The sequence below is a fragment of the Stenotrophomonas sp. SRS1 genome (assembly GCF_026130205.1).
GTDB classification, from domain to species: Bacteria; Pseudomonadota; Gammaproteobacteria; order Xanthomonadales; family Xanthomonadaceae; genus Stenotrophomonas; species Stenotrophomonas rhizophila_B.
Genome location: NZ_JAINFD010000003.1, coordinates 738,765 through 852,870, shown reverse-complemented (window position 1 = coordinate 852,870; position 114,106 = coordinate 738,765). Strand labels below are relative to the sequence as shown.

104 protein-coding genes and 1 riboswitch (2 of these 105 only partly in view) are annotated in these 114,106 nt (G+C 65.3%); of the genes, 60 read left to right on the top strand and 44 right to left on the bottom strand.

Annotated elements, in window-relative coordinates:
* The 10 genes from K4043_RS14665 to K4043_RS14620 all read left to right on the top strand — a co-directional run.
* Window positions 1-31: the 3' end of a VOC family protein gene (locus K4043_RS14665; RefSeq protein WP_265309743.1), read on the top strand. Its footprint begins 392 nt before the window's first position; the window shows 31 of its 423 coding nt (coding positions 393-423); the start codon falls outside the window, past its left edge; it ends in the stop codon at window positions 29-31.
* A 71-nt stretch (window positions 32-102) separates the two neighbouring features.
* A complete protein-coding gene (locus K4043_RS14660; RefSeq protein ID WP_123731393.1) occupies window positions 103-1,365 on the top strand; it encodes a sigma-70 family RNA polymerase sigma factor in 1,263 nt (420 codons plus the stop codon).
* 133 nt (window positions 1,366-1,498) lie between these two features.
* Window positions 1,499-2,656 (top strand): hypothetical protein, encoded by a 1,158-nt coding sequence (locus K4043_RS14655; protein ID WP_321160151.1) that lies wholly within the window; start codon window positions 1,499-1,501, stop codon window positions 2,654-2,656.
* Entirely contained in the window at window positions 2,647-3,747 is a 1,101-nt protein-coding gene (locus tag K4043_RS14650; protein ID WP_123731311.1) for a hypothetical protein, read from the top strand. The genes K4043_RS14655 and K4043_RS14650 overlap by 10 nt, the downstream gene beginning before the upstream one ends.
* Window positions 3,748-3,811: 64 nt before the next feature.
* Window positions 3,812-4,480, top strand: a complete 669-nt coding sequence (locus K4043_RS14645; RefSeq protein WP_265309741.1) for a hypothetical protein — start codon at window positions 3,812-3,814, stop codon at window positions 4,478-4,480.
* 16 nt (window positions 4,481-4,496) lie between these two features.
* The gene (locus K4043_RS14640) at window positions 4,497-6,149 is read left to right on the top strand and encodes a CsgG/HfaB family protein (protein WP_265309740.1); all 1,653 of its coding nucleotides are present in this window, start codon (window positions 4,497-4,499) and stop codon (window positions 6,147-6,149) included.
* 88 nt (window positions 6,150-6,237) lie between these two features.
* Window positions 6,238-7,887: a M28 family metallopeptidase gene (locus K4043_RS14635; RefSeq protein ID WP_265309739.1), complete on the top strand. Its 1,650-nt coding sequence runs from the start codon at window positions 6,238-6,240 to the stop codon at window positions 7,885-7,887.
* Between the two features lie 244 nt (window positions 7,888-8,131).
* Window positions 8,132-9,391: a histidine kinase gene (locus K4043_RS14630; RefSeq protein ID WP_265309738.1), complete on the top strand. Its 1,260-nt coding sequence runs from the start codon at window positions 8,132-8,134 to the stop codon at window positions 9,389-9,391.
* Window positions 9,381-10,154, top strand: coding sequence for a LytTR family DNA-binding domain-containing protein (locus K4043_RS14625; protein ID WP_123731306.1), 774 nt, complete (start codon window positions 9,381-9,383; stop codon window positions 10,152-10,154). The genes K4043_RS14630 and K4043_RS14625 overlap by 11 nt, the downstream gene beginning before the upstream one ends.
* A 29-nt stretch (window positions 10,155-10,183) precedes the next feature.
* A complete protein-coding gene (locus K4043_RS14620) occupies window positions 10,184-10,528 on the top strand; it encodes a hypothetical protein (protein ID WP_123731305.1) in 345 nt (114 codons plus the stop codon).
* Between the two features lie 39 nt (window positions 10,529-10,567).
* Here K4043_RS14620 and K4043_RS14615 read toward each other — a convergent pair whose 3' ends face one another.
* Window positions 10,568-11,182: a hypothetical protein gene (locus K4043_RS14615; RefSeq protein ID WP_026070179.1), complete on the bottom strand. Its 615-nt coding sequence runs from the start codon at window positions 11,180-11,182 to the stop codon at window positions 10,568-10,570.
* A 318-nt stretch (window positions 11,183-11,500) separates the two neighbouring features.
* On the opposite strand from K4043_RS14615, the gene K4043_RS14610 reads away from it, so the two are divergent.
* Window positions 11,501-12,418, top strand: coding sequence for an oxygenase MpaB family protein (locus tag K4043_RS14610; protein WP_265309737.1), 918 nt, complete (start codon window positions 11,501-11,503; stop codon window positions 12,416-12,418).
* A 685-nt stretch (window positions 12,419-13,103) separates the two neighbouring features.
* Here the strand turns inward: K4043_RS14610 and K4043_RS14605 are convergent.
* Entirely contained in the window at window positions 13,104-15,224 is a 2,121-nt protein-coding gene (locus tag K4043_RS14605; RefSeq protein WP_265309736.1) for a M13 family metallopeptidase, read from the bottom strand.
* Between the two features lie 325 nt (window positions 15,225-15,549).
* Here K4043_RS14605 and K4043_RS14600 point away from each other — a divergent pair, with 325 nt between their 5' ends.
* Window positions 15,550-18,474 carry an EAL domain-containing protein gene (locus K4043_RS14600; RefSeq protein WP_265309735.1) on the top strand — a complete coding sequence of 975 codons (2,925 nt, stop codon included), beginning with the start codon at window positions 15,550-15,552 and terminating at the stop codon, window positions 18,472-18,474.
* Window positions 18,475-18,504: 30 nt separating this feature from the next.
* Here the strand turns inward: K4043_RS14600 and K4043_RS14595 are convergent, their stop codons facing one another.
* Window positions 18,505-19,389 (bottom strand): LysR family transcriptional regulator, encoded by an 885-nt coding sequence (locus K4043_RS14595; RefSeq protein ID WP_123731303.1) that lies wholly within the window; start codon window positions 19,387-19,389, stop codon window positions 18,505-18,507.
* Between the two features lie 99 nt (window positions 19,390-19,488).
* Between K4043_RS14595 and K4043_RS14590 the strand changes: the two genes are divergently transcribed.
* Window positions 19,489-20,298, top strand: coding sequence for a class III extradiol ring-cleavage dioxygenase (locus K4043_RS14590; protein ID WP_265309734.1), 810 nt, complete (start codon window positions 19,489-19,491; stop codon window positions 20,296-20,298).
* A gap of 161 nt (window positions 20,299-20,459) precedes the next feature.
* A complete protein-coding gene (locus K4043_RS14585) occupies window positions 20,460-22,103 on the top strand; it encodes a Na+/H+ antiporter (RefSeq protein ID WP_123731301.1) in 1,644 nt (547 codons plus the stop codon).
* A gap of 168 nt (window positions 22,104-22,271) precedes the next feature.
* Here K4043_RS14585 and K4043_RS14580 read toward each other — a convergent pair whose 3' ends face one another.
* Window positions 22,272-22,523, bottom strand: coding sequence for a DUF3297 family protein (locus K4043_RS14580; RefSeq protein WP_123731300.1), 252 nt, complete (start codon window positions 22,521-22,523; stop codon window positions 22,272-22,274).
* A 136-nt stretch (window positions 22,524-22,659) separates the two neighbouring features.
* Here K4043_RS14580 and K4043_RS14575 point away from each other — a divergent pair, with 136 nt between their 5' ends.
* Window positions 22,660-23,202 carry a hypothetical protein gene (locus K4043_RS14575; RefSeq protein WP_265309733.1) on the top strand — a complete coding sequence of 181 codons (543 nt, stop codon included), beginning with the start codon at window positions 22,660-22,662 and terminating at the stop codon, window positions 23,200-23,202.
* 48 nt (window positions 23,203-23,250) lie between these two features.
* On the opposite strand, the gene K4043_RS14570 is transcribed toward K4043_RS14575, so the two are convergent.
* From K4043_RS14570 to msrB (K4043_RS14550), 5 genes are all read right to left on the bottom strand, one after another.
* Window positions 23,251-23,526: a DUF4031 domain-containing protein gene (locus K4043_RS14570; protein ID WP_259261711.1), complete on the bottom strand. Its 276-nt coding sequence runs from the start codon at window positions 23,524-23,526 to the stop codon at window positions 23,251-23,253.
* A 14-nt stretch (window positions 23,527-23,540) separates the two neighbouring features.
* Window positions 23,541-24,044, bottom strand: coding sequence for a hypothetical protein (locus tag K4043_RS14565; RefSeq protein ID WP_265309732.1), 504 nt, complete (start codon window positions 24,042-24,044; stop codon window positions 23,541-23,543).
* Between the two features lie 103 nt (window positions 24,045-24,147).
* The gene (motB, locus tag K4043_RS14560; protein WP_265309731.1) at window positions 24,148-25,092 is read right to left on the bottom strand and encodes a flagellar motor protein MotB; all 945 of its coding nucleotides are present in this window, start codon (window positions 25,090-25,092) and stop codon (window positions 24,148-24,150) included.
* Between the two features lie 9 nt (window positions 25,093-25,101).
* A complete protein-coding gene (gene motA, locus K4043_RS14555) occupies window positions 25,102-25,956 on the bottom strand; it encodes a flagellar motor stator protein MotA (protein ID WP_123731295.1) in 855 nt (284 codons plus the stop codon).
* Window positions 25,957-26,047: 91 nt separating this feature from the next.
* Window positions 26,048-26,515: a peptide-methionine (R)-S-oxide reductase MsrB gene (msrB, locus tag K4043_RS14550; RefSeq protein ID WP_123731294.1), complete on the bottom strand. Its 468-nt coding sequence runs from the start codon at window positions 26,513-26,515 to the stop codon at window positions 26,048-26,050.
* 128 nt (window positions 26,516-26,643) lie between these two features.
* Between msrB (K4043_RS14550) and K4043_RS14545 the strand changes: the two genes are divergently transcribed.
* The gene (locus K4043_RS14545; protein WP_265309730.1) at window positions 26,644-27,063 is read left to right on the top strand and encodes a classical arabinogalactan protein 4; all 420 of its coding nucleotides are present in this window, start codon (window positions 26,644-26,646) and stop codon (window positions 27,061-27,063) included.
* Between the two features lie 172 nt (window positions 27,064-27,235).
* Window positions 27,236-27,406: a lana protein gene (locus K4043_RS14540; protein WP_123731292.1), complete on the top strand. Its 171-nt coding sequence runs from the start codon at window positions 27,236-27,238 to the stop codon at window positions 27,404-27,406.
* An 86-nt stretch (window positions 27,407-27,492) separates the two neighbouring features.
* On the opposite strand, the gene K4043_RS14535 is transcribed toward K4043_RS14540, so the two are convergent.
* Complete coding sequence (locus K4043_RS14535; protein ID WP_123731291.1) at window positions 27,493-27,972, bottom strand: Lrp/AsnC ligand binding domain-containing protein; 480 nt, start codon at window positions 27,970-27,972, stop codon at window positions 27,493-27,495.
* A 149-nt stretch (window positions 27,973-28,121) separates the two neighbouring features.
* On the opposite strand from K4043_RS14535, the gene K4043_RS14530 reads away from it, so the two are divergent.
* Both K4043_RS14530 and alr read left to right on the top strand, forming a co-directional pair.
* Window positions 28,122-29,432: a D-amino acid dehydrogenase gene (locus K4043_RS14530; protein ID WP_265309729.1), complete on the top strand. Its 1,311-nt coding sequence runs from the start codon at window positions 28,122-28,124 to the stop codon at window positions 29,430-29,432.
* Complete coding sequence (gene alr / locus K4043_RS14525; RefSeq protein WP_123731289.1) at window positions 29,411-30,484, top strand: alanine racemase; 1,074 nt, start codon at window positions 29,411-29,413, stop codon at window positions 30,482-30,484. Before K4043_RS14530 ends, alr begins: the two co-directional genes overlap by 22 nt.
* A gap of 8 nt (window positions 30,485-30,492) precedes the next feature.
* Here alr and K4043_RS14520 read toward each other — a convergent pair whose 3' ends face one another.
* Entirely contained in the window at window positions 30,493-31,059 is a 567-nt protein-coding gene (locus tag K4043_RS14520) for a DUF3016 domain-containing protein (RefSeq protein WP_123731288.1), read from the bottom strand.
* A 236-nt stretch (window positions 31,060-31,295) separates the two neighbouring features.
* Here K4043_RS14520 and K4043_RS14515 point away from each other — a divergent pair, with 236 nt between their 5' ends.
* Both K4043_RS14515 and K4043_RS14510 read left to right on the top strand, forming a co-directional pair.
* On the top strand, window positions 31,296-33,284 hold the full coding sequence (locus K4043_RS14515) for an ATP-binding protein (RefSeq protein WP_265309728.1): 1,989 nt from the start codon (window positions 31,296-31,298) through the stop codon (window positions 33,282-33,284).
* A 65-nt stretch (window positions 33,285-33,349) separates the two neighbouring features.
* A complete protein-coding gene (locus tag K4043_RS14510; protein ID WP_265309727.1) occupies window positions 33,350-33,640 on the top strand; it encodes a DUF3247 family protein in 291 nt (96 codons plus the stop codon).
* 31 nt (window positions 33,641-33,671) lie between these two features.
* Here the strand turns inward: K4043_RS14510 and K4043_RS14505 are convergent, their stop codons facing one another.
* A complete protein-coding gene (locus K4043_RS14505; protein ID WP_123731285.1) occupies window positions 33,672-33,935 on the bottom strand; it encodes a hypothetical protein in 264 nt (87 codons plus the stop codon).
* 143 nt (window positions 33,936-34,078) lie between these two features.
* Between K4043_RS14505 and K4043_RS14500 the strand changes: the two genes are divergently transcribed.
* From K4043_RS14500 to K4043_RS14490, 3 genes are read left to right on the top strand one after another with little or no spacing between them, the layout of a single operon-like run.
* Entirely contained in the window at window positions 34,079-35,200 is a 1,122-nt protein-coding gene (locus tag K4043_RS14500) for a class I SAM-dependent methyltransferase (RefSeq protein ID WP_265309726.1), read from the top strand.
* Window positions 35,197-35,901: a pseudouridine synthase gene (locus K4043_RS14495; protein ID WP_123731283.1), complete on the top strand. Its 705-nt coding sequence runs from the start codon at window positions 35,197-35,199 to the stop codon at window positions 35,899-35,901. The genes K4043_RS14500 and K4043_RS14495 overlap by 4 nt, the downstream gene beginning before the upstream one ends.
* Window positions 35,898-36,590, top strand: coding sequence for an HAD family phosphatase (locus tag K4043_RS14490; RefSeq protein WP_265309725.1), 693 nt, complete (start codon window positions 35,898-35,900; stop codon window positions 36,588-36,590). Before K4043_RS14495 ends, K4043_RS14490 begins: the two co-directional genes overlap by 4 nt.
* Before the next feature lie 98 nt (window positions 36,591-36,688).
* Here K4043_RS14490 and fabB read toward each other — a convergent pair whose 3' ends face one another.
* The gene (gene fabB / locus K4043_RS14485) at window positions 36,689-37,897 is read right to left on the bottom strand and encodes a beta-ketoacyl-ACP synthase I (RefSeq protein ID WP_123731281.1); all 1,209 of its coding nucleotides are present in this window, start codon (window positions 37,895-37,897) and stop codon (window positions 36,689-36,691) included.
* Entirely contained in the window at window positions 37,897-38,412 is a 516-nt protein-coding gene (gene fabA / locus K4043_RS14480; RefSeq protein WP_070471641.1) for a 3-hydroxyacyl-[acyl-carrier-protein] dehydratase FabA, read from the bottom strand. Before fabA ends, fabB begins: the two co-directional genes overlap by 1 nt.
* Window positions 38,413-38,643: 231 nt before the next feature.
* On the opposite strand from fabA, the gene dinB reads away from it, so the two are divergent.
* Entirely contained in the window at window positions 38,644-39,726 is a 1,083-nt protein-coding gene (gene dinB / locus K4043_RS14475) for a DNA polymerase IV (RefSeq protein WP_123731280.1), read from the top strand.
* 325 nt (window positions 39,727-40,051) lie between these two features.
* Here dinB and K4043_RS14470 read toward each other — a convergent pair whose 3' ends face one another.
* Both K4043_RS14470 and K4043_RS14465 read right to left on the bottom strand, forming a co-directional pair.
* The gene (locus K4043_RS14470; protein ID WP_265309724.1) at window positions 40,052-40,975 is read right to left on the bottom strand and encodes an MBL fold metallo-hydrolase; all 924 of its coding nucleotides are present in this window, start codon (window positions 40,973-40,975) and stop codon (window positions 40,052-40,054) included.
* 51 nt (window positions 40,976-41,026) lie between these two features.
* Entirely contained in the window at window positions 41,027-41,665 is a 639-nt protein-coding gene (locus K4043_RS14465; RefSeq protein WP_265309723.1) for an NAD(P)H-binding protein, read from the bottom strand.
* Window positions 41,666-41,761: 96 nt separating this feature from the next.
* On the opposite strand from K4043_RS14465, the gene K4043_RS14460 reads away from it, so the two are divergent.
* Window positions 41,762-42,664: a LysR family transcriptional regulator gene (locus K4043_RS14460; RefSeq protein WP_123731277.1), complete on the top strand. Its 903-nt coding sequence runs from the start codon at window positions 41,762-41,764 to the stop codon at window positions 42,662-42,664.
* 85 nt (window positions 42,665-42,749) lie between these two features.
* A complete protein-coding gene (gene gph / locus K4043_RS14455) occupies window positions 42,750-43,400 on the top strand; it encodes a phosphoglycolate phosphatase (RefSeq protein ID WP_265309722.1) in 651 nt (216 codons plus the stop codon).
* A 115-nt stretch (window positions 43,401-43,515) separates the two neighbouring features.
* Here gph and btuB read toward each other — a convergent pair whose 3' ends face one another.
* Entirely contained in the window at window positions 43,516-45,357 is a 1,842-nt protein-coding gene (gene btuB / locus K4043_RS14450) for a TonB-dependent vitamin B12 receptor (protein ID WP_265309721.1), read from the bottom strand.
* Window positions 45,358-45,480: 123 nt separating this feature from the next.
* Window positions 45,481-45,710: riboswitch (cobalamin riboswitch) on the bottom strand.
* Window positions 45,711-45,862: 152 nt separating this feature from the next.
* Here btuB and K4043_RS14445 point away from each other — a divergent pair.
* Window positions 45,863-46,441: a histidine phosphatase family protein gene (locus tag K4043_RS14445; protein WP_123731274.1), complete on the top strand. Its 579-nt coding sequence runs from the start codon at window positions 45,863-45,865 to the stop codon at window positions 46,439-46,441.
* A 37-nt stretch (window positions 46,442-46,478) separates the two neighbouring features.
* On the opposite strand, the gene K4043_RS14440 is transcribed toward K4043_RS14445, so the two are convergent.
* Together K4043_RS14440 and K4043_RS14435 are read right to left on the bottom strand one after the other, a co-directional pair.
* Window positions 46,479-46,850, bottom strand: coding sequence for a TfoX/Sxy family protein (locus tag K4043_RS14440; RefSeq protein WP_123731273.1), 372 nt, complete (start codon window positions 46,848-46,850; stop codon window positions 46,479-46,481).
* Window positions 46,847-47,329, bottom strand: a complete 483-nt coding sequence (locus K4043_RS14435) for a GAF domain-containing protein (RefSeq protein ID WP_265309720.1) — start codon at window positions 47,327-47,329, stop codon at window positions 46,847-46,849. Before K4043_RS14435 ends, K4043_RS14440 begins: the two co-directional genes overlap by 4 nt.
* 119 nt (window positions 47,330-47,448) lie before the next feature.
* Here K4043_RS14435 and bioD point away from each other — a divergent pair, with 119 nt between their 5' ends.
* Entirely contained in the window at window positions 47,449-48,132 is a 684-nt protein-coding gene (gene bioD / locus K4043_RS14430) for a dethiobiotin synthase (RefSeq protein ID WP_265309719.1), read from the top strand.
* 3 nt (window positions 48,133-48,135) lie between these two features.
* Here the strand turns inward: bioD and K4043_RS14425 are convergent, their stop codons facing one another.
* From K4043_RS14425 to msrB (K4043_RS14410), 4 genes are all read right to left on the bottom strand, one after another.
* Window positions 48,136-49,566, bottom strand: coding sequence for a PLP-dependent aminotransferase family protein (locus K4043_RS14425; RefSeq protein WP_265309718.1), 1,431 nt, complete (start codon window positions 49,564-49,566; stop codon window positions 48,136-48,138).
* Between the two features lie 156 nt (window positions 49,567-49,722).
* Window positions 49,723-50,466 carry a peptide-methionine (S)-S-oxide reductase MsrA gene (gene msrA, locus K4043_RS14420; RefSeq protein WP_265309717.1) on the bottom strand — a complete coding sequence of 248 codons (744 nt, stop codon included), beginning with the start codon at window positions 50,464-50,466 and terminating at the stop codon, window positions 49,723-49,725.
* Window positions 50,467-50,477: 11 nt separating this feature from the next.
* Window positions 50,478-52,235 (bottom strand): cytochrome c biogenesis protein DipZ, encoded by a 1,758-nt coding sequence (locus tag K4043_RS14415; RefSeq protein WP_265309716.1) that lies wholly within the window; start codon window positions 52,233-52,235, stop codon window positions 50,478-50,480.
* 36 nt (window positions 52,236-52,271) lie between these two features.
* A complete protein-coding gene (msrB, locus tag K4043_RS14410) occupies window positions 52,272-52,778 on the bottom strand; it encodes a peptide-methionine (R)-S-oxide reductase MsrB (RefSeq protein ID WP_123731267.1) in 507 nt (168 codons plus the stop codon).
* A gap of 146 nt (window positions 52,779-52,924) precedes the next feature.
* Here msrB (K4043_RS14410) and K4043_RS14405 point away from each other — a divergent pair, with 146 nt between their 5' ends.
* Both K4043_RS14405 and K4043_RS14400 read left to right on the top strand, forming a co-directional pair.
* Window positions 52,925-53,647, top strand: a complete 723-nt coding sequence (locus tag K4043_RS14405; protein WP_265309715.1) for a response regulator transcription factor — start codon at window positions 52,925-52,927, stop codon at window positions 53,645-53,647.
* Window positions 53,644-55,110 (top strand): HAMP domain-containing sensor histidine kinase, encoded by a 1,467-nt coding sequence (locus K4043_RS14400; RefSeq protein ID WP_265309714.1) that lies wholly within the window; start codon window positions 53,644-53,646, stop codon window positions 55,108-55,110. The genes K4043_RS14405 and K4043_RS14400 overlap by 4 nt, the downstream gene beginning before the upstream one ends.
* A 93-nt stretch (window positions 55,111-55,203) precedes the next feature.
* Here K4043_RS14400 and K4043_RS14395 read toward each other — a convergent pair whose 3' ends face one another.
* On the bottom strand, window positions 55,204-55,569 hold the full coding sequence (locus K4043_RS14395) for a phasin family protein (RefSeq protein ID WP_123731264.1): 366 nt from the start codon (window positions 55,567-55,569) through the stop codon (window positions 55,204-55,206).
* Between the two features lie 203 nt (window positions 55,570-55,772).
* The gene (gene queD, locus K4043_RS14390; RefSeq protein WP_019182605.1) at window positions 55,773-56,126 is read right to left on the bottom strand and encodes a 6-carboxytetrahydropterin synthase QueD; all 354 of its coding nucleotides are present in this window, start codon (window positions 56,124-56,126) and stop codon (window positions 55,773-55,775) included.
* A gap of 188 nt (window positions 56,127-56,314) precedes the next feature.
* Between queD and K4043_RS14385 the strand changes: the two genes are divergently transcribed.
* The 5 genes from K4043_RS14385 (at window position 56,315) to K4043_RS14365 (ending at window position 65,997) form a co-directional block, all read left to right on the top strand.
* Entirely contained in the window at window positions 56,315-58,960 is a 2,646-nt protein-coding gene (locus K4043_RS14385; RefSeq protein ID WP_265309814.1) for a TonB-dependent receptor, read from the top strand.
* A gap of 90 nt (window positions 58,961-59,050) precedes the next feature.
* Window positions 59,051-61,615, top strand: a complete 2,565-nt coding sequence (locus K4043_RS14380; RefSeq protein WP_123731389.1) for a M14 family zinc carboxypeptidase — start codon at window positions 59,051-59,053, stop codon at window positions 61,613-61,615.
* 226 nt (window positions 61,616-61,841) lie between these two features.
* Entirely contained in the window at window positions 61,842-62,636 is a 795-nt protein-coding gene (locus K4043_RS14375) for a DUF4198 domain-containing protein (protein WP_123731262.1), read from the top strand.
* A 25-nt stretch (window positions 62,637-62,661) separates the two neighbouring features.
* The gene (locus K4043_RS14370; protein WP_123731261.1) at window positions 62,662-63,513 is read left to right on the top strand and encodes an EF-hand domain-containing protein; all 852 of its coding nucleotides are present in this window, start codon (window positions 62,662-62,664) and stop codon (window positions 63,511-63,513) included.
* Window positions 63,514-63,690: 177 nt separating this feature from the next.
* Window positions 63,691-65,997, top strand: coding sequence for a TonB-dependent hemoglobin/transferrin/lactoferrin family receptor (locus K4043_RS14365; RefSeq protein WP_265309713.1), 2,307 nt, complete (start codon window positions 63,691-63,693; stop codon window positions 65,995-65,997).
* A gap of 69 nt (window positions 65,998-66,066) precedes the next feature.
* Here the strand turns inward: K4043_RS14365 and K4043_RS14360 are convergent, their stop codons facing one another.
* Window positions 66,067-67,467 (bottom strand): DEAD/DEAH box helicase, encoded by a 1,401-nt coding sequence (locus K4043_RS14360; protein ID WP_121042519.1) that lies wholly within the window; start codon window positions 67,465-67,467, stop codon window positions 66,067-66,069.
* 445 nt (window positions 67,468-67,912) lie between these two features.
* Here K4043_RS14360 and K4043_RS14355 point away from each other — a divergent pair, with 445 nt between their 5' ends.
* Window positions 67,913-68,902: a fumarylacetoacetate hydrolase family protein gene (locus K4043_RS14355; RefSeq protein WP_265309712.1), complete on the top strand. Its 990-nt coding sequence runs from the start codon at window positions 67,913-67,915 to the stop codon at window positions 68,900-68,902.
* 20 nt (window positions 68,903-68,922) lie between these two features.
* Complete coding sequence (gene maiA / locus K4043_RS14350) at window positions 68,923-69,576, top strand: maleylacetoacetate isomerase (protein ID WP_265309711.1); 654 nt, start codon at window positions 68,923-68,925, stop codon at window positions 69,574-69,576.
* A 95-nt stretch (window positions 69,577-69,671) separates the two neighbouring features.
* Here maiA and K4043_RS14345 read toward each other — a convergent pair whose 3' ends face one another.
* Entirely contained in the window at window positions 69,672-70,799 is a 1,128-nt protein-coding gene (locus K4043_RS14345; protein WP_123731257.1) for a PilT/PilU family type 4a pilus ATPase, read from the bottom strand.
* Window positions 70,800-70,896: 97 nt separating this feature from the next.
* Between K4043_RS14345 and K4043_RS14340 the strand changes: the two genes are divergently transcribed.
* From K4043_RS14340 to K4043_RS14265, 16 genes are all read left to right on the top strand, one after another.
* Window positions 70,897-71,280: a DUF4398 domain-containing protein gene (locus K4043_RS14340; protein ID WP_183073797.1), complete on the top strand. Its 384-nt coding sequence runs from the start codon at window positions 70,897-70,899 to the stop codon at window positions 71,278-71,280.
* A gap of 14 nt (window positions 71,281-71,294) precedes the next feature.
* On the top strand, window positions 71,295-72,176 hold the full coding sequence (locus tag K4043_RS14335; RefSeq protein ID WP_184997363.1) for a hypothetical protein: 882 nt from the start codon (window positions 71,295-71,297) through the stop codon (window positions 72,174-72,176).
* 367 nt (window positions 72,177-72,543) lie between these two features.
* Window positions 72,544-72,762, top strand: a complete 219-nt coding sequence (locus K4043_RS14330; protein ID WP_123731256.1) for a YdcH family protein — start codon at window positions 72,544-72,546, stop codon at window positions 72,760-72,762.
* 151 nt (window positions 72,763-72,913) lie between these two features.
* Complete coding sequence (locus K4043_RS14325) at window positions 72,914-74,284, top strand: pyridoxal-phosphate dependent enzyme (RefSeq protein WP_102788976.1); 1,371 nt, start codon at window positions 72,914-72,916, stop codon at window positions 74,282-74,284.
* A gap of 119 nt (window positions 74,285-74,403) precedes the next feature.
* Window positions 74,404-75,594, top strand: coding sequence for a cystathionine gamma-synthase (locus tag K4043_RS14320; RefSeq protein WP_265309710.1), 1,191 nt, complete (start codon window positions 74,404-74,406; stop codon window positions 75,592-75,594).
* Between the two features lie 23 nt (window positions 75,595-75,617).
* Entirely contained in the window at window positions 75,618-76,376 is a 759-nt protein-coding gene (locus tag K4043_RS14315) for an ABC transporter permease (RefSeq protein ID WP_265309709.1), read from the top strand.
* Window positions 76,297-77,772: an ABC transporter ATP-binding protein gene (locus K4043_RS14310; protein ID WP_265309708.1), complete on the top strand. Its 1,476-nt coding sequence runs from the start codon at window positions 76,297-76,299 to the stop codon at window positions 77,770-77,772. The genes K4043_RS14315 and K4043_RS14310 overlap by 80 nt, the downstream gene beginning before the upstream one ends.
* A 17-nt stretch (window positions 77,773-77,789) precedes the next feature.
* On the top strand, window positions 77,790-79,595 hold the full coding sequence (locus K4043_RS14305) for a class I SAM-dependent methyltransferase (RefSeq protein WP_265309707.1): 1,806 nt from the start codon (window positions 77,790-77,792) through the stop codon (window positions 79,593-79,595).
* A gap of 8 nt (window positions 79,596-79,603) precedes the next feature.
* Window positions 79,604-81,835, top strand: a complete 2,232-nt coding sequence (locus tag K4043_RS14300) for a hypothetical protein (RefSeq protein WP_265309706.1) — start codon at window positions 79,604-79,606, stop codon at window positions 81,833-81,835.
* A gap of 147 nt (window positions 81,836-81,982) precedes the next feature.
* The gene (locus tag K4043_RS14295) at window positions 81,983-82,714 is read left to right on the top strand and encodes a glycosyltransferase (protein WP_265309705.1); all 732 of its coding nucleotides are present in this window, start codon (window positions 81,983-81,985) and stop codon (window positions 82,712-82,714) included.
* A complete protein-coding gene (locus K4043_RS14290; protein WP_265309704.1) occupies window positions 82,711-84,120 on the top strand; it encodes a glycosyltransferase in 1,410 nt (469 codons plus the stop codon). Before K4043_RS14295 ends, K4043_RS14290 begins: the two co-directional genes overlap by 4 nt.
* Entirely contained in the window at window positions 84,117-84,806 is a 690-nt protein-coding gene (locus tag K4043_RS14285; protein WP_265309703.1) for an NAD-dependent epimerase/dehydratase family protein, read from the top strand. Before K4043_RS14290 ends, K4043_RS14285 begins: the two co-directional genes overlap by 4 nt.
* An 81-nt stretch (window positions 84,807-84,887) precedes the next feature.
* A complete protein-coding gene (locus K4043_RS14280) occupies window positions 84,888-85,631 on the top strand; it encodes a glycosyltransferase family A protein (RefSeq protein ID WP_265309702.1) in 744 nt (247 codons plus the stop codon).
* Window positions 85,628-87,070: a glycosyltransferase gene (locus tag K4043_RS14275; protein WP_265309701.1), complete on the top strand. Its 1,443-nt coding sequence runs from the start codon at window positions 85,628-85,630 to the stop codon at window positions 87,068-87,070. The genes K4043_RS14280 and K4043_RS14275 overlap by 4 nt, the downstream gene beginning before the upstream one ends.
* Window positions 87,067-88,089 (top strand): UDP-glucose 4-epimerase GalE, encoded by a 1,023-nt coding sequence (galE, locus tag K4043_RS14270; RefSeq protein WP_265309700.1) that lies wholly within the window; start codon window positions 87,067-87,069, stop codon window positions 88,087-88,089. The genes K4043_RS14275 and galE overlap by 4 nt, the downstream gene beginning before the upstream one ends.
* Before the next feature lie 99 nt (window positions 88,090-88,188).
* Complete coding sequence (locus K4043_RS14265) at window positions 88,189-89,709, top strand: glucosyltransferase domain-containing protein (RefSeq protein WP_265309699.1); 1,521 nt, start codon at window positions 88,189-88,191, stop codon at window positions 89,707-89,709.
* Between the two features lie 6 nt (window positions 89,710-89,715).
* Here the strand turns inward: K4043_RS14265 and K4043_RS14260 are convergent, their stop codons facing one another.
* From K4043_RS14260 to K4043_RS14225, 8 genes are all read right to left on the bottom strand, one after another.
* The gene (locus K4043_RS14260) at window positions 89,716-90,840 is read right to left on the bottom strand and encodes an acyltransferase (RefSeq protein ID WP_265309698.1); all 1,125 of its coding nucleotides are present in this window, start codon (window positions 90,838-90,840) and stop codon (window positions 89,716-89,718) included.
* 3 nt (window positions 90,841-90,843) lie between these two features.
* A complete protein-coding gene (locus tag K4043_RS14255; RefSeq protein WP_265309697.1) occupies window positions 90,844-91,233 on the bottom strand; it encodes a GtrA family protein in 390 nt (129 codons plus the stop codon).
* Window positions 91,234-91,235: 2 nt separating this feature from the next.
* A complete protein-coding gene (locus K4043_RS14250; RefSeq protein ID WP_265309696.1) occupies window positions 91,236-92,168 on the bottom strand; it encodes a WxcM-like domain-containing protein in 933 nt (310 codons plus the stop codon).
* Complete coding sequence (locus K4043_RS14245) at window positions 92,168-93,124, bottom strand: glycosyltransferase family 2 protein (RefSeq protein WP_265309695.1); 957 nt, start codon at window positions 93,122-93,124, stop codon at window positions 92,168-92,170. Before K4043_RS14245 ends, K4043_RS14250 begins: the two co-directional genes overlap by 1 nt.
* Window positions 93,109-94,212 (bottom strand): DegT/DnrJ/EryC1/StrS family aminotransferase, encoded by a 1,104-nt coding sequence (locus K4043_RS14240; protein WP_265309694.1) that lies wholly within the window; start codon window positions 94,210-94,212, stop codon window positions 93,109-93,111. Before K4043_RS14240 ends, K4043_RS14245 begins: the two co-directional genes overlap by 16 nt.
* Before the next feature lie 196 nt (window positions 94,213-94,408).
* The gene (locus K4043_RS14235) at window positions 94,409-95,347 is read right to left on the bottom strand and encodes an electron transfer flavoprotein subunit alpha/FixB family protein (protein ID WP_265309693.1); all 939 of its coding nucleotides are present in this window, start codon (window positions 95,345-95,347) and stop codon (window positions 94,409-94,411) included.
* A complete protein-coding gene (locus tag K4043_RS14230) occupies window positions 95,347-96,093 on the bottom strand; it encodes an electron transfer flavoprotein subunit beta/FixA family protein (RefSeq protein WP_265309692.1) in 747 nt (248 codons plus the stop codon). Before K4043_RS14230 ends, K4043_RS14235 begins: the two co-directional genes overlap by 1 nt.
* A 144-nt stretch (window positions 96,094-96,237) precedes the next feature.
* Window positions 96,238-97,737 carry a hypothetical protein gene (locus K4043_RS14225; protein ID WP_265309691.1) on the bottom strand — a complete coding sequence of 500 codons (1,500 nt, stop codon included), beginning with the start codon at window positions 97,735-97,737 and terminating at the stop codon, window positions 96,238-96,240.
* Between the two features lie 357 nt (window positions 97,738-98,094).
* Between K4043_RS14225 and rfbB the strand changes: the two genes are divergently transcribed.
* Genes rfbB through rfbD form a run of 4 tightly spaced genes read left to right on the top strand, consistent with a single transcriptional unit; the run spans window position 98,095 to window position 101,505 of the window.
* Window positions 98,095-99,150, top strand: coding sequence for a dTDP-glucose 4,6-dehydratase (rfbB, locus tag K4043_RS14220; RefSeq protein ID WP_265309690.1), 1,056 nt, complete (start codon window positions 98,095-98,097; stop codon window positions 99,148-99,150).
* A 14-nt stretch (window positions 99,151-99,164) separates the two neighbouring features.
* Entirely contained in the window at window positions 99,165-100,052 is an 888-nt protein-coding gene (gene rfbA, locus K4043_RS14215) for a glucose-1-phosphate thymidylyltransferase RfbA (protein WP_265309689.1), read from the top strand.
* Complete coding sequence (rfbC, locus tag K4043_RS14210) at window positions 100,049-100,606, top strand: dTDP-4-dehydrorhamnose 3,5-epimerase (protein WP_265309688.1); 558 nt, start codon at window positions 100,049-100,051, stop codon at window positions 100,604-100,606. The genes rfbA and rfbC overlap by 4 nt, the downstream gene beginning before the upstream one ends.
* Complete coding sequence (gene rfbD / locus K4043_RS14205; protein WP_265309687.1) at window positions 100,603-101,505, top strand: dTDP-4-dehydrorhamnose reductase; 903 nt, start codon at window positions 100,603-100,605, stop codon at window positions 101,503-101,505. Before rfbC ends, rfbD begins: the two co-directional genes overlap by 4 nt.
* 135 nt (window positions 101,506-101,640) lie before the next feature.
* Here rfbD and K4043_RS14200 read toward each other — a convergent pair whose 3' ends face one another.
* From K4043_RS14200 to K4043_RS14165, 8 genes are all read right to left on the bottom strand, one after another.
* The gene (locus K4043_RS14200) at window positions 101,641-103,044 is read right to left on the bottom strand and encodes a mannose-1-phosphate guanylyltransferase/mannose-6-phosphate isomerase (protein WP_265309686.1); all 1,404 of its coding nucleotides are present in this window, start codon (window positions 103,042-103,044) and stop codon (window positions 101,641-101,643) included.
* 15 nt (window positions 103,045-103,059) lie between these two features.
* Window positions 103,060-104,409 carry a phosphomannomutase gene (locus tag K4043_RS14195; RefSeq protein WP_265309685.1) on the bottom strand — a complete coding sequence of 450 codons (1,350 nt, stop codon included), beginning with the start codon at window positions 104,407-104,409 and terminating at the stop codon, window positions 103,060-103,062.
* A gap of 67 nt (window positions 104,410-104,476) precedes the next feature.
* Window positions 104,477-104,878: a GtrA family protein gene (locus K4043_RS14190; protein WP_265309684.1), complete on the bottom strand. Its 402-nt coding sequence runs from the start codon at window positions 104,876-104,878 to the stop codon at window positions 104,477-104,479.
* On the bottom strand, window positions 104,875-106,161 hold the full coding sequence (locus K4043_RS14185) for an NAD(P)/FAD-dependent oxidoreductase (RefSeq protein WP_265309683.1): 1,287 nt from the start codon (window positions 106,159-106,161) through the stop codon (window positions 104,875-104,877). Before K4043_RS14185 ends, K4043_RS14190 begins: the two co-directional genes overlap by 4 nt.
* A 2-nt stretch (window positions 106,162-106,163) precedes the next feature.
* Window positions 106,164-107,111: an NAD-dependent epimerase/dehydratase family protein gene (locus K4043_RS14180; RefSeq protein ID WP_265309682.1), complete on the bottom strand. Its 948-nt coding sequence runs from the start codon at window positions 107,109-107,111 to the stop codon at window positions 106,164-106,166.
* Between the two features lie 8 nt (window positions 107,112-107,119).
* Entirely contained in the window at window positions 107,120-107,857 is a 738-nt protein-coding gene (locus K4043_RS14175; RefSeq protein WP_265309681.1) for an SDR family oxidoreductase, read from the bottom strand.
* Between the two features lie 2 nt (window positions 107,858-107,859).
* Entirely contained in the window at window positions 107,860-109,167 is a 1,308-nt protein-coding gene (locus K4043_RS14170; protein WP_265309680.1) for an FAD-binding oxidoreductase, read from the bottom strand.
* A complete protein-coding gene (locus tag K4043_RS14165; protein WP_265309679.1) occupies window positions 109,167-110,600 on the bottom strand; it encodes a UbiA family prenyltransferase in 1,434 nt (477 codons plus the stop codon). The genes K4043_RS14170 and K4043_RS14165 overlap by 1 nt, the downstream gene beginning before the upstream one ends.
* A gap of 185 nt (window positions 110,601-110,785) precedes the next feature.
* Between K4043_RS14165 and K4043_RS14160 the strand changes: the two genes are divergently transcribed.
* Together K4043_RS14160 and K4043_RS14155 are read left to right on the top strand one after the other, a co-directional pair.
* The gene (locus K4043_RS14160) at window positions 110,786-111,517 is read left to right on the top strand and encodes a CoA transferase subunit A (RefSeq protein ID WP_265309678.1); all 732 of its coding nucleotides are present in this window, start codon (window positions 110,786-110,788) and stop codon (window positions 111,515-111,517) included.
* A 1-nt stretch (window position 111,518) separates the two neighbouring features.
* On the top strand, window positions 111,519-112,151 hold the full coding sequence (locus tag K4043_RS14155; protein WP_265309677.1) for a CoA transferase subunit B: 633 nt from the start codon (window positions 111,519-111,521) through the stop codon (window positions 112,149-112,151).
* A gap of 48 nt (window positions 112,152-112,199) precedes the next feature.
* Here K4043_RS14155 and K4043_RS14150 read toward each other — a convergent pair whose 3' ends face one another.
* On the bottom strand, window positions 112,200-114,106 hold the 3' portion of the coding sequence (locus K4043_RS14150; protein ID WP_265309676.1) for a glycoside hydrolase family 99-like domain-containing protein. The gene runs 247 nt beyond the window's last position; only the last 1,907 of its 2,154 coding nucleotides appear in the window; its start codon lies beyond the right edge, outside the window; the stop codon is at window positions 112,200-112,202.

Sequence of the window (114,106 nt, the reverse complement as noted above, 5' to 3'; positions counted from 1 at the left end):
ATGGATGGTCAACTGCATGAAGCAGCCCTGAGCCCGGACGGGCGCGATGGCACCCCGCCGCGCCGCTTGTACCCGCGTCGCGCCGGTGGTCTGATCAGCCGCATGGACACGGCACTGACGCAACGACTGGAGACGATCTGGCGCATGGAGTCGCCAGTGTTGACCGCTCGCCTGACCCGCTTGCTTGGCGGCGATGTCGGCCGTGCCGAAGAGCTGGTCCAGGACACCTGGCTGGCCGCGCTGGAGCGCTGGCCCAGCCAGGGTGTGCCGGACAATCCCGGAGCGTGGCTGATGACCACTGCGCGCAACCGCGCCATCGATGTGCTGCGCCAGCACCAGCGCGTGGCCGGCCAGCATGCGCAGTACGGCAGCGAGCTGGAGCCGCTGCCATTGCCAGCGCCGGACGACAGCGACGCGCTGGAAGACGATATCGGCGATGACCTGCTGCGGTTGATGTTCGTCGCCTGCCATCCGGTACTGGCTGCCGATGCGCGCGTGGCATTGACGCTGCGGCTGCTCGGCGGGCTGACCACGGAGGAGATCGCGCGCGCCTTCCTCGCCCCCGAGCCGACCATCGCCCAGCGCATCGTTCGCGCCAAGCGCACGCTGGCGCAGAAGCAGGTGCCGTTCGACGTGCCGCGCCAGGCGGCGCTGCCAGAGCGGTTGGCCTCGGTGCTGGAGGTGGTCTACCTGATCTTCAATGAAGGCTATGCGGCGAGTGCAGGCGATGACTGGATGCGCCCGGCGTTGTGCGATGAAGCGCTGCGGCTGGGCCGCGTGCTGGCCAGCCGGCTGCCGACCTGGCCGCAGGTGCAGGGCCTGCTCGCGTTGATGGAACTGCAGGCATCGCGCACCGCCGCGCGGACGGATGCGACCGGCACACCGATCCTGCTGCCGGACCAGGACCGGACGCGCTGGGACTGGCTGCAGATCGCCCGTGGGCAGTCGGCCCTGCAGCAGGCGGTGGCGCTGGGAGGAAGCGACGATCCGTATGTAGTGCAGGCGGCCATCGCCGAGTGCCATGCGCGCGCGCGTCGCGCCGAAGAGACCGACTGGGCACGGATGGCGGCGCTGTACGCGCGGCTTGCGCAGGTGCAGCCCTCGCCAGTGGTGGAGCTCAATCGTGCCGTTGCCGTGTCGCGGGCGCAGGGCGCGGCGGCGGCGTGGCCGCTGGTCGAGCAGCTCAATGCCGATGCACGTCTGCGCGACTATGCTCCGCTGGCCGCAGTGCAGGGCGATCTGCTGGTCCAGCTCGGCCGTGTTGCCGATGCGCGGGCGGCATTCGAGCGGGCGGCGGCGCTGACCGCAAATGGCCCCGAACGTGCGCTGTTGTTGGCCCGCGCGGGTGCGCTGTCGCAAGGCTGATGCAATCTCATCTTGTCGGTCTGCATGGTTGCGGCTATCGTTGCGCCCTTCACAAGCATGACTGGGGCTGACCCCCGGTCAGCAACCACAGGGACAAAGGCTGATGCCGTCAGGGAAGAAACCGCCACGCGCGATGCGCGCGTGGATGCTGCTGTGCGTGTTCCTCATCACCCCGTTCGCGCATGCGGCCGACAAGGCACAGCAGGCGTACTGGGCTGGCTTCGCCTATACCGGCGAGCAGGCTGCCCGCAGCAAGGTTGCGCCGCATAGCACCCGGGTCATCGACCAACGCGGCGCCGAGGCATTGAACCAGCAGCTCTCCAGTGCCCTGCGCCGCCAGCCGCCCGCCCACCTGCAGCTGATCAGCGACCAGCTTGCCAAGCTGGATGGCACCACCAGCGCCACCGTGCTCGCCGCGGCGCTGGACCGTGAACTGGTCTCGGTCGAACCGATCGGCGACCAGTACAAGGTGCTGGTGGAGGTGGCACTGCAGGCGCTGTTCTTCGATTTCCGCGAACGCCAGGTCATCGCCTCCTACCCGGTAACGCTGCAGCGTATCGACCTGCAGGACGACCGCCCGTCCGAAGGGGATATCGACGCGATCATCGCCGATCTGCTCTACGGCACCGCCGCCACCGCACTGCCGCAGGTGCTCGCACAGACCCTGGCCAACGCGCAGCTTCCCAACGCCTCGATGCGGCGGCTGCAGGTGGGTGGGGTGGCCTTGTCCGACGCAGCCCGGGCCAAGCTGCCCGACCCTGCGATGGAAGCCACGCTGCGTGCCACGCTGGCCCATGAGCTGTCCAAGACGCTGTCATCCAACACTGGCATCGGCTTGCTGCCGCCGGCTACCGGCGAGGCGATCGGCGGTGCGATGGCCGCGCGCTTTGCCGACGGCAAGGTGTATCAGCTCAAGATTCCCGAACCCGATTACGTGGTCACGCTGACCCTCGACGCGATGAAGAGCGGCGTCGTCAATGAAACCGCGGCCATGAAGACGATGCTGTTCGGCGCGTTCTTCCAGGTGAAGGTGACCGAGCCCTTCTCCGGCAAGGTGTATTTCGACCAGTCCCTGCGCAAGGGCGCCACCAAAGTGGTGCCGGTCACGCAGTGGCGGGTGGACCAGTGGTCGGCCAACTACGAAACCGTGTTGGCCGGCTTTGATGCTTTCGCTGGCGCTGCTGCCAAACGGGCCGATTCGCGCGCCTGGCTGGATGAGCAGAAGCCGGGCGGACGCCCCCTGCAACAACAGATCCAGGCCCTCCAGGAGTTGATCAAGTCATGTCGCTGATTCGTGCTGTACTGCTGATTCTCATTGCACTGATGGTCACCGCGCCGGTCGCGGCGCAGACCGCCAGTTCCCGCGGCATGGGCTCGGCCAGCTATGGTCTGCGCCTGAGTGCCGATACCCGTGCGCAGGCGCTGAACAAGGCCAAGGTCAACGCGCTGGAGGCCTACATCGCCGAATCCGGCGCAGCCAAGCTGCGCCTGTTCGAGTCGCGCCGCCCGGAGTTCATCGGCGAGATCGACCGCTTCGTGCTCTCCACCGTGACCCTGTCGGAGAACGAGGACAAGAAGGCCAAGACCTACACGATCAGCGTCCGCGCCGAGATCAACACCACGCTGCTGCAGACCAAGCTGGATGCCGGCTCTGCCGTGGCCGGCGCACGCAGCAATGAGCGCTCGCTGCTGACCTTCCTGTTCATGGCGCGCTCGCAGGACACCGTGCAGTCGTTCCAGGACAAGGAATACCGCCGCGTGGACGCCAGCCGCAGCTACGACGAGAACACCCGCGAAGGCGATTCGTTCCGCGGCAACTCGGTCAGCACCAACGGCAGCGTCAACCAGAACGCCTCGGTGTCGGTGACCAGCGGCGGCAGCACCACCGCGCGCAGCGACACCATCAGCTGGAAGGTCGCCAACGCCGCCGAGGTCAACACCGCGATGACCGGCGCCTTCAGCAGCGCCGGCTATGAAGTGGTTGAAGCTGAGTACGTGGAAGGCGAAAGCCGCGGCCTGCTCAGCATCGAACGCATCCGCAAGGACTTCAGCACCGGCAATGATCTGTCCGCTGCGACCCTGCGCGATACCGCCAACGGGATCCGTGCTGCGAACATTCCGTACATCGCCGTGGGCACGCTCGACATCGGCATGCGCGATCGCGATCCGGCTTCGGGCAATACCCGCGTGTACGTCACGGTGACCGGCAAAGTGCTGGACGTGACCGGCCGCTTCCCGCGCACCGTTTCTTCGGTCGGCCCGGTGCAGTACGCCGGCCTGGGCCCGAACGAAACCGTCGCCCGTACCAATGCGCTGCGCGAAGCCGCCGAACAGGCCGCGCAGCAGATGATCAACGAGCTGAACGTCAAAGCCGTTCGCTGACGCCGTGCGGCGCATTACGGTGCGCCGCCACACAGACACTCTTCCCCTCCTCAGGACTATTCCCATGATCCGTACCACCGTCATCGCACTGGCCATCGCCGCTTCCTTCGCCGCCCCGGCGCACGCCCAGCTGGGCAAGCTGAAGGGCCTCGTCGGCGGCGCGACCGCTACCGAAGCCAGCGCCGCCGGCGCCCCGGATGAAGCCGCGCAGGACGCCCTGGTCCGTCGTTTCGTCGCCTCGCAGTCGCATTCGCTGGCTGCCCAGACCTCCTTCGCCAAGGCCTTTGGCCTGGCCGAACAGGTGCAGCTGCTGGAAGCCGAGCGCCAGGCGCTGTCCTCCGGCGCAGTGGACGTGAGCAAGATGAAGAAGTCGGTCTCGGTCAGCGAAGCCGCCCAGGCTGCCATCGATGAGCGCGTTGCCGCACAGCCCGAACTCAGCGCCGAATCCAAGCAGTACTACACCGACGGCCTGGTCTCGCTGCTCGCCTCCGCTGCCGAAGGCCAGAAGCTGAGCGGCGAAGCCAACAACTTCGCCAGCGGCATGAAGAACCTGGGTCCCGCGCAGCTGGCCACTGTCGGCCGCAAGCTGGTCGCCGGTGCGTGGGTCGCCAAGGAATCGCCGGGCTACCTGAAGGGCCTGTACGACACCTCCAAGTCGGCGATGACCTTCGCCCGCGCCAGCAAGATCAAGGTGCCGGGCAACGCCGATTCGATGCTCGACGGCCTGAACTGATCCGGGACGGCCACGCATGCAGATCTCCACACGCCTGCTGAGCTTGGCCATCGCCGCCACCCTGCTTGCCGCCTGCGGCAAGCGGGAGGCGCCGGTGGACGAGCCCGCCAGCAAGTCCGAATCGAAAATGGCCGCGACCGCACCGGCCGATGCCGAGCCCTTGCGCGGTTCCCCCGATTTCGGTGGCACCACCCAGGTCGCGCGTGAAGCCGACGGTATCGGCAGCACGCCGGAACTTGCTGTCCTGGCGGCCCTGCAGTCGGCCGTGGCGCAGGTCAACGGCGTCCGCGTCGCCAGCCAGATGCAGACGCTGCGCGCCGGTCTGGATGTCGATGTCGACGGTCACCACGTCGGCAGCATCGACGCCACCGCCTTCGCCCAGCAGGCGATCGCCGCCTCGCAGGGCGCCGTACTCGGCTACGAGATTCTTTCGCAGGAAGAAATCAGCCAGCTCGACGAGGAAGTGATCGAGCGGGTGCGTGCCAGCGATGCCGGGTTCTCATATTCCGCGTCAGCGTCGGCCAGTGGCTCGGCACAGGCCCAGGCCGAAGCGAGCGGGCAGGGCGGTTCGGCATCGGCCAGCGTCAAGGAAAGCTACAAGGAAAACGCGAAGGTCGATGCCAAGCGGGGGGCGAGTTCGTATGAATCCGACGTCAGTCACCGCCGCCTGCGCAGCTATTGGAAGGTGCGTATCCGCGCCGATATCGCCAAGTACCGCGCGCCGGACGAGCAGGGCCGACCCAAGATCGTCGTCGCGCTGCCGCACGTGCGTTCGGGTACCTATGCCGTCGGCGATGGCCGGGTAAGCAGCGAGGAAGTGGCCCGTGCGATCCGCGCGCGCTTGTCCGACACGCTGACCCAGACCAAACGCTTCATCGTGCTGGACCGCGAGTTCGGTGACGAGATGCAGGCCGAGATCGATCACATCAATAGCGGCAACGTGCGCCTGCAGGACACCACACGCCTTGGCCAGCAGTTGGCGACAGATCTGATCCTGATCCCGAGCATCGAGCGTTTCGAGTACCCGCGCAGCGTGCGTCAGCTGCGCATGTCCGACCGCCAGGTGAGTTCGTACTCCGGCGGCGGCCGCATCACCCTGCGGTTGATCAACGCGGCCACCGGTGAAGTAGTGATGTCCGACAGCTTCGATCACCAGCTGGCGTCGACCGGCCCGAGCACGCTGCCGCGCGTGGTGGACGGCAAGGGCATGGCGGCCACCATGATGGATTCGCTGTCCGGCCAGATCGGGACCGCGATCATCACCGAGATCTTCCCGGTGTCGGTGGTGTCGATGCGTGGCGACCAAGTGGTGCTGAGCCAGGGCGGCGAATCGCTGCAGGTGGGTCAGCGCTGGCAGGCGGTGATGCTCGGCGAGGCCCTGAAGGACCCGCAGACCGGTCGCTCGCTGGGGCGCAATGAGACCCCGTGCTGCACGATCCGCATCGATCGCGTGGCTGCGCAGACCTCCTACGGCACCATCGAAGCAGGCGCGGATCTGGCGGGGGCAGGTTTCCGTCCGGGCGCCATTGAACTGCGCAGGCAGGCCGGTGCGGCCAAGCCGGCGGCCCCCGCCGCAGCAGCATCGGGCGACAGCAAGGCACCGGCCCGTGCGGCCAGGCCGGCCGCAGCCGCCAAGCCGGCGGCGCCGGCAGAAGATCCGAACTGGTGATGGACGGCGCCGGGCCTCGCCCGGCGCCTCTCCAGGGGCGGCATCGCCTACACTCGGGAACTTGGTTTGGTCCCGTGTGGAGAGAGCGATGAAGCGAGTAGTCCTGAGCGTGCTGGCCCTGTCGGTGTCCGGCGCCCTGATGGCGGCAACGCCCAAATTCGATGGCGCGCGGATCTCCGCCGATGTCAAGGAACTGGCCTCCGATGCCTATGAAGGCCGCTCGCCGGCCACGGCCGGTGAAGAAAAAACCGTTGCCTTCCTGAGCAAGCAGTTCGCAGCGGCCGGCCTGCAGCCGGGCGGCGACCTCAAGGACGGCAAGCGCCTGTGGACCCAGGCCGTCCCGCTGCTCAAAGGCGATATCGTCGGCAGCCCGAGCCTGTCGCTGAGCAGCAAGGGCACGCCGCAGACGCTGAGCCAGGGCAAGGAAATCGCCGTGCGCGCCGCCATGAACGGTGCCAGCGAAGTAGATATCAAGAACGCGCCGCTGGTCTTCCTTGGCTACGGCGTCAAGGCCGGTGAGCGCAACTGGGACGATTTCAAGGGCGTGGACCTGAAGGGCAAGATCGCGGTCGTGCTGATCAACGATCCGGACTTCGAGACCGGCCAGGGCGATTTCGACGGCAAGGGCATGACCTACTACGGCCGTTGGACCTACAAGTACGAAGAAGGCGCGCGCCAGGGCGCCCTCGGTGTGCTGATCGTGCACGAGACCGCACCGGCCTCGTATGGCTGGGCCACCGTAGCGGGTTCCAACACCAACACCATGTTCGACGTGGTCCGCGACAATCCGGCCGAAGCGCATCCGCTGCTGGAAGGCTGGATCCAGCGCGATCTGGCGGTGGAACTGTTCGAGCGCTCGGGCCTGGATTTCGAGGCGCTCAAGAAGCAGGCGCAGACCCGTGACTTCACGCCGGTCGAGCTGAAGGGCGAGACCTTCTCGGCCAAGTACGCGGTCAAGACCGAGGTGATCACCTCGCACAACGTGGCCGCGCGCCTGGAAGGCAGCAAGCATCCGGACGAGACCGTGATCTACAGCGCGCACTGGGATCACATCGGCGTCGGCAAGCCGGACGCGAACGGTGACACCATCTTCAACGGCGCGCTGGACAACGCCAGTGGCACCGCCTCGCTGGTCGAGCTGGCCCGCGGTTTCGCCAAGGCCAAGCGTCCGGAACGTTCGGTGCTGTTCCTGGCGGTGACCGCCGAGGAAAAGGGGCTGCTGGGCTCGGAGTACTACGCCAGCCACCCGCTGTACCCGCTGGGCAAGACCGTGGCGCTGATCAACATGGACGGCATGGCGCCCTTCAGCCCGTCGCGTGACTTCGGCATCTACGGCTCGGCCAAGCTGGAACTGCTGGACCAGCTCAAGGACGTCGCCAAGGGCTGGGACATCCGCTACACCCCGGATCCCAAGCCGGAAGCCGGCCTGTTCTTCCGCTCCGATCACTTCCCGTTCGCCAAGCGCGGCGTGCCGGCGGTGTCGTACTCGGCGGGCCAGGACTGGGTGGAGGGTGGCGTCGCGGCCGGCAAGGCGGCCTCCGATGACTACACCGCCAAGCGTTATCACCAGCAGGGCGACGAGTGGCAGCCGGACTGGACCTTCGCCGGTGCCTCGCGCGATCTGGAAGTGCTGTACACGCTGGGCAACCAGCTGGCCAACTCGCGTGCCTGGCCGAACTGGAGCGACGACTCCCAGTTCCGCGCCCCGCGCGATGCCAGCGCCGCCGAGCGGAAATAAGACCGCGTCCGGCCGGCACGCCGGCCGGACCCCGCTGTAGAGCCACGCCACGCGTGGCTTCGCGGTCCCGAACCCGCTGTAGAGCCACGCCATGCGTGGCTTCGCGGTCCCGGAACGAAAACCAGCCACCCATGGGGTGGCTCTACACCGCTTCGTCCCACCATTCCCCGCCTTCGTCGCATGCCGCTTGTTCCCGCTGGCGGCAGGGCTATGCTCGCCTCACTCCCTATGTGATGACGCCGCCGTGTTCGCCAGCCTCTCCCTGATCTTCCGCATTCTGTTGGCCTGGGCCGCCGCCATCGTGGTGGCGGGGTTCGTCTGGAGTGGCTTCTTCCACGGCATGGACGAAGGTCCGGGCTGGGTGTTCGGCTTGCTGGCCCTGTTCGTGATGGTGACCGCCCTGGGCAGCTGCATTGCCCATATCCGCCGGGTCCAACACGCCGCCGGGCGGCTGGACGCGGCCACCCTGTCCAGCCGCCAGCGTCGGCAGATCGAGGTGCCGATGGATGCCGGCCCCGCCTTCGCCTTGGTCGAAGCCGCCATCGCCGAGCTGCCGCGGGTGGAAGACATCGAAAGCGCACCCGGCAGCCTGCAGGTGCGGGCCTACGTGCGCCGCGTGGATCCCTACAACGGCCGCCCACCGTCCCGCTGGAACCTGCCTGCGCGGCTGGCGATCAAGCGCAACAGCGTGCTCGCCACGGTCACGCCGGGGCAGGGCACCTGCAGTGTAACGCTGCTGTTCGAGCCCGATGCCGGCGTATGGGCCGATCTGCTGGCCGTCGACGAAGGCAGCAACCATGAGAACGCCGAAGCGGTCGGCCGCGCGATCACCCGCCGCGTGGCCGAGCAGCGCCGCGATGAGCAGGCCGCCGCCGAGCAGACCGCGACCGAGAAGGAACTGTCGGTGGCCAAGCTCAACCTGCTGCATGCCCAGGTCGAGCCGCACTTCCTCTACAACACGCTGGCCAACGCGCAGGTGCTGACCCGCACCGATCCGCCGCGCGCGGACCAGATGCTGGGGCACCTGATCCAGTACCTGCGCAGCTCGCTGCCCAGCGTGGACGAATCGATGTCCACCCTGGGGGTGGAGCTGGAACGCACCCAGGCGTACCTGGAAATTCTCAAGATCCGCATGGGCGCGCGCCTGGCCCTGCAGGTGGATGTGCCGCCGGCACTGACCAGCGTGCCGCTGCCCTCGATGGCCCTGCAGACCCTGGTCGAGAATGCGATCAAGCACGGGCTGGAACCCAAGCCGGGCGGTGGCACGGTATGGATCATCGCGCGCGCCTTCGACGATCATGTCACCCTCACCGTGGCCGATGATGGCCTCGGCTTCGGTCAGGGTACCAGTGGCACCGGCATCGGCTTGAAGAACCTGCGCGAGCGGCTGCGCCTGACCTGCGGTGAGCGCGCCGGCGTGGCCATCGTGTCCAATTTCCCCAGCGGCGTGGCAGCGACCATCACCCTGCCGCGCGACGCCCGCGAGGCGATCCATGCAGCTTGATGCCCTCATTGCCGAAGACGAAGACCTGCTCCGCCAGTCGCTGGTGACCCAGCTGCAGCGGTTGTGGCCGGAGCTGCGGCTGGTGGCCGAATGCGAGGATGGCGCCAGTGCGCTGGAGCGCCTGGCCGAGCTGAAGCCGGACCTGGCCCTGCTCGACATCCGCATGCCGGGCATCACCGGCATCGAGGTGGCCCGCGCGCTGCCCGAGATCAGCCCGCGCACCCAGGTGGTGTTCGTCACCGCCTACGACCAGTACGCCATCGATGCCTTCGAACAGGGCGCGATCGACTACCTGCTCAAGCCGGTCAGCGATGATCGCCTGCTGGCCACGCGCGAGCGGATCCTGGCCCGCATGCAGCTGGGCCGACCGGACAGCGGGATGCTCGAGCAGCTGCTGCAGCGCCTCGGCAATCAGCCGGCCGCCGCATCGAGCGCGCCGCCACTGGCCTGGATCACCGCCAGCAACGGACGCGACACGCAGCTGATCATGCTCGAAGACGTGATCTACTTCCGTGCCGACAGCAAATACACCACGGTGGTCACCGAACAGGGCGAAAGCCTGCTGCGCACCTCGCTGCGCGAGCTGCTCGACGCACTCGATCCACAACGGTTCCGCCAGATCCACCGCTCCACCATCGTGAACATGAAGGCGGTCGCCGCGGTCACCCGCGATGACACCGGCCGCGGCCAGCTGCGATTGAAGCATCGCGCCGAAGTGCTCAACGTCAGTCAGCCCTTCATGAGTCTGTTCCGCGGGATGTAACGCGCCTTCTCTTTCGTCTGGAGCCTGCCATGCGTATCGCCGTTGTCGCCAGTCTCTGCGTGTTGATGCTGGCTGCCTGCCAGCAATCGAGCAACACCTCCGTCACCCGCATCCGCGCCAACGGCGTGGATACGCTGTACAGCAAAACCACGGTCGACAACGGCGTGGCCAATTTCGACTGCATCGCGAGCAGCAGCGGCCACTGCCATTACCTGGTGCTGGATGCGCGCTGCACAAAGGACACCGACTGCTCCTATCCGCCGCTGCACCGGTTGGCAGTGGCGGTGGGCAAGACCGAGCAGATGGCCGGGCTGCCGGCTGGGTTCCAGCACTGCGTCAGCGCGGTCCAGAAAGAACAATGCCACCGTGAGTGATCACGGTGGCATCGTGGCTCCCCCCTCATTTCGATAGGGTCAGAACGCGGGTTGCAGATGCAGGTTGGTACCGTTGGGCTGCTCGCCGACATGGTTGAGCTGGCCGACCAGCTCGGTGTGCTGCTTCATCCGGCCGATCTCGCGCATGATGCGGATGTCCTCGTGGCGCAGCTCGCGCTTGGCGCTCACGGCCTGCTTGTAGTCCAGCACTTCCGGGTAGTGCTGGGCCATGTCCAGCGCTTCGGCTACGCACTCCACCGTGTCTGCATCGGAGGTGATCCGGGCGCGGCTGTTGAAGGCCTTCATCCAGCGCTCGAAGCCGGCGGTGTGATCGAACATGTTGGCCATGAACCAGATCACGAACAGGATCGACACCCATGAGCCGAACACGATCACCACGCGGGTGAAGGTGATATGGAAGTCATCCTTCCACAGGTAATTGCTGATCAGGCCGAGGATGAGCAGCGAGGACGCCTGCCAGCCGACGATCGAGGCCATCAACCACTGGCCCTTGGCCTTGGCGAGCACCGCGACTTCCTCGCGGATCTGCTGTTCACTCTTGTTACGCCAATGCGCGACCTGTTTTTCAAACGGGCTGCTGTACAGCTCGTTGTCCTGCAACAGCAGACCCAAACCTTTGAACAAAGCGATCATGACGAGCTCCTTCTGGAACGTGCGGCAGCGCATTGGACGACGTTGTGGCACGTCCAGTTCTAGCACTTTCACCGCGCTTGGCAATGGGCAAAGCGCAAAGATCCGGCGTCATTTCTGCCTGAATGGGCATACCCGCAGCGGATTTGCGCACTGCGGCACGTAAATCGCCGGGTAAATAGGCATGGGACAGGTGTTCCCATGCTGCATCTGCACAATGTGCACCCGCCCAGCCTCCGCGTCCTCGCCAGCCCCGGCGGTATCACGCAGAATTGACGCATCCGCGCGAAATGCCGGTCCGCACCGCCTTTGGTACTGCTGATGTCCTCCCTGTTCCGTTCGCTTGCCCGCCCCGCCACCGCGCCGATCCGCCGCTGGGTACTGGGTGCTTTCCCCCGCGGCCAGAGCGGGATCGACTACGACCACCCGCTGGGTGACCCCGGCTGGTTCGGCCCGGACAGCGTCACCTGGCGCGTGCACGCTGAATTTCCCGGGATGCTTGCCGGTGGCCTGTGCGCGCTGATGCTGCAGACCCTGCATCCGCTGGCCCTGGCCGGCGTGTACGACCACTCCAACTTCCGCGATGACCTGGTTGGCCGCCTGCGCCGCACCACCGCGTTTGTCGCCGGCACTACCTATGCACCGACGGCGGAAGTCGAGGCACTGATCGCCAAGGTGACCCGCATCCACGCACAGGTACGCGGGCACACGGCGGACGGTCGTGCCTATTCCGCCGACGATCCCGCGCTGCTGACCTGGGTGCATGTCACCGAGGCCTACGGCTTCCTGCAAGGCTGCCGGCGGTATTGCCGCGATGTGCCCACGGCGGTCGCCGATCAGTATTACCGCGAGTACAAGCGCGTTGCCGAAGCACTCGGCGCCACCGATGTACCCGCCTCGGAAGCGGAGGTCGACGCTTACTTTGCACAACAGCAATCCGGGCTGGTGTTCGATGCCCGTTCGCAAGAGGTACTGGCGGTGTTGTCCGGCATCCGCTTGCCGGTACCGATGGCGGGGTTGTCACGCGAGCTGTTCCTCGGTGCGGGCGCGGCGCTGTTGCCGGACTGGGCGACGACGATGCTGGCGCGCACGCCGATGCAGCGTGCGCAGTCGCGGGCGTCTGCCGTGGTACTGAGGGGTATGGCGCCCTTGTTCCGGCGTGCACTGCAGGATGGCCTGGCGACGCGGGCGTGCACGCGGATGGGTCTTCCTGCCAGCGTGCTTGCTGACTGGCCCTGAAGCGGTAAGTACCGACCGTTGGTCGGTAATCGCGAGTGCCTGTGTCCGATGGTTGGGTCGGGCACGTGCAGGCTTCCGGGACCCGCTGCAAGTACGTCCATGTAAGCTCGTATGCCGCCATCCATGGCGGCATACGGTCCCTCCAGCCTGCACGTGCCCGCCCCCCGACACTTGGCTGGTGGCCATGCTGAGGTCAAAAGCCAGCGAACAGCACTAAGCGGCAACGCTGAGTGGCAGCGCCAGGCTGCACGTTCAAGTACCAGATCGCTGCGCGAATGCTTAGCGGCGAAGTACGCAGCTGCTCAGAGGAAGTGCAGAGCAGTAAGGCAATGCCGTGCCGCGTAGTCGAGTGGCAAAACTTCAGAGCAAAGCAACAGAGCAAAGAACACATCGTCACTGCCGGAGCCGCAGGGGCAGCACCTGCTTTCCCCGTGCGCACCAGCCCACTGTCAGAGGGTGGGCATGGGTGGGGTGGCGGGACCGTATGCCGCCATGGATGGCGGCATACGAGCTTACATGGACGTACTTGCAGCGGGTCCCGACACCCCACCCATGCCCGCCCAGTTCAGAGAAGCCGCAAACCCCAGCCGTTGCTCTGCTCCAGCTCTCCAGCTCTCCAGCTCTGCAGAAAAGAAACGGGCGCCGAAGCGCCCGTTCTTTCATCTCAGCAAAGCGATGAACAGCCTCACCACACCTTGACCCGCTTCTCCGGCGCCAGATACAGCTTCTGGCCTTCCTTCACCTCGAAGGCCGGATACCACGCATCCAGATTGCGCACCGTCAACGCACGGAACTGCCCCGGCGCATGCACATTCGTCAACAGCGAATTACGCAACGCCTGCTCACGCGCCTTGCTCCGCCACGCCTGCGCAAAGCCCAGGAAGAACCGCTGATCCGGCGTAAAGCCCTCCAGCGTCTGCCCCGGCTTGCCCTGCAACGACAACTGATACGCATCGTAAGCCGTCGACAGACCCGCCACGTCCGCAATGTTCTCGCCCAGCGTCAAACGACCATTCACCGACACCCCCGGGAACGGACTGTAGCTGCTGAACTGCGCCGCCAGCGCATCACCGGCCGCATCGAACTTCTTCAGATCTTCCGCCGTCCACCAGTTCTGCAGCTTGCCCGTCTCATCGAACAGCGCACCGGCGTTGTCGAACCCGTGGCTGATCTCATGGCCGATCACCGCACCGATCGCACCGTAGTTCACCGCATCATCGGCCGCACCATCAAAGAACGGCGGCTGCAGGATCGCAGCCGGGAACACCAGACGGTTTTCCAGCGGCACGTTCATCGCATTGATGGTCTGCGGCAGCATCGCCCACTCGCTGTGGTCCACCGGCTTGCCCAGCTTGGCGATGTTGCGGCGGTACTCGAACAGCTCCGCACGCTCGGCATTGCCCAGCGCGTCATCGCGCTTGATTTCCAGGCCGGTGTAGTCGCGCCACTTGTCCGGGTAGCCCATGCCCACGGTCAGGCCATCGACCTTGGCCCTGGCACGCGCCTTGGTCTGCGGCGACATCCACGCCAGTGCATCGATGCGCTTGGCGAAGGCCGCGATGATGTTCTTGGCCATCTCGTCGGCACGGGCCTTGGTGGCCGGGTCGAAATGACGCTCGACGTACAGCTTGCCGATGGCTTCGCCGACGGCATGGTTGCTGTCATCCACCGCACGCTTCCAGCGCTCGCTCTGCTGCGGGGTGCCGTTGAGCGTGGTGCCGTGGAAAGCGAAGCGCGCATCGGCGAACGACTTGGGCAGGTACGGGGCGGCGCGGTCCAGCGCATGGAAGGCGAGGTAGTCCTTCCAGACCTCCAGCGGCTCGGTCGCGACCAGGCGCGAAATGCCGGCCACGGCCTTGGGCTGCCACACGATGAAGTCCTGCTGGGCGTCCAGGCCGGCGGAGGCCAGGAAGGCGCTCCAGTCCATGCCCGGGGCCTTGGCGCTCAGGTCGGCCTGCTTCCAGGCGTTGGCGCCCTTGGCGACGTCGTTGGTGTCTTCCTGGGTGGCGTGGGCCTGGGCGATCTTGGTCTCCAGCGCGAGGATGCGCTGGGCCTTGGCCGCCGGATCGGCGACGCCGGCCAGCTGCAGTACCTGGGCAATGTAGGCCTGGTACTGCTTGCGGATCTCGGCCATGCGGCCGCCCTGCAGGTAGAAGTCGCGGTCCGGCAGGCCCAGGCCGCCCTGCACCAGGTACGGCGCGGTGCGGTCCGGCTGCAGCAGATCCACCGAGACCCAGACGCCGAACAGGCGGTCGGTGTAGAAGTTGGTGGCGTTGAGCAGGTCGACATCGGCGCGCAGGGTGCCACCCAGGGCGGTGGCCAGCGCGGCCTTGTCGCCGATGCCCGCGATGGCGTCCAGTGCCGGCTTGACCGGGGCGGCGCCGCGCGATTCGATGCCGGTCTCGTCCATGAACGCGGCGTAGTAGTCGCCGATCAGCTTGGTCTCGCCCTCGGCCTTGGTATCGGCTGCGGCGCCTTCGAGGATCGCGCGGGTGTCGGCCAGGGTCTTTTCGGAAATGACGTTGAAGCTGCCGTAGCTGGAGCGGTCGGCCGGAATCTCGGTGTTCTTGACCCAGGTACCGTTGGCGAAGCTGAAGAAGTCATCGCCGGCGGCAACGCTGCGGTCCATGCCGGCGGCGTCGAAACCGAAACTGCCCAGCTGCGGCTTGGGTGCGGCCGGTTCGGCCGGGGCGGTCTCGGGCGCGGCTGCGGCCGGCGCGGTGGCCTCGCGGTCGCAGGCGGCCAGGGCCAGCGACAGGCTGGCGGCAATGGCGAGCATCAGGGTGGGGCGACGCAGCTTGGACATGGACCTTCTCGGCAACGGAAACGTCCAAGTCTAATCCCGTCCCGGGCGCTTGGTTATGCCGGCTCCGGCGGTATCGGGGGCCGGTTGTGGCGGCCCTCGGGTTTGTCAACGCGGCCGGGAGCCGCGCGCTCTTCCCGTGCCGCGCGCGCTGGTGCATGCTGGGCCGGCCGGGGTTCGCACGGGGGCCACTGGCGACCGTGTGAAGATCCAAGCGTCAAGAATCCCGGGTGTCGGCCGCTCAGGTTTGGGGAAGCCAGGAAGCGCTACAGATGAAATCAGCCCGTCGGTGTACGAGAGCGTTGCGGTGCCCGCGTTGAGCCGTGCCATGGCACGGCCGTTGCGGACGATCGTGTGGCTGGGGGTTTCCCTGGGCGTGCTGCTGGCGATCGGGCTGGTGGCGATGTTGACCAACGACTATCAGCGTCGGCAGGAGGCTGCGCAGCGGCAGAGCTCGGCGCTGGCGACCGGTGCCCAGCGCCTGCTGCGGCTGGAGCTGCGCAATCTGGAGCGGGCCATGCAGGGCATTGCCGAGGACGGCGCGCTGCTGTTCCGGCGGGTACCGTCCCAGGCGCCGGATCTGCTCGACGACGCCATCAGTGGCGTGCTGCAGCGGCATGCCGAGCTGCACAGCATCGTGGTGGCCGACCAGCACGGGCGCGCGCTGACCAGTGGCAGCGGCGATCTGCAGCTGCCGTTGTGGGCGGTGGAGGACAATCGTGGCAGCAGCAGCCAGTTGTACATCGGCCCGCCACAGGCACAGGACGCCTCACGCTGGGTGCTCCCGCTGGCGCTGCGCATGGGCGAGGACCGCTGGCTGCTGGCGCGCCTGCGCACCGATGAGCTGCATTCGATCATCAGCGGCATGGACACCGGCGAGAGCGGGGTGGTCTCGATCACTGACCGCTACGGGTATGTCCTGGCGCGCAGTCCCGATCCAACTGGCGTGGTGGGGCATCGCTTCGGCCTGAGCAAGCGCGAGCTGCTGCGCCGTGACGCGCTGACGCCGCTGGGCACCGAGATCAGCGGGGTCGATGGCATCGAGCGGATTTCCAGCCTGAGTACGCTGGCGCAGTACCCGCTCGCGGTCTATACGGGATTGGGGCGCCGCGATGTGCTGGCGGCCTGGTGGCCCTATGTACAGGCCTCGATCGGGGTGTACCTGCTGTACTGGATGCTGTTCGGGGCGGTGTACGTCAGCCTGCGCCGGGCCACCCGCGATCAGGACAGCCTGACCGAGGAACTGCGCACCGGCCACGCCGAGCTGCGCATGGCCCACCAGGTGGGCAAGGTCTGCACCTGGTACGTCGACGAGGATGCCTGCCTGCTGCGCTGGTCGCCGCTGGCGCGGGAGATCTTCGACGTGGAGATCGACAGCCTGCCGGTCGCCGACTTCTTCGCCCGCATCCACCATGAAGACACCGCCCGCATGCAGGTGGCCTTCGATGCTGCGTTTGCCGGCAACGGCGTGCTGGATGAAATGTTCCGTCTGGTGCTGGCGGGCGGTGCGATCCGCTGGGTCTCCGCGCGTGGCCAGCGGGTGGCCGTGGTTGATCGCGAGCGGCGCATGATGGGGGCACTGACCGACGTCAGCGAACGGGTGGACGCGCTGGCCCGTGCGCAGCAGGCCGAGCGACAGTTCCGCCTGCTGTTCGACCGCAACCCGGCCCCGTTCTGGGTGTTCGATCCGGACACGCTGCGCTTCCTGGAGGTCAACGAAGCGGCGGTGCGTCAGTACGGCTACAGCCGCGATGAGTTCCTGTCGATGAGCATCCTGGACATCCGCCCGCGCGAAGGCTGGGAGGAAATCCGGGGCGCCATCGCACTGGCGCGGATCGGCGATGTGGATGCGCAGGTCCGCCTGCACCAGCGTAAGGACGGCACGATCTTCGAGGTCCGCGCGCATCTGGCGCGGCTGGATTTCGACGGCCGCCAGGCGTGCCTGGTGCTGGCCGAGGACGTCAGCGAGCGGCTGGCCTACGAACGCGATCTGGCGTATCACGCCACCCACAACCCGGCCACCGGCCTGCTCAACACGCGTGCACTGGCCGAGCAGCTGGACGAAGAGGGCGGCGCGTACACCATTGCCTACGTGCAGTTCCGTGGCCTGCAGCTGGTCTCCGATACGCTCGGTCGCGAGGTGGGCGATGTGGTGCTGCAGGCGATGGCCAAGCGTTTGGGCGGACTCGGTGTGCGCTATGGGCTGCTGGCGTTCCAGCCGGCCGAGGATTTCATCTTCGCCATCCGCGATGACCATCAGCGCCAGACCGCGCTGGATACGCTGGTGCAGACGGTGTCCGAGCCGGTCCGCGGGCAGGATTGGCTGCATCAGTTCGAGCCCCGTATCGGCGTGGCCGTGAAGTTCGACGGCGATGCCAACACGGCCGAGCAGGTGATCGGCATGGCCGCGCAGGCCGCCCACGCCGCGCGCGACGAGGGCAACGTGATCGCGTGGTACGACAACACGGTGAGTTCGCGTCTTGCCGAACGGCTGCGTCTGGCCGGGCGCATCCACAGTGCCATCGACACCGAATTCGAGCTGTACTACCAGCCGATCTGCCATGCGGCCGACAGCAGCCCGGCGGCGCTGGAGGCCTTGCTGCGCTGGCCGCAGGCCGATGGCAGCTTCATTCCGCCGGGCGAGTTCATCCAGCTGTGCGAAGACACCGGTCTGATCCTCGCGCTGGGCCGCTGGGTGATCCGCTCCGCGGCGCAGGCACAGCGCCAGCTGGTCGATGCGGGCTGGGACCTGCCGATCGCGGTGAATGTCTCGGCGGTGCAGTTCTTCAACAGCGACCTGGTGGCCGAGTTCACCCGCGCCAGCCAGGAGTTCGGATTGGCCCGCGGTGCGCTGCAGGTCGAGCTGACCGAGAGCAGCCTGATGCGTAAACCCGGTCAGGCCAAGCAGACCATGCAGCGCCTGCATGAGCAGGGCATCTGCATCTCGCTGGACGATTTCGGTACCGGCTATTCGAACATGTCCTACCTGCAGCATCTGCCGCTGGACATCCTGAAGATCGACCGCAGCTTCGTGGCGGATGTGGAAACCAATCCGCGCAACGCCTCGATCTGCCGCGCGCTGCTGTCGCTGGGTCACAGCATGGGGCTGACCATCATCGCCGAAGGCGTGGAGACCCCCGGCCAGCATCAGTGGCTGGCCGCGCACGGCTGTGACCAGGTGCAGGGTTATCTGCTTGGCCGGCCGATGCCGTTGGCCAAGGTGATCGCGCAGTTGGAGTCGGTGGAAGCGTAGTGCCGGGCGCTGCCCGGCCGTCGCCACGCGTCATCCGCCCAGCGCCACCACCAGGTAGTCGATGAAGCTGCGCACCTTCGGCGCCAGATGGCTGCGGCTGGTGTACACCGCATGGATGCCGATGCCCGGCACCGCCCACTCGGGCAGTACCCGCTCCAATCGGCCATCGGCGATGGCCTCGGCCACCAGGAAGTCCGGCTGCACGATGATGCCCATGCCGGCAATCGCGGCCTCGCGCAGCACGTCGCCATTGTTGGCGCGTACGCCGCCGCTGATCGGCACCGATACTTCCCCGCGTGGCCCGTGCAGCTGCCACGCGTCCCCGCCGCCCCAGTAGCTGTACTGCAGGCATTCGTGCGCGGAGAGATCTTCGGGCTGCTGCGGGCGCCCATGCGCATCCAGATACGCCGGCGCGGCGCACAGGCTGATCTGCGCGTCGGCCAGCTTGCGCGCGATCAGTGTCGGGCCGGGCTGGCGGGTGATGCGGATCGCCACGTCGTAGCCTTCTTCGACCATGTCCACCAGGCGGTCGGACAGCGACAGGTCCAGTTCCACCTGCGGATACCGCGCGCGATAGCCGGCCAGCAGTGGGCCCAGCCGGGCGATGCCATAGCTGACCGGCGCGTTGATGCGCAGCCGCCCCGAAGGCTCCAGGGCCTGCGCGTTGATGCCGGCCTCCAGCGCATCGAACTCGGCCAGCAACCGCACGCACTCGGCGTAATAGGCCGCGCCCGTGCTGGTCGGGCTCACGCGGCGGGTCGTACGGTTGAGCAGCCGGGTCGAGAGGCGCTTTTCCAGTGCCGCGATCTGCCGGGTTACCCCCGCGGTGGACAGGTCCAGGGCCTGCGCGGCGGCACTGAAGCCGTTGCGCTCGACCACGGCGACAAACACACGCATGGCGTCCAGAGTATCCATTGTTTCTCTTTCCGAAATAAACAGCGTCGATGCATCGTATTTATTGGCAGGGCTGCACGCAATAAGCTCAGGGCCGTCGTAGCGCTACTGGAGTCCGTGATGTCCCGCTTGCCCTCGCTGTACATCTCCCACGGCTCGCCGATGACCGCACTCAACCCCGGTCTGGTCGGCGAGCGCCTGGCGGCCCTGGCGGCGTGCCTGCCGCGTCCGCGCGCGATCGTCATGGCCTCGGCGCACTGGCTGACCCATCAACCTGTGGTCGGCGGGCATGCCCAGCCGCCGACCATCCACGACTTCGGCGGTTTTCCGCAGGCGCTGTTCGACCTGCAATACCCGGCACCCGGTGACCCCGCGCTGGCGCAGGAGATTGCGCAGCGGCTGACCGCGGCCGGCCTGTCGACCGGGATCGATCCGCAGCGCGGTCTCGACCACGGTGCCTGGGTGCCGCTGCGCTTTCTGTACCCGCAGGCGGAGATCCCGGTCGTGCCGCTGGCGATCCAGCCGCTGCTTGGGCCGGCCCATCAGTTCGCGCTGGGCCGCGCGCTGGCCCCGCTGCGCGAGCAGGGCGTGCTCTTGATCGGCTCGGGCAGCATCACCCACAACCTGCACGACTGGCGCAGCTACCAGGACGGCAAGGAAGCGCCGTATGTGCGGCCCTTCATCGAGTGGGTGGAGCAGCGCCTGCAGGCCGATGACAGCGCCGCCTTGCTGGACTACCGCCGTCAGGCCCCGCATGCCGCGCAGGCACACCCGAGCGATGAGCATCTGCAGCCGCTGCACGTCGCGATGGGCGCAGCCGGTGGCGATGCGCTCGGCGCGCAGCGTATCGATGCCGGGATCGATGCTGGCTTTCTGGCGATGGACATCTATCGCTTCGACGGCGCCGACGCGCAGCAGCGCGCCGCGTGAGTGCCCTGCAGGCGAGCGGGTGCGCATGCCTGCAGCTGCTGTCCGCAAACTGAGCCTGGCGCGCCCCGCGCGTTCGCGTGGCGGCGCACGTGTGGTACGTTTTTTCCTGTTTCCGGCGCCGGCTGCCTGCAGCCTCCCCCGCGCTGCTTACTGGAAAATGCATGCATACCATTGAAGTCGTCCTGGCGATGCTGGTGGCGGTGGTCGCCAGCGGCTACCTGGTCCGCGTACTGCCGTTGTCGCTGCCGCTGCCGTTGGTGCAGATCGGGCTGGGCGCGGTGATTGCCGGGGTGTTCAACCGCGGCCACGCGCTCGAGCCGGAGATGTTCTTCCTGCTGTTCCTGCCGCCGCTGCTGTTCCTGGATGGGTGGCGCATCCCCAAGCAGGGTCTGTTCCGCGATAAAGGCGTGATCCTGGAGCTGGCCTTCGGGCTGGTGGTGTTCACCGTGATCGGGGCCGGGTTCCTGATCCACTGGATGATCCCGGTGATGCCGCTGGCGGTGGCCTTCGCCCTGGCCGCGATCATTTCGCCGACGGACCCGGTGGCAGTCAGTTCGATCGCCTCGCGTGCACCGATTCCCAAGCGGCTGATGCACATCCTGGAAGGCGAGTCGCTGCTCAACGATGCCTCCGGGCTGGTCTGCTTCCGCTTTGCGGTGGCGGCGGTGATGACCGGCTCGTTCTCGCTGGCGACCGCCTCGCTGACGTTCCTGTGGGTGGCGGTGGCCGGGCTGGCGATCGGTGTCGCGGTGACGCTGGGCGTCTCCACCTTCCAGCGCTGGCTGTGGCGGCGCTTCGGCGAGGAGCCGGGCGCGGCGCTGCTGGTCAACCTGCTGATTCCGTTCGCGGCCTACCTGCTGGCCGAAGAGTTCAACGCCTCGGGCATCCTCTCGGCGGTCGCTGCGGGCATCACGATGAGCTATGTGGAACTGAGCGGCCGCGTGTCCGGCAGCATGCGCGTGCAGCGCACCGCCGTGTGGAACATGCTGCAGTTCAGCTTCAACGGCATCATGTTCGTGCTGCTTGGCGAGCAGCTGCCGGGCATCGTGGAGCGCGCGATCAAGACGGTCAGCGAGAGCGGGCACCACAGCGCGTGGTGGCTGCTGGTCTACGTGGTGGTGATCAATCTGGCGCTGGTGCTGCTGCGCCTGGCCTGGGTATGGCTGTCGCTGCGCTGGAGCCTGCTGCGCGCGCGTCATCGTGGCGAGGCCCGGCAGGGCACGTCCTGGCGGATCGTGGTGGCCACCTCGGTGGCGGGGGTGCGCGGGGCGATCACCCTCGCCGGCGTGTTGACCCTGCCGCTGTTCCTGCCCGACGGCAGCGCCTTCCCGGCGCGTGATCTGGTGATCTTCCTGGCCGCGGCGGTGATCCTGTTCTCGCTCGTCGGCGCCAGCATCGCGTTGCCGCGCCTGCTCAAGGGCCTGGAACTGCCGGCCGATTCGGGTGAGCGCAAGGAGGAAGACCTGGCCCGCAAGCTCGCCGCCAAGGCCGCGCTGGCCGGCGTGGAGCGCACGCGCCAGCAGCTGGTGCAGAACCAGACCACGGAGAACGTACAGCTCTACAACGACGCCGCCTCCCGGGTGAGCCTGCTGTATCAGCGCAATCTGGAGAAGGAAGCGGGGCCGGATGCCGATCCGGACAAGGTCAAGCGGATGGAGCAGGGCTACCGCCAACTGCGCACCGCCGGGCTCACCGCCGAGCGAGAAGAGCTGTTCCGCCTGACCCGGCGCGGCAAGATTTCCGATGAGATCTCACGCAGGTTGATCCGCAATCTGGACCTGCTGGAGACGCGGCAACGCGATTGAGGCCGCATCGTGCCACGGGTAGAGCCACCCCATGGGTGGCTGCCCTTCGTCCAGGACGCCTGGGTTCCAGTGGGTCCGCGCAGCCACCCATGGGGTGGCTCTACCCCGGCACACGTGGATCAGGCGCCGCCGGCAGATGTGGATCAGGCGTCGCCGGCAGACGTGGGATCAGGCCTCCGGCTTCTGATCCAGGAAATAGGCCACCACGGTGCCCTTGATCTTGATCGTCATCGGGTTGCCGCGGCGGTCGCGGGCCTTGCCGGCCTGCACGCGGATCCAGCCTTCGCTGACCGAATACTCTTCAACATTGTCGCGCTCGACATCGTTGAAACGGATGCCCACACCGCGCTCCAGCGCAGCGGCATCGTGGAAGGGGCTGGCCGGATTGATCGCCAGGTGATCGGGAGGGGTATCGCTCATGGTCACAGGATGCTGACGACCACCAAGGCCGCCTTCTGCCGTACAGGATAAACCGCAGCGGGCCCCGCGCCGAATTTCGCTTCCTGCCAACGCCCTTGCACGGCAGAATGCGCCCCTGTCTCCAGGAATACCGGCCATGCCCGACAACAGCGATTATTTCGACTTCGAAGAAGAGGAACGCGATTTCGACGAAGACGATTTCGAGGCACGGATCTGGAATCTGTTCGTGCTGATCAACCCGGGCGATGAGGAACTGGCCCTGCAGCAGTTCAACCGCTGGCGCGAGGCGCTGCTGGAGAGCGGCGAAGGCATTGATGAGGACGCCGACTGGCTGCCGCCGATGATGGCGGCGATCGCTTGGCAGTCCGGGTTCGAGGTGGAGCGCAGCGATGCCGATGCGCTGATGTCGGCGGTCAACGAGCTGTCCGCGCGCTGGAACCTGCAGATCGACTGGGGCGGCGACCTGGACGATGAGGATTTCGCCGCCGAGGTGGATGCCCCGATGCTGATGGCCACCGCCCATGACCGCCTGCGCGAGCACAACTACGCGTTGTGGAGCGTGGATACGGGCAATGGCACCCTGGCCGGGTGGATGGCGCTCAACCGCGATGACGATGCCATGCTGGCGCTGTGCTCGCTGCTGGGCGTGGAAGTGCGGCCGGGCAGCGATCCGTTCTGAGGGCGCGATTGCGGTCTGCGTGTGCCGACCAACGGTCGGCACCTGCGCCTAGGGCAGGTACTGCCCACGCGCGTTGGCGATGACCGCTTTGACCAGCGCGCGGTCCGTATGCCGTGAGATGGCCTGTGCGCCCAGGGCGATCGCCTGCAGGCGCAGCGGGGCGGGCACGTCGTAATGCGCGCCGCTGCGGCGGTTCTGGAACGCCCGCCGCGGAATCCCGAGCTGCGCCGCCATGGCGTGCAGCTCGGGCAGGGTGTCGGCCATCAGATGCGCCCAGCGCTCGCCGCGCCAGGGATGTACTGCATCGTCGATATAGACCGTCACCGGGTGGCCGTGGCTCAGGCCTGCGGCTTGTCGTCGCTGGCGGCCGGGGCCGGCTCGGCCTCGGCATCGGCTTCGACGGCAGCATCGGTCACGATCTCGGCGTCTTCGGCCTCGTCGTCACCTTCGCCTTCGCCTTCCACGCCTTCGAACTCGGAGACCAGCTGCGACAGGTACTCGTCGGCGGTCTTGCCTTCGTCAGCGGCCAGGTCGTCGATCAGCTGCTGCAGCTGGGTCGAGTACTCCAGGTTGACCTTGCGGCCTTCCTTTTCCTGGACGTTGGACAGGTGCTTGAGCATGGCCAGCATCGGGACCGGGTTGTCGGCGTTGCCCATGGTCTGGCCGCCGATGGCCAGCAGCCACTCGGTGCCCTGCAGGCCGATCGCAGCGACGACCTGGCCTTCTTCGTTGGTCAGCACGGCATGGTTCTGCACCGGCTGCTGGGCGTTGAGGCGGTTGATCGGACGCTTGGGCTGCTGCTTCTTGCGCTTGTCGCGCTTGGCCTTGGACTGCTTGGACATGAGTGCCGTCTATCTACAAAAGGGAAGACCCATTGTAGTGCCGGCCGCCGGCCGGCTCCACGGATTCCCTGAATTCCGCCTGCAGCCCCCGCCGCCGCGCCCCTTAAGGCGCGACAGCCGGCGCCAGCGCCGCCTGGATATCGGCGTCGGCGGCGGTGGGCGACAGCGCCACTTCCTGGCCTGCCCCCGCCAGCGCGGCGATCTCGGCGGCCTTGGTCATCACCACGATGCTGATCCGCCGGTTGATCGGGTTGTCCGGCTGCGCCTTGTCGAACAGCACCGAGGACGACAGCCCGACCACGCGGGTCACCTTGTCTTCGGTCATGCCCCCGTCGAGCAGGGCGCGGCGGGCGGCGTTGGCGCGGTCGGCGCTGAGCTCCCAGTTGCTGTAGCCATGCACGGCGTTGTACGCAGTGGTATCGGTGTGGCCGGTGATGCTGATCCGGTTCGGCACGTGGTTGATGAACTGCGACAGCTCGCGCAGGATCTCGCGCGTATAGGGCTTGAGCGTGGCGCTGCCCATGTCGAACATCGGGCGGTTCTGCTTGTCCACGATCTGGATGCGCAGGCCTTCCGGGGTCAGGTCGAGCAGCAGCTGGTCCTTGAACGGCTCCAGTGCCTGGCTCTTGCTGATGGCTTCTTCCAGCTCCTGCTTGAGCGCTTCGAGCTGCTGCTTTTCGCGCTCGCGATCGGTCTGCGGCACCGGCTTGGCGGCCTGCTGGTTCTGGAACGGGTCGTTGCTGTTGCCGCGCGAGATATCGGTGGCGCCGCCCAGCTTGATCATCGAGGTGCTGGCACCGCCCGGGCCGGCCATGCCCGGGGCCGGGGTCGAGCTCTGTCCGACCAGCGGGCTGGGGTTGCGGAAGTACTCGGAAATGGCCGCCCGCTCGGGCTTGGTGGTGGCGGCCATCAGCCACAGCACCAGGAAGAAGGCCATCATCGCGGTGACGAAGTCGGCGTAGGCGACCTTCCAGGCACCGCCATGGTGGGCGGCATGGCCGCCTTTCTTGACCCGGCGGACGATGACGGTGGGTTTGCTCTCGGCCATGGCGGTGCCTTACTTGACCGTCTTGAGGTGCGCTTCGAATTCGCTGAAGCCCGGGCGCACGTTCGACGGCAGGGTCTTGCGGGCGAATTCCAGCGCGATCTTCGGGTTGTAGCCCCGCAGGCAGGCCAGCAAGGCGGTCTTGACCGACTCGTAGATGCGGCTGTCCTGCTCGGCGCGGGCTTCCACCGCGGCCGCCAGCGGGCTGACGAAGCCATAGGCCAGCAGGATGCCGAGGAAGGTACCGACCAGTGCGCCGGCAACGTGCGCGCCGACTTCTTCAATGGCGCCGCCGATGGAGCCCATGGTGATCACGATGCCCAGCACCGCGGCCACGATGCCGAAACCGGGCAGGCCGTCGGAGACCTTGTTGAGCACCGCCGAGGGCTGCATGGCTTCGGCGTGGTGCTTCTCCAGCTCCATCTCCAGCAGCGGTTCCAGTTCGTGCGGCTCGATGTTGCTGCCGATCATCAGGCGCAGGCAGTCGGTGATGAAGTCGACCAGATGGTGGTCGGCCTGCACCTTGGGGTAATTGGCGAAGATGCTGCTTTCGGCCGGGCGCTCGACGTGGTCTTCCAGTGCCATGAAGCCTTCGCGGCGGGCCTTGTTGAGCAGTTCGTACAACAGGCTCAGGACGTCGATGTAGTCCTGCTGCTTGTAGGCCGGGCCCTTGAACACACCCACCGTGGCCTGCAGGGTCTGCTTCACGGTTTTGATCGGGGTGCCCACCAGGAAGGCGCCCAGCGCCGCGCCGCCGATGATGACCAGTTCATACGGCTGCCACAGCGCGCCGAGTTTGCCGTGCGCGCCCACGTAACCACCGAGCACGCTGAGGATGACGACGAGGAATCCAACGATGATGAGCATGGGGCCGACGCGGGGAGGGGATACCTCCATGTCGGCCCGTTCACCCATTTTCTGAAGGGGGGCGTTCGCTCAATGTCACACTTTTGCGAATTCAGGCAGCGGGCTCAGCCTCGGCGCCCGCGCGCTGCAGCGGGTCCGGGTAGGGCTGGCCGTTCGGCGTGAACGCGAGCGACGCCGAGTTGAGGCAATGGCGTTCGTGGGTCGGCGGCGGGCCATCCGGAAACACATGGCCAAGATGGCTGTCACAGCGGGCGCAGACGATCTCGGTGCGGATCATGCCGTGGCTGGCGTCACGGATCTCGCGCACATGGGCCGGATCGAAGGGGGCGAAGAAGCTCGGCCAGCCGGTACCGGAGTCGAACTTGGTGCTGGAGCGGAACAGCGGCAGGCCGCACAGACGGCAGCCATAGACCCCGTCCTGCTTGTTGTCCAGGAACACCCCGCAGAACGGTGCTTCGGTGCCGTGATGCAGCAGCACGCGCTGCTCATCGGCGCTGAGGCCGGCGATCAGGGTCTGGCGCTGGGCGTCACTGGGCGGGGAGAGGTCGAAAGCAGTCATGGGCAGTCCTCACGGGGAGACTCTCTACATAGGGCCGGGCATGGCACGTTCCAAGCCGGCGTCGTTCATCGTGCTGATACCCGTGCCGGTGCATGGTGAAGGTCTGAACCGCTGCCCGGGAGATCGCCATGTACCGCTCACGCTGCCTCGCCGCCCTGCTGGTGGCGCTGCCCATGGCGGCAGGTGCCCAGATCGGCCCGCCGCCCAAGCCCACCGCGACGCGTCCGGTCGTCACCCCCCAGCCAACTCCCGTGCCGCTGCCCACGCCGGTGCAGCCGGCACCGGCCGACAGTCTCTCTGGCCAGCTGGCGCCGGTGAAGTCGTCCGCGCAGACCCAGCAACAGCTGCGTACGCACCCCATCCAGAGCAAGGGGCCGTCGCAGCCTGCGCCGATGCAGGGGCCCGCAGTGCAGGGCAAGGTCTACGACGGCCATGGCCGGATCATTCCGGGGGCCAGGCAGGTCGGGCCGAACCGGGTGCTCGATACGCGCACGGGCCGTTACTACGACTCGCTTCCCAGCGCGGATGGGCAGCAGATCAAGCCATGATCCCCTGCAACGGCTGCGGGTGTCATCTGAACGGTTTACATCGAGGACCCGCAGTCATCCCCGTCAACGCATCGCCTCACCGTTTTTTCGCCTGTGATTAACCGGATCGGCGGGACCCTGTGCGTGCGCCGGAACACAGCGCATCCCCGAGGTTTTCAAGAAGAGTGCAATCATGGCTAACCAGCAGAACCGCAGTCCCGGCAAGATGCCGCAGGAGCAGCAGGGCAGTCAGCAACAGAACCAGAAGCCCGGCCAGCAGAACCAGCAGCAGTGGGACCAGCAGAATCAAAAGGGCGGCAAGCAGCAGGACCAGAAGCATCAGGACCAGAAACAGCAGCGCTGATGCGCTTGACGCAATGAACGAAGGCGGTGCGCACAGGCGCGCCGCCTTTTTTGCGTCTCAGCCCCCAGCTCAGCGAAGCGACGGGATCAATCCGGAATTGGCAGGGTCAGGGTCTCCTTGACCTCTTCCATCACGATGTAACTCTTGGATTCGCGCACGTGTGGCAAGGTCAGCAGGGTGCTGCCGAGCAGCTTGCGGTACGAGGCCATCTCGCTGATGCGGGCCTTGAGCAGGTAATCGAAATCGCCCGAGACCAGATGGCACTCCAGCACATTGGGCAGCTTCAACGCTGCGCGCCGGAACTCCTCGAAGATGTCGCCGGATTTGTAGGCCAGGCTGATCTCCACGAACACCAGCAGGCTGGCCTTGAGGTAGTGCGGATCGAGCTTGGCGTAGTAGCCGGTGATGGCTCCGTCGCGCTCCAGCCGGCGTACGCGCTCCGTGCAGGGGGTGGTCGACAGCCCGACCCGCTCGCCCAGTTCGGTGAAGGAAATGCGCCCCTCCACCTGCAGGATGCGCAGGATTTTCCGGTCGATCTTGTCCAGTTCACGGGCACGCACGGCCATCGGCGTCAGCCTCTCAAGGGGGTTTGCAGGACAATACCCTGCCTGTAGGCCCAAAAACAGGCGAATTGATTGGTTTGGGCTGACTATACTTCCTCAATTATGGTCCCGGCGTGCTCCTGCGCAGGGAATGATCGGGTTGGAGAGGTGTCATGCGCGTTCTAGTCCTTGGCAGCGGTGTGATCGGCACGACCAGTGCCTGGTACCTGCGGCAGGCCGGGTTTGAAGTCACGGTCGTCGATCGCCAGCCCGGTCCGGCGCTGGAAACCAGTTTCGCCAACGCGGGCCAGCTGTCGTTCGGCTACACCTCCCCGTGGGCCGCCCCGGGCGTGCCGCTCAAGGCGGTCAAGTGGCTGTTCTCCGAACATGCGCCGCTGGCGATCCGCCCAGGCCTGGATTGGCACCAGTACCGCTGGCTGGCGCAGATGCTGCGCAACTGCACCCATGAGCGCTATGCGATCAACAAGGCGCGCATGGTGCGCATGTCCGAGTACAGCCGCGACTGCCTCAACGAACTGCGCCGCGAAACCGGCATCGAATTCGAAGGCCGCGACCTGGGCACCACCCAGCTGTTCCGTACCCAGCAGCAGCTGGATGCCTCCGCCCAGGACATCGAGGTGCTGGCCCAGTACGGCGTGCCCTACGAGGTGCTCGACCGCGACGGCATCATTGCTTACGAACCGGCGCTGGCCGGCGTGGCCGACACGCTGGTCGGCGCGCTGCGCCTGCCGCGCGACCAGACCGGCGATTGCCAGCTGTTCACCCGTCGCCTGGCGCAGATGTGCGTCGATGCCGGGGTCGAATTCCGTTTCGATCAGGACATCGCCGGCCTGCAGAGCGAGGGCGACCGCATCACCGGCGTGCGCATCGACGGCACGCTGGAAACCGCCGATCACTACGTGGTCGCGCTGGGCAGCTACTCGCCGTCGCTGGTCGCCCCGCTGGGCATGCAGCTGCCGGTGTACCCGCTCAAGGGCTACTCGCTCACGCTGCCGATCACCAACCCGGCGATGGCCCCGACCTCGACCATCCTGGATGAAAGCTACAAGGTGGCCGTGACCCGCTTTGACGACCGCATCCGCGTGGGTGGCATGGCCGAAGTGGGCGGGTTCGACCTGTCCCTCTCGCCGCGCCGTCGCGCCACGCTGGAGAAGGTGGTGCGCGATCTGTACCCGGAGGGCGGCGACCTGTCGCGCGCCGAGTTCTGGACCGGCCTGCGCCCGGCCACGCCGGACGGCACCCCGGTGGTCGGCGCCACGCCGTACCGCAACCTGTTCCTCAATACCGGCCACGGCACCCTGGGCTGGACCATGGCCTGCGGCTCCGGCCGCTACCTCGCCGACCTGATGGATGCCCGCCAGCCGCAGATCAGCACCGAAGGCCTGGATATCTTCCGCTACAACCACCACGCCGCATCCGTCCGTCACCGTGAGCCGAGTTCATGCGCCCAGCCCGTGCGTTGATTGATCTGGACGCGCTGCGCAGCAATTACCGGCTGGCACGCGAACTGGGGGGCGGCAAAGCCGTTGCGGTGATCAAGGCCGATGCGTACGGGCACGGTGCGGTGCGCTGCGCCCGCGCGCTGCAGGCCGAGGCCGATGCATTTGGCGTAGCCTGCATCGAGGAAGCGCTGGAACTGCGCCAGGCCGGCATCACCGGACCGATCCTGCTGCTGGAGGGTTTCTTTGATGCCGACGAACTGCCGCTGATCGTCGAGCACGACCTGTGGTTTGCCGTTGGTGCACCGTGGCAGGTCGAGGCGGTGGCCGCGTTCCAGACCACCGCCACGCTCACCGTGTGGTTGAAGCTGGACAGCGGCATGCACCGGCTGGGCCTGTGGCCGGACGAATTCCGCGCCGCGCATGCCACGCTCAGTGCGTTGGCGCATGTCGGGCCGATGGTGCTGATGACCCACATGGCGCGTGCCGACGAGCTGGACAGCCCGCGTACCCGCGAGCAGGCCGATGTGTTCGCCGCGGCCATCGAGGGCCTGGCCGGGCAGACCAGCCTGTGCAATTCACCGGCACTGCTGGGCTGGCCGGACGTGCGCAGCGACTGGGTGCGCCCGGGCCTGATGCTGTACGGGATCAACCCGATGCCGGCGCACACGGCGCTGACCGAGCGTCTGCGCCCGGTCATGACGATGCGCTCGAAGATCTTCGCCGTCCGCGATATCGCCGTGGGCGAGCCGGTCGGCTATGGCGCGCGCTTCGTCGCGCAGCGGCCGACCCGCGTGGGGGTGGTCGCGCTCGGTTACGCCGATGGCTACCCGCAGTTCGCGCCGAATGGCGCCCCCGTCCGCATCGATGGCCAGCCGGGCATCGTGATCGGCCGGGTCTCGATGGACATGCTCACCGTGGACCTGACCCACCTGCCACAGGCGGGCATCGGCAGCACGGTGACGCTATGGGGCGATGCCCCGCGCATCGAAGCCCTGGCGCCGCTGTGCGGGGTCAGCGCATATCAGCTGCCGTGCGGCGTGAAGCGGGTCGTGCGCGAGTACGCCGGCGGCTGAGGCATCCCTCAGTTGCTGGCCGTGGCCTCGTTGCGCAGATCGCGCCGGATCCAATCCTCCAGCAGGCGCTTTTCGTAGCGCAGCGGATCGGTGTCGCTCTGCCGCCCGATGTTGTGCAGGTAGCCGGTGTCCTGCAGCTTGCGCTCGCCTTCACCGATCACCTGGCCCTGCGCATCCTTGAGCGTATAGGTCAGCGTCACGCGCGGCGGGTAGATATCGCGCATGACCCGGATGTCGTCGGCTCGTGGGCCATGCCACGGCTCGTAGTCGCCGGCGCGCTTGATGTCGGTGAAGGTCACCTCCAGCGTCTGCCCGGGCTGCAGCTGTTTGCTGGCCGTGGTCTGCACATACTTGGCCAGCTGCTGCACCCAGTCGCCGCGTTCGGCCTCGAAGCGGTTGTTGCTCTGGCGGATCTCGGTGAACTGGGCAGGGTCGCTCCAGCTCACCTGGACCGGGCCTGCGGTCTCGAGCGCGCGCGGTGCCTGCGGGTCGGTCACGGTGCGCGGGGCCGCCGTGGCGCTGCCGATGAGCAGCAGGCCGGCCAATGCCCCGGCGATCAGGGATGTGCGGTTCATGACAACTCCTGCGTCGCGATCACGGGTGGGATCAGGTCCTCAGTGTGATCCCGAACCGGGTGGCCCACAATCCACGCGTGTATGCTCGGCGGTTGCCGTTGGCGCCAATTCATCCCGCCGGCACCCCGAGTCCCCACTGCGCTTGACACTGCGAATACGCGCATTGGCTGATCCTGTGTCCCTCTGTTTCGCCAGCTGCCCCATTGACGCCCTTGCCCAGCCTGCCTACCTCAACGTTGGAACGCGCCTCCTTCCTGGCTTCATCGCCGGATCCGGCCCTGTATCGCACGGTACTTGAACGCCTGAATGCGGGGTTCTGCATCATCGAAGTAATCTTCGACGACGCAGGCGTGGGCGTGGATTACCGGTTCGTGGAGGTCAACGAGGCGTTTGCGCGCAACACCGGGCTGGACAATGCCTGCGGCCAGCGGATGAGCAGCCTGCAGCCCGGCCACGAATCGGACTGGTACCGCACCTATGGCGAGGTGGCGCGCAGCGGCCAGGCACGCCAGTTCGAGATGGAAGCGCGGGCGCTGGGCCGCTGGTACTCGGTGGAAGCGGTCAGCGTGGGCGAGCCGGACGAGCACCTGGTGGCGGTGGTGTTCTTCGACATCACCCACCGCAAGCACATCGAAGTGGAGCTGGCTGAAAGCGAAGCGCGTTTCAGTGCGTTGGCCGATGGCCTGCCGATGCCGGTCTGGGTGCTGGACGAGCGCGGCCATTCGCGCTTCGTCAATAGCGCCTTCAGTGAGTTTTTCGGCGGCGATGAGCAGCGCGTGCCCGACGATGTCTGGCGTGGCCTGGTCCATCCTGACGATGCCTCGGTCTTCGACTATGAGCTCCAGGAATCCCTGAAATCCCAGCGGTCCATGCACGCCCTGGTCCGCGGTCGTCGCGCCGATGGCCAGTGGCGCTGGCTGGAAATGAACGCCCGGCCGCGGTTCTCGCGGATGGGGCGGTTCATCGGTCTCGCCGGCAGCAGCCCGGACGTGACCGAGCGCCGCGAGATCGAAATGGCGCGCGAGGAACTGCTGCAGTCCGAGCGCGCTGCGCGCAGTGCCGCCGAAAACATGGCGCGGTTGAAGGATGAATTCCTGGCCACGCTCTCGCATGAGCTGCGCACGCCGCTGACCACCATCCTGGGCTGGAGCGAGCTGCTGCTCCAGCGCATCGACAACACCAGCCCGATGTACAAGGGACTGGGCGTGATCGCCAACAGTGCGATGGCGCAGAAGCGGCTCATCTCGGACATGCTGGACCTGAGCAGCATGCTGCTGGGCAAGGTGCAGCTGGAAGTGGAAATGCTCGATCTGCGCACCCAGCTGGAAGAGGCGATGCGCGCGCAGGAGCTGGTGGCCGAAGGCAAGGCCCTGACCATGGAGCTGGTGATGCCGGAGGAACCGTGCCTGGTCCTCGGCGATGCCACGCGCCTGCAGCAGGTGCTGTGGAACCTGCTTTCCAACGCGATCAAGTTCACCCCGGCCGAGGGCCGGGTGGTACTCACTCTGGCAGCGGACGGCGGGCACTGGTCGATCAGCGTCACCGATTCCGGCGACGGCATCGCGCCGGAGTTCCTGCGTCACCTGTTCAGCCGGTTCCGCCAGGCGGACGGGACGACCACGCGCCGGCATGGCGGCCTGGGCCTGGGCCTGGCGATCGTGCAGCAGCTGGTGGAGCTGCATGGCGGTGCGGTGGCCGCCAGCAGCGACGGCCATGGCCACGGTGCCACCTTCAACGTGCGCCTGCCGCGCTATCAGCCGCAGGCCGATGGTCGTCCGCTGCGCGAAGTGTTCAGCGGCCCGATCACCGAGCAGATCATCGAGCCGTATCCACTCAAAGGCCTGCACCTGTTGGCTGTGGAAGATCAGCCCGAAGTGCTGGAGTACCTCCGGCGGCTGCTGGAAGAGCAGGGCGCCTCGGTCACCACGGCGTCTTCGGCCGGCGAAGCGCTGGCACTGCTCAACGAGAAAGGCCATGACGGCATCGACGCGCTGCTGACCGATATCGGCATGCCCGGGATGGACGGCTATGGTCTGGTACGCACGCTGCGCGACAACATGGGGGTCGAAGCAGATGCCCTGCCGGCCGTGGCCGTGACCGCGCTGGCACGGGCGGATGACCGCAAGCGGGCCTTGGCCTCCGGCTTCCAGGAGCATGTGGCGAAGCCGTATTCGGTTGCCCAGCTGGTGGCTGCCGTACGCAGTGTGCTGGGCGGCAACCGCTGAGTCAGCGTTGGCGGCGTGTTGACGTCGCCAGCGGCACACTGGGGCCATACGCCACAGGAGTTGCCATGTCCCGTTACGCCCCCCGCATCCACACCCAGCCGGCCGATATCGCGGCCCTGGAAGCGCTGTTGCCGCAGCTGCACGGCCAGACCCAGGTCGAACTCATCTTGGACGATGGCAGCCGCCTGCTCGGCACGGTGGCCGTGCAGCCGACGCTGCAGCAGTACCGCGACGCCGAGGAAAACGAAGGCAGCAATGGCCAACTGCGGCTGGACGATCTGGATACGCCGGTCCAGCAGCACGTGGTGTGGCTGGACCAGATCAAGGCCATCCGGCAACTGCCCTACCGCGAGTGACCGCGGCGGGCAGGCCCGGCGGAGGGCGGCGTCAGTGGATGAACTCGCTGGGTTCAGCCTCGAAACGGCGCGCATACGCCCGCTCATCGGCGATGCGGGCCACCTCTTCGTCGGCCAGGTCCGGCGCGCCGTAGACCGCATAGGCCACGCTGCCGTCGGCGGTCTTGCCGACCTGGTGGAGGCGGTAGCGCGAATGGCCGCCGCCGGTATCTTCGGGGTAGTGCACCGGTGGCTGGCTGCCCTCCATGTCCATCTCGCTGTTGTCGACTACGCCACCGACAAACAATGCACGCATGAGCCATCTCCACGGGAAGTGAGGCTCCACCCTGCCGGTTTGGATGTTGTCAGGGCATCAACAGGACGTTGAATAAACGCAAATCCGGGGCTGGCGGGGCGAACCGGTAGAATGGCGGCCTCTTTTCAAGATGTGCCCTCCGCATGGCTGCCCAGCACGACGCTCCCCTGGAAACCCTGTTCCTGCCGTTCGCCAGTGGCGTGCTGTCCTGGCCGGCCGGCCCCGTGCTGTTCCTGCGCGCCCGCGATGGCGCGCCGCTGCGCGAGCACGCCCAGCCGGCGCAGCTGGTCTGCGAGCAGAGCTTCCGCCCGTTTGCCGACGCCCTGGAAGCCAGCGGCTGGACCGTACGTGACGAGCAGCAGCTGGCCGGTGATGCCACCCGCTACGCCGTGGTGCTGGTGCTGCCACCGCGCCAGCGCGAGGAAGCCAAGGCGCTGTTCGCCCGTGCGCTGGCCCTGACCGCCCCGGGCGGGATCGTGGTGGCCTGCCAGCACAACAACGAAGGCGCCCGCTCCGGCGAAGGCGACCTGCAGCAGCTGGCCGGCCTCGGCGGCAAGCTGACCAAGAACCATTGCCGTGCCTACTGGACTGCGCCGCTCAACGGCCAGCACGACGCCGCGCTCGCGCAGCGCTGGGCAACGCTGGACGCGCCGCGCGCGATCCTTGGCGGCCGCTTCCAGAGCCGCCCGGGCATCTTCGCCTGGGACCGCATCGATCCCGCCTCGGCGCTGCTGGTGGAGCAGCTGCCGGCCGATCTGGCCGGCCGTGGCGCCGATCTGGGCGCCGGCTTCGGCTATCTGTCCGCCGAAGTGCTGGCGCGCTGCCCGAACGTGACCGCGCTGGACCTGTACGAGGCCGAAGGCCGCGCGCTGGCGCTGGCCCGCGAGAACCTGACCGCACTCGGCAAGCCGGCGGCGCTGGCCTATCACTGGCAGGACGTCACCGCCGGAATCGAGGGCGAGTACGACTTCATCGTGACCAACCCGCCGTTCCACACCCCGTCGCGCGCGGATCGCCCGGATATCGGCCAGCGCTTCATCGCCGTGGCCGCGCAGGCGCTGCGCCCGGGCGGTCGCATGTGGCTGGTGGCCAACCGTCACCTGCCGTACGAGCACATTCTCAACGAGAGCTTCGGCCAGGTCCGGGTGGCTGCCGAGCGCGATGGCTTCAAGCTGATCGAAGCGACCAAGGCCAGCAAGAGCGCCACGCCGGTTCGCACGCCGCGCAGCACCGAGCCGAAGTGGGGCCGCGGAGGCCGCGCATGAAGCTGGTCAAGCTGTTGGCCAACCTGGGCTATGGCAGCCGCAAGCAGGTGCAGGGGATGTTCCGCGCCGGCCTGATCACCGATGCCGAGGGCGAGGTGCTGTACGCCGATGACGCGGTCGCGCATGAGGCGATCCGGGTCGAGGGCGAGCCGCTGGACCCGCCGCAGGGGCTGACCCTGCTGCTGCACAAGCCGCGCGGCTACACCTGTTCGACCAAGGACAAGGGCCGGCTGATTTACGACCTGCTGCCGCCGCGCTACCGCGACCGTGCGCCGGTGTTGTCCTCGGTGGGCCGCCTGGACCGCGACACCAGTGGCATGCTGCTGATGACCGACGATGGCGCGCTGCTGCACCGGATCGTGTCGCCGAAGTCGCGCCTGGACAAGGCCTACGAGGTCACCCTGGCCGAAGACCTGCGCGGCGATGAAACCGCGCGTTTCGCCAGCGGCGGCCTGCTGCTGGAATCGGACGACAAGCCCCTGCTGCCGGCCGAGCTGCACGTGAACGGTCCGCGCCAGGCGCAGCTGGTCCTGCACGAAGGCCGCTACCACCAGGCCCGCCGGATGTTCGCGGCCGTCGGCAACCACGTCGAGGCGCTGCACCGCAGCCGTATCGGCGGGCTGTCGCTGGGGGAACTGCCCGAAGGTGAGTGGCGCATGCTCGATGCGGCCGATCTCGAGACGCTGTTCAACGTCCCATGACCGCCTTCGCCGCGCTGCCGTTCCTGCCCGACGCCGTCATCTTCGACATGGACGGGTTGATGATCGACAGCGAGCGCGTCTCGATCGCGTGCTGGTCGCAGGCGGCGCAGGAGCTGGCGCTGCCGTTCCCGGAGGGCTTCTGGCTGCGCATGGTGGGTCTGGGCGACCGCGACTGCGAGCGCCTGCTGCTGCAGACGGTCACTGCCGAGCAGGTCGCCGCGCTGTTCGCGCGTTGCCACGAACTGTACGAAGCGCGCACGCAGCAGGGTCTGCCGCTGCGCCCCGGCATCCTGGAGATCCTGCAGCTGCTGCACGAACATGGCGTTCCACGTGCAGTGGCGACCTCCACCCGCCAGCCACGTGCCTCGCGCAAGCTGGCGGCGGCCGGGCTGCTGCCGTTCTTCGAGGTGGTGGTGACCAGCAGCGATGTCGCGCATCCCAAGCCCGCCCCGGACATCTACCTGCTGGCGGCGCAGAAGCTGGGCAAGGACCCGGCGCGCTGCCTGGCGCTGGAAGATTCCCCGGCCGGGATCCGCGCGGCCGTGGGTGCGGGGATGACCGCGATCCAGGTTCCGGACCTGGTGCATCCGGATGAAGAACTGCGCGCGCTGGGGCATCGCATCGTGGATTCGCTGCTGGATGCCCGGGCGTTGTTGATGCCGCTGTTGCCGGTGACCGGCGCGCGGTGATGTCCCGCCCGGCTTGCCGATACACCGGGCATTGATCGCGTGCACCACGAAAAAGCCCGGCACATGGCCGGGCTTTTTCATGCGGATCCAGGCGGTACTCAGAGGCGGCTGAACACCAGCGCCGCATTCGTGCCGCCAAAGCCGAAGCTGTTGGACATCACGGTGTTCAGCTGTGCCGGCTGGGTCTGCTGCACGATCGGGAAGCCTTCCACCAGCGGGTCCAGCTCGCCGATGTTGGCCGAGCCGGCGATGAAGCCATCGCGCATCATCAGCAGGCAGTAGATCGCTTCGTGCACGCTTGCCGCGCCCAGCGAATGGCCGGACAGCGCCTTGGTCGAGGACAGCGGCGGAATGCTCTCGCCGAACACTTCACGCACCGCCTTCAGCTCGGTGACGTCGCCCAGCGGAGTCGAGGTGCCGTGCGTGTTGAGGTAGTCGATCGGGGCGGTGATGTGCTCCATCGCCATGTTCATGCAGCGCACCGCGCCTTCACCGGACGGGGCGACCATGTCGGCGCCATCGGAGGTGACGCCGTACCCGACCAGCTCGGCATAGATGCGCGCGCCACGGGCCACGGCGTGGTCGTAGTCTTCCAGCACCAGCATGCCGCCGCCACCGGCGATGACGAAGCCGTCGCGGTCCTTGTCGTACGGGCGCGAGGCCGAGGCGGGCGTGTCGTTGAAGCGGGTCGACAGGGCGCCCATCGCATCGAACATCACGCTCATCGACCAGTGCAGGTCTTCACCGCCACCGGCGAACATCACGTCCTGCGCGCCATGGCGGATCAGATCCGCGGCGGCGCCGATGCAATGCGCGGAGGTGGCGCAGGCGGCCGACAGCGAGTAGCTCAGGCCCTTGATCTGGAACGCCGTGGCCAGGCACGCCGACACGGTGGAGCACATCGTGCGCGGCACCATGTACGGGCCCACCTTGCGCACGCCGCGGGCGCGCAGGATGTCGGCCGATTCCACCTGCCACTGGCTGGAGCCGCCGCCGGAGCCGGCGATCAGGCCGGTCCGCGGGTTGGCGACCTGCGCCTCGTCCAGGCCGGCATCGGCGATCGCATCGCGCATGGCGATGTACGCATACGCCGACGCATCGCTCATGAAGCGCTTCACCTTGCGGTCGATCTGCGCATCCAGGTCCAGCTCGATGTTGCCGCCGACATGGCTGCGCAGGCCGGCTTCGGCATGATCGGGCAGGTGGCGGATGCCGGCCTTGCCTTCACGCAATGCAGTGGACACGGTGTCCAGATCGTTGCCCAGGCACGAGGTGATGCCCATTCCGGTAATGACGACGCGACGCATCAGAAGTTCTCAGTGGAAGTGAACAGACCTACACGCAGGTCTTTGGCAGAGTAGATTTCGCGACCGTCCACCAGCATGCGGGCGTCGGACTGTGCCATCACCAGCTTGCGGTTGATGACGCGCGAGATGTCGATTTCGTAGGTGACGCGCTTGGCGCTCGGCAGCACCTGGCCGGTGAACTTCACTTCACCGCAGCCCAGGGCGCGGCCACGGCCGGGCGCACCGATCCAGGTCAGGAAGAAGCCGGTCAGCTGCCACATGGCATCCAGGCCGAGGCAGCCGGGCATGACCGGGTCGCCGAGGAAGTGGCAGTCGAAGAACCACAGGTCAGGGCGGATATCCAGTTCCGCGCGTACCATGCCTTTGCCGTGTGGGCCGCCGTCCTCGCGGATATCGGTGATGCGATCGAACATCAGCATCGGATCATTGGGCAGGCGGCCGCTGCCCGGGCCGAACAGTTCACCGCGGGCGCTGGCCAGCAGCTGGTCGCGCGAGAACGCGTTGAGACGAGTCATGGAAAACGCAATCCTGAGGAAGTTGTCATCGGGGTGAGCCGACCACAGGTCGACTGCTCTTGCATGAAGCAAGTGCTCAAGAGTGCATGAGAAAAAGTGATTCAATCAAACGTTTTAACCGTACGCCGCCGTAGTGTTTTCAGGTTCAAAAACGCATGTTGTTGTTATCCAACAACCATACTGCGGCGTGTGGCTGTAATCTTGTTCATCTGAATTCGAGTGCCAACGCCCGTGTCCCGCCCCCGCAAGATCATTCACGTCGACATGGATGCGTTTTACGCGTCCGTGGAGCAGCGTGACGACCCTTCTTTGCGGGGCAAACCGGTGGTGGTGGCGTGGCGTGGGATGCGCTCGGTGGTCTGCGCGGCCTCGTACGAGGCGCGGGTGTTCGGGGTGCGTTCGGCGATGCCGGCGCTGCGCGCGGAGCGGTTGTGTCCGGATGCGGTATTCGTGCCGCCGGATTTCGCCCGCTACAAGGCGGTGTCACGCCAGGTGCGCGAGATATTCCTGCGGCATACGGATCTGGTGGAACCGTTGTCGTTGGACGAGGCGTATCTGGATGTGACCGAGCACAAGGGCGGGATGACGGTGGCGACGGAGATCGCGCAGATCATCCGCGCGCAGATCCGCGAAGAGACGCAGTTGACCGCCTCGGCGGGGATCGCGCCGAACAAGTTCCTGGCCAAGATCGCCTCGGATTGGCGCAAGCCCGATGGGCAGTTCGTGGTGCCGCCGCATCGCATCGAGCAGTTCCTGACGCCGTTGCCGGTGAACCGTGTGCCGGGCGTGGGCAAGGTGATGGCAGCGAAGCTGGCCGAGCTGGGCGTGGCGACGGTGGGTGATCTACGTGCGCTGCCGCTGGAGGAACTGGAGGCGCGGTTCGGGACGTTCGGGGGGCGGTTGTTCAATCGTGCGCGCGGTGTGGATGAGCGGCCGGTGGAGCCGGATCAGCCGGTGCAGTCGATTTCGTCGGAGGATACGTTCGCGGAGGATCTGTTGTTGGAGGATCTGGCGCCGGCGATCGTGCAGTTGGCGGAGAAGACGTGGCTGGCGACGCGCAAGACGGACCGGGTGGGGCATACGGTGGTGTTGAAGTTGAAGACGTCGCAGTTCCGGATCATTACGCGCAGTTTTACGCCGGAGTCGCCGCCGGATTCGGTGGAGGAGCTGCGCGATATTGCGTTGGGGTTGCGGGCGCGGGTGGAGTTGCCGTTGGAGACGCGGTATCGGTTGGTGGGGGTGGGGTTGGGGGGATTCCGGGAGCGGGAGGTGGTACGCCAGCCGGGGTTGTTTGATCATCTTGGTGATGTGTAGCTGGGCGGTATTCGTCCGCGGTTTTTGCCGTTTTTCTTGATCTGTTCAAGTGTTGACGGCAACGGCAACGGCAACGGCGACATCAAGATCAAGATCAACTGCTAAGGCGCTGGTATCTGCGTGGTGAGAGTTTGGGACGACGCGGGTGGGGTATCGGGACCCGCCGCAAGTACGTCCATGTAGGCTCGTGTGTTGCCATCCATGGCAACACACGGTCCCGATACCCCACCCGCGTCGTCCCCCCGACACATGTCGGTGCGCAGAGGGGAAACGCGTCGTGCGTTTCGAGATTCGCGGATGACGTTTGGTTTCTACGGATGCGTCATTACGGCCACTGCATTTCACCCTTGGCTACTTTCGCGCTCAGTTCCAGCGAGCTCTCGCCTGCCAGGTTCGGATAGCGTTTTTTCATCGCGGCAATCAGTGCGTTGGCGTCTTTGCTGCGTGCGGTTTCTTCGTCGAAGGCGCGGATGTAGTTGGCGGTGAAATCCACGGCGCTGATATCCAGGGCTGCATCGGCTGCGTAGTGGCCGGGGATGACGCGGGTGGGGTTCAGGGCCTTGATGGTGGCGAGGGTCTGCAGCCAGTGCGCGTGTGATTGCGCGCTTTGGGTGTCGGCCATCCAGACGTGTTCGCCGGCGACGATGGGGATGCCGCCGAGGAGGGTGCGCTGGGAGGGGATCCACAGGACGGTGCGGTCCGGGGTGGGGCCGGTGAGGCCGATGATCTTGATCGGTTGGCCTTCGAGGGTGAGGGTGTCGCCGTCCAGTGGGGCGGGGATGACGATGCGGCTCGGCTTGCCTGCGCCCATCTGGGGGCCCCAGAACGCGAGTTTGGCGGCCTGGGTGGCGTTGATGTGGGCGACGGTAGCGGGCGTGGCAAGGATGCGGGCGTCGGGGAAGGCGTCCTGCAGGGTGGCCAGGCCGAAGTAGTAGTCGGGGTCGCCGTGGCTGATGTAGATCGTGGTCAGGCGTTTGCCTGAGTCACGGATGCGTTGGACCAGCTGCGCGGCATCGGTGGCGGCGAACTGGGCATCCACGAGGATGGCGTCGTGAGGGCCGGTGATCAGGGTCGAGGAGACCGCGAACAGGGCGTTGTCGCCGGGGTGGTACGGCTGCACCGCGAGGGGGGCGGCCTGCGCGGGTGCGTTCGCGGCGGGGCGGGCATGGCTGGTAGCCGGGGTGAGGGCGGTGAGGCCGGTGATCAGAGCGAGGCTGAGGGCCAGGGTGGTGCGGGAGAGCGTGGGCATGGGGGCGGTTCCATCCAGTGCCCCGGCGGGGATCGCCGGGGCGGGCAGGGCTCAGTACGCGACGGTGGCGATCTGGCGCAGGTATTGCGGGGTTTCGATTTCGCTGACGAAGGCGTCGGCGTAGTCGGCGTAGCTGATCCGGCTGTGGCCGTCATCGCCGACCAGGAAGTTCTTCGCCTGGGTGCGGAAGCCGCCGCGCTGCGGGCCGGGGCCGATTTCTGCGGCCGGGGAGTAGAACGTCCAGTCGAGGTCGTCGACGGCGCGCAGCTGCTTCAGCGTCTCGCGGGCGGCCAGGGCGACCGGCTTGTAGGCATCCGGGAAGCCCTCGGTGTCCACCAGCTGCACACCGGGGGCGACTTCCAGGCTGCCGGCGCCACCGACCATGATGAAGCGGGGCACGCCGGCCTGGCGCGCCGCGGCGACCAGGGCGGCACTGGTGGTGGTCACCGTGGTGGGGTCATCGCCCGGGCGCGGGCCGAAGGCGCTGGCCAGGACGTCATGGCCGGCGATCACGGCGGCCAGCGCGTCGGTGTCATCCAGCGCGGCCACGGCCAGCTGGGCGCCGTCCAGTTCCGCCGGGAGGTCGGTCTCACGGCGGACGATGGCGGTGACCTGGTGGCCGCGGGCGAGCGCCTGACGGGTGATTTCACGGCCGATGTTGCCGGTGGCACCAACGAGAGCGATTTTCATGGGGGAGGTCCGTTGAGGAGGGAAGGCCAGCGTATGCCTCTGGAATCGAACGAAAAACCGCGTATAACGGCCTAATTTGTTGCACGGATCGATCAAATGGACCGGATGACTGCCATGAACGTGTTCGTCGAGGTGGCCGAGCGTGGCAGCCTGACCGCTGCGGCCGAGGCGCTGGAGATGTCGCGGGCGATGGTGACGCGCTATCTGGCCGAGGTAGAGCGCTGGCTGGGCGCGCGTCTGCTGCACCGGACCACGCGCCGGATCAGCCTGACGGGGCCGGGAGAAGCGGCGCTGCTTCGCTTCCGGCAGATGCTGGCGATCGGCGATGAACTGCACGCTGAGCTGGCCACTGACAACCCCGAGCCACACGGGCTGATCCGGGTGACCGCGAGTGTTTCTTTCGGGCAGCTCCACCTGGCCGCGGCGGTGGCCGAGTTCGTCAAACGCCATCCGCTGACGCGGGTGGAACTGCTACTCGTCGACCGGGTGGTGAATCTGGTGGAAGAGCGGGTGGACATCGCCGTACGCATCTCACGCGCAATCGACCCGAGTCTGATCGCGCGCCATCTTGGGCCGTGCCGGTCGGTGTTGTGTGCGGCGCCGTCGTACGTGGCCGAGCGCGGTGCACCGGGCTCGGCCGATGCATTGGCCGCGCATAACTGCCTGACCCACCACTACGTGGGCAAGAGCGTGTGGCACCTGCAGCGCGACGGGCGACAGATCGCGGTGGCGGTGGGCGGCAACATCAGCGCCAATGAAGCATCGTTGCTGCTGGAAGCCGTACGCGCCGGGGCGGGTATCGCCATGTTGCCGATGTACCAGATCGCGCCGCTGCTGCGTTCGGGCGAACTGGTGGCCGTGCTGCCCGACTACACGGTGGAGACGCTGGGGCTGCACGCCGTGTACGCCTCGCGCCGGCAGCTGCCGACGATCATGCGCAGCTTCCTGGATTTCCTGGTGGAGCGTTTCAGCAGCCCGCAGTTCCTGGCGTTGCTCTGAGTGCCTGGGGTCAACGGCGCATGAGCAGCGCCGTTGCGGTGCCGCCGTACAATGGGGCTCCCACGTCGTTGAAGTGAGTGTCGTCTTGTCGTATCCGTATCCGTTGGTGGTGTTCGATCTGGATGGCACGCTGGTGGACAGCGCGGCCGATATCGCCGAAGCGCTCAACCGCACGCTGCAGGATTGGCAGTTGCCGCGCGTGCCGGAGGCGACGGTGTTGACGTGGATCGGTGATGGCGTGCGGCGGCTGGTCGAGCAGGCGTTTACCGCGGCCGGCAGCGATATCGATCTGGACGAGGTGATGCCTGGTTTCATGCGGCACTACGAAGCGTGCCTGTTGCGCAGCCCGCGCCTGTTTGATGGCGTGACCGAGACGTTGGCGGCCTTGCGCAAGCGTTCGGTGACGCTGGCGATCTGCACCAACAAGCCGTCCGCGCTGGTGGCGCCGTTGCTGCAGCATTTCGGTCTGCAGGATGTGTTCGCACTGGTGCTGGGCGGGGATTCCCTGCCGGAGCGCAAGCCGAATGGTGCGCCGTTGCGGCATATCGCGGCACACTTCGACGTGGCTGTCGAGGCAGCGTTGATGGTGGGTGATTCGATCACCGATTACCGCGCTGCGGTGGATGCAGGCATGCCGGTGGCGCTGGTGCGCTATGGGTATCCGCGCGGGCTGGATCTGGACAACGTCGAGGCGGTTGCCGTGATGGATGATCTGCGGGAATTGCTGGTGTTGTAAGGCGTTCGAGCGTGTGCCGACCAACGGTCGGCACCTACCAGGTTCAATGATTGTGCCGACCAACGGTCGGCACCTACCGGAGGTGGGACGGCGGCAGTGCCGCCGTCCAGATCCCTTACTTCGGCTGGTAACGCACGCTCAGGCGGTACTCGCGGCCGGGCTGGTTGTACCAGGCGACGGTTTCGTAGTCGCGGTCGAACAGGTTGCTGACCCGGCCCAGTACGGACCAATCGCGGGTCAGCGCGTATTCCAGGCGCAGATCCACGGTGCCGTAGCCGCCCAGGCGCACGGTGTTGGCCGCATTGTCGTACCGCTTGCCGGCGCCGTTGGCGGTGAGGCCGGCGCGGAAGTCACCGAAACGGCGATCGACGTCCAGACGCGCGGTGTTCTGTGCGCGGCGGGCCAGCCAGTTGTCGAACTGCGCGCTGCCGTCGGTGCGGTTGCGCGGGTCGGTGTGGCTGAGTTGTGCGTTGAGGTCGAATCCGGCGAGGGTGATCGCACCGGTCAGTTCGGCACCGCGGATGCGGGCCTTCTCGACCTGCGACATCATGAAGGTGGTCGCGTCGTAGGTGATCAGGTCATCGATGCGCGTTTCGTATACGTCCAGGCCCCAGCGCCAGCCATCACCCTGCTGGGCGATGCCGATGTTCGCGCTCTTGGATGTCTCCGGATCCAGGGTCGGCACGCCGCTCCACGGGTCGTATAGGTCGCTGAAGGTCGGGGCCTTGAACGCGGTGCCGTAGCTGGCGTTGAGGCGGAAACCGCTGCCCAGCTCCAGACCCCAGCCGAGGCTGCCGGTGGTGTGGTTGCCGAACTGCTCGTTGTCGTCGTTGCGCACGCTGGCCTGCAGGTGGTGCGCGCCGAAGCGGCCCTGGTACTGCACGAACACACCGGTGTTGTCGCGGCTGTCGACCAGGTAGCCGGCGCTGCTGCCGTCCAGGTTGTCCTGGCTCCAGTCCACGCCGGCGCTCAGCAGCTGGCCGTCAGCGATGCCGATGTCGGCCTGCACCGACGCACTGTCGCGGTGGGTTTGCGCGTTGCCCAGCCAGGTATCACCGTTGTAGTTGTCCGATTCGTTGTCAGCGCGGCCGACGTTCACGGTCAGGTTGAAGCGCTCACTCGGCGTGTAGCGCAACTTGCCGCCGAGCACCTGCTGCAGGGTCTCGGAGTAGTTGTAGTAGCCGTCGTACTGGTTCTCGCCTTCGGCGCGCAGCGCGGTGCCTTCCAGGCTCAGCGTGTCGGTCAGCGCATAGCCGCCGCGCAGGCTCATCGACAGGTTGCGGTAGCCGTCGCGGTCGGGCTCATCGGCACCGCAGCCAGCGAAGGTAGCGGCGTCGCCGCGGCAGGCGTTGATGCCATCGGTGTGCTGGTAGGCGATGTCGGTGCCGAACCAGCCACGCTCCCCGCTGCCGCCGAAGCCACCGCTGGCCTCGCGCAGACCATTGCTGCCGCCACCAAGCTGCAGGTGCGGCGCGAACTGGCCGGCGTTGCGGCGGGTGAAGATCTGGATCACGCCACCGATCGCATCGGCGCCGTACAGGCTGGACTGCGGGCCACGCACGATCTCGATGCGTTCGATCTGCGCCAGCGGCAGGTCCTGGATCATGGCCAGGCCGAGGTCGCCGGTGTTGATGCGCACGCCATCCACCAGCACCAGGGTGTGGGCCGAGTTGGTGCCACGCAGGAACAGCGAGCTCTGCTTGCCCAGGCCGCCGCTGTTGTTGAGGTTGATGCCGGCACGGCCGCGCAGCAGATCCTGCAGCGACGGTGCCTGGCTGCGCTCGATCTCGGCGCGGTCGATCACCTGCGCCGGTGAGATGCTGTCCTGCAGGGCGATCGGGGTGCGCGTGGCGGTGACCAGCACCTGGTCCAGCGCGGTGGCGTCGTCCTGTGCGGAGGCCAGCAGGGGCAGGGCCGACAGCACGGCCAGGGAAAGAACGCGGGTTTGCAGCTTCATCGATGACTCCATGCACCGCGCACGCCCGCGCGGCAAGGGGTGGGGATGATCACGCTGCAGGGGTGTTCGACGGTGGGCGGACGCACGCAGGCGCCTGCTTGCCGCCGCCATGCCCGCCGCATCGCAACCAGTCGTCCTCCAGGCCGGTCTCCGGGCTCGCGCGTCGATGGCGGTGCCATCGTGCCAGGCGCCTTCCCATGCCGAAGCACAGTGGCGTGTTGCCTGGTGTTTCCACGCTTACCGTTGCGGGGGCAGCGCCGGAGTGGCGTGGCACAGGGCCTGACGCGTCACCGGCTTCCCGTTTCAACCTGGCGGCATTGCAGCCCCAGGTCACCTGAAAGTGGGCGCAGTCTAAGCCATCGGCCGGGCCCATGGAGCGCACCGGTTAGAATGCGCCTCGCTTTTTCGATGTGATCTCCATGACCCCAACGTGGTTGCAGCACCCCGGCACCGACGCCCGTGACCCGCACCGGCCGGCCGCAGCGGGCAGCAGACGGGGCGCGGCATGATCCTCGATCTGATCCGCCACGCCAGCACCGGCCGCGACGATCATCTTGATGGCCGCACCGATCCAGCGCTGCACGAGGGCGCGACCGACGCCCTGTGTGCGCGTTATGCCGGGCTGCCCTGGCAGCGTGTGCTGTCCTCGCCACGGCAGCGAGCACTGTTGACCGCCGAGGCATTGGCCTTGCCCCACGCGGTGGACGTGGAGGCCGATGAGGAATGGGAAGAACTCGATTTCGGCGACTGGGACGGGCTCGCGCTGGAGGCGCTGCCGATGGATGCGCTGTCCGCCTTCCATCTGGACCCGCACGCCAATCCACCGCCGCATGGCGAAAGCTGGGGCCACTTCGAACGCCGCATCGCGCGCGGTCTGCATCGGTTGCTGGATGAACCCGAGCCGGTCCCGACCTTGATCGTCAGCCACGGCGGACCGCTGCGGATGGTGCTGTCGCAGGTGTGCGGCCTGCCGATGGCGATGTGCTGGGCGCTGCGCATCGATCACGGGACGCGGCTGCGTCTGCGCGTGGAACGCGAGGACGACCGGCTGTGGGGCGAACTGCTGGAGCTGCAGCAGGTATGAAGCGCACGGGTAGCGACGGTGTGTCGGTACCTGTGGATCAGCGGTTGTCGTCGTCCATCTCGAACGGCGGCGCTTCCTCGCCGTCATCATCGCGATGCTCCACGGTGCGGTCGTAGACCGGACCGGAGGCAGGCGGCGCCTTCTTCAGCGGCTGGTCGGCGATGATCGCTTCGTACTCCGCCACCAGCACGGTGCGGCGCGCTTCCGGCAGTTCCTGCCAGTGGCAGTCCTGCAGTGCACCTTCCAGCGAGTAGAGCAGGTTCAAGCTGGGCTTGAACCCGGCGCGGCGCACTTTGACGAAGGCACCGACCGCGCCGACCGCCACCAGATCTTCCGGCGTACGCAGACCGACCTGGCGCAGCCATGCTGCGCTCTTCGGGCCGATGTTGCGCAGCTTGACGCCACTCATCCCAATGCCTCGACGAACACGGCGGCGATCGCTTCCAGCCCGGCCTGATCCTCGGCATCGAAGCGCGACAGCGAAGGGCTGTCCAGATCGAACACGCCGACCAGGTCGCCGTTGTGGACCAGCGGCACGACCAGTTCCGAGCGCGAGGCCGAGTCGCAGGCGATGTGACCCGGGAACGCATCGACGTCTTCGATGCGCTGGGTCACCCGCTGCGACGCCGCGGCGCCACACACGCCCTTGTCGAGCGGGATGCGCACGCAGGCGGGCAGGCCCTGGAACGGGCCGACGACGAGCTCCTTGCCATCGAAGAAGTAGAAGCCGACCCAGTTCAGGTGCGGCAGGGCGTGGTAGACCAGCGCCGACAGGTTGGCCGCATTGGCGATGCGGTCGCGCTCGCCGTGCACCAGAGCGCGGGCCTGGGCCAGCAGCTGGCCGTACTGTTCCGGCTTGCTGCCGGTGAGCGTGGAGGTATCGAACATGGCCGCAGTCTACCAAGTGCGGCGGTTGGTTGCCCCCGGGGCTGGCGGAACGCAGCGGACCGCACCGCAGCGCTGCCGGGAGGGCGGATAATGACGCGATTCCGCTCCCGGTCGTTTCCATGTCCCTGCCTGCGCCGCGCCCTGCCGCCCTGTTCGTTACCGGTACCGACACTGGCGTCGGCAAGACCTTCAGCAGCTGTGTGCTGCTGCATGCCCTGCGCCGCCACGGCGGCACCGCAGTGGGCATGAAGCCGGTCGCCAGTGGCTGCGAGCGCACGCCCGAAGGCCTGCGCAACGAGGATGCCACGGCCCTGCTGGCCGCCAGCATGCCGATGCCCGCGTATGACGACCTCAACCCGTTCGCGCTCGAGCAGCCACTGGCCCCGGAGATCGCCGCGGCAGAGGCTGGCGTGCAACTGTCGCTGGCGCCGATCGAGGCCGCCTTCGAGCGCCTGCGCGCCAGCGCGGACACGGTGGTGGTCGAGGGCGTCGGCGGCTGGCTGGCGCCGCTGTCGGCCACGCTGGACCAGAGTGATCTCGTGGACGCGCTGGCGCTGCCGGTGGTGATGGTGGTCGGGCTGCGGCTGGGCTGCCTCAACCATGCGCGGCTGACTGCCGAGGCGATCGCGGCCCGGGGCGCGCGCTGCATCGGCTGGATCGCCAATGAGGTGGACCCCACCATGGCACGCCGCGACGAGAACGTCGCACTGCTCACCGCGCGGCTGCCGATGCCGTGCTGGGGGCGCCTGCCGTATGCGCCGGGTGCGGACCCGGCCCGCCTGGCGGACCGGCTGGTGTTCTGAGCGTCAGCTGCCTGCGCGCGTCTGCAGCGCGCTGGCCAGCCGGCCGAGCGTGGCAATCGCGCCGGCGAAGCGCTCGTCCAGTTCCTGGCAGCACGACAGGCGCAGGCAATGCCGGTAGCGTGCACCGCGCGAGTAGACCTGGCCGGGCATGAACACCACGCCCTCGGCCAAGGCCTGCTCGAACAGCTCCCCGACATCGATCGCGGCGGGCAGTTCCACCCACAGCAGGAACCCGCCGGTCGGCTGGGTGGCCGACGTGCCGGGCGGGAAGTGCTGCGCGATCAGGCCACGCACGTGGCTGACCTGATCGCTGTAGAGCCGACGCAACCCCCGCAGATGATGCTCGTAGTTGCCCGCTTCCAGGAACGCGGCAACCGCGTCCCCGAGCAGGCGTGATTCGGCACCGGAGGAGTGGAACTTCAGCAGCTGGATATCGGCGGCGAAGCGGCCACCGTCGAGCCAGCCGATGCGGTAGTCCGGTGCGAGCGTCTTGGAGAAGCCGCTGCAGACCATGATCCAGCCATCGCGATCAAAGCTCTTGGCCAACGGCTCCAGCGGTTCCTTGAACTGCAGTTCGGCGTAGACCGCGTCTTCGATCAGCGGCACCTGGTAATGGTTCACCAGCGCGGCAAGGCGCTGTTTGTTCGGCACGGGCATGCTGCCGCCGAGCGGATTGTGCACGGTCGGCATGGCCATGATCGCGGCGATGCCACCGGCGGCGAGCAGCGCTTCCAGTGCGTCCAGATCGAGGCCGTCCCTAGGATGGGTAGGCAGCTCGATCGCGCGCAGGCCCAGGCTGCGCAGCAGCGGGTAGATGTTGAAATACGAGGGCGCTTCGATCGCCACCGCATTGCCGGGTTGGGTCACCACGCGCAACGCCAGCTGCAGGGCTTCCATCGCACCATGCGTGAGCACCAGCCGGTCCGTGGTGGTGTGCAGCCCCAGCCGTGGCCCACGCTGCACGATCTGGTTCAGCAGCCGTGCCGCACCGTTGGGACGTGCGTAGGTCTCCACCGTGGTGGCCGCCCGGCGCAGTACCTGCGCGGTGATGCGGGCCAGCTGCGCGCCGGGATAGAAACGCTTGCCGCGCGGGCCGGCGAACGCCAGATCGACGATGTCCGGTTGCTGCTGTGCGGCCAGCACGCGCGCCATCATCGCGTGCTGCGCGGGTGCGGTCGGTGGTGAGGGTGCCTGCCGCAGTGACTGCGTCGGTTCGGGAAGACGTGGGCTGACCACGAAGCCGGCCTTCGGCCGCGGCAGCACCAGCCCGGCATCCTCCAGCTGCCGATAGGCGGCGATCACCGTGTTGAGGCTGAGGCTGCGCTGCGTCGCCAGGCCGCGCAGCGACGGCAGCCGGGTGCCGACCGGCAAGCGTCCACTGCGGATCGCGTCGGCCATTTCATCGGCCAGGGATTGATAGAGGTTGCTCGCCATCGGTCTGTGCGTCCACGGGTATCTGTAACCGTGCGGATGCCATTCATCTGCATCTGTACCCGCCTCAGGACGGAGCCTACCATGGCCGTGATGACTTCCCTCGCGCACGGCAGAGCGATGTGTGCCGTGCGTCTTTTCTTCAGGTTCGCCGCGTGATCAGCGCGCCGAAATGGTGGTACTCACCAGGCGCGGCTGCTCGCGGTACAGGGCCGGATACTGCTGTTTCAGCGCAGCCACCTTGGGCAGGTCGTTGATCCGGATGTACAGCGATTCGGGATGCAGCGTGAGGTAGTTCTGGTGATACCCCTCGGCGGCGAAGAACGGCTTGCCACCATCGACCTGGGTCACCACCGGCGCGGCGTAGGTCCTGGCCTGCTGCAGCTGGGCGATGTACGCGCGGGCGGCATCGCGCTGCGCCGCGTCGTCGGCATAGACCGCCGAGCGGTACTGCGTGCCCCGGTCCGGGCCCTGCCGGTTGAGCTGGGTCGGGTCATGCGCCACCGAGAAGAACACCTGCATCAGCTGGCCATAGCTGACCTGGGCCGGATCGTAGGTGACCTGCACCGCCTCGGCATGGCCGGTACCGCCGCCGCCGACGCGCGGATAGGTGGCATTCGCCGCACTGCCGCCGATGTAGCCGGAGAGCGCGTTGTCCACGCCCTTGATGTGCTGGAACACGCCCTGCACACCCCAGAAGCATCCACCGGCGAATACCACCTGGGCGCGTTTCAGGCCTGGTTGGCGCAGGTCCGCCTTGCCGGTAGGCGCAGGCACGGCCATGGTCGTGGCGGCGGCAGCGTGTGCCGGCCGATCAAGGCCGACCACCACCACGCTGGCGGTGAGTGCGGCGATGGCGACAGCGATGCCGCCTGCAACGAGTTTGTCGACTGCGATCTTCATGCGATGGCTCCTCACCCAAACGTAAAGGCGTAGGCGCGCACCCCGGGATCGAGGAACTCGATCTCGAAGGTGCGCTCCTGCACGGCGCCGGACTGGCGGATCAGCTGATACAGACGGTTTTCATCCACGCGGCCGTCGCCGTCGGCGGAGATGTCTCCACCGGCTGCTGCGCCCGGCGGCTGCCCGTCGATGCGCACGCGGAACCGGACCGGCTTGCCGTCCTCGCCCGGTGCCAGCACCAGGTGCAGGTCACGTGCATGGAAGCGGAAGGCGATACGGCCGCCGCGTGTCTGCAGCCGGGCGTCCTCGTTGCCCACGGTCCAGCGTCCGGCCAAGGCCCACTGGTTGTGTTGAAGCGTGGCCGGCACGGTGTAGTCGGCAGGCTGGTCCTGGCGCTGGCCGCCGGGCGAGGCGAAGTTCTCGGCACGCGCGTGGCCGAGGTAGGTCTCCGGTGATTTGAGGTTGTTCATATCGGCCTGGCGCGCCACGCCGTCCAGCGTCATCGCTACCGGTGCATCGTCACCCGGCAGGGTGTTGCCGGCCTCGCGCAGCAGTTGGCGGATGATCTGCTCGGACTGCGCATAGTTGCCCTCGCCGAAGTGGTGCGCGCGGATCCGGCCCTGCGCATCGATGAAGTAATGCGCCGGCCAGTACTTGTTGTTGAAGCCGCGCCAGATGGCGAAGTCGTTGTCGATTGCGACCGGGTAGGTGACCTTCAGGTCCTTCACCGCCCGCTGCACGTTGGCCAGGTTGCGCTCGAAGGCGAACTCCGGCGCATGCACGCCGATCACCACCAGCCCGTGGTCGCGATAGCGCTCGGCCCACTCACGCACGTAGGGCATCGCACGCAGGCAGTTGATGCAGGAGTAGGTCCAGAAATCGACCAGCACGACCTTGCCGCGCAGCGCCGGTGCATCCAATGGCGGGCTGTTGAGCCAGTCGGTCGCACCGGCCAGCGAGGGCAGGGTGCCCTCCACCGGCAGCGGTTGCCCGGGGGCACCGGCGGTGCTCATCATCGCCGCGCCGGCAACCGGCTGCTGCCCTGGCAGCACGTCGAGCAGGCCCTGTTCCAGCTTGGCGGTGCTGACCGTGGACAGTCGGGTCAGCACACCGGTATCCCAGCCCATCGCGATGGCGACCACCGCCAGCAACGCGGCGATGCCGAGCCCGCGACGCACCCACTCCCCCACGCCAAGGCGGCGCTTGAGCGCGGCGAACACCCGCCCGCCGATCCAGATCGCCAGGGCCAGTGAGGTGGCCGCGCCCAGTGCATAGGCCAGCAGCAGCCCGCTGGTGCCGACACTGGCGCCCTGCAACGCCGCGCCGGTGAGGATCAGGCCGAGGATCGGCCCCGCACACGGCGCCCACAGCAGGCCGGTGGCGATGCCGATCAGCAGCGAGGTGCCAACGCCCCCACGCCCTGCGTCACTGGCCGCATCGGCCGAGGCGCTCAGCCGCGCGCCCAGCCGCTGGAACGGCGACAGCAGACGGTCGGCCAGCGCCGGCCACAGCAGCGCCAGCGCGAACACCGCCATCACCACCAGCGCGATCCAGCGCCCGATCTGGTTGGCCTGCGCCACCCATTGGCTGCTCACCGCCGCCAGGCTGGCGACCACGGCGAACATCAAGGCCATGCCGATCAGCAGCGGCAGGCCACTGCGCAGGAACGGGCGGTCCGAGCGGGCGAACACGAACGGCAGCACCGGCAGGATGCAGGGGCTGAGGATGGTGAGCACGCCACCGAGGTAGGCCAGCACGAGCAGAAGCATGGAGAGGTCCTTCTATGACGCAGGGAAGTACGGCGCTCAGGCCGCGACGAAATTCATGGCCACGCCGTTCATGCAGTAGCGCAGGCCGGTGGGGCGCGGGCCGTCATCGAACACGTGGCCCAGATGGCCACCGCATCGCCGGCAATGCGCTTCGACACGGACCATGCCCAGGGTGGTGTCGCGGTCTTCGCCGACGGCATCGTGCAGCGGCGCCCAGAAGCTGGGCCAGCCGGTGCCGCTGTCGAACTTGGTGGAAGAGGAGAACAACGGCAACGCGCAGCCGGCACAGGTGAAGGTGCCACGCCGATGCTCTTTGTTGAGGGGGCTGCTGAACGGCCGCTCCGTGCTCTGCCGCCGCAGCACGCTGTACTGGGCAGGCGTGAGCTGTTCGCGCCACTGCGCATCGCTGCGCATGACCTCGAACTGGCGTGCGGGCGCGGCGGGCGCCGCCGGGGCAGGGTTGCTGCAGGCGGTCAGGCCAAACAGGCCGGCGGCGGCTGTCATGCCACCCATTCCAAGCACTTTGCGACGTGTGAAGCGCATGACCGATCTCCGGGCACGGGGACGATGCGGCCATGCTGCGCCCGGCCCGGTCAACGAATCCTCACGCAGGGTTAAATTTTCCGTGACACATTCAGGTCGCGATCCGTCGACAATGCCGCCATGCCCTCCTGCCGCCCCCTGAGCCGATGAGCAGTGCCAAGCGCGTCCTGATCGTCGAAGACGATGTCCACATCGCCAACCTGCTGCGCATGCACCTGCGCGATGAAGGCTATGAGGTCACCCATGCCGCCACCGGCGACGAGGGCCTGGCCCTGCTGGAGGCGCAGCCGTGGAGCGCGCTGGTGCTGGATCTGATGCTGCCCGGCGTGGACGGCCTGGAGATCTGCAAGCGTGCCCGCGCGATGACGCGCTACACCCCGATCATCATCACCAGTGCGCGCGCCAGTGAAGTGCACCGCATTCTCGGCCTGGAGCTGGGGGCGGACGATTACCTGGCCAAGCCCTTCTCGATGCTGGAGCTGGTGGCACGGGTGAAGGCGCTGCTGCGCCGTGTCGAGGCGATGGCGCAGAACGCACGCATCGACGCTGGCGAGATCGAGGTGGCCGGACTGCGCATCGACCCGGTCGCACGCACGGCATTGGTCGACGGCCGACCCTTGGAACTGACCCCGCGCGAGTTCGATCTGCTGTATTTCTTCGCCCGTCATCCGGACCAGGTGTATTCGCGGATGGACCTGCTCAACCAGGTCTGGGGTTACCAGCACGACGGCTACGAGCACACCGTCAACACCCACATCAACCGGCTGCGCAACAAGATCGAGCGCGATGCGGCCAACCCGCAACGCATCCAGACGGTGTGGGGGCGCGGCTACAAACTGGTCGATGGCCACGAGCGGACAGACACATGATCCGCCTCACCTTGTCCCAGCGCCTGTCCGCGGTGTTTTTCGCGCTGTTGCTGCTGTGCTGTGGCGCACTGGTCTGGATCCAGATGCGCAGCACCACCGTGCATGAGCAGGAAACCGTGCAGCGCCTCTCACGCGGGCTGGCCGAGCACATCGCGCGCAGCGGCGAGCTGATGGATGGCCGCGGCATGCGCAATGGCGAAGTGCGCGCGCTGTTCGGCAAGCTGATGGCGGTCAACCCGAGCGTGGAGGTGTATCTGCTTGATGACCAGGGCCGCATCCTTGGCCATGATGCGCCCGACGGTCACCTCAAGCGCAGCCGTGTCGATCTGGCGCCTGTGCAGGCGCTGCTGCGCGACGAGCCGTTGCCGATTTTCGGCGATGACCCACGCAGTGCGACCGGCCGCAAGGTGTTCAACGCGGCGCCGCTGTGGGTGCAGGGGCATCAGGCGGGTTACATCTACGTGGTGCTGGTCGGCGAGCAGCGCGAAGCGCTCGCCGCCAATATCGCGGCCAACAGTACGCTGCGCACCACGTTGTGGTCGCTGGCGATCGTCGCCGTGGTGGGCCTGCTGGCCGGCCTGGTCGCGTTCCGCTGGGTGACCCGCCCGCTGCGCCAGCTGACCCGGCGCATCCAGTCCTTCGATGTGGATAGCGCCACCCCGGATGCCGCACCGCCCCCGGCGCCGCTGCGCCCCGGCGAGCGCGACGAGCTGGCCATCCTGCAGCACAGCTTCGGGCACATGGCCCAGCGCCTGGGCGAGCAGTGGCAACAGCTGCGCCAGCAGGATCTGCAGCGGCGCGAACTGGTCGCCAACATCTCCCACGACCTGCGCACGCCGTTGTCGTCGCTGCACGGGTATCTGGAAACGCTGGCGCTCAAGGACGCCACGCTCAGCGCCGACGAACGCCAGCGCTACCTGTCCATTGCCTTGTCGCAGAGCCACAAGGTCGGCCGGCTCGCACAGGCGCTGTTCGAGCTGGCCCGGCTGGAGCACGGCGGTGTCGTGCTGGACCGTCAGGCGTTCTCGCTGCCGGATCTGATCCAGGACGTGTTCCAGAAATTCGAGCTGGCAGCCGAATCGCGCCGGCAGACGTTGAGCGCCGATATTCCGCCGGGCTTGCCGCCGGTGATCGCGGATCTGGCGTTGATCGAGCGGGTGCTGACCAACCTGCTCGACAACGCGATCCGCCACACGCCCGAGGGCGGCCGTATCGCGGTGACGCTGCGCGCGGTCAGTGGCGAGGTGCAGATCAGCATCGCCGACAGTGGCCCGGGGATCGCCCCGGAGCGTCGCGACACACTGTTCACCGCGATGCCGGCACTGAGCAGCCAGCGACCGGACAGCGGCGGGCTTGGGCTGTTGATCGTGCATCGCATCCTGCAGCTGCACGCGCGTGACATCCGGCTGCTGGAGAGCCGGGAAGGCGCCTTGTTCGTGTTCTCGCTGCCGGCCACGCGGTAACACCGCCCAAAAAAAGACCCGACAGAGGGAGGGTTCTGTCGGGTCTGGGATTGCGTGGGGGGAGGGACCCACGCAAATTCGATGTTGTCCGGCTCAGCCGCGCGTCTTGCCTGCGCTGGGCGTGGCGGCCGCGAACGGCTGCCGGGCGAGTTCGCCGAAGGCTTCGGAGGCCTTCAGCCCCAGGCCGGCCACTTCCTGGCTGGCGCTGGTCCAACGGGCGAGGTTGTCACGTGCCAGTTGCGCGCCTTTGGGCAGCAGCGACTGCAGCGTGCCAGCATCCTGTGACTGCACGATTTCACCGAAGAACCCGCTGGTAGCGGTGATGTTCTTCTCCAGCGTCTTCACCTGCACCCCGAACATGCTTTCGGCATTTTCCAGCGCGAGCCGGTTGGCACGCGTGGCCGTGGCGGCCAGCTGGCGGGTGTAGTGGCTGAAGGAATCGGTGAACGCGGACGCCATGGTCAGGACGGCTCGAGAACGTTGATGCAATGCAGCATACGCCGAAAATATTGCATTGCAACATTCCGTTGCCGGGTGGGGTCCGGTTTTACATGAATTGTTTACAGATCAGGGGGTTGCACAGGCTTTCGGGCGGTGGTGGCTGGCGCGGAGCCGGCCAGCGGCCGGCACTACCGCGCCGTGCGGTGCTCGCGCGCCGCCGGTCAGCCCCGGTAGCGGCAGCCGGAGGTGCAGGTTTCGTGCACGGTGACTTCGCTCAGCTCGGGCAGGGCCGGCTTGAGCTCGTCCCAGATCCACATCGCCAGGCGCTCGCTGGTCGGGTTCTCCAGGCCGGGGATGTCGTTGAGGTAGTGGTGGTCCAGACGGTCGTAGATCGGCTGGAAAGCGGCTTTGACGTCGCCGAAATCCATGATCCAGCCGGTCTGCTCGCCGGGCTCGCCTTCCACTTTGAGTTCCACCCGGAAGGAGTGGCCGTGCAGGCGCGCGCACTTGTGACCCGGCGGCACGTTGGGGAGGTGGTGAGCGGCCTCGAGGGTAAAGACTTTGAAGATTTCCATGGCCGCATTGTAGCGGTGGGTCGGGGCTCCGGCAGGGGGCGGCGGTTAATTGTTGCTAACGAAAACATTTCCATCCGGATGAAGAGATGTTAGTTTCTCTTATATCCGTATGAAGAGATGTTATTGGCCGTGGTTCAGCCAGGCATGGACTACTGCGGAACTTGTCGTCCACCACCCCACTGAAGTTCATGCCCAAGCACACTCTTCTTGTAGCGGCGTTGTCCGTCGCTCTGGCAACGCCTTTGACCGCGTTCGCCGACGCCGCCCCCGATGCCGCCGCCACCGGCGACAGCAAGACCCTCGCCGCCGTGCGGGTCACCGGGTCCAACATCAAGCGCACGGATACCGAGTCGGCCAACCCGGTGCAGGTGATCGAGCGCCAGCAGCTGGAGGAGACCGGCAAGGCCACCGTCGCCGACCTGCTGCGATCGATCTCGGCCAACACCGGCAACGCCGCCAACGAAACCACCAACAACGGCTGGGCCTCCGGTTCGGCCGGCATCGGCCTGCGCGGCCTGTCGCAGAAGAACACGCTGGTGCTGCTCAACGGCCGTCGCCTGGCCAACTACGGCTTCCCGGCCGGCGGCCTGTCGGACACCTTCGTCAACCTCAACGCGCTGCCGCTGGTTGCCGTGGAGCGCATCGAAGTGCTCAAGGACGGCGCCTCGGCCGTGTACGGTTCGGATGCGGTGGCCGGTGTGGTCAACATCATCACCCGGCAGAATTTCGAAGGTGCCGAACTCGGTGGCAGCCTGGGCACCGCCGATCAGGGCGGGCTGGACGAGCAGAACCTGAAGTTCATCGGCGGCATCGGTGATCTGGACACGGACGGCTACAACATCCTGGTCAGCCTGGAAGGCTACAACCGCGAGCGCCTGGACCAGGACGAGCGTGACCTGACCAAGTCCGGCATCTACACCGACAAGCCCGGCGGCCGCTGGAACGGCTGGTCGGCCAAGGGCGCACGCTATCTGGTCAACGGCACCTCGGTGCCGATGCTCGATGCCAGTGGCAACTGCCCGGACGGCACCACGCTGGTCGCCAGTGCGCCGATCGACGGCCTGGCCGGCAACACCTGCGGCTTCAACCAGGCGCCGTACACCACGCTGATTCCCTCGACCAAGCGCTACCAGGCCTACGTCAACGGCACCTTCCGGGTGAACGACAACGTCGAAGCCTTCGGCGAAGTGCTCTACAGCGACATCAAGGGCGTTTCCTGGTTCGGCAGCAGCCCGTTCTTCACCCTGGAAAGCGGCCGCTTCGCGCTCAACGCCGATACCGGGCTGGCCGAACCGGTGTCCTCCAACCTGCCCGCCAGCAGCCCGTACAACCCGTATGGCCGCGCGGTGCCGATCGAGTACACCTTCTTCAACCTCGGCGCGACCATCAAGACCAACCGCTCGCAGGCCTACCGCGGCCTGGTCGGGCTGCGCGGCAGCCTGCAGAACTGGGATTGGGAAGTGGGGGCGTTCGGCGCGCGCAGCAGCGAGCGCGAGACCGTCTCCGGCGGTTTCGCCAACCGCTATGCACTGGCCGATGCGCTCGCCACCGGCAGCTACAACCTGCTCGATCCGTCGGCAACCTCGCAGGATGTGCTCAACGCGATCAACATCAGCACGCTGCGCCCGGCCGAGTCGGTGCTGCAGGGCGTGGATGCCAAGATCTCCGGTGCGATCGGCCACACCTGGGCCGGCGAAATCGGGTTCGCCGCGGGTGCCGAGTGGCGCCGCGAGAAACTCGATTCCAACAACCCGTGGCAGATCGATGCGGGTCTGCAGATCCGCCCGGCGATCGCCGAGGTACATGGTGAGCGCAAGGTCACCGCGGCCTATGCCGAAGTGAACGTGCCGCTGGCCGAGCGTCTGGAACTGCAGGCGGCTGCGCGCGCGGATCACTACAGCGATTTCGGCGATGCGTTCTCGCCCAAGCTGAGCCTGCGCTGGCAGCCGTGGGACATCCTGCTGGTGCGCGCCGCCGCCTCCAAGGGCTTCCGCGCGCCGTCGCTGTCGGAGAACTCCAACAGCACCAGCATCGCCTACGGCAGCGTGATCGATCCGCGCGACCCGGACGTGCCGGGCTCGCGGCAGAACCCGACCTTCTTCACTGTCGGCAACAACGATCTCAAGCCCGAGCGCACCAGGAGCTTCAATGCCGGCATCGTGCTCTCGCCGTGGTCCAACACCAGCCTGAGCGTGGATTACTACCGCATCGAGCTGGAAAACCTGGTGGGCACCAACAACACCCAGACCCTGGTCACCGACAACGTGCCGGGTGCGGTCAGCCGCGATGAGCGCGGCAAGCTGCTGGCGGTGTTCAACCGCTACCAGAACCTCAGCGAGCTGAAGACCTCCGGGTTCGATGTCGAACTGCGCCAGCGCTTCCCGACCACGCAGGCGGGCGACTTCGGCCTGAGCACCGCTTTCACCCACGTGCGCAACTACAGCCGCCCCACCGTGGTCGGTGGCCCGCTGGTGGATTACGCCGGCAGCAACCTCGGCGCCACCCTGCCCAAGAACAAGGCCACCACCACCTTCGACTGGAGCTACGGCGACTTCCGCACCGCACTCACCTGGTACTACACCAGCGGGTACGACCAGAAGGCCAGCGCCGCGGCCACTGCCGTGCAGGATCGGGTGGATGCGTACAACCAGTTCGATCTGTACCTGGGCTACACCGGTATCGACAAGCTGACCGTGTACGCGAAGATCCAGAACCTGGCCGATGAGGAACCGCCGTACGACGCCTCTTTCCCGGGCATCCGCGCGCCGTATGACTTCAGTCAGTACGACCTGCGTGGTCGCTACTTCACGGTCGGCTTCGACTACCGCTTCTGACCTCATCCAGCGCATCGGAGCGTGCGTATCCACAGGGCCGGAAGGAACCGGCCCGTCTTTCGGGGAATCGCTGTGTCTTTGCAACGTCGTCTGCTGTCTCCCATCGCCTGGTTGGCGCTGGTGCTGTCTGTGTTCGCTGCGCCTGCCTCCGCGCAGAGCGCGTACTTCTTTCCGGGCAGTGGTGATTTTGATCCGGCCGTGCCCACGCCCCAGCAGTTTCTCGGCTATGAGATCGGCAGCCGTTACACGCGGCACGATCAGCTGGTGGCGTACTTCAACGAACTGGCCAAGCACTCGGACAAGATCAAGGTTGAAGAGATCGGCCGCAGCTACGAGGGCCGCCCGCTGCTGATCGCCACGGTGACCTCGGCGCAGAACCTGCAGAACCTGGACGCGCTGCGTCGCCAGCACGTCACTCTGGCCGATCCGGCGCAGCCGCTCTCGGCCGCCGGCAGCAGCCCGGTGGTGGTGTGGCTGGGCTACAGCGTGCACGGGAATGAAACCTCCAGCGGCGAAGCGGCGATGCTCACCGCCTACTACCTGGTCGCCAACCGCAGCGCGGAGACCGCGCAGTGGCTGCAGCAGGCGGTGGTGCTGTTCGATCCGGCGCAGAACCCGGATGGGCGCGACCGCGCGGCGAGCTGGCACAACGCCTATGCATCCTCGCCTGCCTCGGCTGATCCGGCCGACAAGGAACATGTCGAACCGTTCCCGCAAGGCCGTACCAATCACTACTTCACCGATCTCAACCGCGACTGGCTGGCGCTGACCCAGCAGGACACGCGGCCGAAGATCGCCTATTTCCACCAGTGGTATCCCAACGTCCAGATCGATTTCCACGAGATGGGCAAGGACAGCACCTACTATTTCGAGCCGTCGCCGGCGAGCATGCACAGCCCGCTGATTCCGGCGTCGTCGTATGACTTCAACAAGACCCTGGCCAAGTACCACGCCCAGTCGCTGGATGCATTGGGCTCGCTGTATTACACCGGGGAGAACTTCGACAACTTCTCGCCGGTGTACGGCTCGACCTACCCGGACTTCCACGGCGCGGTCGGCGTGACCGTGGAGCAGGCCAGCTCGCGCGGCCGCGTGCAGGAATCGGTCAACGGCCTGCTGACCTTCGGCTTCACCATCCGCAACCAGGTGGCCACCGGTCTGGGCACGGTGCGCGGCGCAGTGACCGAACGCGATGGGCTGCTGAAGCTGCAGAAGGACTTCTTCCAGTCCGCACTGAAGCAGGCCAACCAGCAGCCGGTGAAGTCGTTCGTGTTCGGCGACGCGGCCGATCCGGGCCTGACCCAGCGGCTGCTGGATCTGCTGCTGCAGCACCAGATCACGGTGCAGGCGTTGAGCGCCCCGGTCACCGTGGATGGGCAGCGCTTCGAGCCGGGCAGCGCGTACGTCGTCCAGGCCGCGCAACCGCAGTTCCGCCTCGTGCATTCGATCTTCGCCGACACCCCGCCGATCAAGGGCGATGTGTTCTACGGCAGCACCTCCTATGCGATCGCGCCGGCCTACGGCATCGCCTTCGCCGCGAGCCGCAGCCGGATTGCCGGTGGCGAGCGCGTGGCCAGCGTACCGGCCGCCAACGGTGGCGTGGTTGGTGGTCAGGCGGGCTACGCCTACGTGTTCGATTGGCGCGATTACAACGCCAGCCGCGCGCTGTATGCGCTGCAGGCCAAGGGCGTGGTGACCCGCGCGGCCTTCCAGCCGTTCACCGCGGCCACCGCGCAGGGCGAGCAGTCGTTCGGCTATGGCAGCGTGGTGGTGCCGGTCGCGGGCCAGCCGCTGGCCGGTGCCGAGCTGCTTGCCGCGGTCGATGCGGTCGCACGCAGCAGTGGCGTGCACATCCAGGCGCTGTCCAGCGGGCAGAGCCGTGGCGGCATCGATCTGGGCAGTGACAGCGTCAAGGCGCTGCGCAAGCCGGCGGTGGCGCTGGTGATGGGCGAGGGCGTCAGCGCCACCGAGATCGGCTCGGCGTGGTTCCTGCTTGATCAGCACCTGCAGTTGCCGGCCAGCAAGATCGATCCGGCCCAGCTGGGCAAGATCACGCTGGACCGCTACACCACCATTGTCCTGGCCGGCGGTACCTATGCCGGCGTGGACGCCACCGCAGTGGCGGCGCTCAAGCGCTGGATCAACGCCGGTGGCTCGCTGATCACCTACGGCACGGCCGCGCGCTGGGCGATCGAGCAGAAGCTCAGCGACGAAGTGCTGGGGCCGGAGGAGAAGGAGCCGGAAGGCGCCCGACGTGCGTTCGGCGACCAGCGCGACATCGCAGCCATCGAGCGGGTGAGCGGCAACATCCTCAGCGCGGACGTGGACAACACGCATCCGCTGGGCTTCGGCGTACCGCGTCGGCAGCTGGCGGTGAACAAGGAAAACGGCCTGAGCTTCCAGCCCAGCCGCAATCCGTTCTCCACCGTGGTGCGCATCGACGAGGCGCCCAAGGTCAACGGCTACCTTTCCGAGCGCAACCGCAGCCGCGTCGCCGGTGCCGCGTGGCTGGTGGTGTCCCCGCAGGGGCAGGGCAATGTGGTGCTGTTCGCCGATGATCCGGCGCACCGCAAGTACTGGCATGGCACCGAGCGCCTGCTGTTGAACGCGATCTTCTTCGGCAACCAGCTCAACCCGACCAAGCCGCGCGGCTGATCCATCCGGCCCCGGTCGTGCCGGCCGCCGGCCGGCTCCCGAGCGTTCCCACAGGGACGCGCAGGCCCCAGAACCCGGTGCCCGGAAACAGCCGACCCACGTCGGCTGTTTCCGGTTGTCAGACACCCATCACACCTCATGTGAAATTTCCGTATTGCGAATCATTCGCAATACGCATACGATGGCGCCCGCCGGGATTGCCCGGTGCCCGTCCGCGAGATTCCACATGTCGTTCCGCCCGATCGCTGCGCTGCTGTTGGCCGCCCTGGCCCTGCCCGCGGCCGCGCATACCCCGTATCTGGCGCCGGCCAGCTTCGAGGTCCGCCCCGACAGCCGGGTCACGCTGGACGCCAGCTTCGCCGAAACCTTCTTCGTTCCGGAGGTGGTGTTCGACAACAGTGAGTTCGCCGTTACCGCACCGGATGGCAGCCGGAAGTCACCGGACACGGTTGTACGCCTGAAGAGCCGCACGGTGGTCGAACACACGTTGCCGGGCCAGAAGGGCACGTACCGCTTCAGTACCGGCAACCGGCTGGGTGCGGTGTTCCGGACCTGGTCGCTCGACGGCAAGACCGGCGCCTCGCGCGATCCGGCCATGCCGTTGCCCGCTGGCGCCACGCTGCTCACCCACTACCAGAGCCTGTCCCGCGCGGAGGTCTACCTGACCGCCGGCGCCCCGACCACCGCCGCGCTGAAACCCTATGGCACCGGCCTGGAGCTGGTCCCGGTCACGCACCCCAGCGACCTGTACCGCGGCGAGCGCTTCGACTTCACCGTGCAGTACGACGGTCAGCCGCTACCTGCGCAGACCGTTGAGATCCACCGCGCGCTCGGCGACGGTGCTCGCCAGCCCGCGCCGGTGACGCTCACGACGGATGCCGCAGGCAATGCCTCGTTCGCGCTCGATCAGGCCGGGACCTATCTCGCGCTGATCCGCTATCGCGGCCCGGCACCGGCCGGCGCTGCCGCCCCGATGTATGGCAACAACTACACGCTGAGCTTCCGCGTCCTCGAACCGTAACCGTTTTTTTTCCAGGGGAACCACCATGAACATTGTCCCGCTCACCGCTGCCCTGCTGGCACTGGTGCTGGCCCCGGCCGCCCATGCGCAGCCGTCCACCCGGACCGCCACCGCCTCGCCGACCGCCGCCGCCTTCCTCGCGCAGTTCGCCACCGATGGCACCGACAGCGTCAGCTGGGCCCAGTTCGAGGCCTTCCGCAAACAGCGTTACGCCGAGACCGACCGCAACCACGACGGTCAAGTCGACGAGCAGGAATACGTGGACGAGTACCTGCAGCGTTTCGATGTGCGTCTTGCCGACGCACGCGCTGGCCACCTGCGCCAGACCGACACCCGCTTCAAGGCGTTGGACCGCGACAAGAACGGCGCGATCAGCCGTGCCGAGTACGATGCCGCCGGCGAACGTACCTGGGCCGGCTACGAGACGTCGCAGAACGCTACACAGGAGACGGCCGCGGCGTCTTCGCGCGATCCGCTGAAGATGCCGACCTCGCATACCGCCAACGGCATGCTGGACCTCTACGACCGCAACAAAGACGGCGCGGTTGATCGCGCGGAATTCGACGCAGTGCGTGCAGCGAGCTTCGCCGCCACCGATGCCGATGACAACGGCGCCCTGTCGCTGGCCGAGTACACCGCCGAGTTCGAGGGCCGCCTGGACGAGCAGCGCCAGCGTGTCCGCGCCGATGCCGAGCGCCAGGCCCGCGTGCGCTTCGCCTCGCTGGACAAGGACAAGGATGGCCGGATGACCTTCGCCGAGTACCAGCTCTCCGGCAAGCGCATGTTTGATCGTGCCGACAGCAACGGTGATGGCGTGGTCGATACGCGCGATCCGGAGCCGGTTGCCGGCGCGCATTCGGCCAACGGCAACCGCTAGCGACTGGGACGTGCCGCGCACGTCCCACGTATCAGCCAACGATGAATCCGGCGCGCGATTTCCCGCGCGTCCTTGTGCCTCCCAGCCCCGCTCGATCCACCGATCGCCGCAGCCAGGAACGGCCCGCCGCCACCGCGGCGCTCACGCCATTCCCTACCCCTCCTGCGGAGCTTGATCATGAAGTCGTCCCTCACCCTGCTGGCCTTGGCGGTTGCCGCCAGCCTGTCCGTCACCGTGCACGCTGAAACCCTCAACGATGCCAGCACGCTCGACACCGTGCGTGTCCAGGCCGAGCGCGCCAAGAAAACGCGTTCGGCCAACCAGAACGTCACCGTGCTCACTGCAGCCGATCTCGACAGCGAGATGGCCAACACGATGGAAGAAGCGATCCGCTACATCCCCGGTGTCAGCATCGTGGACATGGGCCGTTTCGGCGACAACGGGTTCAACATCCGCGGCCTGGAAAGCGACCGCGTGGCGATCACCGTCGATGGCCTGAGCCTGGGCGAATCGGTGGAGAGCGCGCGCTCCTACGAGTTCTTCCGCAGCGGCCGCGGCGATGTGGACATCGATACGCTCAAGAGCCTGGCGGTGATCAAGGGCGCCGATTCGATCAGCGCCGGCAGCGGCGCACTGGGAGGCGCGGTGGTGTTCACCACCAAGGACCCGGCCGACTATCTCAAGGCGAGCGGCAACGATACCCACCTCGGGTTCAAGGCGGGGTACTCCGGTGCCAACGACGAAACCATGGGCACGCTGACCTTCGCCAACCGCACCGGCATCGTTGAATCGATGCTGGTCTACACCCGTCGCGAAGGCCATGAATCCGAGTCGTGGTACGACACCACGAACGATCGCATCGGGGTCGGTCGCCGCACGCCCGATCCGGTCGACAGCACCCGCGACAACCTGCTCGGCAAGCTCGACCTGCAGCTCGACGAGGCCAACACGCTGGGCTTCCTGTACGAGCGTGGCCGCGCCACCAACGACGTGGACAACCTGTCGCGCGTCTATGCACCGGGTTATCTGTCGCGCAAAGGCCATGACACCAACGACCGTGATCGCTACGGCGTGAACTACCAGTGGCGGGCCGACAACGCGCTGTTCGATACCCTGGATGCGCAGGTGGACCGCCAGGTCACCGACAGCCGTGGCATCACTACCATTCTGGCCGGCAGTGGTTGCCCCGGCCGTACCACGCCCTGTCTGCGCAGTGAGAACCGTTCGACCAAGCAGACCCTGGATCGTGCCGCGGCCGATTTCAGCAAGGTGTTCGCCACCGCCGGCGCGCGCCATGACGTGGTCTACGGCCTGGCCTGGCAGCAGCGCGACATCGACTTCACCGCAGTCGATACGCGCTGGAATGCGGCGGGCGCCGTGGCCTCGGTCGAGATCGATCCGCGCCAGGTCCCCAAGACCGATGTGACCGCCTGGAACCTGTACCTGCGCGACAGCGTGCAGCTGCTGGACGAGCGCCTGACCCTCAGTGCCGGCGCGCGCTATGACCGCTACGACTATTCGCCGCAGGTGGATGCCACCTTCGTGGACCGTACCGGTACCGTGCGTGATGTCAGCTTCGCCTCGCCGAGCTGGCAGGCCGGTGTCGAATATCGCTTCCTGCCCGACCACGCGCTGTGGGCGCAGGTGGGTCGCGGCTTCCGTGCGCCGACCGTGGCGGACATGTATTCGCCGACCAGCGCCACCCAGGTGATCAATGCGCAGAATGGCCAACCGCTGCTGCTCAACGATACCGTGTCCAATCCGGACCTGGACGCAGAGAAAAGCCTGAATCTGGAGTTCGGCTACCGCTGGAGCACGGATCGGGCGCAGCTGGGCCTGTCGCTGTTCCGCGACCGCTACGAGAACTTCATCGAGTACACCAACCTGGCGCAGTCGGTGCCGGGTGGCTTCCGTACGACGGCGACCGGTCCGGTGCTGTACTCGCGCAACTACACGATGCCGACCAACGCGGGCGAAGTAACGGTCAAGGGTGTGGAACTGGAAGGACGCTGGCAGATCAGCGATGCATGGTCCTCGCGCCTGGCCGCGTCGTACAGCGAAGGCGAGAAGCGCAACGGCGATCCGCTGGAGAGCATCGTGCCGGCCAGTGCCGTGCTGGGCGTGCGCTATGCACCGTCGCCGGTGTGGAACCTTACCGCCAGCGTGACCCATGCCGTGGCCAAGAAGGCCAGGGACGCCTACACCACCGATGCCACCACCGGCAGGGTCACTACGCCGTCCTTCGTCGACAAGGCCGACGGCTACACCGTGCTGGATCTGTACGGCACCTGGAATGTCACCCCGCAGTGGAAGCTCAGTGCCGGCCTCTACAACCTGACCAACGAGGAGTACTACCTCTGGCAGCGCGTACGCAACATCAACAAGGGGACCAACACGCTGTACGGCTACGTCAACGATGAAGGCATCGGCCGCTACAGCGAGCCGGGCCGCAATGCACGCATCACGGTGGCCTACAGCTTCTGAGGCAGAGACACAAAAAAAGGGCGACGCAGATGCGTCGCCCTTTTTGCGTTTCAGCGATGCCCGAAGGAATCAGCTGGCGCGACCGCCACCGCCGCCCTGGCTGCGACCGCCGCCGGCATTGCCACCGCCACGGCGCTGGCCCTGCGGCTGGCCACCGCGCGGTGCACCGCGGCCGGCGCCATCACGCTGACCGCCACCGGCCTTCTTCGGGCCGGCATGGGCGTGGCGCGGGGCCTCGGCGTGCGGGCGACGTGCATGCTTGCGCGGCGAACGATCGCCACCCGGCAGTTCGGCCTTGCCCGGCGCGCTGTTGCCCCAGCGGATCGGGGTCTGCGGCTCGAAGCCCGGCACGTCGCGGATGTCCATGTCCTTGTCGAGCAGGCGCACGATCTGGCGCAGCAGCTTGGCTTCGTCCTGCGCCACCAGCGAGATCGCCTGGCCGGTCGAGCCGTTACGGCCGGTACGGCCGATGCGGTGCACATAATCCTCGGCCACCATCGGCAGGTCATAGTTGATGACCTTCGGCAGCTCGTTGATGTCGATGCCACGCGCGGCGATGTCGGTGGCGACCAGCACGGTCACGCGGCCGGCCTTGAAGTCGCCCAGCGCACGCAGGCGCTGGCCCTGGCTCTTGTTGCCGTGGATCGCCGCGGTCTTGATGCCGGACTTGTCTAGGAACATGGCCAGCTTGTCGCAGCCGTGCTTGGTACGGCCGAACACCAGGGTCTGCTCACGGCTGTCCTGGGCCAGAAGATGCAGCAGCAGCTCGCGCTTGCGCGGGCCATCGACCGGATGCACGCGGTGGCTGATGTTCTCGGCAACGGTGTTCTTCGGCGTGACCTGGATCTGCTCCGGGTTGCGCATGAACTCCAGCGCCAGCTGCTTGATGCTCTCTTCGAAGGTCGCCGAGAACAGCAGGGTCTGGCGGTTCTGGCGCGGCAGCTTGGCGAGGATCTTCTTGATCGACGGCAGGAAGCCCATGTCGAGCATGCGGTCGGCTTCGTCCAGCACCAGGATTTCGATGCCGGAGAGGTCGACGCTGCGACGCTCGATGTGATCGATCAGGCGGCCCGGGCAGGCGACCAGCAGGTCCACGCCACGGCGCAGCACATCGAACTGGTTGCCCATGCCGACGCCGCCGTAGATGCAGGCGCTCGGGATGCGCAGGTACTTGCTGTAGCCGCGCAGGCTGTCATGCACCTGGGTGGCCAGCTCGCGGGTGGGGGTCAGCACCAGTGCACGCGGACGGCGCGGGCCATCGACGGCCTGCGGGTTGGTGCCCAGGTGCTGCAGCAGCGGCAGGCCGAACGCGGCGGTCTTGCCGGTACCGGTCTGTGCGCCGGCCAGCAGGTCGCGGCCTTCCAGGGCGAGCGGGATGGCCTGCTCCTGGATCGGGGTGGGGGTTTCGTAGCCCTGCTCGGCCAACGCGCGCAGCAGGAACGGGGCAAGGCCCAAGGATTCAAAAGACATCGGGTGGAAGCTCCAAAGACAAAGTAACGCCAGGCCGAATGGCCGGACGCGAGGCAGATCAATGTGATCGGCTGACTCGGAGCGTTCCCGTAAACCGCGCTGCGAGAATTGGGTGCAGTCGACGCGGTGCGCAGACTGGAATGCATGACGAATGGCGTCGGAGTGGGGGCGGGCGACGGATCGATGATCCATATCGCCGGCGATCCCGAAGGGAAACGGACGGCCGCTGCAGACCCGGATAGTCTAACGGATGTTTGAGATCCATACCAAATGTCCCTGTTCAGCTTGTGAGGAGGGGGGGCGGAACGGTAGAGCCACGCCATGCGTGGCTGCTCCTGCCCGTAGGCAATGCATTACGGTAAGGCGATGCGGCGGTGCAGCTGGTAGGCCCGCCAACCATTTGATTACACTTGAAACCTATTTTCGCGATCCCGGATACCCACCCATGAAGCTTGGTTCTTTGAAGGAAGGCGGCCGCGACGGCACCCTGATCGTGGTCTCGCGCGATCTGCGCCAGGGCGTGCGCGCCACCGGCATCGCCGTGACCCTGCAGCAGGCACTGGAAGACTGGAGCCACCTGGCGCCGCGCCTGAACGCCCTGTACGAATCGCTGAACGACGGCGACGCCGACGGCGTGTTCGATATCGACCTGCAGGCATTGGCCGCCCCGTTGCCGCGTTCGTATGAGTTCGTCGACGGCAGCGCCTACCTGCCGCACGTGGCCCGCGTACGCCGCGCCCGTGGCGCCGAGGTGCCGGAGAGCTTCTACACCGATCCGCTGATGTACCAGGCCACCAGCGCCGGCTTTTACGGCCCGCGCGATGCGGTCAAGGTGGTCAGCGAGGAGTACGGCATCGATCTGGAAGCCGAGCTGGTGGTGATCACCGACGACGTGCCGATGGCGGTGACTCCGGAGCAGGCCGCCGGCCACATCCAGCTGGTCGGCCTGGTCAACGACGTCTCGCTGCGCAACCTGATCCCGGGCGAACTGGCCAAGGGCTTCGGCTTCCTGCAGTCCAAACCGCGCTCGGCGTTGTCGCCGGTGTTCGTCACCCCGGATGAGCTGGGTGAGGCCTGGCAGGACAGCAAAGTCCACCTGCCGCTGGTCACCCACATCAATGGCACCTGGTTCGGTGCGCCGGAAGCGGGCGTGGACATGCAGTTCAACTTCGCCCAGCTGGTCGCGCATGCGGCCAAGACCCGCCCGCTGGGCGCGGGCGCGATCGTCGGCTCGGGCACCATCGCCAACGAAGACACCAGCAAGGGCGCCTCCTGCTTCGCCGAACAGCGCACGGTGGAAACCCTGCGCGACGGCAAGCCGAGCACGCCCTTCATGTCCTTCGGTGATGTGGTGCGGATCGAGATGTTCGATGCGGCGGGCGAGAGCATCTTCGGGGCGATCGAGCAGCGCATCGAGCAGGCAGCCAAGCCCTGATCGCCGCGGCGGAGACCGTCATGGAACCGATCGAGCTCTTCAGTTACTGGCGGTCCAGCGCCGCCTACCGCGTGCGCATCGGGCTGAACCTCAAGGGCCTGCCGCACCGGATCACCCCGGTGCACCTGGTCCGCGAGGGCGGCGAGCAGCACAGCGCTGCCTATGCCGCGCTCAACCCGCAGGAACTGGTGCCTACCCTGCGCCATGGTGATCGCGTGCTGCAGCAGTCGATGGCGATCCTGGAGTACCTCGACGAGGTCTTCCCGGCCACGCCGTTGCTGCCGCGCGATGCGGAGGGCAGGGCGCGTGTGCGTGCCCTTGCCCAGCTGGTGGCCTGCGACATCCACCCGCTGAACAACCTGCGGGTCATGCAGTATCTGGAGCGCACCCTGCAGGCCAGCGCCGAGGCGCGCACGCAATGGACGCTGCACTGGATGGCGGAGGGGTTGGCGGCGATGGAAACGCTGCTGGCCGGCCATGCGGCGACGGGTACGTTCTGCCATGGCGAGCAGCCCGGCCTGGCCGATGCCTGCCTGGTGCCGCAGCTGTACAACGCGCACCGGTTCGGCCTGGATCTGGCGCCGTATCCGACCCTGCAGCGGATCGAGGCGGCGTGCCTGGCGCTGCCGGCCTTCGACGCGGCGCGGCCCGAGCGTCAGATCGACGCAGGATGACGGTGGGCATCGACAGATCGACGCAGGGAGACGGGTAGGCATCGACCGTTGGTCGATGCGCCGTGTCAATTGCCCCCACCAACGGTGGGGAACTGCTAGAACCCGTGCGTGATCGCCGGAGCCGAGGCGGCCGAGTAATCCGCGTACGGATCGTGCTCGTTGCCGCCCTCGGACAGGCGGAACTTCAGCGCCAGGCCATCGCGCGAATCGGCTGCGCGCAGCGCTTCTTCCTGCTCGATGATGCCGTTCTTGGCCATCCGGAACAGGCACTGGTCAAAGCTCTCCATGCCTTCTTCCAGCGAGGCTTCCATCGCCGCCTTGATCTCGTGTACCTGGCCGCGGCGCAGCAGGTCGCGGATCATCGGCGTGTTGATCAGCACTTCGGTGGCCGGCAGGCGACGCCCATCCTTGCCCTTGACCAGGCGCTGGGACACGACCGCACGCAGGTTCAGCGAGAGGTTCATCAGCACGTTGCGGTGCGCGCTCTCGGGGAAGAAGTTGAGGATGCGCTCGATGGTCTGGTCGGCGTTGTTGGAATGCAGGGTGGCCAGGCACAGGTGCCCGGTTTCGGCGAAGGCGATCGCCGCCTCCATGGTTTCCGCATCCAGGATTTCGCCGATCAGGATCACATCGGGCGCTTCACGCATCGCGTTCTTCAACGCGTGGTGGAAGGTGTGGGTGTCCAGCCCGACTTCGCGCTGGTTCACGATCGACATCTTGTGCTTGTGCAGGTACTCGATCGGGTCCTCGATGGTGAGGATGTGCCCGGTCGTGGTGCTGTTGCGGTGGTCGATCATCGAGGCCAGCGAGGTCGACTTGCCCGAGCCGGTCGAGCCGACCACCAGCACCAGCCCGCGCGGGGTCATGATGACGTCCTTGAGCACCTGCGGCAGGTTGAGCTCTTCGATGCTGGGGATCTTGCTGCGGATCGCACGGATCACCATGCCGACCTCGCCGCGCTGCTTGAACACGTTCACGCGGAAGCGCCCAGCGTCGGGCAGGGCAATGGCCATGTTGAGCTCGAGCTCGCGCTCGAACTGCGGGGCCTGGCCCTCATCCATCAACGAGTAGGCGATCTTCTTGACCATCCCGGGCGGCAAACCGGTATTGCCGAGCGGATAGAGTTTCCCCTCGATCTTGATGTATACCGGTGCTCCCGTCGTCAAGAACATGTCCGACGCGTTCTTTTCGGTCATCAGCTTCAGGAAATAGCCGATATCCATGCGAAATGTTTCCCCAACAATCAGCGGCTTGCCATTGCAAGCGCACCGCAGGCTTCCGACAATGGCCGCGCACACAACTCTGGCGACGGCACCCCCAATGAAACCTAGCTTCGCACAAATACGACGGGCCCTGTATGTGACGGTGTGCGCATTCGCGCTCTCTGGTGCCGCACAGGCGCAGGATGGCGCCCTGGAACTGATGCAGGCCCGGCAGGCGGTCGACAAGGCCACCCAGGCCGATGCCGACCAGTACGCTCCGGACCTGATCGCCGTGGCCCGCCAAGGGCTCGAGCAGGCCCAGCGTGCCGCCGGCGACCGCCGCGAGCGCAAGAACGCGCCGATGCTGGCCGTTCGTGCCACGGTCGATGCCGACCTGGCCCGCGCGCGCAGCGAAGAAGCCACCGCCACCGCGCAGCTGCAACTGCGCCGCAACGAAGTCAGCCAGCTGCAGCGCCAGCTCGCCACCGGGGAAGACCGCTGATGATGTCCACCAAGATGCGCATGCCCTGCCTGCTGCTGGTCGCCAGCCTCAGCCTGCCGCTGATGGCCCACGCCGCCGATGACCCGGCCGTGGCCCAGCTGACCCAGCGCCTGATGGCGATCCAGGCCAATCCGGATGCGGCCCAGCTGGCCGCCTTCGAGCGCCTGCAGGCCCAGCAGGCCGTGGCCGATCTGACCAAGGCCAAGCGCCGCGATCTGGACCAGGCCCGCTATCTGGCCGAGCGCCGGGTCGAGATCGCCGAGACCAGCGTGCGCGCCGCGCTGGCCCAGCGTGAGGTCGACCAGCTCGAGCGCACCCGCAGCGAGCTGCTGATCGAAGCCAGCCGCCGCGATGCCCAGCGTGCCCGCCAGGAGGCCGAGCGCCTGCGCGTGCAGGCCCAGATCCAGGCCGAGGAAAGCGAGCGGCTGCGCCAGGCGGCCGAGCAGGAAGCGCTGGCCCGCCAGGATGCCGAAACCGCGCTGACCAGCGTGGCCGGCAAGCAGACCGCCCGTCTGAGCGCGGCCCAGCAGAACGCCGCCAAGCTGGCCCGTGAGGAAGCCGAGCTGGTGGCGGGCAGCAAACTGCCGGGCTCCAGGTTCGACAGCCGCGGCGAAGTGTTCACCTTCAATGGCGACGCCTTTGCCGCTGGCAAGGGCAGCCTGTCCGGCGGTGCCAAGGGTCAGGCCAAGGCCTTGGCCGAGTACCTGAACATCGGCAAGAAGGGCCGGGTCCGGATCGAGGCGTACGACGCCGCAGCCGGGGTCGGCCAGCAGCGTGCCGAGGCCCTGCGTGATGCCCTGGTCGCGGCCGGCGTGAGCAGCAGCCGGTTGCAGGTGAGCGGCAAGAAGGCAGCGGCGACCAAGGCGCGTTCGGCCGAGGTCATCATCGCGCCCTGATGCCCGATCTGGATGTGCTCATGACCGCGGGTTGTGACGCAAATCCTTGTTTTTGTTTAATTTTCGTTGTTCTGCGTGTTCAGGCTGAACCCCGCCTAGGCATCGCCAACGATATCGTTTGAAAGGGTTGAACCGCCCTCGAAGCAAGCGTAGGGTCAGTTGTCCGGGTCGCCTTCCGCGGCCCGGACGATTGGAGGGCCGGCAATGCACCAGCGCCACGAATCACCGCAGTCCCAGGTCCGGCACGATGTGCTGGAGGGCGCTGCGGGTTCGCAGGCCAAGGGTGCGCGGTACTCCGCCCCAAGCAGCGCCCCGTGCCGTCAGGCCGGGGCGTTCTTGTTTCAGCAGAAGCGATAGGAGGTTCATCATGTTTGAAGGTCAGCCCCAGAGCGATATCGACGCACGGCGCCAGCAGGATCCGGAATTCAAGGCGTTGTACGAACGGCACCAGAAGTTGAACAAAAAGTGCATGGATGCCGAGCTGGGCGTACTTCCGATAGACCGTCTCACCCTGGGACAGATGAAACGAGAAAAGCTGCTGGCCAAGCAGAAGCTGGAACGGTTGTACGCCTCCCCCATGCATTAACCCCTTTACCACCCTACGTCGCGGGCGGTTCCGGTCTCCTCGTCGACCGGTGCCGTCCGCGCCGCTCATGAACACGGCAACCTGACTTTCGCCGCCAACCGTCGGATAATCACCGGTCCGGCCGCCCAGCGGCGCGAATCGATGTGAACCGATGGCAATCCACTCGTCCGTACTCGAACTCATTGGCCAGACCCCGATCGTCAAGGCCCAGCGCCTGGATACCGGTGTCTGCGAGCTTTACCTGAAGCTCGAGAGTGCCAATCCCGGAGGATCGATCAAGGACCGCATCGGGCTGTCGATGATCGAAGCCGCCGAGCAGCGTGGCGACCTCAAGCCGGGCGCGACCCTGGTCGAGGGCACCGCTGGCAACACCGGCCTGGGCCTGGCGCTGGTCGCGCAGCAGAAGGGCTACAAGCTGATCCTGGTCGTGCCGGACAAGATGAGCCGCGAGAAGATCTTCAACCTCAAGGCGATGGGTGCCGAAGTGCGCCTGACCCGGTCGGACGTGGCCAAGGGCCACCCGGAGTACTACCAGGACATGGCCAAGCGCGTGGCCGAGGAAACCCCCGGCGCGTACTTCATCAACCAGTTCGGCAACCCGGACAACCCGGCCGCCCACGAATTCGGCACCGGCCCGGAAATCCTGGCGCAGATGGATGGCGACCTGGATGCGATCGTGTTCGGCTGTGGCAGCTCCGGCACCATGACCGGCCTGTCGCGCGCCTTCTCCACGCTCTCGCCGAAGACCGAGCTGGTCCTGGCCGACCCGGTCGGCTCCATCCTGGCCGAGTACATCAATGACGGCGTGCTCAACGACAAGTCGGGCAGCTGGCTGGTGGAAGGCATCGGCGAGGACTTCCTGCCCTCGATCGCCGATTTCAGCCGCGTCACCAAGGCTTACGCGATCAGCGATGCCGAGAGCTTCCACACTGCGCGCGAGCTGCTGGGCAAGGAAGGCATCCTCGGCGGTTCCTCGACCGGCACCCTGCTGGCCGCGGCGCTGAAGTACTGCAAAGAGCAGACCACCCCGAAGAAGGTGCTGGTGCTGGTCTGCGACACCGGCAACAAGTACCTGTCCAAGATGTACAACGACTACTGGATGCTGGACAACGGCTTCCTGGAGCGCCCGCAGTCCGGCGACCTGCGCGACCTGATCCTGCGCCCGTACGGCCAGCGCGACACCGTCGTGATCGGCCCGAACGATCTGCTGACCACTGCCTATCAGCGCATGAAGCTGTATGACGTCTCGCAGCTGCCGGTGATGGATGGCGACCAGCTGGTCGGCATCGTGGATGAAAGCGACGTCCTGCTGCATGTCTATGGCGACGAAGCCCGCTTCCGCGACCCGGTCGCCACCGCGATGGTCAGCAAGCTGGACCGCCTGGACGTGAAATCGCCGATCGAGGCCCTGCTGCCGGTGTTCGACCGCGGCCAGGTCGCCATCGTGATGGACGGCGCCAACTTCCTCGGGCTGATCACCCGCATCGACCTGCTGAACTACCTGCGCCGCCGGGTACAGTAAGCGGCTGCGTCGCAATGAACCCATGTTTATCCGCGTCAACGGCCGATTAAGCCACCGCTGATAGACTTCCGCTCCTTTTGCGGGGGCCCCTGTGGGGGCTCCTCTTGCTGGGAAACAACATGTCCGATCACGCTTCCTCCGGGCACGGCGACCGCTCGCTCGCCCTGGCCACGCTGGCCATCCATGGCGGCCAGTCGCCGGATCCGAGCACCGGCGCGGTGATGCCGCCGATCTACGCGACCTCCACCTACGCCCAGTCCAGCCCCGGTGAACACCAGGGGTTCGAGTACTCGCGCACCCACAATCCCACCCGCTTCGCCTACGAGCGGTGCGTGGCCTCCCTGGAAGGCGGCAGCCGCGGTTACGCGTTCGCCTCGGGCATGGCCGCCAGCTCCACCGTAATGGAACTGCTGGACGCCGGCAGCCACGTGGTGGCGATGGATGACATCTATGGCGGCACCTTCCGCCTGTTCGAGCGCGTGCGTAAGCGCACCGCCGGCCTGCAGTTCAGCTTCGTCGACCTGACCGACCTAGCCGCGTTCGAGGCCTCGATCACCCCGCAGACCAAGATGGTCTGGATCGAGACGCCGACCAACCCGATGCTGAAGATCGTCGACATCGCGGCCGTCGCTGCGATCGCCAAGCGCCACCAGCTGCTGGTGGTGGTCGACAACACCTTCGCCTCGCCGATGCTGCAGCGCCCGCTGGAGCAGGGCGCGGACCTGGTCCTGCACTCGGCCACCAAGTACCTCAACGGGCACTCGGACATGGTCGGCGGTATGGTCGTGGTCGGCGACAACGCCGAGCTGGCCGAGCAGATGGCCTTCCTGCAGAACTCCATCGGTGCCGTGCAGGGGCCGTTCGACAGCTTCCTGGCCCTGCGTGGCCTGAAGACCCTGCCGCTGCGCATGAAGGCGCACTGCGCCAACGCGCTGGCCCTGGCCCAGTGGCTGGAAAAGCACCCGGCCGTGGAGAAGGTCATCTATCCCGGCCTGACCTCGCACCCGCAGCACGAGCTGGCGACGCGCCAGATGAACGGCTACGGCGGCATCGTCTCGATCGTGCTCAAGGGCGGTTTCGCGGCGGCCAAGCGCTTCTGCGAGAAGACCGAACTGTTCACGCTGGCCGAGTCGCTGGGTGGCGTGGAAAGCCTGGTCAATCATCCTGCGGTGATGACGCATGCCTCGATCCCGGTGGAACGCCGGGAAACGCTGGGAATCAGTGATGCGCTGGTGCGGCTGAGTGTGGGGGTTGAGGAGTTGGGGGATCTGCAGGTGGATCTGGAGCGGGCGTTGGCGGAAGCAGCCTGATGATGGGTAGACGTATCGAATTGATGCTGAGCCTGACCGGCCGTGACATCAAGAAGAAGTACAAGGATTCGCTACTCGGCGCGCTGTGGGGCGTGCTCGTCCCGCTGATCATGCTGGCGATCTATACCGTCATCTTCAGCACGATCTTCAGCGCCAAGTGGAAGGGCATCGAAGTCCATACCAAGGTCGACTACGCCGTTCTATTGTTCATCGGTTTGATCGTCTACAACTTTTTCGCCGAGTCGATCACCCGTGCGCCGACGGCGATCCTGAGCAATCCGAACCTGGTGAAAAAGGTGGTTTTCCCGCTGGAGGTGCTGCCTCCGGTCGTGGTGCTTTCGTCGCTTTACAATGCCGGTGTTGCAACGATTGCACTGGTCGCGTTCCTGATCTTCAGCAGCTTCGGATTGCACTGGCAGATCATCCTGTTGCCAATCCTGATCATCCCCATGCTCGCGCTGACCATGGGCGTCACGTATCTGTTCGCTTCCCTGGGGGTGTTCTTCCGTGATGTGGATCAGCTGGCCGGCCTGCTGGCGCGCATCCTGCAATACCTCACTCCGGTTCTGTATCCGTCGATCATCTTTCCCGATGCGATCGGTAAGTGGATGCGGTTGAGTCCGTTGGCCGTGTATGTGGAACAGACCCGCGCGCTGATCGTTGCCGGCACGCTGCCGGATTGGGGCCTGTACAGCTGGGCGGTTGCTTGGTCGTTGGCCATCTTCTTCTTTGGTTATTGGTGGTTCCAGCGTACCCGGAGGGCTTTCGCTGATGTCGTCTGAAGATCTGGTCATTGATATCGAAAATGTCAGCAAAGTTTTCAACATTTTCGACAAGCCCTCCGACCGCCTTTTGCAGATGCTGCTGCCGCGCCTTGGGCGCTTCGTGCCTGGCAGTAGCAACTGGTCGTCCCGGCAGCGCGGGCGCGAATTCTGGGCGCTGCGGGATGTAAGCCTGAAAGTGAAACGCGGCGACGCCGTCGGCATCATCGGGCGTAATGGCTCGGGCAAATCCACGCTGCTGCAGATCATTGCCGGCACCTTGGCCCCGACAAACGGCAAGGCGCAGGTCAATGGGCGCATCGCCGCCCTGCTGGAACTGGGCAGCGGATTCAATCCGGATTTCACTGGCCGCGAGAACGTCATCCTCAACGGCATGATCCTCGGGTTGACCGAGCGTGAGGTCATGCAGCGTTTCGACGCGATCGCTGCCTTCGCCGACATCGGGGACTTCATCGAGCAGCCAGTACGCACGTACTCCAGCGGAATGATGCTGCGCCTGGCATTCGCGGTGCAGACCCAGGTGGAGCCGGACATCCTGATCGTCGATGAAGCCTTGGCGGTGGGCGATGCGTTGTTCCAGAAGCGCTGCTTCCAGCAGATGGAGGCGCTCAGGGCCAACGGGTGCACGCTGCTGCTGGTGTCGCATGATCAGGAGTCCATCCGGACCTTGACCGACCACGCCATCCTGCTTCGCGATGGTGCCGTGCGCGCGGCCGGCCCTTCCTCGGAAGTGGTCCTGGAGTATCGCAAGCAGCTGCATGATGACGAGCGCGACTACTACGCTTCGCTCAGCGCGCAGCACCTGCAGCATGCGCAGAAGGTAGTGGAAGCGCAGCAGCCGACCGAAGGCCCCGCCCATGATGCATCACCGGTGCTGGGGGCACGCAGCGACAAGCTGTCGTTCGGCGACTACGATTGCGTCGTCGAGCGTGTCCGGATTTTCGATGAGCGAGGCGAGGAATGCGCGTATTTCCTACCGGGTGAGCGTGTCGTCATCGAAGTCGTCGCGCGTACAGTGCGTGACATGGACAAGCTCAACGTCAATCTCCGTCTACGCAACAAAGAAGGCGTCAAGCTCTATTCGTGGGGCACCTTGAACCAGGACGTGACCCGCTGGGCCGAACTGGGCCAGGCGACCCCCAGTGTCTGGGGGACTACTTTCGCGGCCGGCACCCCCTTCGCGATACGCTTCTCGTTCGACTGCGACCTGGGCGTGAACTTCTATGAAGTGCAGGCCTCGGTCTCTGAAGAGGTGGAGCGTTTTGGCGGTGCGCAACGGATGCTGCACTGGCGTGATGAAGCGGCCTTCTTCCAGGTAGGCATGCGGCAGAAGGAATACACCTTTGGTGGCGTCTGCGACCTGCGCATGCACGCCGCGATTGTTGACGCCGAATAAATCAGGAAAGCCCTGCAATGGATATGAACCCGACCGCTGCCCATTCCGCACTTTCTCCCGCTGCCGTACGCGTGGCGGTGGCACGCCTTCTGGCCTGGCTGCCCGCCGGGCCGGTGGCCGTGCTCGGGGACCCCGCGCCGCCGCTGTTGCGTGCGCTGCGCCAAGCTGGGGTGGCCGTTCAAGGTGACGTCGCGGGTCGCACGACTGTGGCCGCCATCGTCGTCCTGGAGCGGGCCGATGCCGCGCAGGCGAGCGAGCAGCTGCAACCGCTGCTGGCCGGCGTTGCGGGGCCGGTGTGCATCGTCGTTGCGGGCGAGGCGGCGGCCACCGGCAACCGTGCCACTTGGGAGGCCGCTGTCATCAAAGCCGAGTGGCGCAAGCATCCGCTCAATGAGCGGGTCGCCCCGTACGGTGAGCTGGATCGGGTGACCGGCTTGCTGATGATCGCCTTCGAGCGCGTTCCCGAGCAGGCCCTTGCGGTGTATCCACTCAAAGCGCTGGAGGAAGAGCGCGACCTGCATACCGACATGACCCGCGAGCCGGGCCGTCGTTCCGACGCGCACATGACGCGGTATGCCCAAGCCGCCCAATTCATCCAGGCGGGTGATCGGGTCATCGATGTCGCCTGTGGTCTTGGCTACGGGTCTTACCAGCTGGCTCACAACAGTCTCGCCGTTTCTTTCACGGGGCTGGATGCAAGTGAATATGCGGTGGACTACGCCAACCTCAATTTTGCTCCGGCCTCGCCGACCGCGATGAACTTCGTCGTCGGCGATGCGCAGAATCTGTCCGACATGGCTGATGGTTCGGCCGACTTTGCCGTATCGGTGGAGACACTGGAGCACCTGCCTCAGCCGGATCTGCTGCTGGCCGAGCTGCATCGCGTACTTTCTCCGCGAGGCCGCGTGTATGCCAGCGTGCCCAACGACTGGTCCGACGAAACCGGCGAAGATCCCAACCCGTTCCATTTTCATGTGTACGATTGGGCGCGTCTCGTGACGCAGTTCCAGCGCCATGGCTTTGTGATCGAGAAGGCGTGGCTGCAGGATGCTGGTGGCGGCCAGAAGCGCCACTTGTCGGCGCGCTCGATGCTGGAGATCGACCCGGTCGCGGGTCCTGCCTGCGACGGTGAATGGCTGCTGGTGCTGGCGCGCAAAGCCGGTGCGCCGCAGCAGGCCGAAGAAGATCCGCTGGCGCGCGTCCGCGCACTCCTGTCCGAGGGCCGCCGCAACGACGTTCAGGTAAATCTGGAAGCGCACTTCAACGCCACCGACCCGTTGCTGCGTGCACGTGCGCATGCATTAGCCGCCATCATCGCGGCCGGCGAGGGCGCCGCCGACGTCACGGGTAACCACTGGCAGCATGTGCAGACCAGCGCGCGCGAAGCCCTGTCCACGCTGTCCACCGAGACCGATGCTGCTGGCCTGCTGCATCTTGCGGCTCGCCAGCTGGCCACCGACAACGATACGCGTCCTGGTGCGCTGCAACTGCAGTTGCGGGCGCATGCACCCGTCTTGGCTACGGTTCTGGGCGTGCAGCCGGCATTGCTGGCCGATATCGATGACCGCGCCGTGGTGTCCGGTCCCGTCGAAGGTGCCGAGCAGATCAATATCGGCGCGCGTGACGTGCGACAGCTGATCGATGCCAAGGCGTGGCTGGACGGCAAGTTCCACGAGCACATGCAGCGTATTGTCGAACTGGAACGCTATACCACTGAGCTGGAAGCGGCTCGCCTGTGGCTCGACGGTCAGTACCATGCGTTGACCGCCGAGGTGCAGCGCCTCAGCCCGCCACCCACACCGCCCTCCGACAGCGCTGCGTGACATCAGCGATGAGTGATTCTTCCCCGCCCACCACTTCGGCTCCGCTGCTGACGCCCTTGCTCGCGGCTGATCTGGCCGAGTATTGTCTGCGCGCGACGGGTCCGAGCAGCGTGCAGCTTGTTGGCGAAGCGCTGGCGCACTTGAGTACAACGCTGTTGGCGGCCGGGTGTGAGGTGTCCCGGTATGAAGCGGTCACGCCCGGTGATGCAGCGGTCGACATGGTCATTGCGTGGGCCGCCAGCGGCGAGGAATGCAGCAGGTTCCTGGCGCCGGGTGCTGCCGCCGTGGTCATTGTCGGTCCGGCAGGCGCCGTGCAGGACGCCGAGACGTGGGTCGCACAGGCGGCCAGCCTGGGCTGGCAGCAGCACCCGGCGCCATTCGCCTTGTCGGGCGCGTCGGACGACGTAACCGTTCGGGTCTTCGCACGGTCCGGTGTCAGTGTGACCGACCCTGCCTCGCTGCTGCGCGCCAGTTACCATGGCTTGGCGGCCGCACTGGTACGCCCCGGTGATGCCGTGCTGGCTATGGATGCCGCAGAGGGAGATCTGTGGCGGATTGTTCTGCAACAGTCGCGTTGTAGTTGGCTAGGGGTGGTCGACGACCAGCTCCGCCCAGCGGGCGAGCCGGGTGTCGAGTGGCTCGGCAGCACCCAGTGGCAGCCGGCCCCCAGACCGATCGACGTCGTGGTAACCCGGCTCTCTCATGACGGCAGCGACTGGATACAGGAGGTGCAAGCTGCGCATGCGGCTCTGGTCAGAAGCGGCCGCTTGGTAATTGCCGTGCCGCTCGACTCCGGCCGCAATCCGCTGCAGCGGGATCTACTGGCGCTGCTGGAGCAATCGGGGCTGGTGATTGACCGCGCATGGTGGCAGAGCCTGACGCGTCCCGCGGGCCCGGATCAGTTCATCGAGGTATCGCGCGACGCCGTCGGCCAGCTCAAGATCGATTCCGACAGCGTCGCTACAGCCGACGCGCTTGTGCTGATGGCGGTAAAGGTAGGCGGCCCAGGCATCGCGCAGGACCCATCGCTGAAGGCGCCGAACCTCATCGCCTTCCATCGCGACTATCTCGATGCCAGCGTGGTGCGCCTGATCGTGGCGGTGGGCCTTCGGTTGGAATCGGCAGCGCTGCGGCGGCCGATAGCGCGCAAGGTGATGCATGAAGCTCCGGTAGATTCGGCAGACTACGGTGCCGCCGTGTGCGTGCTGCTTTATGACCCGGTGGCGCTGGAAGGCACTGGCCGTGCCGAGCTGCTTGCTGCCGCGCGACTTTATATCGACGCGCCCGCTGCCAATCCAACCGTACTTCGGTGGCAGGTGTCGCTGGCGTTTGCCGCCGCGTCCCTGCATCAGGCCGGCGGTGATCTTCATCAGGCCGCCGAGTTGTATGCCAGGGTTCTCGCCTTTGACGTCCTGGCCTTCAGTCCGCTGCTGGGTACCAAAACCACCACTGCCGCTGTGCGCCTGGGGTGGATACATTTCGGCCGAGGCGAACTTGCCGCGGCCCGGCAAGTGTGGGCGCGCGGTTTGGATGAAGCCCGACGCCTGGCTTCACAGCCGGATTGGTCGGCCGTCATCGGCGACTCCGACGCACCGGAAGTCTTCGCCATGCCCGAGTTTGCTGCGGTCATGGATGAGGCGGGCTGTCTGGCGTCTGCGCTGCGGCTGACCGCCGAAACACCGCTTCGGGCGGGGTTGGCCTGGCAATGGAGTAACCGCTCATTGCGTCTGCAGTTGCTGGAAGCGCGCAACGAGCAACAACGCCGTCAAATCTGGCAGGACAACCTGCAGGAGGCGAAGGATTGGTTGGACGGGCAGTACCACAAGCTCAATGCCGAGCTTTTCCGTCGTGATCAGGTGATCCAGGCGTTGGACGCCACCGCCCGCAAGCTGGCCATCGAGAGCGACGGAGTAAGCGCCGCATTCCGATTGGCGCATCGGCATGCGGTCGGCGAGAAGGCAGCGCTTTCTCAACAGTTGTATGCCATGCATTTGGAATACGACCGATTGTTTGTCGATCATCAACACTTGAGCAATACCAATCAACAGTTGATCGGTGCGGCACAGCAGCTCAGCGCAGCCGCCGGTGCCATTATGTCAGGAAAATCGCGGAATCAACTTCCGGCGGAGTCTATCGCAGAGGAAATGTTCCGGCTCGCAAATGCGCTCAATCGGCTGCCGTTGAAGCCATTGGTTCGCACAGTACTGCGTGCTCTTACCGCGCTGCTTGGCAGGAAATGATGCGATGATCTCCAAGTTGGCCGCTGTCATTGATCTAGAGTGCGGAAGCGCCTTCGGTCCGTGCCGCGTTGCGCAGCCAAATTTTAGTTTCTCTGCGCAGATGACACAGAATTCAGCTGCTTGGGTGCTTAGTAGGAAGTTGGTCCGATGAATTATGAATTGAGTGTGGTCGTAACCTTCCACCGCGAAGGAATACTTGCCCATGCGTCGCTGAGAAGCTACCTGCAGGCCAGGGAGCTCGCAGTCCGGGCGGGTATCGCCACCGAGATGGTGCTGGTGCTGGACAATGCTGATGCCGAAACCTCACGCATGATCCGAGCTCATCCGGATCTGCAGGGTGATGAGACCATTCTGGAGCTTTCATTGGGAGATGCCGCACTCGCACGGAACGCTGGGATTGGGCAGGCTCATGGCACCTACGTTTGCACGTTGGACGGTGACGATTTGGTAAGTCGCGATTACTTCGTGAGGCACGTGGAATTTGCCCGCAACGCGGATGAAAGGGTCATCCTTCACGCTGAAATCGTCATCAGCTTCGGTGCCAAGAATCTCTTCAGCTGGCAGGTTGACCAAATCGCGATGCCATTCTCGAAGGATATGCTGATTTCCGTGAATCCTTGGGTCAGTGCTGTGTTTGCGCGCCGCGAAGTGTTCAAGGAGGTTCCCTACGTGGCATGTTTCCCGGTGCAGACTGGCTTCGGTTACGAGGACTGGCACTGGAGCTGTGCAACTACTGCTGCAGGCTTTGAACACAGAGTCGTGCCTGGTACGGCTTACTTCTACAGACTCAAGGAATCCGGCTCCGTAAATTCGGTGAGTAATTCCATAGGAGTTGTAATGCCCCCCAATGACCTTTTTGGATTTGGAGGGCTGCGATGATCAGGCGTTTCTTCGGCCTTGTCCGCCGCATAAGCGTTCGTCAACTGATCCGTAATCCACGCGCGGAACTGGGACGTATCCTTGCCTGGTTTTCGAGAAGGCTTGAAAGAGTAGCCACTGTGACGTCGCATGGGCAGCCGGAGATCCCGGCGTGGTTGCAGGAGGAAATGATTGCACTGGCAAGCGTGGAGCCCGGGCTGCTGTCCGACAACGGCGCCCCAGACCAGTACCGGCACTATGGCATTCCCTTCATAACCAAGCCTGGCGAAATCTATCGTCAGCTCGTTTCCGAAGTGGGTGAGCGCCAGTACACCCATGTCATGATCCTGCCATGGCTGGTGCGTGGTGGAGCGGATCGTGGTGCCCTCTATCACCTCGATGTGTGGGCCGAGTCCATGCCGGCCAGCGATATCCTCGTGCTGCTGACCGAAGGAGGAGAATCCGCCTGGGCTCATCGCGTGCCCAAAGGTGTGAAGGTTGTTGAATTCGGAAAAATCGTGGGCTCGATGGGCATGGAGGGGCAAGTGCAGCTGATGACCCGTTTGCTGGTGCAGTTGAAGCCAGGGGTCGTGCACAACATCAACTCGCGAACCGCTTGGGAGTCGATGAGGATGTTCGGTCTTGCATTGCGGCAGCGCTCCCGATTGTATGCGTCTCTGTTCTGCGACGACCACGACCAGAACATGGTTCCTGTTGGCTACGCACGTCGGTACCTGCGTTCCTGCTATCCGCATCTGGCCCAGGTATTCTGCGACAACTCGGTGTATCCAGTGCGGTGGTCAAGAGAGATCGGCGTTCCACGCGCCGTTTTTACCGTGATGAAATTTCCATACGATCGTGAAGTCGTGGAAAAGGTAGATTCCTTCGACCTCCCAGCGCCCCCGCGTATCCTATGGGCAGGACGGTTCGATCGGCAGAAGCGCCCTGATGTATTGCTTGCGATTGCCCAAGCGATGCCTGACGTGATGTTTGATGTTCACGGCGTTTCTGTGCTTGGACCTCGACATCCTGCGATGGAACAGTTGGGTGCTCTGCAAAATGTGACGTTGCACGGCCCCTTCGTTCGTTTCGAGGAGATTGTACGATCAGACCATGCGGCCTATCTCTTCACGTCTTCGTGGGAAGGCTTGCCCACCATTCTGCTGGACGCCGCAGCTGCTGGCTTGCCAGTCGTTGCACCTGCCGTAGGGGGCGTCGTAGATCTGATAGAGAGAGACTGGCTCGTTGATGACCCTGATGATGTGGACGCACATGTTCAGCGCCTGCGTACCTTGGTTTCCGAGCCTCAACTGCGGAGGTCCCGCAGGGCCGACCAGTATCGCGCCCTTTCAACTGGACGCAGTTGGGTGGATTTCAAGAACGCCATTGGTTCGATCGAAGGCTATGCCAGGAATGCTGAGGCATGATCATTGGCCGTGGAATGGTCGCTACCGCGTTCGCCCCCGTCTGGCGGGATGATCGGGACGTATGCATCCTCGCCGCTGGCGTATCCAATTCGAGGGAAGTAGACCCGGCGCAGTTCGAGCGTGAAGAGGTCCTTGTGCGATCCGTACTGGCGTCAGATGTTCGCAGGGTCGTCTACTTCGGCAGCTGTGCTGTAGGCAACCCCAATGAAACCGAGAGTCCTTACCTTATCCACAAACGACGGATTGAGGGATTGGTCATCGAGGATCCGCGCGGACGTGTTCTGCGCTTGCCCCAAGTGGTAGGCCATGGCGGAAACCCAGGGACCCTGACTAACTTCCTGAGCGAACGCATCTCTCTGGGGGAGTACTTCGAGGTATGGAGGAATGCGGAGCGCAATCTGATTGACGTCGATGATGTCCGCGCTCTGGCCACCCATGTCATTCGTAGTGATGGCCAGTATCCGCGGGTGGTCTCGCTGGCGGCTCCGATCTCGACCCCCATGCTTTCTATCGTGCACGCCATGGAGGAGTCCGTAGGCAAAGCCGGCAACTACGGTCTGCTTGACAAGGGAGCTCCATTTATAATTGATGCTGACGATTGCGTCCGGGCTGCAAAGGACATCGGAATCGGTTTTGACGAGAACTATTACAGGAGGGTCATTGCCAAGTATTATTCGATCTCCTAGTGTCTGCTTCTCCCTTGCCCGAAGCCGAATGTACTCGCGCTCTCCGCGGACGACTTGATTACCCCTTTTTTGGATCTCGCCATGGCAAAGCCGCATTTGAGTGCAATCGTCACCTTTCACAAGGAAGGGTTGCTCGCACATACAGCGCTGCGTTCGTACGCGCTTTCCCGCGCCGTGGCGCGAGAGGCTGGCTGGCAGGTACAGCTCGTTCTTGTGCTGGACAATGCTGACGAAACAACGAGCAGCTATGTAAAGAACCATTTTTGTCTTGACGGATCCGAATGCATGGTCGTGACCAACGTCGCCGACCTGGCGCTTGCCCGTAACGTTGGCGTAGCCAATGCGACCGGAGACTACGTCTGCACGCTCGATGGCGACGACCTAATTTCGCGGGAGTATTTCGCCCGCCATCTTCAAGAAGCAGTTCAGCGCGAGGGACGATTCATCTTGCATCCAGAGCTCGTGCTTAGCTTTGGAATGTACAACGCATTCAATTGGCAGCCTGATCAGGCCGGCCCTTACTACGATCCCAAGTCAATGCTCTCCGTCAACCCATGGATCAGTGCGGCTTTCTCGACCAGGCGGGTGTTTGAAGAGATTCCCTACGTAGCATGCTACCCCAGCACCACGGGGTTCGGATATGAGGATTGGTATTGGAACTGCGAGACCATCGCGCGCGGTGTTGTTCACGGAATTGCGCCGCACAGTGCCTACTTTTACAGGCGAAAGGTTTCGGGGTCCTTGAACCAGGCCAGCCACGCGATGAAAACAGTGATTCCAAAGACAGTCTTTTTTGAAGCACAATCTGCGGCGGCCGAAGCATGAGCACCATCCATCGCGTACTGGAGCAGATCAAACGCGCGCTTGATGCAATGATGCCCAGTCTGCCTGCTTCTATCGAGGCAGCGCGGGAGGTGTCCCGGTTGGATGTCCCCAGCACCCCCACCATGCCGAAATGGCTGCAGGATGAGATCTTCGAGATAGGACACCTGGATCCGGATCTGGTTCCTCCCGGTGACGTCCTCGACCGCTATCAGTTCTACTCTGTGCCGTCGCTGCCCGCCGCAGGTGCGGCCTATGCAGAGCTGGTCACGCATTTGGATGATGCGTGCTTCACCCATGTGCTGGTGATTCCTTGGCTCAAGCAGGGCGGTGCCGATCGCGGAATTCTTTACCACGCGCAGGCAATACTGGAGTCGAAGGAGGATAATCGGCTGCTCCTCCTTGGAACTGAGCCTGGGGATTCTCCATGGGCATCGCGCTTGCCCGCGTCGGCCGTATACGTCTCCTTTGGAAACATCGTGGGGCATCTGTCCCTGGATGATCAGGCGCGAGTGCTGGTGCGATTGCTTGTTCAACAGCGGCCGCGTGTCATCCATGTCGTCAACTCGCGGGTGGGTTGGGAGGTCGTGCGTCAGTATGGGTTAGCGTTGCGGCAGCATTCGGCCCTTTTCGCCTCACTGTTCTGTGATGACTATAGCGAGAGAATGTTGCCGGTCGGGTATGCGCGCGACTACTTGCGCGATTGTCACGCTGCATTCAATACCATTTTCTGTGACAATTCGCAGTATCCAAGGATCTGGAACGAAGATCTTGGGATTCCGCAGAGAAGCTTTACAGTCCTCCCATTCCCGTACGACGGAAACGTGCCGGCTATCAATGCAAAAGCCAGGTCAGAGGATGGCGCACGCCGTGTTCTCTGGGCAGGTCGTCTTGATCGCCAGAAGCGCCCTGATGTACTGGTCGGGATTGCAGAAGCTATGCCGCACGTTGATTTCGACGTGTTCGGTGCACAGGTAATGTCCGGGGGCAACGCGGCGATTGAGCGGCTCAGGACGCTGCCGAATGTTGTGCTTCACGGCGAGTTCCAGCGTCTTGAAACAGTAGCCAGTGGAAATCACTTCGCCTACCTGCATACCAGCGCATGGGAGGGAACTCCTACGATCCTGTTCGACGTTGCATCGGCCATGCTTCCAATCTGTGCGCCCGCAGTAGGCGGAATTGTGGACTTTCTCGAACCCGAATCACTCATCGCCGATTACGAAGACGTCGCAGCCTTCGTTTCGCAGCTTGAGATATTACGCTTGTCTCCGCAGGAACGAGAGCTCCGCGTCTCGAGGCAGTTGGACATGTTGCGGCGGACCAGACAGTGGGGGGAGTTCTCTTCCAAATTGGAGGCGGCCGGCCCGTACCTCCGGGGCGGGCATCAGGGTGCTGAGCTCGCCGCAGTGGAACCGTCCAGTAAAAATGGGGGCATCACGTGAAGGTCGTAGTCACTGGCGGCGCCGGGTACATCGGCTCACATACGGTTGTCGAGTTGCTGGAGCGCGGACACGATGTGCACGTGGTTGATAGCTTCTGCAACAGTGAGCGCAGCGTAATAGCCCGTATCGCAGGACTCGTCGGCAAGCCCGTGCCATTCTCCGAACTGGATATTCTTGATAGCTCAGCGCTAACGGATTGTCTGATCGAGGTCCGGCCGGACGCCGTGATCCATTTCGCAGCATTGAAATCTGTTGGCGAAAGCATCTCTATGCCACTGGAGTACTACAGGGCCAACGTTGAAGGAACTATATCGCTGCTGTCAGCGATGGACGCAGCTGGCTGCAGCAGGCTAGTGTTCAGCTCTACAGCGACTATCTATGGCGAGCCCGAAGAATGCCCTGTTCCGGAGACCGCTTCGTTGCGGCCCCCGACGCCTTATGGGCGCACAAAACTCGCTTCCGAATGGGTCATTCGTGATTGCGTGGATGCCCCGGACAGTAAACTCATCGCTGTGATTCTCAGGTATTTCAATCCGGTGGGCGCCCATCCGAGCGGCCTGATCGGCGAACTGCCTAGGGGGCTTCCCAACAATCTTGCGCCCTACATCACGCAGACTGCGGCGGGCCTCAGGTCGCATGTTCGGGTGTTTGGCGCGGACTACCCAACCCCTGACGGGACGGGGGTGAGGGATTTCATTCACGTGGTTGATTTGGCAGTCGCCCATGTGGCGGCATTGCAGGTGCTGGAGGGCGGTGATGGAAAGTCGCTGACCCTTAACCTGGGCACGGGACGGCCCTATTCGGTACTTGAAATGATCCAGGCCTTCAGTGATGTTGTCGGTCATCCTGTTCCATACGAAGTCGTTGAACGCCGTACCGGAGATATCGTTGAGTCTTGGGCCGATCCATCCCGAGCCGAGGCGCTTCTCGATTGGCGAGCTACCCGCTCGCTCAGGGAGATCTGTGAAGACGCATGGCGTTGGCAGCGCAACTTGTCGTGCCGTGCTCTGGAAGACTGATCGGTACAATCCAGCCAGGTCTGTATACTCCCGCCCGAGGCTTGCGGGCAGCTGACCAGCTGCCTGCACATTCGTGGTTTGAGATCAGGGGTCTAGTGAATGCGATATGTTCTTGCCATGCGGTCCGCGATGGGGTCCGTTCCGCTGTCTGAGCTGATGCGCGGACTGTGGGGACTTTGCGCCGCTGTAGCGGTTGCGTGCATTCTTGCGCGTCTGCCGTTCCTCATCGCCCCTGGCTTGTCCATCGACTCTTATTCCAACCTGGACGGTTGGCCGCCGATGGAACGTTTCGTAAGCCAGGGCCGCTTTGGGCAGTTCTTGATCTTCCAGGCGATGCAGGGGATGGGTGTAGATCCAGAGACCTTTGCCACGTTTTTCCAAGGTGTTGGGCTGATCTGCTTTGCCTTCACTGCTCCACTCTTCTTCGCTGCGTTCGACAAACCCTGTGAGACAAAAGCGTCTGTTGTTTGTCTTCCTGCGCTGCTGTTGGTGCTGCATCCCTTTCAGGCGGAAATCCTGACATTCTCCGAAGCGTCCTTCTCTGCGCTGCTGGCGATTGCGATGGGCATCGCTGCAGTCTTCATCACTGCCCGCGCCCTGCACTTATGGTGGTTAGGCTGCGTGCTGCTGGTCGTCGCACTTTCAATGTACCAGCTCGTATTGAACTACGTCGGCATCATGGTGCTGCTTGGGCTTGTAAGAGCGTGTCTCGACGGGCCAGATGTTGATCGCCCACGTTGGCGGAACTATTTGCCGGTGGCCGCAGCCGGTGTAACCGCCGCGCTGGCTGTCGTTCTCTACCTGATCGTCAATAAGCTGTTCATCTCTGTGCTTGGAGTGCCGGTCGATCAGCGTGGCCAGATGATCTCTCTCGATCAGCTGGGCGCCCGAATCGGTGAGATTCGGGAGCTGGCAAAGTGGGTGTTTTCCCATCCTCTTCTTATACCAACCGCGTCTGCCGTTCGAACCGCGTTCTGGGCCATGGTCATCAGTGGCTGGGTAGTTGTGTGCTGGTTGCTCTTGCGCAGCTGGCGCAGGGAAACGCCAATAGCGTTGCTGGTGGTGCTGATCTCACCGTTGGTTGGCTTGGGCGTTGTAGCGGTGGGTGCGACTTGGTGGCCTGTGCCGCGGGTGCTGGGCGGCCTTGTGGCGCTCTTCGCCGCGGGCTGCTTCTGGATGTGCATGTACGCAAGGAACAGCGCTACCCGTGCCTCGGTCTGCCTGCTGGCAGGCCTCCTGCTGATCTCTTCGATTGCCATCGGTCATCGTATCCACAACGACCAACGGCAATTGAATACCTTTGACTCGTTCCTGGCGGAGCAAATCATGGTGTCACTGAGGGGGCTTGACGGATACACCGAGCAGACACCGATTGCAGTGGCGAATACGAAGATGCGCTGGACACACGGCGTTCCCCTTGCGACCACCTGGATGGACATGAACATCTCCGCCTTCTACGTATCCAGCGCGGTACCAGCCCGGATGACCCTTTCCACGGGCCGTAAGCTGAACTTCCGGCAGGCGAGTGAGGAGGACGTTGCTGCATGCGCAAATGCTCCTGCTTGGCCCGAAGGCGGATTCGTGTCAATGCAGGCGGGCGGCGCACTCGTGTGCCTCTGAGTTCACTTACGAGCGTCCAGGCTCCTCGACAACGCGCGCCTTGGGCATGCTGGACCTGACGTGTAGCACACGCAGCAGTATCGTCCTAGCCGGTACTTCGATAATCAGGTGAAGGCCAATACTCGCACTGATTGCCGCAAGTAGCACGGTCGCCTGTGCGACGTGAAGGCCGAATGCTTCGATCAGGGGGGGCTGAAGCACAAGTTTGAAATAGTACTGGTGAATCAGGTAGAAGGCGAACGAAGCTTCGCCCAAAAGGATCGGGATGCGCCACCGTATCCCGGCGCCGAGTTGCTCAAGACGCGCAAGCGCCACTACAGCGATCACGAACATCGCCGCATACGGCATGACCCGAATCAGCGGTGCCTTCTCTTGAATTCCCATTGTGACAACTACTGTTGCTGTGGTGAGCAGCAACACTCCCGTCCAGATCCCTTGGCTTCTCCATAGGTTGTGGCGGGCTACCAGCACGAAGCTGCCGATTCCCGCGATGAACTCGCCTAACCGGATCAATGGCGAGCGGTACAGCCACCGATGCGAGCTGTCAGGGCTCGAGGACCCAAGTGCCGCCAACTCCGGCTTGAACTCGAAGTACAGTGCCGCGATTGTTGGAATGAGCAATCCGCAGATGATCAGCACCGGCCCCAGCCATCTGCTGCGAAACGGCCCAACGGCAGCGGCAATAAACGGAAAGGTCAGATAGAAGAAGAGTTCTACCGATAGAGTCCACGCTACGGCCAGAAGTGCGAACGAGACATTGACGTTCCCGCTCCAGGCTTGGGTGAAGGTCAGATACGCCCAAAGACGAGGATCGCCTTCCTGAGCGGCTTTTATGATGAACGGGGCTGACGCGAGCAGCCAGAGTGGGAGAATGCGTGCACCGCGCTTCCAATAGAACGCGAGCGTTGATCCGAGACTCATTGTAGACAGCCGGTCCAGATTCGAGGCGGCGAGCACGAAGCCGCTTAGAACGAAAAAGAACGAGACGCCTACATGCCCATTGGATGCGAAGTTCCGAAGGAAGTCGCCCGGCATGGAAGCATACTCAATGGCGGACGAATGATGGACGTAGACCAGAAGCGCAGCAATGAAGCGGGCGGCAGTCAGATTGTTGAGCCGTTGGTTTTCCATGCATCAAGCGCGAGGATTCGCGCGCTTGGCGGAAAGCACAAGTTTCGTCAGTACATACGACAGCGGCAAGGTGGCGCAGATTGAAAGGAGTGGTGCGATCGTCTTGTTGATGCCAAATCCAGACACCGCAGCGTGCAGGACGATCGCGCCCGCCAGGTAAGTAATCAGGTAAACCAGCGGAAACAGCAGCAGCTTGCGCAGGCTGTGCTGCGCGCGGAAGACAAATCGGGTGTTGATCAGATAGCTAAGCAGGATTCCAGAGGCAAAGCTGATCGCATAGGCAATGCGGTAGTCCATGATCAGTAGCAACAACCAGTAAAGCACGAACGTGCTGCCGGTGTTGAGTGCACCGCCCGCGAGGAAGCGGGCGATGGTTGGAAGCGACGCGTGCAATGCTAGGTCGCTGCAGCAGCGGCCAGGCTGATGAATTCGTCGTACTGCCTAATGTACTCATCGCCGTCGTAATTTTCGGAGGCAAAGACCAGCAGAACGGCGCCAGGGGAGTACTGGTACTGCGTGCCCCAGATCATCGGGGGAAGGTGTAGGCCTACGCTTGGCGAATCCAAGATGAATTCATCACGGCGCGTGCCGTCGTCCGCGAGAACCCGAACGCTGCCTTTGACGCAGATCAGGAACTGATGGCAGATCCGATGCGCGTGTTCGCCGCGGGTTTCCTGGCTGGGAACATCGAAGACAAGGAAGTACCGCTTCGGCTCGAAGGGCAGGTCCTTCGAGAACTCACCGACCGAAAGTGCGCCTCGGAGGTCCTGATAGCGAGGGAGCTTATGCAGCTTCACGCCTGCAACCGAACTAACCCCCGCTTCGTCCGCAGACGCCTTCGGGACACGACCCTGGGAGTGGCCATCGGTCACATACCCGACGATTCGCGCGGGATTGCCCACGACAATCGCGTTCGGCGGTACCGAGCGGGTGATGACCGCGCCAGCGCCGACCATAGCGCCGCTGCCGATCCGAATTCCGGGCAGGATCGTGGCATTTGCTCCAATGGAAGCGCCAGCCTCCACGAATGTCTCCGGATACGCCTCGGGGTGCTGACGGGAGCGGGGGAACCGGTCATTTGTGAACGTCGCATTTGGGCCCACGAATACGTCGTTAGCCAGTCTTACACCGTCCCACAGCTGTACCCCGCACTTAACGGTGACGCGGTCGCCAACAACGACGTTGCCTTCAACGAATACGCCATCGCAGATATTGCAGTCCTCACCGATCACGGCTCCGGGCAGCACATGCGCAAAGGCCCAGATTCGGGTGCCTTTGCCGATGCTCTCCGATTCACAAAGTGAATTGGGATGGCAGAAGTAGTTCATCAGTCGCGCTCCGTGAAGGTTTCCAGAGATTGCAGAATGGAAAGAGGGCGTGCCTTGGTGTTCTCGAACGTGCGCCAAGCATAAGCACCCACGACGCCCAGCCCCAATGAGTTCAAGGCACCAAAGAACAGAATGGCTACCATCGTCCCGGCGTAGCCGGGCACGGCAACCAGACCGGAAATCTTCGCAGCGAGAATGAGCATTGAAAGGCCAACGCCTGCCCCAAGTGACAGCACGCCAATACCCATGAGCAGCCGAATCGGAAGGTCGGTAAACGAGAAGACGCTGTCGGACAAGTAGCGCAGCTTCTTCTTGAACGTCCACGCGCTCTTTCCGTGTTCACGGCGAAGCCGTCGGTAAGGGACGAACTGGCGTCGCCCTCCCAGCCAGAACAGTTGGGCCAGAAGGCTCGTGTTGCTTTCCTTCAACTGAAGCAAGCGGTCACGCATCAAATGGGTGACGGCGAAAATATCCACGCCTCCCTTCGGAATATCCGGCATGACGAAGCGCCGATACAGCGCCCAGAATGCTTCCGATGCCAGCTTAGAGAGGCCTGGATCATCTCGCGACTCCCGGACTCCCATCGCGATGTCCTTGTCACCAGCCGCGAGTGTCTTGAAAAGCTCAAGCACCAGTTCCGGAGGTTCCTGGAGATCGGCTGCCATGACGGCGATGATAGAGCTCTTGGCGTGCTCCAACCCGACTCGGATCGCCGAGAACGCACCGAAATTCCTGGACAAGGCAATCAGCTGCGAATCAAATCCGACGCTCGGCAGTTGCTCACGGAGCCGCGCATAGCTTTGATCCGGGCTGCCGTCTACGACGAAAACCGCCTCGAACGGTACCTGGGCACTCGCCTTTATGGATGCCAGTGCAGCGATGAGCTTGGCAATGGACTCTTCGTTACCGTATACCGGGACAACGACAGTCAGCGTCGGATTTAGAAGCTGTTGCATGCTTCAATCACGCGATCTACTTCCACGTCGGTAAGCTCAGGGAAGCAGGGCAGCGTAATCACCTCAGTGCAGTCAAGCTCCGTGACAGGTAGCTCTAGGTCCGCGTAGCGCCCCCCATGGCAGGGCTGACGATGGTCTGGAATCGGGTAGTGAATGTCGGTCTGGATGCCCAGGCTCGCAAGGTGCTGCTGGAGCGCGCTCCGGGCCTCACTCCGCAAGACGTACAGGTGTGCAACATAGGATGCGCCACTGCTTTGGTTGACACGAATCTTCGGATTCTTGATGCCAGAGCTGTAGCGCAGTGCGACCTCTCGGCGGCGTTCGTTCCACTGATCCAGATGCGGAAGCATCAGCAGCAGCATGCTTGCTTGGATTTCATCCAGCCGGCTGTTGCGACCGCCAGCCAAGCCGTTGGTGTACTTCTGGGTCCAGCCGTACTGACGCAGCATACGCACCCGCTCTGCAAGGTCCTCTCGACGAGTAACCACGGCACCGCCATCGCCCAGGGCACCCAGATTCTTAGTGGGATAGAAGCTGAAGCTTGCGATGTCGCCAAAGGAACCCGCCAGGCCCCCGCTGTTACGCGCGCCATGTGCCTGCGCGCAATCTTCTATCAGACCAGCGCCATGAGAGCGGCAAAGTGCCGCAATTGATTTAATCGCTGCAAGTTGCCCGTACAGATGGGTGACGATGACTGCCTTGATGACTCCAAGGCCGAAGGCAGCCTCCAGTTTTGCGGGATCCATGGTTGCCGTCTCGGCCAACACGTCAATGAAGACTGGCTCAGCACCGCACGCCAGAGCGGCCGAGGTGCCGTACATGGCGGCGTTGGCGACAACCGCGACGCGATCGCCCGTTGAAATCCCGAGCGAGCGCAAGGAGAGTTCGAGCGCATCGGTACCGTTGGCAACGCTGATGCAGTGTTCCACGCCGCAGTAATTGGCAAATGCAGATTCGAACGATCGTACATTTGGGCCTAGGACAAAATAGCCACTTCCAACCACCTCGGTCGCCGCCGCCGCGAGTGCATCCTTCAAAGGTTCAATATGACGTGACAGGGAGTTGACTGGAATGGCTTCAGGCGGCATTGGGATGGAATCTGCGTTGGATGGGGATGAATCGTCTGGGGAATCCAGAAGGGGGCGGGCGCTGAACGGACCTGTAGCAGTCGGTCAATCGCCAAAGACACAGGAATTGTACTCACTCCTGGTGGCTAGCCCCAATGCAGGCAAGGGAAAATTTGCGGTCGGTTGCCATCCGAGTGCGAATGGCAACCGTGCATCATCAAAGAGCTGCTTCCAGCTCCGGGAGCAGGGTGAACAAGTCACCCACCAACCCGATATCGGCGATCTCGAAGATCGGCGAATCCGGATCCTTGTTGATCGCCACGATCGTACCGGCGTCCTTGATGCCGGTCAGATGCTGGATCGCACCGCTGATACCCACGGCCACGTACAGCTCCGGCGAGATGATCTTGCCGGTCTGGCCGACCTGCAGATCACTCGGCACGTAGCCGGCATCCACGGCGGCGCGCGAGGCGCCGACGGCGGCACCGAGCTTGTCGGCCAGCTGGAAGATCACCTTGAAGTTCTCTTCCGAGCCCACGCCACGGCCACCCGAGACCACGCGCTTGGCACTCTGAAGGTCCGGGCGGTCGGTCGCACCGGCGGCCAGGCCGACGAAGCGGGTGTGGCTCGGCAGGGCCGCATCGACGCTGGCCGCTTCCACGGCAGCGCTGCCGCCCTTGGCGGCTTCCGGCCAGGAGGCCGCACGCACGGTGGCGACCACGATCTGGTCGGCCGGCACGTCCACGGTGATGATCGCGTTGCCCGCGTAGATCGGGCGCTTGAAGCTGTGGCTGCCTTCGACGGTCATCAGGTCCGAGACCTGGTTGACGCCCAGCAGGGCGGCCACGCACGGCATCAGGTCCTTGCCGAAAGTGGTCGAGGGGCCGAACACGTGGGTGTAGCCGGTGGCCAGCTGCGCGATCTGCGGGGCCAGCACCTGGGCCAGCGCCTGGGCGTTGGCGGCATTGGTCACGGTCAGCACCTTGGTCACGCCGGCCAGCTGAGCAGCCTCAGCGGCCACGGCAGCCGGATCGGCGGCAAGCACCAACACGTCGATGCTGGCGCCGCTGATCGCAGCGGCCGCACTCACGGTCTTGGCGGTGGCGGCGTTGAGCTTACCGTCGTGGTGTTCAGCGACAACGAGGATCTTGGTCATTACAGCAACCCCTTCTGCTTGAGTGCGGCGACCAGTTCGGCCGCGTCCTTGACCATCACGCCCTTGCTGCGCTTGACCGGCGCGGCGTACTGGGTGGTCTTGAAGGTATCAGCGGCTTCAACGCCGAGGTCGGCCAGCTGCAGAGTCTCCAGCGGCTTGGCCTTGGCCTTCATGATGTCCGGCAGCTTGATGAAGCGCGGCTCGTTCAGGCGCAAATCGGTGGTGACCACGGCCGGCAGATCGACTTCCAGCGTTTCCAGGCCGGCGTCGACTTCACGGGTGACCGTAGCCTTGCCGTCCGCGATCTCCAGCTTGCTGGCGAAGGTCGCCTGCGGGCGGCCCCACAGCGTGGCAAGCATCTGGCCGGTCTGGTTGGCATCGTCGTCGATGGCCTGCTTGCCCAGGATGACCAGGTCCGGCTGCTCTTTCTCGACCAGCTTGAGCAGGGTGCGCGCGGCCGTGAGCGGCTGGATGGCTTGGTCGGTGACCACGTGGATGGCGCGGTTGGCGCCCATGGCCAGGCCGTTGCGCAGATGCGCCTGGGCATCGGCGGGGGCGATGGTGACAACCACAACCTCGGTGGCGATGCCCTTGTCACGCAGGCGCAGCGCTTCTTCCAGCGCGATTTCATCAAACGGATTGGGTGACAGCTTGACGCCGTCCGTGACCACGCCGGAACCGTCCGGCTTGACCTGAATGCGGACGTTGTAGTCCACCACGCGCTTGTACGCGACGAGGATTTTCATCTGGTACACGATCCTTGGTAGGGCCGGCCGCTGGCCGGCTCGCAAAACTGGAGAACATCCGGCTTCCGGAAAGGCGGCCGGCTCGGGGGTGGGACCACGATTCTAACTGCCCCGGCGTCACCATGCGAATGCGTATGGTGACGCCTACTCAATTTCGCACGCGCTGCCGCCTTCCCCCACTTTCCGGTAGACGTTCCCCCCGAAAGTCCCATACGCCCGGGTGGGGTCCACCTCGACTTCGCCAACCTTTTCATAAAGGCCAGTTGCACGTACGGAAGCATCGACGATATCTGCGCCGGGGAACTCGGTGCGATTGGAGGTCAAAATGACGTCCGGCGAGCAGGCCCGAAGGGTCGCAGATAAGTGGTCCCCGTCCATTTGCCCCTTGATCAGGGCCAGACTTAGGTCGCTCAGCGCGGGCGAAGGGGGGCGAAGATCGGTCAGTGGAAACAGCGGATACATGAAACCACTCACGCTGAGAGTCCCGCCCTGTGGCGCAGCGCCGCGGATCAAGTCAGCTGCGATGAGGTAATTGGTGCCCCCATGCAGTTCTTTACTCCACCCCATCTCAGCCGTGCGCCGAGCCTCCTTCAAGCCAGTGGGCAAAAGGCTGGCCATTTGCCACGCTGGAACAAGCGAAAACGCTGCTGCAACAGCCAGCGCCCCGGTTGCTAACGTTTTCCAGCGTTCGGTCGTCAATGATCTCCATGCCCAAGCGCACAAGCCGGCCATGCCTGGAAGGCATGCGGAAAAATGGTAAGCAAATCCGATCTTTGAAGCAGGCTCGATAAGAGGGAGTAGTGACGCCGCCAGCCAAAACCACGCTCGGCCAGAGACTGCGTGTCTGTGCGTTCCGCAGGCCTGCGGCAGCAATGCCACCACGGCAGCCGCCGTCACGAGAAGCGGAATCCTCGCCATCTGTATGGCTGTGGTGGCTCCGCTCAGAAACAACGCATTCTTCTGGCCTTGGAGTGCGGCAAAGCTGATGGCCGCGTCCTGATAAGACTCAATCAGGCCCGCCAGTCCTCCACGCGCGCTCAACACGACTAAAAGAATGATGACGGCCGCCAACACCGCGCCTAAGCACAGCGCGATCACGTTGCGGATGCCGTGCCGGATCCAGACCGCAACTGCGGCCAGCAGGGCAAAGGGTGCAAACGACTCTCGCAGCAGTACACATGCAGCGACCAGCGCCCCTATCACAGCCCATCTGGATCGCGTAACAGTCTCGGCCTGGGAAAACGACATGGCCAGAAAAAGCGGAATATAGGCTGCGAAAAAGCTGTTCTTGAAGCCGTTCTGAATGAAGGGTCCGGCACTCATCGCGAGCAGAAACGAGGCCGACAAAAGAGCGGCTACGGCGAGGCTGCCGGATTCCCTCGCGAGAATTCTAAATAGCAATAACCCGGCTGCTACGGCTACCAGCAGATCCACGGTCCGCAGGAGGACGAACGGGTTCTCTGGCAGGAAAAACACCCAAGACGTCAGCATCGGGTACAGCATCAGGTAGCCGTCCCCCGGCAAACCTTGGCCGCTGGCCAATGACTCCCCGATACGCATGGCGTAATAAGCGTAATAGCCTTCGTCAGTCAGCGGAAAGCCCGAGAGGCCAGCAATACGCGGCACGGCCACTGCGATGATCACGGTGGCAACTGCAACAAGGGATGCCCATGCGCTCCAGCGTCGAGGATGATCGGGTGGTCGAGCTGGGTTCACGTACAGGATTCCGGGAGGCGAAGTAGCGGTTTTTAAAGACGCGGCGGAGCTTAACAGCGTTGGAACACCGTGGGAAAGGCGCTGACGCGAACTGCATCCTTCGTGTCAGTATTTAACGCAAATGTAACGCATTCCTATCGGTGAGATGAGAGTTTCATGCAGGTTGGGCCTGCGGGCGTGCCTCCGATGTATTCTGTGTCCCCTTTTCTGCGATCCCGTGCATGGCGGCCAACGCTGAAGTCGCACGCGCTTGCTACATCATCGACATAGTTAGGAGAACAGGTAGTGCCCACATGGCTTGTCACCGGCGGTGCCGGATTCATTGGCGGTAATTTCGTGCTGGAAGCCGTCGCCAAGGGCGTGCGGGTCATCAACCTGGACGCGCTGACCTACGCCGGCAATCTGAAGACGCTGGCCCCGCTGGAGGGCAATCCCGACCACGTGTTCGTGCATGGCGATATCGGCGACCGCGATCTGGTGGCACGCCTGCTGGCCGAACACAAGCCCGATGCGGTGCTGAATTTCGCCGCCGAGAGCCATGTGGACCGCTCCATCGACGGCCCCGGCGCCTTCATCCAGACCAACGTGGTCGGCACCTTGGGTCTGCTCGAGGCGGTGCGCGACTATTGGAAGGCGCTGCCGGCAGACAACGGCCAGGCCTTCCGCTTCCTGCATGTCTCCACCGACGAGGTGTACGGCACTTTGGGCGAGACCGGCAAGTTCAGCGAGACCACCCCGTATGCGCCCAACTCGCCGTACTCGGCGTCCAAGGCCGCCTCGGACCATTTGGTGCGTGCGTTCCACCATACCTACGGGCTGCCGGTGCTGACCACCAACTGCTCCAACAACTACGGCCCGTACCACTTCCCGGAAAAGCTTATTCCGCTGGTGATCGCGAAGGCGCTGGCCGGTGAGCCGCTGCCGGTGTATGGCGATGGCAAGCAGGTGCGCGATTGGCTGTTCGTGTCCGACCACTGCGAAGCGATCCGCACCGTGCTGGGCAAGGGCCAGGTCGGTGAGACGTACAACGTGGGCGGCAACTCCGAGAAGGAAAACATCGAAGTGGTGCACGCCATCTGCACCCTGCTCGATGCACGCCGCCCGCGCGAAGATGGTCAGCCACGCAGCAGCCAGATCACCTATGTCGCCGATCGTCCGGGCCATGACCGCCGCTACGCGATCGATGCAAGCAAGCTCAAGGACCAGCTGGGCTGGGAACCTGAGTACACCTTCGATCAGGGCATCGCCTTCACCGTGGACTGGTACCTGGACAACCAGGAATGGGTCAACGGCGTGCTGGACGGCAGTTATCGCCTGCAGCGCATTGGCACTGCGGATTGAATCAAGGACCCAATATGACCCAGCGTAAAGGCATCATCCTCGCCGGTGGTTCTGGCACCCGGCTGTACCCCATCACCAAGGGCGTCAGCAAGCAGTTGCTGCCGGTGTACGACAAGCCGATGATCTATTACCCGCTCAGCGTGCTGATGCTGGCCGGGATCCGCGATGTGCTGATCATCAATACTCCGCACGAGCAAGCGCTGTTCCAGGCACTGTTGGGCGATGGCTCGCAGTGGGGCATGAACATCGAGTACGCCGTACAGCAAAGTCCGGATGGCCTAGCCCAAGCCTACCTGATTGGGCGCGACTTCGTCGGTGGCAAGCCAAGCTGCTTAGTGTTGGGCGACAACATCTTCCACGGACATGGTCTACGCGAAGTGTTGCGAAATGCCGATGAGCGCGATGCGGGTGCAACCGTATTTGGCTATTGGGTAAACGATCCAGAACGGTACGGCGTGGCTGAGTTTGACAAGGACGGCAAAGTCATCGATCTCGTCGAGAAACCGGCCAAGCCGCGATCGAACTACGCTGTCACCGGCTTGTACTTCTACGATGGCAATGCCAGCGACTATGCTGCCGAGCTGAAGCCTTCGCCGCGCGGCGAGCTGGAGATCACCGATCTCAATCAGCGGTACCTGCGTGAGGGAAACCTGCACCTGGAAGCGTTGGGGCGCGGCTATGCCTGGCTGGACACGGGCACGCACCAGTCGTTGCTAGAAGCGTCAAACTTCATCGAGACCATCCAGACGCGTCAGGGCCTGCAGGTCTGCTGCCCGGAAGAGATCGCGTTTGGACAGCGTTGGATCAGCGCCGAGCAACTGGAGGCGTTGGCTGCTCCCCTTATCAAGAATGGGTACGGACAGTATCTGCACACGCTGGCGCAGCGCGGAATCGTTCCTTGAAACTGATCCCGACCAATCTTCCTGGATGCCTGTTGATAGAGCCGGCGGTTTTTGGTGATTCGCGCGGATTCTTCTTCGAAACATGGAACGCCGAGCGCTTCGCCGCCAGCGGCCTGCCAACGCAGTTCGTGCAAAGCAATGTTTCCAGCTCGGCCAAGGGCGTATTGCGAGGCTTGCACTACCAGTGGCCACGCCCGCAGGGAAAGCTGGTCAGCGTACTGGAAGGCGAAGTCTACGATGTTGCCGTCGACATTCGCAGAGGCTCACCGACCTTCGGTCACTGGGCGGCCACTATTCTCAGTGCGGAGAATCGCAGACAGTTCTGGATACCGGAAGGATTCGCACACGGGTTTGTAGTGCTGTCCGAACGCGCGCTGTTCAATTATCTGTGCACTGACGTGTACGTAAAAGACGCGGATGCTGGCATCCGTTGGAATGATGCGGACGTCGCGGTGGACTGGCCAACTAGCGCGCCGACGTTGTCAGCAAAAGATCAAACGGCTCCGTTCCTCAAGGACATCGCTGCAGATCGGCTGCCGGTTTACTCGCCTTGAATCGTGCAACCACCGTGCTAGTGTTCGGTGGGAATGGCCAGCTGGGTTGGGAGCTGATTCGCGCCTTGCGACTTCAGGCGAATGTAGTAGCGACCACGCGCAGTGGTAGCCTCCCCGATGGCGCCCCCTGCGAAGTCGTCGATTTCGACCGGCCGGATGACCTGGTCGACGTGTTGGATCGCGTTCGTCCGGATTGGGTCATCAATGCGGCGGCTTATACAGCCGTAGATCGCGCCGAAGACGATCAAGAGGCCGCATGGCGCGCCAACGCAGAGGCGCCCGGTGTCGTGGCGAGGTGGTGCGCGGCGGCGGGCGTGCCGCTGGTCCACTACTCCACCGATTACGTGTTCGACGGTCAAGGCACCCGCCCGTACTGCGAAGATGATCCTACCCGCCCACTCGGCGTATACGGTGAAAGCAAGCTGGCCGGTGAAAACGCAGTCCGTGCTGCCGCAGGTCGTTATTTCATCTTCCGCACGGCGTGGGTGTACGCATCGCACGGCGTCAATTTCCTGCGCACGATGCTACGGGTGGGCGCTGATCGTGATGTGCTGCGCGTGGTCGCCGATCAGGTGGGCACGCCGACGCCGGCGGCGTTGATTGCCGACGTGACCGTACAAGCACTGCAGCACGATGGCGCGCTGTCGGGTACCTGGCATCTGACGGCCACCGGTGAGACCAGCTGGCACGGTTTTGCCGAGGCCATCTTCACCGAGGCCGTCGCCGCCGGTGTGCTGGCGCGCGCGCCGACCGTCGTGGCGATCACCACTGCCGAGTACCCGACGCCGGCCAAGCGCCCCGCCTATTCGCACCTGGATGTGGCGAAGCTGGAGCAGGATTTCGGTGTCACCCTGCCACGTTGGCAGGACGGCCTGAAGCGGGTCATCGCGGACTGCTGACCGAGGCGTAGAGCCACGCCATGCGTGGCTGACACGGTGTAAGCATACCGGGCAGACCAGCCACGCATGGCGTGGCTCTACCGGCAACAAAAAACCCGGCCTTGGCCGGGTTTTTGTTTATCTGTCTGCCGTCGATCAGGTACGACCGTACGTATCCTCAAACCGCACGATATCGTCCTCGCCCAGATAACTGCCCGACTGTACTTCGATCAGCTCCAGCGGCAGCTTGCCCGGGTTCTTCAGGCGATGGGTCACGCCCAGCGGAATGTAGGTGCTCTGGTTCTCGGTAAGCAGCAGTACTTCCTCGCCACGCGTGACCTCGGCCGTACCGCTGACCACGATCCAGTGCTCGGCGCGGTGGTGGTGCATCTGCAGGCTCAGCGTCGCGCCGGGCTTGACCGTGATGCGCTTGACCTGGAAGCGGGCGCCGTTATCGATCGAATCGTAGGCGCCCCACGGGCGATACACCTTGCGATGCCAGGTCGCTTCGGGACGGCCATCGGCCTTGATCCGTGCGACGACCTGCTTGATTTCCTGCATGCGGTCGCTCTTGCCGACCATGACTGCATCGTCGGTTTCCACCACGATCACGTCATCCAGCCCGACCAGTGCGATCAGCCGCTCGCCGTAGGCAAAGGTGTTGCGGCAGTCGATCGCGATGACGTCGCCGTGGTGCGCGTTGCCATCCCCGTCCTGCTCGGACACGTCGCGCAGTGCCGTCCACGAACCTACGTCGTTCCACCCTGCGTCCAGTGGCACGACCACGGCGTCCGCAGTCTTTTCCATCACCGCGTAGTCGATCGAGTCCGATGGCACCGCAGCGAAGGCTTCTTTGTCCAGACGGGTGAAGTCGCTGTCGCGACGTGCCTGCTGCCATGCCGTTCGGCTGCCAGCGAGCATGGCGGGATGGAATTTCTCCAACTCGGCCAGGAAGCGGGAGGCCTTGAACAGGAACATGCCGCTGTTCCAGAAGTACTCACCCGACTGCACGTAAGCGCTCGCGGTCTCCGCGTCGGGTTTCTCGACAAACCGGTCCACGACGCGGACATCGCCGCCGGAGGCCGCCTTGATGTAGCCGTAGCCGGTTTCCGGGCCGGTCGGCACGATACCGAAGGTCACCAGCTTGCCGGACTCCGCGGCCGGTACCGCGCGCAGCACAGCGGCGCGGAACGCATCCTCATCTGCGATCACGTGATCCGAGGGCAGCACCAGCAGCAGTGCATCATCGCCATCCCGGGTGGCTTCAAGTGCCGCCACCGCGATCGCCGGCGCGGTGTTGCGACCGACCGGCTCCAGCAGGATCGCCTGCGGTTCCACGCCAAGCTGCTGCAGCTGCTCGGCGGCCACGAAGCGATGTTCCTCGTTGGCGACAATCAGCGGCGCACGGCCGGCGATCGGCGCAACGCGCTGCCACGTGGCCTGCAGCATGGTCTGTTCGCCGGCCAGGGCCAGGAACTGCTTTGGGTAGGACTCGCGCGACAGCGGCCACAGGCGGGTGCCGGAGCCACCAGAAAGGATGACGGGAAGAAGAGTCTGCATGGTGGAGGGCTCGCCTCAGGCGTCCTTGATCAACTGGGAGAGCTCATCAGTGCGTGCCCGCAGCAGTGCCGCGTCGCCCCGGGTCTCAACATTCAAACGGAGCAGCGGCTCGGTGTTGGAGCTGCGCAGGTTGAAACGCCAGTCACCAAAATCGGCACTGATCCCATCGGTGTGATCCAGTGACGGCGACTGCGCGGCAAAGTGCTCCATCACGCGGGCGACGGAACGCTTGGCGTCGGTGACCTTGAAGTTGATCTCGCCGCTGCACGGGAATTTCTGCATGCGCGCCTCGACCAGATCGGCCAGCGAGCGGCCAGACTCGGATACCAGTGCCGCAATGAGCAGCCACGGGATCATGCCGGAGTCGGCGTAGGCGAACTCGCGGAAATAATGGTGCGCACTCATCTCGCCGCCATAGACCGCATTTTCCGAGCGCATCTTTTCCTTGATGAAGGCGTGGCCGCTCTTGCACAGCACCGGCTGGCCACCCGCCTCTTCCACCATTTCCACCGTGTTCCAGGTCAGGCGCGGGTCGTGCACGATCTTGCCGCCGGGCTGGCGTGCCAGGATCGCCTGGGCGAGCAGGCCGACCAGGTAATAGCCTTCGATAAAGCGGCCGTTATGGTCAAAGAAGAAGCAGCGGTCGAAATCGCCATCCCAGGCGATACCGAAGTCCGCGCCATGCTCGCGCACGGCCTGCGCGGTGAGCTCGCGGTTTTCCGGCAGCAGCGGATTGGGGATGCCGTTCGGGAAGCTGCCATCGGGCTCATGGCAGATGCGGATGAACTCCAGTGGCAGGTGCGGGGCCAGCAGATCCACGATCGTGCCGGCGCCACCGTTGCCGGCATTGACCACCAGCTTCAGCGGCTTGAGGGCCTTGGGCTCGATGTAGCTCAGCAGATGCGCGATGTAGGCGCTCTTGTCCGGATGCGACTGCAGGCCGGCACGCGGCGGGGCGGCGGGCGCCTGGTCGGCTTCGACCGCGTCGGAGATGGCGAACAGGCCGGTATCGGAGCTGATCGGCCGGGCCTGCTCCTTGACCAGCTTCATCCCGTTGTAATCCATCGGATTGTGGCTGGCGGTGACCATCACGCCCCCCGCGGCCTTCAGATGATCCACCTGGAAGTAGACCTCCTCCGTCCCGCACAGCCCGATATCGAGCACCTCACGGCCGGCGCCGCGAAGGCCAGCAGCCAAGGCATCTTGGAGGGCACCGCTGGTCAGGCGGACATCGTGGCCGACGACCACCGTGCCGGGCGCCAGTTGCGCGGCCAGCGCCACGCCGATACGGCGGGCCAGGTCTTCGTTCAGTTCATCCGGCACGCGGCCGCGGATGTCGTATGCCTTGAATGCGGGGAGCGTCATCTATTCCAGTCCTTCTGACAGTCAGATGATCAGTGTAGCCGTACCCATGTATGGGAATCGTTTTCACCTAACGGAAGGACAGGAACTTGTGGCCGAAGTAGCTCGAAAACACCGGAACGGCCACGCCCACTGCATGAGCGATCTCCAGCCTGAACTGGTCCACCCCCAGCCACGGCAGCAGGTGGAAGGCCAGCAGGGTAGAGACGATCCAGGTCTGCAGCACGGCGAGCAGGTTTACCAGGGCGAAATAGACCGCCGAATGGTGGAGCGGGCGGGCACTCTCCTTGAACACGAACAGGCGGGCCAGTACGAAGGCCGTCACCATGCCCGTCAGGTAGGCAAGCACGATGGCCGGGGTGAAACCCAGCCAGTGGCTGTAGCCGATCCGGGACAGGACGTTGACCAGCGCAGCCAACCCACCGACCAGCAGGAACAACAGGAACTGTCGCGAGGCCAGCGCCTGGATCATGCCACCACTTCCCTGGCCAGCATCCGGCCGAAGCCGATGCTCTCGGAGATGCCACGGTCTTCGGGGTAATAGTGGGAGGTATCGGCCACCCACAGGCCCTCCACCGGCAGCTTGCGCGGCGGCAGGCGGTCAAGGAAGCCCGGTTCGCAGATGGGCTGGGCGTGTCGGTAACGGCTGGCGCGGATATCGATGAAGTCGTCCTCGACCAGCGTTGGATTGATCTGCATGAGGTAGCGGCGCACCTTGTCGATGAACACCGCATCCGGCTCGGCGTACTTGGGGTGTTCGCCGGGCATGTAGAACGGCACATAGACGATGTGCGCGTCCATCGGCCGCAGGTTGGTGTACTCCACGATGCCGGGGATATCCATGTCCGGGTCGTTGGTGTTGACCCAGAAATTCTCCGACACGCGACGGCGCAGTTTGGCGATCACGCACACCACCGCGATGTTGTTCAGTGCGCGGAACCTGGCAAGGATGTCCTCGGGCAGATCAGGCGCCAGCCGTGGCACGAACGGCAGCGGTATGGTCGACACCACCTTGTCGAAAGCCAAGCGCTCGCCATTGACCTCCAAGCCACGCACCTTGCCCTGCTCGATCACGATGCGCTGGACCGGCGAGGACAGCCGCACCTGTCCACCGTGTTGGACGATGTCGGCATGCAGTCCGGTCAGCAACGTCGACGAGCCACCGTCAAGGTAGCCCAGCTTCTCTCGCATCAGGCTGTATCGCGAGCGACCGATGCGGCGGATACGGCTCCAGATCCACGCCGCCGAGAGGTTGTCGGCGTAGTGGTAGAACTTGTAGTCGAACAGCTTGCGCCACAGCACCTCGTAGGCGTCCGCGCCCACCCAGCGACGGATCCAGCCGCTGGCTTCGACATGGTCCAGGGGGGCCCAGTCCGTGCGCCGGGTACACAGGAAGGCGTGCAGGCCGTAGCGGAACTTGGCCACCAGACCCAGCCCCTTGAAACGCAGGAGGGCGACGGGATTGCCCCAGGCCTGCAGGCGCTTGTTGAACCAGTAGCCCATCCGGGTCTGGGTCCAGTGCATCTTCGAGGCCAGGCCGAGCTCGTCCAGCACGGTCAGGAAGTCCGCATCGGAGGTGCAGTGGAAATGGTAGTAGCGCTCGATCTGGATGCCACCGAAATCGAAGCTGGCGGTCATGCCGCCAACGCGGTCGTCGGCTTCAAAGATGACCGGCTGATGGCCATCGCGGGCCAGCTGGTAGGCCACGGCCAGGCCCATCGGGCCGGCGCCGAGGACGGCGATGCGTTCGCTCACGATCAGAACTCCAGGGTGATGTCGCCGTACTCGGGATCGTTGAAGGTCGCCTGGATCGCCTCAGCGAACGGTGTCGGCTGCACGCCAAAGATGCGCGGCCAGTCGATGATCTCGAACTCGTCGTGCGCGACCAGGGCCTTCAATTGGGCCGCAGTGAACGGCGGGTCGCGGTCGAACAGCGCCCAGGTTTTCAGCAACACGTGGAACAGGCCGTAGGGGATGTGCAGCAGGATCGACCGTGCACCGGTGCTGCGTTTGATCTGCGCGATGATGTCCACATAGTCGACCTTCTCCAGGCCGGTGATGTTGTAGCGCTGGCCGGCCATGCGCGAGCGCAGGCAGCTGGCGATGATGGCGGCGAAATCGCCCGCATACAGCGGCTGGCGCATGAAGCGGCCGTCGCCGGGGATCGGGAAGACCGGTACCTTGCGCATGAAGCGCGACAGCCAGCCCAGGTGCTTGCGATCAAACCAGCCGAACATCAGCGTCGGTCGCAGGATCACCGCGGCGATGCCGCTGCCGGCGACCAACTGCTCCTGCTCGCGCTTGGTACGGGTGTAGTCATCCTCTGCCACCGAGCACACCACGGACGAACTGACATGCACGGTGTAGGGGACGGCATGACGTTGGATCGCGCTGAGGATGTTGTGGGTTGCCGTGATGTTGTTGCGCACGAACGGCAGCGGATCGGTGCCGCCGATCTGTGCCTGCAGCATCACCACCGCATCGGCGCCGACGAAGTGCTCTTCCCATGCGCCGGCGTCGGCCAGGTCGGCCAGCGCGGTCACCAGTGCCGGGTGCATGCGGCGCAGGATGGCAAGGTTCGCCTCGTGCTTATCGATGACCACCAGGTTGCGGTAGCCCTGGCGCAGGAGAATGGCCACCAGATTCTGGCCGACCAGGCCGGCGCCACCGGGAATGACGATCTTCTGGTCAAACACATTGGACATGGCAGTACTCACAGCGAGATCCGGTTGAACACGGCCTGCGGCAACAGGCGGATCACCAGCATGATCAGACGCCAGAAGCCGGGTGCATACAACACCGGTGTCCCGCGCCCGATGCCACCGACGATGCGCTTGGCGACCTGGTCGGGACTCGCCCATAGCGGTCCCTTTCGCAGGTGCGCGGTCATCGGTGTATCCACGAAGCCCGGGCGGATATCCACTACGGCCACGCCGCGTTTGTGCAGTCGCTGGCGCAGGCCGCTGAGGAAGGCACTGGTCGCCGCCTTGGCCGCGCCATAGGCATAGTTGCTCTGGCGTCCCCGGTCGCCCGCCACCGACGTGATCACCGCCAGTGTGCCGGCGCCGGCCTCGTCCAAGCGGTTGGCGATCGGTCCCAGCAGCGCCATGGTGGCGCCCCCGTTGGTGGAGAATTCAGAGAGGAATACCTCCACCGAGGCTTCGCACGCGGCCTGGTCGGGCAGGGTGCCGTGAGCGACCAGCACCACGTCCGGACGCCCCAGTGACGTCCAGGCCTGTTCGATCATGCCGGCGTGCCCGGCCAGGTCATTGATGTCCAGCGCGTACTCGTGGACCTGCGCCGCACCGCGCACGGCAAGATCGGCGCCGATCACTGACAGTCGCGCGGTGTTGCGTGCCACCAGGAACAGCGTCGCACCCCGGGCGGCATAGCGCCGGGCGACCGCTTCGGCGATGGCGGACGTCGCGCCGATCATGAGGATCTTCTGCATGCTTACTCCGTGACCCGGCGCCAGAAGCCGGATGAAAAACGCGGATCGATGAAACGCGAAAATGCCTGCCAGTGCGGATAGGCGTGCTGGAAAGCGTGGGACGACATGCGCGCGTCCTTGGCGGGATACAGGGCGCCGCCGGCGGCATCGACGATCCGGTCCAGGCGGTCCAGCAGCTGAAACACCGCAGGCCCACTGTTGGGGAAATCGAGGGCCAGTGTGGTGCCCGGGCGCGGGAAGGACAGCATGCCGCGCGATGGCGTGTCGCCGAACTGTTTGAGCACGGCCAGGAACGAGCCCTGGCCGCTGCGGGCGATATCCTGCAACAGCGCCGCCACCCCATCAGCCGCGGTGGCCGGTGGCAGCACGCACTGATACTGCAGGAAACCCGCCGGACCGTACATGCGGTTCCAATGGCCGATGCTGTCCAGCGGATGGAAAAACGGTAGCAGGTGCGCTACCGAGCGCTTGCGCCGAGCCGGCTGGCGCCAGTAGTACAAGGCATTGAACGGACGCAGGGTGAGCCGATTGACCAGCGAAATCGGCGGCGTCAGGGGCATTGCCAGCCGACGGCGCGGCGCCGTCGGCCGTTCCTCCGCGCGCTGCGCCGCATGGTCGGCGCGGGTGAAATGGCCCCGCCCCAGGCTGCGCCCGCGTGCCAGGCAGTCGATCCACGCCACCGTGTACTCGTGGGTGAGCGCCGACGCCTCGGACAGCGAGAAGAACTCGGCCAGCGACCCGAAACGGATGTTCTCTACCTCCAGGCTGGTGCCCGGCACGCGGCGCAGCTGCAGTTCGGCCCAGGTCACCAGGCCGGTCAGGCCCAGCCCCCCCACGGTCGCTGCGAACCAGCCCTCGGCGTCGTCGTCGGCGCGGCACACGCGGCGACTGCCATCGCTGCGCAGCAGCTCGAAAGCGACCACGTGATGGCCGAAGTTTCCGCAGCGGTGATGATTCTTGCCGTGCACGTCATTGGCGATCGCACCACCGACCGTGACCTGGGACGTGCCTGGCGTCACCGGCAGGAACCACCCCTGTGGCAGCACCAGCGAGATGATGTCCTCAAGCGTGGCACCGGCTTCGCATTGAAGGCGGCCGGACACCGGATCGAACGCGATGAATCGGTCAAGCCCGCGTGTGCGCAGCAATGTGCCGCCCGGGTTCTGGCAGCTGTCGCCGTAGCTGCGGCCGTTGCCATAGGGCAGCGCGCTGCCGGCGATTTCCGGCAATGCGTGCAGACGATCATGCAGCGAGACATGGGTGTGCTCGGCGCGTGGGTAGCGCCCCCAGGAATCGCCGTCGTCGCGCATCAGATCGCCACCAGCGCGAACAGCGCGCACAGCAGGGCGACCATCTGGCTGGGACGGTCGGTGGCTGCGAACACGATCGGATCATCGTGCATGTCACCACGATGCGCGATCACCCAGGCCCGGCTGACCCAATACAGCAGCACCGGGCAGATGAACCACAGCAGTTTAGGATTGCGGTACAGCTCGATGCTCTCGGGGCTGTTGATATAGAGCGCCATCACCATCACTGCGATGTAACCGGCGGCGGCCCCGAGCGATTGCAGCAAAGGCAGGTCATCCACCCCGTAGCCACGCCCGCTTGCCGTGGTCTTCCCACGAGCCAGCATGGCGTGCAGTTCGGTGTAGCGCTTGAGCAGCGCCAGCGAGAGAAAAATGAACATGCTGAAGGCCAGCAGCCAGAACGACAGTTCGGCATTGATGGCAATCGTGCCGCCAATGATCCGCACCGTATACAGGCCGGCCAGCAGCACCACGTCAAGCATGACGACGCGCTTGAGTCGCAGCGAGTAAGCCAGGGTGGCTGCGTAGTAGATGAGCAGCACAGCGGCGAAGCCCGGGCTGCAGGCCAGCGCCACCAGCAACCCGGCCACGGTCAGCAGCGGGGCGACCACCAGCCCATGCAGCAGCGGCAGCCGGCCGGCCGCAAAGGGGCGCCTGCGCTTGCGCAGATGCTCCCGGTCCGCGCCCAGGTCGAGCAGGTCATTGAGTACGTACACGCCGGAGGCGCACAGACTGAACGCGACGAACGCCAACAGTGACTGCACCACCGCCTGCGGCTCCAGGAAGCGGTGCGCGGTCAGCAGCGGGACGAACACCAGCAGATTCTTGAGCCATTGGTGCAGGCGCAGCGCCTTGACCCAGGCACCTGCACGCGGCGGCGCGGGCCAATGCGCGTGCACAGGGGTGTGCTCCGCAGCAGCGCGGGCCAGACGGTCGTCATTGTTGACGACCCAGGCACCGGCGGCCTGCCGCCACACGGCCAGGTCGACCTTGCCGTTCCCGACGTAATCGAAGCCGCGTTCGCCGAATGCGTCGACCAGCGCCTTCGCCTTCCGCGTCCCGGAAAGATTGTGCTCGCCATCGCTGGCCATGACGCGTTCGAACAGGCCCAGGTGCGCGGCGATGGGCGCGACCAGCAGGGCATCGGAGGCCGTGCACAGCACCCGTGGTCGCTGTGTCGTAGTGCGTAGCAGGTCCAGCACCTGGGGGTTGTAAGGCAGGTGTTCCGGCGCCAGCGTGACCCGCGCGGCGATCTGGCGCTTCAGGGCGGCTTTGCCCTGCATCAGCCAGAACGGCAGCAGGAACAGGTACAGGGGCTGCCGCGCCAGCAGGGCCAGCAGCGACTCATACAGGATGTCCGAGTCCAGCAACGTACCGTCCAGATCCACGCACAGCGCGAGGTCCGGTGCGTCGGCAACGGGGGAGGAAGGCATCAGGGACATGAGCAGGGCAGGAGAACGTGCATGGGGGAATTGTAGCTGCCCCGCCAGGCCGAGCCGTGTGCGGCGCTGGCTAAGGTGCTCCATGCTCTGTCGGCGGGGTGCTTTGCTGCGGTGCAGCCGAGCCAACGCCAGACCTCCCGGTAGAATGGGCGTTTGTTCATCAGCAGGGCGCAACCATGGAAAACACCAGTGCCGCCAAGCGGCGTGGAAAGCAATACGCCAGCGCAGCCGAGGCGCTGCAGGGCGCTGTCGCCGATGGTCAGACCCTGGCGGTCGGCGGGTTCGGCCTGTGCGGTATCCCCGAGGCACTGATCGCCGCGCTGCGCGATACCGGCGCCAAGGATCTGACCGTGATCTCCAACAATGCGGGCGTCGATGGCTTTGGCCTTGGCCAGCTGCTGACCACCCGCCAGATCCGGAAAATGATCTCGTCCTACGTGGGCGAGAACAAGGAATTCGAACGCCAGTACCTGGCCGGTGAGCTCGAACTGGAGTTCAACCCGCAGGGCACCCTGGCCGAGCGGCTGCGCGCCGGCGGCGCGGGCATCCCGGCATTTTTCACTGCCACCGGCTACGGCACGGTGGTGGCCGAGGGCAAGGAGACCCGCGAGTTCGACGGCAAGCACTACGTGATGGAGACTGCGCTGCGCGCGGACATTGCACTGGTCAAGGCCTGGAAGGCCGACGAGGCCGGCAATCTGGTATTCCGCAAGACCGCGCGCAACTTCAACCCGGCGTGTGCGATGGCCGGCAAGCTGTGCATCGTGGAAGTGGAAGAGGTGGTGCCGGTGGGCAGCATCGATCCAGATCAGGTGCATCTGCCGGGCATCTATGTGCACCGCATCGTGCACAACCCGCATCCCGAGAAGCGTATCGAACAGCGAACCGTGCGCCAGGAGGCGAACTGAGATGGCCTGGACCCGCGATGAAATGGCACAACGCGCCGCGCGCGAACTGACCGACGGCGCTTACGTGAACCTGGGTATCGGCCTGCCGACCTTGGTCGCCAACCACATTCCCGACGGTGTGGATGTCTGGCTGCAGTCCGAAAATGGCCTGCTCGGCATCGGCCCGTTCCCGACCGAGGCAGAGGTCGACGCAGACCTGATCAATGCTGGCAAGCAGACGGTGACCGCGCGTGCGGGTGCCAGCTACTTCGGCAGCCACGATAGCTTCGCGATGATCCGCGGCGGCCACATCAACCTGGCCATCCTCGGCGCGATGCAGGTGACCGACAAAGGCGACCTGGCCAACTGGATGGTGCCCGGCAAGATGGTCAAGGGCATGGGTGGGGCGATGGATCTGGTCGCCGGCGTGCAGCGCGTGGTGGTGCTGATGGAGCACACTGCCAAGAGCGGCGAGCACAAGATTCTGCCCGAGTGCAATCTGCCTCTGACCGGTGTGGGCGTGGTCGATCGCATCATCACCGAGCTCGCCGTGTTCGATGTCACTGACAAGGGTTTGGTGCTGGTCGAGTCTGCCCCGGGCGTGGGTATCGATGAGCTGAAGGCAAAGACCGGCGTGGTGTTCCACGGCGTGTAACCCAGTGGGCGATCCTGGCAATCAGCCAGGATCGCCCTGCCCGGTGGACTAGCTCTGCGGGGCCAAGCAGGTGAACCCCGCATCGGCCACCACCTCGGGCAGCATGACCTCCAGAACCTGGGCGAACATGGCGGGGAATCCTGCCGGAACAGTCTGCAGCTCGCTCGGCAGGAGATGCGCGTCCAGGATCGGCCGCAAGGCCTGCAGCCTGATCCAGTAATGCATTGGCGCAGGGGGACGCGCCCGGCTGGGAGGCGTAGCTGTGATCCCAAGGCGTGCGCGGACGCGCGACCATTCAATGGCTTCCGCGGGTGATTGCGTGGCATCGCTCGTGCCGATCCACACCATGCCGAGAGAGGTATCGCTGGCGAGTGCAGCCAAAGCGCGCTCGGTCGCAGACCCTGACAAAGCGGTGAGCGTACTCTGCAGTGCGCCGTCCTGCGCCGATATTTCCTTGTCCAACTGCAGCCGGAGCACCGAGGCGCGCTGCTGCCCAGGCAGGCGATCCACGATCTGCAGGAACGACACCAGTGGCACCGCGTCCGAAACCACCAGTTCGATTCTCCCCTGTGGCTGCTTTCCAGCGAGGAGAGACGCCAAGGCCGGGCTTGCTGCCCGCGTGGTGACGACGAAGATCCGCCGGATGCTCAGGCTCTCGCCCAACTGCTCCAATGCGCTTGAAAGCCGAGCTGGGTTGGTCGTCTCAATTACTGCATAGGCCTCGGTTGCAACAGGCGCTTGCGGCTCTCTCAATGCGCGCCGTGTTGCATCGAGATACGCGTGCCCCAACCGCGCATCCGGCTCCAGCACCGCACCCTCGGCCCATTCGTTCCAGGCATTGATGAAGACCAGCCGCTGGTTGGCCGGCACCGGTGCCAAGCGCCGGTGGATCGTCGCAGACAACCAGTCGCCATAGCCGCGCGGTGAGGCATGCAGATAGACGCGCCCTTTGCCGGAGCGGCGCGCTTCGTTATCCCAGCCCGGATTGACCCCGGGGTAAAGCGTGTAGGGCGGCAGCGGTCGCGCGGCGATCTCTGCGGCCAGCTCGCGCCAGTCGCGCACATCACCTTCAAAATCCGGGTTGATCAGATACTGGTCGGCGGTGAGCGAGCGTGGGTTGCTCATGTTCGGCGGGAACTCGACAGCCGCGTCGAATCCGATGTCGCGCGGATCGGGGCGTTCAAAGCCCTGTACATACGCCAGGTGGATCTCACCGATGCCGTTGTCCAGGCACCACTGGCGCCAGCGCTGGGCGGTGGCGCGTGCATCGGGTAGCAGGTGCGGACGATAGACCAGCAGCATGGGCTTACCGTCGACCTTCAATGCACGGCGGTCACGGAGGTAGTCGGCGACGTGGGCGATGAAGGCCAGGTCATCTTCGGCGCTGTGCTGCTGCCCGATCAGGATGTCTTCGTCGCGGCCGTCCCAGCGCCGGGCCCAGTTCTCGTTGGCCCAGCACAGGCAGAACGGGAGGTCGATGCTGTCGTCGGCCAGCCACTGGCGCAGCGGGTCTTCCATCAACGTGGTGCCGCTGAACCAGTAGTAGTAGAAGCAGAACGCGCCGATGCCGTATTCGCTGGCCAGCTGCGCCTGGTCGCGCATGATCTGCGGGTTGCGCAGATCATAGAACCCCAGGTCAGCAGGCAGGCGCGGCTGGAGGTGGCCCTCGAACTGGGGCAGGGCGCGGGTGACATTGCGCCATTCGGTGAAGCCCTTGCCCCACCACGCATCGTTTTCGGCGAACGGATGGAACTGCGGCAGGTAGAACGCCACGAGTGTGGCGGGCAGCTGCGCGGGCAAGGCCTCCACCCGATGCGGTACGTGGCCGATCGCAGCCTCATCGGCGCGCTGCAGCGGACGACGGGCGGTAGCGGCCGCAGCGGCGATGCGGCCGCGGGGCGGTGGCGGGACCCAGTCGCCGTGGTCGCGCAGGAAGCGTGCGCGAAGCCGATCAC

Excerpts from the sequence above, each read along its gene's own strand:
- K4043_RS14660 (WP_123731393.1), top strand. The coding sequence starts at position 103 with ATGGACACGGCACTGACGCAACGACTGGAGACGATCTGGCGCATGGAG.
- K4043_RS14655 (WP_321160151.1), top strand. The coding sequence starts at position 1,499 with ATGCGCGCGTGGATGCTGCTGTGCGTGTTCCTCATCACCCCGTTCGCG.
- K4043_RS14650 (WP_123731311.1), top strand. The coding sequence starts at position 2,647 with ATGTCGCTGATTCGTGCTGTACTGCTGATTCTCATTGCACTGATGGTC.
- K4043_RS14645 (WP_265309741.1), top strand. The coding sequence starts at position 3,812 with ATGATCCGTACCACCGTCATCGCACTGGCCATCGCCGCTTCCTTCGCC.
- K4043_RS14640 (WP_265309740.1), top strand. The coding sequence starts at position 4,497 with ATGCAGATCTCCACACGCCTGCTGAGCTTGGCCATCGCCGCCACCCTG.
- K4043_RS14635 (WP_265309739.1), top strand. The coding sequence starts at position 6,238 with ATGAAGCGAGTAGTCCTGAGCGTGCTGGCCCTGTCGGTGTCCGGCGCC.
- K4043_RS14625 (WP_123731306.1), top strand. The coding sequence starts at position 9,381 with ATGCAGCTTGATGCCCTCATTGCCGAAGACGAAGACCTGCTCCGCCAG.
- K4043_RS14620 (WP_123731305.1), top strand. The coding sequence starts at position 10,184 with ATGCGTATCGCCGTTGTCGCCAGTCTCTGCGTGTTGATGCTGGCTGCC.
- K4043_RS14615 (WP_026070179.1), bottom strand. The coding sequence starts at position 11,182 with ATGATCGCTTTGTTCAAAGGTTTGGGTCTGCTGTTGCAGGACAACGAG.
- K4043_RS14610 (WP_265309737.1), top strand. The coding sequence starts at position 11,501 with ATGTCCTCCCTGTTCCGTTCGCTTGCCCGCCCCGCCACCGCGCCGATC.
- K4043_RS14605 (WP_265309736.1), bottom strand. The coding sequence starts at position 15,224 with ATGTCCAAGCTGCGTCGCCCCACCCTGATGCTCGCCATTGCCGCCAGC.
- K4043_RS14600 (WP_265309735.1), top strand. The coding sequence starts at position 15,550 with ATGGCACGGCCGTTGCGGACGATCGTGTGGCTGGGGGTTTCCCTGGGC.
- K4043_RS14595 (WP_123731303.1), bottom strand. The coding sequence starts at position 19,389 with ATGGATACTCTGGACGCCATGCGTGTGTTTGTCGCCGTGGTCGAGCGC.
- K4043_RS14590 (WP_265309734.1), top strand. The coding sequence starts at position 19,489 with ATGTCCCGCTTGCCCTCGCTGTACATCTCCCACGGCTCGCCGATGACC.
- K4043_RS14585 (WP_123731301.1), top strand. The coding sequence starts at position 20,460 with ATGCATACCATTGAAGTCGTCCTGGCGATGCTGGTGGCGGTGGTCGCC.
- K4043_RS14580 (WP_123731300.1), bottom strand. The coding sequence starts at position 22,523 with ATGAGCGATACCCCTCCCGATCACCTGGCGATCAATCCGGCCAGCCCC.
- K4043_RS14575 (WP_265309733.1), top strand. The coding sequence starts at position 22,660 with ATGCCCGACAACAGCGATTATTTCGACTTCGAAGAAGAGGAACGCGAT.
- K4043_RS14565 (WP_265309732.1), bottom strand. The coding sequence starts at position 24,044 with ATGTCCAAGCAGTCCAAGGCCAAGCGCGACAAGCGCAAGAAGCAGCAG.
- motB (WP_265309731.1), bottom strand. The coding sequence starts at position 25,092 with ATGGCCGAGAGCAAACCCACCGTCATCGTCCGCCGGGTCAAGAAAGGC.
- motA (WP_123731295.1), bottom strand. The coding sequence starts at position 25,956 with ATGCTCATCATCGTTGGATTCCTCGTCGTCATCCTCAGCGTGCTCGGT.
- msrB (WP_123731294.1), bottom strand. The coding sequence starts at position 26,515 with ATGACTGCTTTCGACCTCTCCCCGCCCAGTGACGCCCAGCGCCAGACC.
- K4043_RS14545 (WP_265309730.1), top strand. The coding sequence starts at position 26,644 with ATGTACCGCTCACGCTGCCTCGCCGCCCTGCTGGTGGCGCTGCCCATG.
- K4043_RS14540 (WP_123731292.1), top strand. The coding sequence starts at position 27,236 with ATGGCTAACCAGCAGAACCGCAGTCCCGGCAAGATGCCGCAGGAGCAG.
- K4043_RS14535 (WP_123731291.1), bottom strand. The coding sequence starts at position 27,972 with ATGGCCGTGCGTGCCCGTGAACTGGACAAGATCGACCGGAAAATCCTG.
- K4043_RS14530 (WP_265309729.1), top strand. The coding sequence starts at position 28,122 with ATGCGCGTTCTAGTCCTTGGCAGCGGTGTGATCGGCACGACCAGTGCC.
- alr (WP_123731289.1), top strand. The coding sequence starts at position 29,411 with ATGCGCCCAGCCCGTGCGTTGATTGATCTGGACGCGCTGCGCAGCAAT.
- K4043_RS14520 (WP_123731288.1), bottom strand. The coding sequence starts at position 31,059 with ATGAACCGCACATCCCTGATCGCCGGGGCATTGGCCGGCCTGCTGCTC.
- K4043_RS14510 (WP_265309727.1), top strand. The coding sequence starts at position 33,350 with ATGTCCCGTTACGCCCCCCGCATCCACACCCAGCCGGCCGATATCGCG.
- K4043_RS14505 (WP_123731285.1), bottom strand. The coding sequence starts at position 33,935 with ATGCGTGCATTGTTTGTCGGTGGCGTAGTCGACAACAGCGAGATGGAC.
- K4043_RS14500 (WP_265309726.1), top strand. The coding sequence starts at position 34,079 with ATGGCTGCCCAGCACGACGCTCCCCTGGAAACCCTGTTCCTGCCGTTC.
- K4043_RS14495 (WP_123731283.1), top strand. The coding sequence starts at position 35,197 with ATGAAGCTGGTCAAGCTGTTGGCCAACCTGGGCTATGGCAGCCGCAAG.
- K4043_RS14490 (WP_265309725.1), top strand. The coding sequence starts at position 35,898 with ATGACCGCCTTCGCCGCGCTGCCGTTCCTGCCCGACGCCGTCATCTTC.
- fabB (WP_123731281.1), bottom strand. The coding sequence starts at position 37,897 with ATGCGTCGCGTCGTCATTACCGGAATGGGCATCACCTCGTGCCTGGGC.
- fabA (WP_070471641.1), bottom strand. The coding sequence starts at position 38,412 with ATGACTCGTCTCAACGCGTTCTCGCGCGACCAGCTGCTGGCCAGCGCC.
- K4043_RS14470 (WP_265309724.1), bottom strand. The coding sequence starts at position 40,975 with ATGCCCACGCTCTCCCGCACCACCCTGGCCCTCAGCCTCGCTCTGATC.
- K4043_RS14465 (WP_265309723.1), bottom strand. The coding sequence starts at position 41,665 with ATGAAAATCGCTCTCGTTGGTGCCACCGGCAACATCGGCCGTGAAATC.
- K4043_RS14460 (WP_123731277.1), top strand. The coding sequence starts at position 41,762 with ATGGACCGGATGACTGCCATGAACGTGTTCGTCGAGGTGGCCGAGCGT.
- btuB (WP_265309721.1), bottom strand. The coding sequence starts at position 45,357 with ATGAAGCTGCAAACCCGCGTTCTTTCCCTGGCCGTGCTGTCGGCCCTG.
- K4043_RS14445 (WP_123731274.1), top strand. The coding sequence starts at position 45,863 with ATGATCCTCGATCTGATCCGCCACGCCAGCACCGGCCGCGACGATCAT.
- K4043_RS14440 (WP_123731273.1), bottom strand. The coding sequence starts at position 46,850 with ATGAGTGGCGTCAAGCTGCGCAACATCGGCCCGAAGAGCGCAGCATGG.
- K4043_RS14435 (WP_265309720.1), bottom strand. The coding sequence starts at position 47,329 with ATGTTCGATACCTCCACGCTCACCGGCAGCAAGCCGGAACAGTACGGC.
- bioD (WP_265309719.1), top strand. The coding sequence starts at position 47,449 with ATGTCCCTGCCTGCGCCGCGCCCTGCCGCCCTGTTCGTTACCGGTACC.
- K4043_RS14425 (WP_265309718.1), bottom strand. The coding sequence starts at position 49,566 with ATGGCGAGCAACCTCTATCAATCCCTGGCCGATGAAATGGCCGACGCG.
- msrA (WP_265309717.1), bottom strand. The coding sequence starts at position 50,466 with ATGAAGATCGCAGTCGACAAACTCGTTGCAGGCGGCATCGCTGTCGCC.
- K4043_RS14415 (WP_265309716.1), bottom strand. The coding sequence starts at position 52,235 with ATGCTTCTGCTCGTGCTGGCCTACCTCGGTGGCGTGCTCACCATCCTC.
- msrB (WP_123731267.1), bottom strand. The coding sequence starts at position 52,778 with ATGCGCTTCACACGTCGCAAAGTGCTTGGAATGGGTGGCATGACAGCC.
- K4043_RS14405 (WP_265309715.1), top strand. The coding sequence starts at position 52,925 with ATGAGCAGTGCCAAGCGCGTCCTGATCGTCGAAGACGATGTCCACATC.
- K4043_RS14400 (WP_265309714.1), top strand. The coding sequence starts at position 53,644 with ATGATCCGCCTCACCTTGTCCCAGCGCCTGTCCGCGGTGTTTTTCGCG.
- K4043_RS14395 (WP_123731264.1), bottom strand. The coding sequence starts at position 55,569 with ATGGCGTCCGCGTTCACCGATTCCTTCAGCCACTACACCCGCCAGCTG.
- queD (WP_019182605.1), bottom strand. The coding sequence starts at position 56,126 with ATGGAAATCTTCAAAGTCTTTACCCTCGAGGCCGCTCACCACCTCCCC.
- K4043_RS14385 (WP_265309814.1), top strand. The coding sequence starts at position 56,315 with ATGCCCAAGCACACTCTTCTTGTAGCGGCGTTGTCCGTCGCTCTGGCA.
- K4043_RS14375 (WP_123731262.1), top strand. The coding sequence starts at position 61,842 with ATGTCGTTCCGCCCGATCGCTGCGCTGCTGTTGGCCGCCCTGGCCCTG.
- K4043_RS14370 (WP_123731261.1), top strand. The coding sequence starts at position 62,662 with ATGAACATTGTCCCGCTCACCGCTGCCCTGCTGGCACTGGTGCTGGCC.
- K4043_RS14365 (WP_265309713.1), top strand. The coding sequence starts at position 63,691 with ATGAAGTCGTCCCTCACCCTGCTGGCCTTGGCGGTTGCCGCCAGCCTG.
- K4043_RS14360 (WP_121042519.1), bottom strand. The coding sequence starts at position 67,467 with ATGTCTTTTGAATCCTTGGGCCTTGCCCCGTTCCTGCTGCGCGCGTTG.
- K4043_RS14355 (WP_265309712.1), top strand. The coding sequence starts at position 67,913 with ATGAAGCTTGGTTCTTTGAAGGAAGGCGGCCGCGACGGCACCCTGATC.
- maiA (WP_265309711.1), top strand. The coding sequence starts at position 68,923 with ATGGAACCGATCGAGCTCTTCAGTTACTGGCGGTCCAGCGCCGCCTAC.
- K4043_RS14345 (WP_123731257.1), bottom strand. The coding sequence starts at position 70,799 with ATGGATATCGGCTATTTCCTGAAGCTGATGACCGAAAAGAACGCGTCG.
- K4043_RS14340 (WP_183073797.1), top strand. The coding sequence starts at position 70,897 with ATGAAACCTAGCTTCGCACAAATACGACGGGCCCTGTATGTGACGGTG.
- K4043_RS14335 (WP_184997363.1), top strand. The coding sequence starts at position 71,295 with ATGCGCATGCCCTGCCTGCTGCTGGTCGCCAGCCTCAGCCTGCCGCTG.
- K4043_RS14330 (WP_123731256.1), top strand. The coding sequence starts at position 72,544 with ATGTTTGAAGGTCAGCCCCAGAGCGATATCGACGCACGGCGCCAGCAG.
- K4043_RS14325 (WP_102788976.1), top strand. The coding sequence starts at position 72,914 with ATGGCAATCCACTCGTCCGTACTCGAACTCATTGGCCAGACCCCGATC.
- K4043_RS14320 (WP_265309710.1), top strand. The coding sequence starts at position 74,404 with ATGTCCGATCACGCTTCCTCCGGGCACGGCGACCGCTCGCTCGCCCTG.
- K4043_RS14315 (WP_265309709.1), top strand. The coding sequence starts at position 75,618 with ATGCTGAGCCTGACCGGCCGTGACATCAAGAAGAAGTACAAGGATTCG.
- K4043_RS14305 (WP_265309707.1), top strand. The coding sequence starts at position 77,790 with ATGGATATGAACCCGACCGCTGCCCATTCCGCACTTTCTCCCGCTGCC.
- K4043_RS14300 (WP_265309706.1), top strand. The coding sequence starts at position 79,604 with ATGAGTGATTCTTCCCCGCCCACCACTTCGGCTCCGCTGCTGACGCCC.
- K4043_RS14295 (WP_265309705.1), top strand. The coding sequence starts at position 81,983 with ATGAATTATGAATTGAGTGTGGTCGTAACCTTCCACCGCGAAGGAATA.
- K4043_RS14290 (WP_265309704.1), top strand. The coding sequence starts at position 82,711 with ATGATCAGGCGTTTCTTCGGCCTTGTCCGCCGCATAAGCGTTCGTCAA.
- K4043_RS14285 (WP_265309703.1), top strand. The coding sequence starts at position 84,117 with ATGATCATTGGCCGTGGAATGGTCGCTACCGCGTTCGCCCCCGTCTGG.
- K4043_RS14280 (WP_265309702.1), top strand. The coding sequence starts at position 84,888 with ATGGCAAAGCCGCATTTGAGTGCAATCGTCACCTTTCACAAGGAAGGG.
- K4043_RS14275 (WP_265309701.1), top strand. The coding sequence starts at position 85,628 with ATGAGCACCATCCATCGCGTACTGGAGCAGATCAAACGCGCGCTTGAT.
- K4043_RS14265 (WP_265309699.1), top strand. The coding sequence starts at position 88,189 with ATGCGATATGTTCTTGCCATGCGGTCCGCGATGGGGTCCGTTCCGCTG.
- K4043_RS14260 (WP_265309698.1), bottom strand. The coding sequence starts at position 90,840 with ATGGAAAACCAACGGCTCAACAATCTGACTGCCGCCCGCTTCATTGCT.
- K4043_RS14250 (WP_265309696.1), bottom strand. The coding sequence starts at position 92,168 with ATGAACTACTTCTGCCATCCCAATTCACTTTGTGAATCGGAGAGCATC.
- K4043_RS14245 (WP_265309695.1), bottom strand. The coding sequence starts at position 93,124 with ATGCAACAGCTTCTAAATCCGACGCTGACTGTCGTTGTCCCGGTATAC.
- K4043_RS14240 (WP_265309694.1), bottom strand. The coding sequence starts at position 94,212 with ATGCCGCCTGAAGCCATTCCAGTCAACTCCCTGTCACGTCATATTGAA.
- K4043_RS14235 (WP_265309693.1), bottom strand. The coding sequence starts at position 95,347 with ATGACCAAGATCCTCGTTGTCGCTGAACACCACGACGGTAAGCTCAAC.
- K4043_RS14230 (WP_265309692.1), bottom strand. The coding sequence starts at position 96,093 with ATGAAAATCCTCGTCGCGTACAAGCGCGTGGTGGACTACAACGTCCGC.
- rfbA (WP_265309689.1), top strand. The coding sequence starts at position 99,165 with ATGACCCAGCGTAAAGGCATCATCCTCGCCGGTGGTTCTGGCACCCGG.
- K4043_RS14200 (WP_265309686.1), bottom strand. The coding sequence starts at position 103,044 with ATGCAGACTCTTCTTCCCGTCATCCTTTCTGGTGGCTCCGGCACCCGC.
- K4043_RS14195 (WP_265309685.1), bottom strand. The coding sequence starts at position 104,409 with ATGACGCTCCCCGCATTCAAGGCATACGACATCCGCGGCCGCGTGCCG.
- K4043_RS14190 (WP_265309684.1), bottom strand. The coding sequence starts at position 104,878 with ATGATCCAGGCGCTGGCCTCGCGACAGTTCCTGTTGTTCCTGCTGGTC.
- K4043_RS14180 (WP_265309682.1), bottom strand. The coding sequence starts at position 107,111 with ATGTCCAATGTGTTTGACCAGAAGATCGTCATTCCCGGTGGCGCCGGC.
- K4043_RS14175 (WP_265309681.1), bottom strand. The coding sequence starts at position 107,857 with ATGCAGAAGATCCTCATGATCGGCGCGACGTCCGCCATCGCCGAAGCG.
- K4043_RS14170 (WP_265309680.1), bottom strand. The coding sequence starts at position 109,167 with ATGCGCGACGACGGCGATTCCTGGGGGCGCTACCCACGCGCCGAGCAC.
- K4043_RS14165 (WP_265309679.1), bottom strand. The coding sequence starts at position 110,600 with ATGCCTTCCTCCCCCGTTGCCGACGCACCGGACCTCGCGCTGTGCGTG.
- K4043_RS14160 (WP_265309678.1), top strand. The coding sequence starts at position 110,786 with ATGGAAAACACCAGTGCCGCCAAGCGGCGTGGAAAGCAATACGCCAGC.
- K4043_RS14155 (WP_265309677.1), top strand. The coding sequence starts at position 111,519 with ATGGCCTGGACCCGCGATGAAATGGCACAACGCGCCGCGCGCGAACTG.